Origin of the sequence: Corynebacterium sp. HMSC058E07 (assembly GCF_001809885.1) — a bacterium.
GTDB lineage: Bacteria > Actinomycetota > Actinomycetes > Mycobacteriales > Mycobacteriaceae > Corynebacterium > Corynebacterium macclintockiae.
This window is the reverse complement of the sequence record NZ_KV799267.1, coordinates 1-106,369: the sequence shown is the minus strand read 5'-3', so window position 1 is coordinate 106,369 and position 106,369 is coordinate 1. Positions and strand designations below refer to the sequence as shown.

97 protein-coding genes, 4 tRNA genes and 1 pseudogene are annotated in these 106,369 nt (G+C 61.9%); 21 read left to right on the top strand and 81 right to left on the bottom strand.

The genetic code is table 11. From position 1 onward, the window contains the following. Positions 1 to 114 precede the first annotated feature (114 nt). From rpsQ to rpsJ, 11 genes are read right to left on the bottom strand one after another with little or no spacing between them, the layout of a single operon-like run. Positions 115 to 408, bottom strand: coding sequence for a 30S ribosomal protein S17 (rpsQ, locus tag HMPREF2678_RS03260; protein ID WP_034971073.1), 294 nt, complete (start codon positions 406 to 408; stop codon positions 115 to 117). After that, positions 405 to 638: a 50S ribosomal protein L29 gene (gene rpmC / locus HMPREF2678_RS03255; RefSeq protein ID WP_005291954.1), complete on the bottom strand. Its 234-nt coding sequence runs from the start codon at positions 636 to 638 to the stop codon at positions 405 to 407. The genes rpsQ and rpmC overlap by 4 nt, the downstream gene beginning before the upstream one ends. Next, positions 638 to 1,054, bottom strand: a complete 417-nt coding sequence (rplP, locus tag HMPREF2678_RS03250; RefSeq protein ID WP_034971072.1) for a 50S ribosomal protein L16 — start codon at positions 1,052 to 1,054, stop codon at positions 638 to 640. Before rplP ends, rpmC begins: the two co-directional genes overlap by 1 nt. A 5-nt stretch (positions 1,055 to 1,059) precedes the next feature. Next, positions 1,060 to 1,803, bottom strand: coding sequence for a 30S ribosomal protein S3 (gene rpsC, locus HMPREF2678_RS03245; RefSeq protein WP_005291959.1), 744 nt, complete (start codon positions 1,801 to 1,803; stop codon positions 1,060 to 1,062). Then, positions 1,803 to 2,165, bottom strand: a complete 363-nt coding sequence (gene rplV / locus HMPREF2678_RS03240) for a 50S ribosomal protein L22 (protein ID WP_070550854.1) — start codon at positions 2,163 to 2,165, stop codon at positions 1,803 to 1,805. The genes rpsC and rplV overlap by 1 nt, the downstream gene beginning before the upstream one ends. 2 nt (positions 2,166 to 2,167) lie before the next feature. Then, entirely contained in the window at positions 2,168 to 2,446 is a 279-nt protein-coding gene (gene rpsS / locus HMPREF2678_RS03235) for a 30S ribosomal protein S19 (RefSeq protein WP_005291963.1), read from the bottom strand. Between the two features lie 16 nt (positions 2,447 to 2,462). Further along, positions 2,463 to 3,305 (bottom strand): 50S ribosomal protein L2, encoded by an 843-nt coding sequence (gene rplB / locus HMPREF2678_RS03230; RefSeq protein WP_011274164.1) that lies wholly within the window; start codon positions 3,303 to 3,305, stop codon positions 2,463 to 2,465. Between the two features lie 39 nt (positions 3,306 to 3,344). After that, on the bottom strand, positions 3,345 to 3,650 hold the full coding sequence (gene rplW / locus HMPREF2678_RS03225) for a 50S ribosomal protein L23 (RefSeq protein ID WP_005291980.1): 306 nt from the start codon (positions 3,648 to 3,650) through the stop codon (positions 3,345 to 3,347). Next, entirely contained in the window at positions 3,647 to 4,300 is a 654-nt protein-coding gene (rplD, locus tag HMPREF2678_RS03220; RefSeq protein WP_034993860.1) for a 50S ribosomal protein L4, read from the bottom strand. The genes rplW and rplD overlap by 4 nt, the downstream gene beginning before the upstream one ends. After that, entirely contained in the window at positions 4,297 to 4,953 is a 657-nt protein-coding gene (rplC, locus tag HMPREF2678_RS03215) for a 50S ribosomal protein L3 (RefSeq protein ID WP_005291985.1), read from the bottom strand. Before rplC ends, rplD begins: the two co-directional genes overlap by 4 nt. Positions 4,954 to 4,999: 46 nt before the next feature. Beyond that, on the bottom strand, positions 5,000 to 5,305 hold the full coding sequence (rpsJ, locus tag HMPREF2678_RS03210; RefSeq protein ID WP_010120790.1) for a 30S ribosomal protein S10: 306 nt from the start codon (positions 5,303 to 5,305) through the stop codon (positions 5,000 to 5,002). A gap of 739 nt (positions 5,306 to 6,044) precedes the next feature. On the opposite strand from rpsJ, the gene HMPREF2678_RS03205 reads away from it, so the two are divergent. The 5 genes from HMPREF2678_RS03205 to HMPREF2678_RS03185 all read left to right on the top strand — a co-directional run bounded on the left by HMPREF2678_RS03205 (position 6,045) and on the right by HMPREF2678_RS03185 (position 11,513). Continuing rightward, positions 6,045 to 6,896 carry a sortase gene (locus HMPREF2678_RS03205; RefSeq protein WP_246817867.1) on the top strand — a complete coding sequence of 284 codons (852 nt, stop codon included), beginning with the start codon at positions 6,045 to 6,047 and terminating at the stop codon, positions 6,894 to 6,896. A gap of 143 nt (positions 6,897 to 7,039) precedes the next feature. Next, positions 7,040 to 7,867 carry a hypothetical protein gene (locus HMPREF2678_RS03200; RefSeq protein ID WP_070550852.1) on the top strand — a complete coding sequence of 276 codons (828 nt, stop codon included), beginning with the start codon at positions 7,040 to 7,042 and terminating at the stop codon, positions 7,865 to 7,867. Positions 7,868 to 8,073: 206 nt separating this feature from the next. Then, positions 8,074 to 8,421: a hypothetical protein gene (locus HMPREF2678_RS03195; RefSeq protein ID WP_034971068.1), complete on the top strand. Its 348-nt coding sequence runs from the start codon at positions 8,074 to 8,076 to the stop codon at positions 8,419 to 8,421. Beyond that, complete coding sequence (locus tag HMPREF2678_RS03190; protein ID WP_034971067.1) at positions 8,418 to 9,176, top strand: GntR family transcriptional regulator; 759 nt, start codon at positions 8,418 to 8,420, stop codon at positions 9,174 to 9,176. The genes HMPREF2678_RS03195 and HMPREF2678_RS03190 overlap by 4 nt, the downstream gene beginning before the upstream one ends. A 135-nt stretch (positions 9,177 to 9,311) precedes the next feature. Further along, on the top strand, positions 9,312 to 11,513 hold the full coding sequence (locus tag HMPREF2678_RS03185; protein WP_168163081.1) for an HtaA domain-containing protein: 2,202 nt from the start codon (positions 9,312 to 9,314) through the stop codon (positions 11,511 to 11,513). 123 nt (positions 11,514 to 11,636) lie between these two features. Here the strand turns inward: HMPREF2678_RS03185 and tuf are convergent, their stop codons facing one another. The 4 genes from tuf to rpsL all read right to left on the bottom strand — a co-directional run bounded on the left by tuf (position 11,637) and on the right by rpsL (position 16,539). Next, positions 11,637 to 12,827, bottom strand: a complete 1,191-nt coding sequence (gene tuf / locus HMPREF2678_RS03180; RefSeq protein WP_034971065.1) for an elongation factor Tu — start codon at positions 12,825 to 12,827, stop codon at positions 11,637 to 11,639. 486 nt (positions 12,828 to 13,313) lie between these two features. Next, complete coding sequence (fusA, locus tag HMPREF2678_RS03175) at positions 13,314 to 15,428, bottom strand: elongation factor G (RefSeq protein WP_070550848.1); 2,115 nt, start codon at positions 15,426 to 15,428, stop codon at positions 13,314 to 13,316. A 265-nt stretch (positions 15,429 to 15,693) separates the two neighbouring features. Continuing rightward, positions 15,694 to 16,164 carry a 30S ribosomal protein S7 gene (rpsG, locus tag HMPREF2678_RS03170; RefSeq protein WP_005291999.1) on the bottom strand — a complete coding sequence of 157 codons (471 nt, stop codon included), beginning with the start codon at positions 16,162 to 16,164 and terminating at the stop codon, positions 15,694 to 15,696. A gap of 3 nt (positions 16,165 to 16,167) precedes the next feature. Beyond that, positions 16,168 to 16,539 (bottom strand): 30S ribosomal protein S12, encoded by a 372-nt coding sequence (gene rpsL / locus HMPREF2678_RS03165; RefSeq protein ID WP_034971062.1) that lies wholly within the window; start codon positions 16,537 to 16,539, stop codon positions 16,168 to 16,170. 435 nt (positions 16,540 to 16,974) lie between these two features. Between rpsL and HMPREF2678_RS10170 the strand changes: the two genes are divergently transcribed. Further along, positions 16,975 to 17,916, top strand: coding sequence for a hypothetical protein (locus HMPREF2678_RS10170; protein WP_070550846.1), 942 nt, complete (start codon positions 16,975 to 16,977; stop codon positions 17,914 to 17,916). 40 nt (positions 17,917 to 17,956) lie between these two features. Next, positions 17,957 to 20,356: an ATP-dependent RNA helicase gene (locus HMPREF2678_RS03155; RefSeq protein ID WP_070550844.1), complete on the top strand. Its 2,400-nt coding sequence runs from the start codon at positions 17,957 to 17,959 to the stop codon at positions 20,354 to 20,356. A gap of 17 nt (positions 20,357 to 20,373) precedes the next feature. Here the strand turns inward: HMPREF2678_RS03155 and HMPREF2678_RS03150 are convergent, their stop codons facing one another. The 6 genes from HMPREF2678_RS03150 to rplJ form a co-directional block, all read right to left on the bottom strand. After that, on the bottom strand, positions 20,374 to 20,568 hold the full coding sequence (locus HMPREF2678_RS03150) for a DUF4236 domain-containing protein (protein ID WP_034972486.1): 195 nt from the start codon (positions 20,566 to 20,568) through the stop codon (positions 20,374 to 20,376). A gap of 129 nt (positions 20,569 to 20,697) precedes the next feature. Beyond that, entirely contained in the window at positions 20,698 to 24,669 is a 3,972-nt protein-coding gene (locus HMPREF2678_RS03145) for a DNA-directed RNA polymerase subunit beta' (protein ID WP_034992717.1), read from the bottom strand. A 134-nt stretch (positions 24,670 to 24,803) separates the two neighbouring features. Continuing rightward, positions 24,804 to 28,316, bottom strand: a complete 3,513-nt coding sequence (locus tag HMPREF2678_RS03140; protein ID WP_034971303.1) for a DNA-directed RNA polymerase subunit beta — start codon at positions 28,314 to 28,316, stop codon at positions 24,804 to 24,806. A gap of 358 nt (positions 28,317 to 28,674) precedes the next feature. Then, on the bottom strand, positions 28,675 to 29,721 hold the full coding sequence (locus HMPREF2678_RS03135; protein ID WP_230580194.1) for a cell envelope lipid trafficking protein PgfA: 1,047 nt from the start codon (positions 29,719 to 29,721) through the stop codon (positions 28,675 to 28,677). Positions 29,722 to 29,898: 177 nt separating this feature from the next. Next, a complete protein-coding gene (rplL, locus tag HMPREF2678_RS03130) occupies positions 29,899 to 30,285 on the bottom strand; it encodes a 50S ribosomal protein L7/L12 (protein ID WP_005292020.1) in 387 nt (128 codons plus the stop codon). Positions 30,286 to 30,379: 94 nt separating this feature from the next. Next, the gene (gene rplJ / locus HMPREF2678_RS03125; protein WP_034971057.1) at positions 30,380 to 30,895 is read right to left on the bottom strand and encodes a 50S ribosomal protein L10; all 516 of its coding nucleotides are present in this window, start codon (positions 30,893 to 30,895) and stop codon (positions 30,380 to 30,382) included. A 467-nt stretch (positions 30,896 to 31,362) separates the two neighbouring features. On the opposite strand from rplJ, the gene HMPREF2678_RS03120 reads away from it, so the two are divergent. Then, entirely contained in the window at positions 31,363 to 32,292 is a 930-nt protein-coding gene (locus HMPREF2678_RS03120; RefSeq protein ID WP_043012340.1) for an esterase/lipase family protein, read from the top strand. 26 nt (positions 32,293 to 32,318) lie between these two features. Here HMPREF2678_RS03120 and HMPREF2678_RS03115 read toward each other — a convergent pair whose 3' ends face one another. The 17 genes from HMPREF2678_RS03115 to HMPREF2678_RS03035 form a co-directional block, all read right to left on the bottom strand. Continuing rightward, on the bottom strand, positions 32,319 to 35,030 hold the full coding sequence (locus HMPREF2678_RS03115; protein WP_070550841.1) for a choice-of-anchor M domain-containing protein: 2,712 nt from the start codon (positions 35,028 to 35,030) through the stop codon (positions 32,319 to 32,321). Beyond that, entirely contained in the window at positions 35,014 to 35,901 is an 888-nt protein-coding gene (locus HMPREF2678_RS03110) for an anchored repeat-type ABC transporter permease subunit (protein ID WP_034971054.1), read from the bottom strand. The genes HMPREF2678_RS03115 and HMPREF2678_RS03110 overlap by 17 nt, the downstream gene beginning before the upstream one ends. Next, complete coding sequence (locus HMPREF2678_RS03105; protein ID WP_070550839.1) at positions 35,898 to 36,617, bottom strand: anchored repeat-type ABC transporter ATP-binding subunit; 720 nt, start codon at positions 36,615 to 36,617, stop codon at positions 35,898 to 35,900. The genes HMPREF2678_RS03110 and HMPREF2678_RS03105 overlap by 4 nt, the downstream gene beginning before the upstream one ends. Further along, positions 36,614 to 37,684 (bottom strand): choice-of-anchor M domain-containing protein, encoded by a 1,071-nt coding sequence (locus tag HMPREF2678_RS03100; RefSeq protein WP_237744167.1) that lies wholly within the window; start codon positions 37,682 to 37,684, stop codon positions 36,614 to 36,616. Before HMPREF2678_RS03100 ends, HMPREF2678_RS03105 begins: the two co-directional genes overlap by 4 nt. Positions 37,685 to 37,788: 104 nt before the next feature. Continuing rightward, positions 37,789 to 39,354 (bottom strand): anchored repeat ABC transporter, substrate-binding protein, encoded by a 1,566-nt coding sequence (locus tag HMPREF2678_RS03095; RefSeq protein WP_246817866.1) that lies wholly within the window; start codon positions 39,352 to 39,354, stop codon positions 37,789 to 37,791. 2 nt (positions 39,355 to 39,356) lie between these two features. Continuing rightward, positions 39,357 to 41,210 carry a TIGR03773 family transporter-associated surface protein gene (locus tag HMPREF2678_RS03090; protein ID WP_051892050.1) on the bottom strand — a complete coding sequence of 618 codons (1,854 nt, stop codon included), beginning with the start codon at positions 41,208 to 41,210 and terminating at the stop codon, positions 39,357 to 39,359. Between the two features lie 150 nt (positions 41,211 to 41,360). Further along, positions 41,361 to 42,245: an NgoMIV family type II restriction endonuclease gene (locus tag HMPREF2678_RS03085; RefSeq protein WP_070550837.1), complete on the bottom strand. Its 885-nt coding sequence runs from the start codon at positions 42,243 to 42,245 to the stop codon at positions 41,361 to 41,363. Beyond that, positions 42,242 to 43,267, bottom strand: a complete 1,026-nt coding sequence (locus tag HMPREF2678_RS03080; protein WP_034972587.1) for a DNA cytosine methyltransferase — start codon at positions 43,265 to 43,267, stop codon at positions 42,242 to 42,244. Before HMPREF2678_RS03080 ends, HMPREF2678_RS03085 begins: the two co-directional genes overlap by 4 nt. A gap of 241 nt (positions 43,268 to 43,508) precedes the next feature. After that, complete coding sequence (gene rplA / locus HMPREF2678_RS03075; protein WP_070550835.1) at positions 43,509 to 44,219, bottom strand: 50S ribosomal protein L1; 711 nt, start codon at positions 44,217 to 44,219, stop codon at positions 43,509 to 43,511. A 74-nt stretch (positions 44,220 to 44,293) separates the two neighbouring features. Continuing rightward, positions 44,294 to 44,734, bottom strand: coding sequence for a 50S ribosomal protein L11 (gene rplK, locus HMPREF2678_RS03070; protein WP_034971050.1), 441 nt, complete (start codon positions 44,732 to 44,734; stop codon positions 44,294 to 44,296). Between the two features lie 221 nt (positions 44,735 to 44,955). Further along, positions 44,956 to 45,876, bottom strand: coding sequence for a transcription termination/antitermination protein NusG (nusG, locus tag HMPREF2678_RS03065; RefSeq protein WP_070550865.1), 921 nt, complete (start codon positions 45,874 to 45,876; stop codon positions 44,956 to 44,958). A gap of 84 nt (positions 45,877 to 45,960) precedes the next feature. Then, the gene (gene secE, locus HMPREF2678_RS03060) at positions 45,961 to 46,305 is read right to left on the bottom strand and encodes a preprotein translocase subunit SecE (protein WP_034972589.1); all 345 of its coding nucleotides are present in this window, start codon (positions 46,303 to 46,305) and stop codon (positions 45,961 to 45,963) included. A 40-nt stretch (positions 46,306 to 46,345) separates the two neighbouring features. Next, positions 46,346 to 46,418 (bottom strand) — tRNA-Trp (locus tag HMPREF2678_RS03055). 277 nt (positions 46,419 to 46,695) lie between these two features. Then, positions 46,696 to 46,769, bottom strand: a tRNA-Met gene (locus HMPREF2678_RS03050). Positions 46,770 to 46,842: 73 nt separating this feature from the next. Beyond that, positions 46,843 to 46,915 (bottom strand) — tRNA-Thr (locus HMPREF2678_RS03045). A 273-nt stretch (positions 46,916 to 47,188) separates the two neighbouring features. Further along, positions 47,189 to 47,270 (bottom strand) — tRNA-Tyr (locus tag HMPREF2678_RS03040). A gap of 106 nt (positions 47,271 to 47,376) precedes the next feature. Then, on the bottom strand, positions 47,377 to 48,387 hold the full coding sequence (locus HMPREF2678_RS03035) for a polyprenyl synthetase family protein (protein ID WP_070550833.1): 1,011 nt from the start codon (positions 48,385 to 48,387) through the stop codon (positions 47,377 to 47,379). Between the two features lie 225 nt (positions 48,388 to 48,612). Between HMPREF2678_RS03035 and HMPREF2678_RS03030 the strand changes: the two genes are divergently transcribed. After that, the gene (locus tag HMPREF2678_RS03030) at positions 48,613 to 50,103 is read left to right on the top strand and encodes an FAD-dependent oxidoreductase (RefSeq protein WP_070550831.1); all 1,491 of its coding nucleotides are present in this window, start codon (positions 48,613 to 48,615) and stop codon (positions 50,101 to 50,103) included. Between the two features lie 37 nt (positions 50,104 to 50,140). Here HMPREF2678_RS03030 and HMPREF2678_RS03025 read toward each other — a convergent pair whose 3' ends face one another. The 5 genes from HMPREF2678_RS03025 to HMPREF2678_RS03005 form a co-directional block, all read right to left on the bottom strand. After that, positions 50,141 to 50,827 (bottom strand): demethylmenaquinone methyltransferase, encoded by a 687-nt coding sequence (locus HMPREF2678_RS03025; RefSeq protein WP_034972496.1) that lies wholly within the window; start codon positions 50,825 to 50,827, stop codon positions 50,141 to 50,143. Between the two features lie 28 nt (positions 50,828 to 50,855). After that, complete coding sequence (locus HMPREF2678_RS03020) at positions 50,856 to 52,214, bottom strand: glycosyltransferase family 4 protein (RefSeq protein WP_070550863.1); 1,359 nt, start codon at positions 52,212 to 52,214, stop codon at positions 50,856 to 50,858. Positions 52,215 to 52,293: 79 nt separating this feature from the next. Beyond that, positions 52,294 to 52,770, bottom strand: a complete 477-nt coding sequence (locus HMPREF2678_RS03015; protein WP_034992744.1) for a DUF3592 domain-containing protein — start codon at positions 52,768 to 52,770, stop codon at positions 52,294 to 52,296. Then, positions 52,767 to 54,599 carry a 2-succinyl-5-enolpyruvyl-6-hydroxy-3-cyclohexene-1-carboxylic-acid synthase gene (menD, locus tag HMPREF2678_RS03010; protein WP_070550829.1) on the bottom strand — a complete coding sequence of 611 codons (1,833 nt, stop codon included), beginning with the start codon at positions 54,597 to 54,599 and terminating at the stop codon, positions 52,767 to 52,769. The genes HMPREF2678_RS03015 and menD overlap by 4 nt, the downstream gene beginning before the upstream one ends. Positions 54,600 to 54,610: 11 nt before the next feature. Beyond that, entirely contained in the window at positions 54,611 to 55,726 is a 1,116-nt protein-coding gene (locus HMPREF2678_RS03005; protein ID WP_070550827.1) for an o-succinylbenzoate synthase, read from the bottom strand. A 44-nt stretch (positions 55,727 to 55,770) separates the two neighbouring features. Here HMPREF2678_RS03005 and HMPREF2678_RS03000 point away from each other — a divergent pair, with 44 nt between their 5' ends. From HMPREF2678_RS03000 to HMPREF2678_RS02980, 5 genes are all read left to right on the top strand, one after another. After that, the gene (locus HMPREF2678_RS03000) at positions 55,771 to 56,733 is read left to right on the top strand and encodes a 1,4-dihydroxy-2-naphthoyl-CoA synthase (RefSeq protein WP_070550825.1); all 963 of its coding nucleotides are present in this window, start codon (positions 55,771 to 55,773) and stop codon (positions 56,731 to 56,733) included. A 79-nt stretch (positions 56,734 to 56,812) separates the two neighbouring features. Beyond that, positions 56,813 to 57,562, top strand: coding sequence for a DoxX family protein (locus HMPREF2678_RS02995; RefSeq protein ID WP_070550823.1), 750 nt, complete (start codon positions 56,813 to 56,815; stop codon positions 57,560 to 57,562). Between the two features lie 199 nt (positions 57,563 to 57,761). Beyond that, positions 57,762 to 58,121: a hypothetical protein gene (locus HMPREF2678_RS02990; protein WP_034971041.1), complete on the top strand. Its 360-nt coding sequence runs from the start codon at positions 57,762 to 57,764 to the stop codon at positions 58,119 to 58,121. A 55-nt stretch (positions 58,122 to 58,176) separates the two neighbouring features. Next, complete coding sequence (locus HMPREF2678_RS02985) at positions 58,177 to 59,463, top strand: AMP-binding protein (protein WP_070550821.1); 1,287 nt, start codon at positions 58,177 to 58,179, stop codon at positions 59,461 to 59,463. Positions 59,464 to 59,517: 54 nt separating this feature from the next. Beyond that, positions 59,518 to 60,417: a 1,4-dihydroxy-2-naphthoate polyprenyltransferase gene (locus tag HMPREF2678_RS02980; RefSeq protein WP_070550819.1), complete on the top strand. Its 900-nt coding sequence runs from the start codon at positions 59,518 to 59,520 to the stop codon at positions 60,415 to 60,417. Positions 60,418 to 60,523: 106 nt separating this feature from the next. Here HMPREF2678_RS02980 and HMPREF2678_RS02975 read toward each other — a convergent pair whose 3' ends face one another. Continuing rightward, positions 60,524 to 60,817 carry a DUF4229 domain-containing protein gene (locus tag HMPREF2678_RS02975; RefSeq protein ID WP_051898307.1) on the bottom strand — a complete coding sequence of 98 codons (294 nt, stop codon included), beginning with the start codon at positions 60,815 to 60,817 and terminating at the stop codon, positions 60,524 to 60,526. Between the two features lie 204 nt (positions 60,818 to 61,021). On the opposite strand from HMPREF2678_RS02975, the gene HMPREF2678_RS02970 reads away from it, so the two are divergent. Beyond that, positions 61,022 to 61,366, top strand: a complete 345-nt coding sequence (locus HMPREF2678_RS02970) for a hypothetical protein (RefSeq protein ID WP_070550817.1) — start codon at positions 61,022 to 61,024, stop codon at positions 61,364 to 61,366. On the opposite strand, the gene HMPREF2678_RS02965 is transcribed toward HMPREF2678_RS02970, so the two are convergent. The 22 genes from HMPREF2678_RS02965 to HMPREF2678_RS02860 all read right to left on the bottom strand — a co-directional run bounded on the left by HMPREF2678_RS02965 (position 61,367) and on the right by HMPREF2678_RS02860 (position 85,616). Next, complete coding sequence (locus HMPREF2678_RS02965) at positions 61,367 to 62,428, bottom strand: phosphotransferase family protein (protein WP_070550815.1); 1,062 nt, start codon at positions 62,426 to 62,428, stop codon at positions 61,367 to 61,369. A 6-nt stretch (positions 62,429 to 62,434) separates the two neighbouring features. After that, positions 62,435 to 63,310 (bottom strand): glucose-1-phosphate thymidylyltransferase RfbA, encoded by an 876-nt coding sequence (rfbA, locus tag HMPREF2678_RS02960; protein ID WP_070550812.1) that lies wholly within the window; start codon positions 63,308 to 63,310, stop codon positions 62,435 to 62,437. Then, on the bottom strand, positions 63,310 to 64,005 hold the full coding sequence (locus tag HMPREF2678_RS02955) for a dTDP-4-dehydrorhamnose 3,5-epimerase family protein (protein WP_070550810.1): 696 nt from the start codon (positions 64,003 to 64,005) through the stop codon (positions 63,310 to 63,312). Before HMPREF2678_RS02955 ends, rfbA begins: the two co-directional genes overlap by 1 nt. 54 nt (positions 64,006 to 64,059) lie before the next feature. Then, the gene (locus tag HMPREF2678_RS02950) at positions 64,060 to 64,827 is read right to left on the bottom strand and encodes an iron ABC transporter ATP-binding protein (RefSeq protein WP_070550808.1); all 768 of its coding nucleotides are present in this window, start codon (positions 64,825 to 64,827) and stop codon (positions 64,060 to 64,062) included. Next, positions 64,824 to 65,882 (bottom strand): iron chelate uptake ABC transporter family permease subunit, encoded by a 1,059-nt coding sequence (locus tag HMPREF2678_RS02945; protein ID WP_034980452.1) that lies wholly within the window; start codon positions 65,880 to 65,882, stop codon positions 64,824 to 64,826. Before HMPREF2678_RS02945 ends, HMPREF2678_RS02950 begins: the two co-directional genes overlap by 4 nt. Beyond that, a complete protein-coding gene (locus HMPREF2678_RS02940; protein ID WP_034980455.1) occupies positions 65,882 to 66,883 on the bottom strand; it encodes an ABC transporter permease in 1,002 nt (333 codons plus the stop codon). Before HMPREF2678_RS02940 ends, HMPREF2678_RS02945 begins: the two co-directional genes overlap by 1 nt. 54 nt (positions 66,884 to 66,937) lie before the next feature. After that, positions 66,938 to 67,936, bottom strand: a complete 999-nt coding sequence (locus HMPREF2678_RS02935; protein WP_070550806.1) for a siderophore ABC transporter substrate-binding protein — start codon at positions 67,934 to 67,936, stop codon at positions 66,938 to 66,940. 66 nt (positions 67,937 to 68,002) lie between these two features. Beyond that, the gene (locus HMPREF2678_RS02930) at positions 68,003 to 69,142 is read right to left on the bottom strand and encodes a dTDP-glucose 4,6-dehydratase (protein WP_070550804.1); all 1,140 of its coding nucleotides are present in this window, start codon (positions 69,140 to 69,142) and stop codon (positions 68,003 to 68,005) included. Positions 69,143 to 69,158: 16 nt separating this feature from the next. Then, the gene (gene ccsB, locus HMPREF2678_RS02925) at positions 69,159 to 70,271 is read right to left on the bottom strand and encodes a c-type cytochrome biogenesis protein CcsB (protein ID WP_070550802.1); all 1,113 of its coding nucleotides are present in this window, start codon (positions 70,269 to 70,271) and stop codon (positions 69,159 to 69,161) included. A gap of 72 nt (positions 70,272 to 70,343) precedes the next feature. Then, entirely contained in the window at positions 70,344 to 71,981 is a 1,638-nt protein-coding gene (locus HMPREF2678_RS02920) for a cytochrome c biogenesis protein ResB (protein WP_070550800.1), read from the bottom strand. 94 nt (positions 71,982 to 72,075) lie between these two features. Next, entirely contained in the window at positions 72,076 to 72,873 is a 798-nt protein-coding gene (locus HMPREF2678_RS02915; RefSeq protein ID WP_034971027.1) for a cytochrome c biogenesis CcdA family protein, read from the bottom strand. Then, complete coding sequence (locus tag HMPREF2678_RS02910) at positions 72,874 to 73,443, bottom strand: TlpA family protein disulfide reductase (RefSeq protein WP_141747005.1); 570 nt, start codon at positions 73,441 to 73,443, stop codon at positions 72,874 to 72,876. 44 nt (positions 73,444 to 73,487) lie between these two features. Further along, positions 73,488 to 74,093: a histidine phosphatase family protein gene (locus HMPREF2678_RS02905; RefSeq protein ID WP_034971026.1), complete on the bottom strand. Its 606-nt coding sequence runs from the start codon at positions 74,091 to 74,093 to the stop codon at positions 73,488 to 73,490. 93 nt (positions 74,094 to 74,186) lie between these two features. Beyond that, positions 74,187 to 75,515, bottom strand: coding sequence for a glutamate-1-semialdehyde 2,1-aminomutase (gene hemL / locus HMPREF2678_RS02900; RefSeq protein ID WP_034971025.1), 1,329 nt, complete (start codon positions 75,513 to 75,515; stop codon positions 74,187 to 74,189). 62 nt (positions 75,516 to 75,577) lie between these two features. Continuing rightward, entirely contained in the window at positions 75,578 to 78,349 is a 2,772-nt protein-coding gene (locus tag HMPREF2678_RS02895; protein ID WP_083303399.1) for a heavy metal translocating P-type ATPase, read from the bottom strand. Between the two features lie 5 nt (positions 78,350 to 78,354). Continuing rightward, positions 78,355 to 78,891 carry a DUF2157 domain-containing protein gene (locus tag HMPREF2678_RS02890; RefSeq protein ID WP_237743919.1) on the bottom strand — a complete coding sequence of 179 codons (537 nt, stop codon included), beginning with the start codon at positions 78,889 to 78,891 and terminating at the stop codon, positions 78,355 to 78,357. Positions 78,892 to 78,902: 11 nt separating this feature from the next. Continuing rightward, positions 78,903 to 79,676 (bottom strand): hypothetical protein, encoded by a 774-nt coding sequence (locus HMPREF2678_RS02885; protein WP_070550796.1) that lies wholly within the window; start codon positions 79,674 to 79,676, stop codon positions 78,903 to 78,905. Between the two features lie 31 nt (positions 79,677 to 79,707). Next, the gene (gene hemB / locus HMPREF2678_RS02880; RefSeq protein WP_070550794.1) at positions 79,708 to 80,721 is read right to left on the bottom strand and encodes a porphobilinogen synthase; all 1,014 of its coding nucleotides are present in this window, start codon (positions 80,719 to 80,721) and stop codon (positions 79,708 to 79,710) included. A gap of 35 nt (positions 80,722 to 80,756) precedes the next feature. Beyond that, positions 80,757 to 82,613, bottom strand: coding sequence for a uroporphyrinogen-III synthase (locus HMPREF2678_RS02875; protein WP_034971022.1), 1,857 nt, complete (start codon positions 82,611 to 82,613; stop codon positions 80,757 to 80,759). 41 nt (positions 82,614 to 82,654) lie between these two features. Beyond that, complete coding sequence (hemC, locus tag HMPREF2678_RS02870) at positions 82,655 to 83,689, bottom strand: hydroxymethylbilane synthase (RefSeq protein ID WP_070550792.1); 1,035 nt, start codon at positions 83,687 to 83,689, stop codon at positions 82,655 to 82,657. An 8-nt stretch (positions 83,690 to 83,697) separates the two neighbouring features. Next, positions 83,698 to 85,176: a glutamyl-tRNA reductase gene (locus tag HMPREF2678_RS02865; RefSeq protein WP_070550790.1), complete on the bottom strand. Its 1,479-nt coding sequence runs from the start codon at positions 85,174 to 85,176 to the stop codon at positions 83,698 to 83,700. A 149-nt stretch (positions 85,177 to 85,325) separates the two neighbouring features. After that, the gene (locus HMPREF2678_RS02860) at positions 85,326 to 85,616 is read right to left on the bottom strand and encodes a glutaredoxin family protein (RefSeq protein WP_034972519.1); all 291 of its coding nucleotides are present in this window, start codon (positions 85,614 to 85,616) and stop codon (positions 85,326 to 85,328) included. Positions 85,617 to 85,700: 84 nt separating this feature from the next. Between HMPREF2678_RS02860 and HMPREF2678_RS02855 the strand changes: the two genes are divergently transcribed. Then, positions 85,701 to 86,924 carry an HAD family hydrolase gene (locus HMPREF2678_RS02855; RefSeq protein WP_246817865.1) on the top strand — a complete coding sequence of 408 codons (1,224 nt, stop codon included), beginning with the start codon at positions 85,701 to 85,703 and terminating at the stop codon, positions 86,922 to 86,924. A gap of 113 nt (positions 86,925 to 87,037) precedes the next feature. Here the strand turns inward: HMPREF2678_RS02855 and HMPREF2678_RS09965 are convergent, their stop codons facing one another. From HMPREF2678_RS09965 to HMPREF2678_RS02835, 5 genes are all read right to left on the bottom strand, one after another. Next, positions 87,038 to 87,139, bottom strand: a complete 102-nt coding sequence (locus HMPREF2678_RS09965; protein WP_003855542.1) for a 30S ribosomal protein bS22 — start codon at positions 87,137 to 87,139, stop codon at positions 87,038 to 87,040. Between the two features lie 214 nt (positions 87,140 to 87,353). Next, a complete protein-coding gene (locus HMPREF2678_RS02850; RefSeq protein ID WP_034971019.1) occupies positions 87,354 to 87,554 on the bottom strand; it encodes a helix-turn-helix domain-containing protein in 201 nt (66 codons plus the stop codon). A 372-nt stretch (positions 87,555 to 87,926) separates the two neighbouring features. Beyond that, positions 87,927 to 88,793, bottom strand: a complete 867-nt coding sequence (gene proC / locus HMPREF2678_RS02845; RefSeq protein WP_034971018.1) for a pyrroline-5-carboxylate reductase — start codon at positions 88,791 to 88,793, stop codon at positions 87,927 to 87,929. A gap of 119 nt (positions 88,794 to 88,912) precedes the next feature. After that, a complete protein-coding gene (locus HMPREF2678_RS02840; protein WP_070550788.1) occupies positions 88,913 to 90,016 on the bottom strand; it encodes a DUF2157 domain-containing protein in 1,104 nt (367 codons plus the stop codon). Between the two features lie 163 nt (positions 90,017 to 90,179). Further along, the gene (locus HMPREF2678_RS02835; RefSeq protein WP_070550786.1) at positions 90,180 to 91,115 is read right to left on the bottom strand and encodes a Ppx/GppA family phosphatase; all 936 of its coding nucleotides are present in this window, start codon (positions 91,113 to 91,115) and stop codon (positions 90,180 to 90,182) included. Between the two features lie 165 nt (positions 91,116 to 91,280). Between HMPREF2678_RS02835 and HMPREF2678_RS02830 the strand changes: the two genes are divergently transcribed. Then, positions 91,281 to 92,153, top strand: a complete 873-nt coding sequence (locus tag HMPREF2678_RS02830) for a DUF3109 family protein (RefSeq protein WP_371325827.1) — start codon at positions 91,281 to 91,283, stop codon at positions 92,151 to 92,153. Here HMPREF2678_RS02830 and HMPREF2678_RS02825 read toward each other — a convergent pair. From HMPREF2678_RS02825 to mshA, 5 genes are all read right to left on the bottom strand, one after another. Further along, a complete protein-coding gene (locus HMPREF2678_RS02825; protein ID WP_034971015.1) occupies positions 92,150 to 92,842 on the bottom strand; it encodes a response regulator transcription factor in 693 nt (230 codons plus the stop codon). The two genes, HMPREF2678_RS02830 and HMPREF2678_RS02825, sit on opposite strands and share 4 nt — an antisense overlap. A gap of 88 nt (positions 92,843 to 92,930) precedes the next feature. Then, entirely contained in the window at positions 92,931 to 94,091 is a 1,161-nt protein-coding gene (locus HMPREF2678_RS02820) for a sensor histidine kinase (protein WP_051873829.1), read from the bottom strand. Positions 94,092 to 94,174: 83 nt separating this feature from the next. Beyond that, on the bottom strand, positions 94,175 to 94,939 hold the full coding sequence (locus HMPREF2678_RS02815; RefSeq protein ID WP_034980216.1) for a phosphoglyceromutase: 765 nt from the start codon (positions 94,937 to 94,939) through the stop codon (positions 94,175 to 94,177). Positions 94,940 to 94,996: 57 nt separating this feature from the next. Beyond that, a complete protein-coding gene (locus HMPREF2678_RS02810) occupies positions 94,997 to 95,590 on the bottom strand; it encodes a type III secretion system chaperone family protein (protein ID WP_070550782.1) in 594 nt (197 codons plus the stop codon). A 106-nt stretch (positions 95,591 to 95,696) separates the two neighbouring features. Next, entirely contained in the window at positions 95,697 to 96,956 is a 1,260-nt protein-coding gene (mshA, locus tag HMPREF2678_RS02805) for a D-inositol-3-phosphate glycosyltransferase (protein ID WP_070550780.1), read from the bottom strand. A 159-nt stretch (positions 96,957 to 97,115) separates the two neighbouring features. Between mshA and HMPREF2678_RS02800 the strand changes: the two genes are divergently transcribed. Beyond that, positions 97,116 to 98,849: a long-chain-fatty-acid--CoA ligase gene (locus HMPREF2678_RS02800; protein ID WP_070550778.1), complete on the top strand. Its 1,734-nt coding sequence runs from the start codon at positions 97,116 to 97,118 to the stop codon at positions 98,847 to 98,849. A gap of 70 nt (positions 98,850 to 98,919) precedes the next feature. Here HMPREF2678_RS02800 and HMPREF2678_RS09960 read toward each other — a convergent pair. Both HMPREF2678_RS09960 and HMPREF2678_RS02795 read right to left on the bottom strand, forming a co-directional pair. Continuing rightward, positions 98,920 to 99,099 (bottom strand): annotated as a pseudogene (locus HMPREF2678_RS09960) (YdeI/OmpD-associated family protein). A 346-nt stretch (positions 99,100 to 99,445) separates the two neighbouring features. Then, positions 99,446 to 100,636, bottom strand: coding sequence for a UDP-N-acetylmuramate dehydrogenase (locus HMPREF2678_RS02795; RefSeq protein ID WP_246817869.1), 1,191 nt, complete (start codon positions 100,634 to 100,636; stop codon positions 99,446 to 99,448). Positions 100,637 to 100,794: 158 nt separating this feature from the next. Between HMPREF2678_RS02795 and HMPREF2678_RS02790 the strand changes: the two genes are divergently transcribed. The 3 genes from HMPREF2678_RS02790 to HMPREF2678_RS02780 all read left to right on the top strand — a co-directional run bounded on the left by HMPREF2678_RS02790 (position 100,795) and on the right by HMPREF2678_RS02780 (position 103,505). Further along, entirely contained in the window at positions 100,795 to 101,292 is a 498-nt protein-coding gene (locus tag HMPREF2678_RS02790; RefSeq protein ID WP_034971009.1) for a DUF2505 domain-containing protein, read from the top strand. 49 nt (positions 101,293 to 101,341) lie between these two features. Continuing rightward, complete coding sequence (locus HMPREF2678_RS02785; RefSeq protein ID WP_070550776.1) at positions 101,342 to 102,190, top strand: class I SAM-dependent methyltransferase; 849 nt, start codon at positions 101,342 to 101,344, stop codon at positions 102,188 to 102,190. A 109-nt stretch (positions 102,191 to 102,299) separates the two neighbouring features. Then, entirely contained in the window at positions 102,300 to 103,505 is a 1,206-nt protein-coding gene (locus HMPREF2678_RS02780) for an LmeA family phospholipid-binding protein (RefSeq protein ID WP_070550774.1), read from the top strand. A gap of 67 nt (positions 103,506 to 103,572) precedes the next feature. Here the strand turns inward: HMPREF2678_RS02780 and deoC are convergent, their stop codons facing one another. Genes deoC through HMPREF2678_RS02765 form a run of 3 tightly spaced genes read right to left on the bottom strand, consistent with a single transcriptional unit; the run spans position 103,573 to position 105,955 of the window. Further along, positions 103,573 to 104,304, bottom strand: coding sequence for a deoxyribose-phosphate aldolase (deoC, locus tag HMPREF2678_RS02775; protein ID WP_034980208.1), 732 nt, complete (start codon positions 104,302 to 104,304; stop codon positions 103,573 to 103,575). A gap of 5 nt (positions 104,305 to 104,309) precedes the next feature. Then, positions 104,310 to 104,624 (bottom strand): DUF2516 family protein, encoded by a 315-nt coding sequence (locus HMPREF2678_RS02770; protein WP_034972538.1) that lies wholly within the window; start codon positions 104,622 to 104,624, stop codon positions 104,310 to 104,312. Positions 104,625 to 104,629: 5 nt separating this feature from the next. Beyond that, positions 104,630 to 105,955 carry a DUF445 domain-containing protein gene (locus HMPREF2678_RS02765; RefSeq protein ID WP_070550772.1) on the bottom strand — a complete coding sequence of 442 codons (1,326 nt, stop codon included), beginning with the start codon at positions 105,953 to 105,955 and terminating at the stop codon, positions 104,630 to 104,632. Positions 105,956 to 106,369: the final 414 nt, after the last annotated feature.

Here is a 106,369-nt window from a genome sequence, read left to right as displayed (position 1 = left end):
ATTTCTCAGTCCAACTAATGGGGAGCAGTTCAAAGTGCGGGAGGGGGTCTAGCGCTACAGCCGCCTAAGCAGCCGTAGCTGCCATAGCAGGCTGAGCTCTCAGAGCTGCTAGGACTAGCGAGCCTTCTCGATGATCTCGGTCAGGCGGAAGTGCTTGTCCTTGGACAGCGGGCGGGTCTCCTCGATGCGAACGCGGTCGCCTACGCCGGCGGTCTCGTTCTCATCGTGGACCTTCACGCGGGAGTTACGGCGCATGATCTTGCCGTACAGTGCGTGCTGCTTGCGGTCTTCGAGCTCGACCACGATGGTCTTGTTCATCTTGGTGGAAACAACGTATCCGGAGCGAACCTTACGGGCGCCCTTCTCGTTCTTCACAGCTGCGTTGTCATTCACGGTTGCCTCACTCATGCTGCGTCACCACCCGGGTTGGTAGACAGCCCGAGCTCACGCTCGCGCAGGACGGTGTAGATGCGGGCGATGTCGCGCTTGACAACACCCAGACGACGGTTGTTGGTCAGCTGGCCGGTCGCAGCCTGGAAGCGAAGGTTGAACAGTTCTTCCTTCGCCTCACGCAGGCGGGTGGTCAGCTCTTCGTTGTTGAGCTCGCGGAGCTCATGTGCCGGAGTTCCGGTAGCCATTAGAACTGATCCTCCTTCTTCACGATGCGAACCTTGCAGGGCAGCTTGTTACCAGCACGGCGCAGTGCCTCGAGGGCGATCTCCTCGTTCGGGTAAGAGGCCTCGAAGAGGATGCGACCCGGCTTAACGTTAGCAACCCACTTCTCCACCGGGCCCTTACCGGAACCCATACGCACGCCGAGCGGCTTCTGGGTCAGCGGACGATCCGGGAAGATGTTGATCCACACCTTGCCGCCACGCTTCATGTGGCGGTTAATGGCGATACGAGCGGACTCGATCTGACGGTTCGTGATGTAGGTCGGCTCCAGGGCCTGCAGGCCGTAGTCGCCGAACGTTACGCGGTTGCCGCCCTTGGACACGCCACGACGGGTCGGGCGGTGCTGGCGACGGTATTTAACGCGCTTCGGGATAAGCATTTGTCTTAGCCCTCCTGCTTCTGCTCAGCGCGCTGGCGACGTGCGCCACCGCGACGTGGACGCTCGCGACGGCCGCGAGACGGGCGCTCGTCGCGTGCATTCATCAGGCTCTCGCGACGGCCACCGACGACGTCACCCTTGTAGATCCACACCTTGACGCCGATGCGTCCGAAGGTGGTGTGAGCCTCGTAGGTGCCGTAGTCGATCTCAGCGCGGAGGGTGTGCAGCGGAACGCGACCCTCGTGGTAGCGCTCGGTGCGGCCCATCTCCGCGCCGCCCAGGCGACCGGAGCAAACAACCTTAATGCCCTTGACCTGCGGCTGGCGCATAGCGCCCTGGATTGCCTTGCGCATAGCGCGACGGAAGGCAACGCGGTTGGTCAGCTGCTCAGCGATGGACTGTGCCACCAGCTGTGCGTTGGCATCGATGTTCTTAACTTCGAGGATGTTCAGCTGAACCTGCTTGCCGGTGAGCTTCTCCAGCTGGCCGCGGATGCGGTCAGCCTCGGAGCCACGACGGCCGATCACAATGCCTGGGCGGGCAGTGTGGATGTCAACGCGAACCCGGTCATGGGTGCGCTCGATGACAACGTTGGCGATACCGGCGCGGTCAAGACCCTCGGACAGGAAGTCGCGGATCTTGATGTCCTCGGCGAGGTAATCAGCGTACTGCTTGTCGGCGTACCAGCGGGAGCGCCACTCGGAAGTGATACCCAGCCGGAGGCCGTGGGGGTGGATTTTCTGGCCCACTACTGAGCACTTCCCTTCTGGCTCTCGACGACCACAGTGATGTGGCTGGTGCGCTTGCGGACGTGGAATGCACGACCCTGGGCGCGGGGACGGAAACGGCGCATGGTCGGACCCTCGTCGGCGTAAGCCTCAGAGACGACCAGCGTGTGCGGATCCAAGCCGAAGTTGTTCTCGGCGTTGGCGGCGGCCGAAGCAACAACCTTCGCGACCGGCTCGGAAGCGGCCTGCGGAGCGTACTTCAGGATCGCCAGTGCGTCCTCGACGGACTTGCCACGGATCGTGTCGATCACGCGACGTGCCTTCATCGGAGTGACGCGGACGAAACGCGCGGTTGCGCGTGCGGTGGTTACGGTGTCAGACATGATTATCGACGACCCTTCTTGTCGTCCTTGACGTGACCCTTGAAGGTCTTCGTAGGAGCGAACTCACCTAGCTTGTGACCGACCATGGAATCGTCGATGAACACCGGTACGTGCTTGCGACCGTCGTGGACGGCGAAAGTGTGGCCGATGAAATCGGGAAGAATGGTCGAGCGACGGGACCACGTCTTGATGACGTTCTTGTTGCCCTTTTCGTTCTGAGCGTCCACCTTCGCAAGGAGGTGTTCGTCGACGAATGGGCCCTTCTTCAGGCTGCGTGGCATTCTCTACTACCTCCTCTTAGCGCTTCTTGTTCTTGTTGGAGCGACGACGGCGAACGATCATCCGGTCGCTAGGACGGTTCGGCTTGCGGGTGCGTCCCTCAGGCTGGCCCCAAGGAGACACAGGGTGACGACCACCGGAGGTCTTACCCTCACCACCGCCGTGCGGGTGGTCAACCGGGTTCATAACAACACCACGGACGGTCGGGCGAACGCCCTTCCAGCGCATACGGCCGGCCTTGCCCCAGCGGATGTTGATCTGGTCAGCGTTGCCGACCTCGCCGATGGTGGCGCGGCAGCGGATGTCAACGCGACGGATCTCGGTGGACGGCATACGCAGGACTGCGTACTTGCCTTCCTTACCCAGCAGCTGGATGGAGGCACCAGCGGAACGAGCCATCTTGGCGCCGCCGCCCGGCTTCAGCTCCACAGCGTGGATGGTGGTACCGGTCGGGATGTTACGCAGCGGCAGGTTGTTACCAACCTTGATGTCTGCGTTCGGGCCGGACTCCAGCAGGGCACCCTGCTGCAGGCCACGCGGGGCGATGATGTAACGCTTCTCGCCATCGCGGTAGTGCAGCAGTGCGATGTTAGCGGTGCGGTTCGGGTCGTACTCGATGTGAGCAACCTTAGCCAGCACGCCGTCCTTGTCGTTACGACGGAAGTCGATAACGCGGTAGCGGCGCTTGTGGCCACCACCCTTGTGACGGGTCGTGATGTGGCCGTGAACGTTACGACCACCGGTCTTCGACAGCGGGCGCAGCAGAGACTTCTCAGGAGTCGAACGGGTAATTTCCGCGAACTCGGAGACAGAACTCTGGCGGCGACCCGGCGTAGTCGGCTTGTACTTACGAATAGCCATACTCTTGCTTCCTCTTTACCTTTCGGTATCCGGCGGCCCTTAGGCGGTCGCTCCACCGAAGATGTCGATCGGATCGCTGCCGGCGACCAGGGTCACCATGGCGCGCTTGGTTGCCTTGCGCTGGCCGTAGCCGGTGCGGGTGCGCTTACGCTTGCCCTCACGGTTAACGGTGTTAACGCTGGCGACCTTCACACCAAAGATCTGCTCGACGGCAATCTTGATTTGGGTCTTGTTAGAGCTGGGGTTAACCAGGAACGTGTAAACGTTCTGCTCCATCAGGCCGTAGGACTTCTCAGATACGACCGGGGCGATGATGATATCGCGAGGATCAGCTACAGTGCTCACTTTGCCTCCTCCTTGGTCTTATCAGCGGCGTTGATGAAAGCGTTCAGTGCCTCCACGGAGAACACAACGTCATCTGCGTTCAGAACGTCGTAGGTGTTCAGCTGGTCGTTGACCAGGGTGTGCACCTGCGGCAGGTTGTTCACAGACTTCCACGCGGTGACGTCTTCGCGGGTCAGGACGACCAGCACGGACTTGCGGTCCGTCAGACGCTCGATGAAAGCGCGTGCAGCCTTGGTGGACGGGGTCTGGCCCGGGACCAGCTCCTCGACCACGTGGATGCGATCGTGACGCACGCGATCGGTCAGGGCGCCACGCAGAGCGGCGGCCTTCATCTTCTTTGGGGTGCGCTGGGAGTAGTCGCGCGGCTGCGGACCGTGAACCGTGCCACCACCGGTGAAGTGGGGAGCGCGGATGGAGCCCTGGCGAGCACGACCGGTGCCCTTCTGGCGGAATGGCTTACGGCCACCACCGGACACCATGCCACGAGTCTTCGTAGCGTGGGTACCCTGGCGCTTTGCTGCGAGCTGAGCGGTAACGACCTGGTGCATCAGGGCGATGCTTGCCTCTGCATCGAAGATGGATGCGGGCAGCTCGACCGTGCCGTTGGTCTTACCGTCAGCGGTGTGGACATCAAGCTTTAGATTGCTCATGCGTGTGCACCGCCCTTCACTGCGGTCTTGACAACGACGAGGCCGCCGTTGACACCCGGAACTGCGCCCTTGATCAGGAGCAGGTTGGACTCTGCGTCGACCTTGGCAACCTTCAGGTTCTGCTGGGTAACGCGGTCGTTACCCATGCGGCCTGCCATGCGCTTGCCCTTGAACACGCGGCCGGGGGTGGCTGCCTGTCCAATGGAGCCCACGCGGCGGTGAGCAGCCTGGTTACCGTGTGCAGCACCCTGGCCGGCGAAGCCGTGGCGCTTCATGCCACCGGCGTAGCCCTTACCCTTGGTGGTGCCCGTCACGTCGACGAACTTGACATCGTTGAAGATGTCGACGGTGACGTCCTGGCCAACCTCGTAGCTGGATGCGTCTGCAACGCGGATCTCAGCGACGTGGCGGCGCGGAGTCACGCCGGCCTTCTTGAAGTGACCAGCGGCAGGCTTGTTGACCTTGCGCGGGTCGATCTCGCCGAAGGCGATCTGTACGGCCTCGTAGCCGTCGGTTTCCTTGGTACGCACCTGGGTTACGACACAAGGCCCAGCCTCGACGACGGTAACCGGTACAACACGGTTCTCTTCGTCGAAGATCTGGGTCATGCCGAGCTTCTTGCCCAGGATGCCCTTGATCTCAATATCACTCATAGTTTCTCTTCCGCTGCCGTTTCAGTAGTTCAGACTCTTTTGCCGCTTACTGAATGTTGACGTCGACGCTGGCCGGAAGATCGATGCGCATGAGAGCGTCAACGGTCTTCGGGGTTGGGTCGAGAATGTCGATCAGACGCTTGTGCGTACGCATCTCAAAGTGCTCGCGCGAGTCCTTGTACTTGTGCGGAGAACGGATGACGCAGTACACGTTCTTTTCAGTTGGCAGTGGCACTGGGCCGACAACACGAGCGCCGGTACGGGTTACCGTCTCGACGATCTTCTTGGCAGAAGCGTCGATAGCCTCGTGATCGTAGGCCTTGAGCCTAATGCGGATCTTCTGTCCCGCCACGCTTGTCCTCTTCCTTCAAAGCGCACCTGCTGCCTGAACAGCGGGTTAGCACGCTTTTTGTCTGTCTTAGTCTTAACGCTGTCCAGCCTTGGGGCCTGGTCCAGTCGCCAGTGTCGCTTGTGTCTTACATTTACTTGTTTGTGCCATCGATGGACGCGGGTCATTTGGTTTTAATGAACACACGCCATACGCACTTGGGTTAACAAGTCTTTGTAACAACACCCGGTTCCCGCCCCTGTTGGTTCCACGTCTGGCCTTAACTAATTAAGTCCTCATATATGGAGCCAAGCTTGGAAGCGTGTTCCGCGCTTTGTCGGAAGGATTTCCTTCGCTTACTGCCGCTGTTCATTTACCATGCCCCATCCTCCGGCACCCGCGGTCGGGCGTGTCGCCTTTCCGCTTTTTAAGTACCGCACAGCAAAGCAGCCCCGCCACGATCCTTGGAGGATAATTTTCGCGAGGTTCTTCACCGACGATGGATCATGCTCACTTCACCATCGACACCTTCTTGGTTCAGCCTGGCTTCACCCGACTGGCCTCATATGCCGTGTTAAAGCAACGTCAAGTATTGAACCACACCGGGCGCGCCGAAACCAAATCACTACTCTCTTTTCTTATTGACGCCCCAACGCGCCCACCTGCTTTTACTCCAGAAGGGCCACGGAGCACTACAATCACCACAAAGTTGAGATTGATGATGGATGGCCTAAAGGTGGCGTCATCTAAAGAAGGAACAATAATGAGCGACCCCCGCAACTCACGTCGCCCTTCCCCAGGCCCGACGCGCCATCCGATACCGCCATCTGCTTCGGCGCGTCCTGCCGCATCGCGACCCCAACGTCGGGAGCACGCGGAAGACAACAACCGTAGGCGGCAGGCACCCAAACACCGTAAGCAAAAAACCCCTCAGGATAAGAGGCGGCTTATTGCGCGCATTGGCGCCGCGATTTTCGCCACGCTCATTGTCCTCGCGCTGTGGCCGCACGACTCGTCTGTCAAGCCTCCGGAAGGTCTGGAATCCAACGAGGTTGTTGCGGAACGGTCGCCCACTATTCCGCCGGCCGCAGCTCAAGAGATGTTTATTCCGGCGATCAACGTGCATGCGAACTTTGAGGAGGGTTCGTGCCGAGTCAAGGACGGGGCCATCGACCCGGACACTTTGGATAAGGCATGCACGTACACCGCGCCTGATCGCCCGTATTCACTACCTGGAACGAATGCGCCAGACATCGTGGTAATTGCAGGCCACACCGGCGCAGGTGTACCTGCTGTATTCAACGACCTATACGACGGGACGGCAGATCGCCATAGAGTTGCCGTGGGCGACAAGCTGTATATCCGCACAGCCGAATCTGGAGACAACTGGCTGGTCTATTCCGCATCCGACCTGCACGATCCCAGCAAGGATGCGCTATCGAAGGATCCACAGATTTGGGGGGACGGCCCCATGCCGGGCCGACTACTGACGATTAGTTGCATCCAGCCCGCGAACCCCCTTGCCTCTGCCGTGCGTAACGCTGTTGTGGGTTGGCAATATCAGGGAACTTCCAGCACCGCTAGCGCTCCCCACCCTGGGCAATCGGGTCAGTAGAAGCACTACCCCCAGAATGCGCTAAATCTCATTAACTTAGAAAAAGATGTGACAAATGTTAAGGACGGGTCTAATGTTACTCGTGTTAATGCCTTCGCTGTTTGGTGGGCATTGCGCACGACCTATTTCTTGAAGGAGATAACATGAAGCGTTTCTCGCAATCCCTGACCGCAGTCGCAATGGCTGGCGCCCTCGCTCTCGGCGGCGCAACTGTTGCCCAGGCTCAGATTCCCGCTACGGAGACTGATTCTACCGACGCCACCAACATTCCGAATCCGGGTGGGGACACCGCCGAAGACCCTGCCGAGGACACCAACATCCCGGCCCCGGCCACCAAGCAGGATGACGAAGGTAACACCTGGTACCAGAGCACGCAGGATCCGAGCGTTTACGTGAAGGATCCCAACAAGGCAAACGAGCCGATCACCGACCAGATGCGTGCAGACTACAACAAGGCCTTCGGCGTCCCGACCGAAGAGGGCATCCCGGCTCCGGCCACCAAGAAAGACAAGTTCGGCAACACCTGCTACCAGCACCTGCAGGATCCGAACGTCTACGTGAAGGATCCCAACAAGGTCAACGAGCCGATCACCGATGAGATGCGCGCAGAGTGCCAGGAGTTCGACAAGAAGCAGCTGGCTTGGCTGGCTCTGCCGGCTGCCCTGATCATCGGCGGCATCGTCTGGCACCTGGCTAACGACGGCAAGACCTACGTCAAGGACGAGAACAGCAAGGAAGCTCCGTCTGCCGAGGAGAAGGCAGCTTCCGACAAGATGCTGCAGGAAAACAAGGACGAGGTCATCGCCCAGGGCGGCAAGCTGGCCGGCCAGGACGCTGGCGCTGCCAACACCGACCGCGGCATGCTGGCACAGACCGGCTCCAACACCGCTGCACGCGGCCTGGCTGCCCTGGCTGTCCTGGCTATGGTCGCAGCTGGCGCGTTCGCCGTTCGCCGCAAGATCTTCGCTTAGGCCGAAGCCCTAAGGCACGTATCCCCAAGGGGACACGCGCGCTAGAAACCAGCCCACCTTCCTTGGCCTAGTAGCCGATGCAGGTGGGCTTTTCCATGTACCGGCAGCGCCTCTCCCCCATCGAGGCAGCCCACAACTACAATCGCCACATAAGTGAGATTTGAAGGCGAATGGCCGCAGGTGGCGTCCACAAAAGAGGAACTGCATTGAGCGATTACCGCAGCAACCCCGAATACCAACGCCAACGGCGCGCACTAGTTCGGAAGCACCACCCCGACGCAGGTGGGACGGATGCCGAACTGATCGAGGCGCTGCGGGTACTCGACGAAAGCTGGGATCGGCGGGCACGCCTATGCCGCCAGGTCCGGGAACACCGGCCAAGCTTCATCTCCGAGCAGAAAGCGGAACAGGCCATGGACGCAGCCGAGCAGGCCGTCGGGATCGCAGAGAACCTCGCACGTAGCGCCGGACGATTTGCGGGGAACATCAGGAACACGGTCATGAACAAACTGCCGGAAGAGTTTCGCCGCGGATACAGAGAGGGCGACAAATGACCACCCGCTACGAGCAAATCGCACGCGAACTGCGCGAGGAAATCCGTAGCCAAAAGCTACGCGTTGGGGAGCCCATACCCAGCGAGAAAGCCCTCGCAGACCGCTTCGACGTTGCCCCCGGCACCATGCGCCAGGCGCTGAATGTTCTGGTCGACGAAGGCATCCTGAGTTCAAAACGCGGCGCGCGCAAAGTAGTCATGCGCATGCCGGCGCGCTTCCCCGAGATCTCGAAGTTCCGCAGTTTCGCTCAATGGGCTTACAGTCGCGGACGCACGCCCGGCGGACACGTCATCTCCCAGGAATGGGCAGAGCAGACCGAACAGGATACCGAGCTTCTGCGCGTTCCTCCGGGCGAGCAAGTACTCACCGTGCTGCGTGTGCGCACCATCGACGGTTCCCCCATCATGCTGGAACGCACCCGCTACCCCGCCTGGGTCGGCACCAAAGTCGAGCCGATGGATCCGACTTGCCCTTCGGTGACCAACGAACTGGCCTCCCGCCACAACGTCCACTTCTTTGCTGCCGACAACGTGTTCTCCGCGGCGAAGGCGGGCGAGGTAGATGCGCGCTGGCTGCCTCTCGATGCCGGCGACCCCGTACTGGTCCACCGACGCTTGTCGCGCGATGCGAGGGGCACGCCGTTGGAGATGAGTGAAGATCGCTATATTGCGGACGCCCTCAGCCTCGCCGTGCCGACGTCTGGCAAGAACAACACGCTCAGCTGGACTACGTTGAATCACTTCCCCTGGGGCTAACCGGTCGCACCCTTTCTGGGAAGTAGGGCGCCGCCGGGGGTATCTTTCACGACCCCTCCTTACGGATCAATAAGGAATAGGTTAGCCTAACCTGTGTTATGTTGGTTCATTCTACACCATCTTGAGGAGATGATTGTGATAGCTAAGAAATCCCACCGGATAACATCGGTGGGCATCGCCCTGGGAATGCTCAGTATCGGCCTGGGGCCTGTTCTCGCCCCCATCGCCGGGGCTCAAACTGAGCAGACGGCTCATTCGGCAGCCGAGACCTCCGAGAGCGGCAACGGCAGTTTGGATTGGGCATTGCGCGACTCGTTCCTGCGCTATTCCCTGGGAGCTACCCACGTCACTGACGGTGCCACCAAGATCTATTCCAACGGAACTGACAAGCCATCGTCGGAAAGCGATACCGTTGAGCAGTACTACAAGTTCAACCTGAAGAAAGCGACCTTCGAGGAAGCTAGCCAGACCACCCGTGCCGAGTTTCAGGGACGCGTTGAATACTTCAAGTACTGCGAGGGCAAGCCTGCGAAGCGCGGTAACTGCTCACTGGAGCTGACGATCAAGGACCCAACCATTGTGCTGAGCCCAGACGGCTCGCATGTGGAAGCTGACGTGCGTTCCAAGCAATACCCGAGTGGCAAGATATTCGAGAAGGAAGATGCCAAGATCGCACAGGCTTGGACCAAGACCGCCAAGTTTGAACAAAAGGGCGGCAAGAGTTCTTGGAAGGGCATCAATACTTCGCTGACCGAAGACGGTGTGCGCACCTTCTCTGGTTTCTATAATCTGGGTGGCCCGCTGGCTCCACTAAGTTTCGAATACGAGGGCAAAGGCGGGCGCCCTGGGAACGACTCGGCACCATTGACCATTGGCGATCGCTTCCGTTCCAATCAGGTTGTTGATTCAGACCGTATGCTGGGTCTGCAGGACTATATAGCCCTGGCAACCCGCGTGAGTTCGGAAAGCAAAACCGCAATTGAGCTCTTCGATCCTAAGACGATGCAGGCAATTGGCGCCCCCCTCGAAGCCCCATTGCAGTACACCGAAAGTCTGCTGTACACCGAGGGGGCAGACAACAACGTCTATTGGGTAGAGGGCAAGTCTTTGAAGACCGCCACGGCCTCTGCGCAGGGATGGTCTACGCCCGTGACGCTTCACGACAACGTGGGTGCCGAGCCCACAGGCATCGCGTACGACGCTGCGAATGATCGTGTGGGAGTGATCGCCCGTGGTACCACCGACGATGACTCGACGCTAACCTGGGTGACTTCGGCAGGAAAGGCCGAAACTGTGAAGTTGACTCCAGCCCAGGACGTCGTAGCTGCGCACAACCCGGAGACCAAACTTTACGGCAATGGCCACAACCGAGTTCTCTACGGCGAGGCTGGGACCTTCGCACTGGCAAGCAGTATGAACGTGATGCCGGACGGCAACATTCTTTACCTGCCAGCGGCTGCTGTGAGCCTGGCGAACAGTGAAAGCTACCGCGTGCCGCCAGTGTTGATTAAGCCTGACGGTACTGCCGAGCTGGCCGAAGGTGGCACGCACTTGGGCACCATCGCCGATGGTGCTACCTATGCAACTCGCATGTCCACCGATGGAATCAACGTCGCATTCTTTAGCCATGATTGGTCTCGACCAGGAATGCAGTTCTTCCGCTATGAAGACGGTGTGCTTACTCCGCAGTCCGACCGTGGCCCAGTTGGCGACCTGCATAAAGTTTCGGACATTGCCTTCGTCGATGGCCAGGCTTTGGTGACGAGCGAATCAAAGTCGAAGCTGAGTTGGGTAGACCCGGCAACACGGACTGAAACTGAGAGCATCAACCTGCCGAACCAGAAGGATACGGCCGGCAAACACCGGAACCTCCTGGAATGGAAGAACAAGGTGTTCGCTTACTCTATTGAGACAGACAACTCTACCTATCTGGAGCACGCAGTAATCCTGCGTCTGGATTCGACTGATCCGAAGCTGGGCGACCACACCGACCGGGTAGAGCCAGCGGCGCCAGAAGAGCCGGGAACGGAACCAGAAGGTCAGCCTGGCTCTGAACAGGAAAATCCGGGGGCGGGCACCAACTCCGGCGAGGACACGAAGCCGGGCGAAGACAACAAGCCGGACGAAGACACCAAGCCCGGCGAAGACGCAAAGTCGCAAGATAGCAACAAACCGGACGAACAGGATAACCCCGAGGATTCCAAGTCGGGGGTAGAAGGAAAGAAATCCAAGAGCGTGTGGGATCACATCACTGGATTCCTCTCGACTGGCTTTGAATGGATCGCGAAGATCTTCAACTGGCTATTCTTTTTGCTGTGCCTACCGTTCTTCGATTAACAACTAAGAGGCATTAGAGATACGAAAAGAGCCCCCGGATTCCGAAAAATCCGGGGGCTCTTTTAGCCTTGAACTGCTTAGCGCCGTAGCGCTAGGCGGTGACCAGCGAAGTGATCTAGGTGACTACTTGGTGATCTTGGTAACGCGACCAGCGCCAACGGTGCGGCCACCCTCACGGATAGCGAAGCGCAGGCCCTCGTCCATAGCAACCGGCTGGATCAGGGTGACGGACATGTCAACGTTGTCGCCCGGCATAACCATCTCGGTGCCCTCCGGCAGCTTCACAACACCGGTAACGTCGGTGGTGCGGAAGTAGAACTGCGGACGGTAGTTGTCGAAGAACGGGGTGTGGCGGCCGCCCTCGTCCTTGGACAGAACGTAGACGGAGCCCTCGAACTCGGTGTGCGGGGTGTACTCGCCCGGCTTAGCGATGATCTGGCCACGCTCAACGTCCTCGCGCTTCAGGCCACGCAGCAGCAGTGCAGCGTTGTCGCCGGCCTCTGCGGTGTCCAGCAGCTTGTTGAACATCTCGATGGAGGTAACGGTGGTCTTCTGAGCCTTCTCGCGGATACCCAGGATCTCGACCTCGTCGTTCAGGTTCAGGACGCCACGCTCAACACGGCCGGTAACAACGGTACCGCGACCGGTGATGGTGAAGATGTCCTCAACCGGCATCAGGAACGGCTTGTCGGTCTCGCGCTCCGGATCCGGGATGGAGTCGTCGCAAGCCTGCATCAGCTCGAGAATCTGGTTAGCCCACTTCTCGTCGCCCTCCAGAGCCTTCAGTGCGGAGATGTGAACAACCGGAGCTTCCTCGTCGAAGTCCTGCTCAGCCAGCAGCTCGCGGACCTCCATCTCAACGAGCTCCAGCAGCTCCTCATCGTCAACCATGTCGCACTTGTTCAGTGCAACCAGGATGTACGGAACGCCAACCTGGCGAGCCAGCAGAACGTGCTCGCGGGTCTGCGGCATCGGGCCATCGGTTGCAGCAACAACCAGGATGGCGCCGTCCATCTGAGCAGCACCGGTGATCATGTTCTTGATGTAGTCAGCGTGGCCCGGAGCGTCAACGTGAGCGTAGTGGCGCTTCTCGGTCTCGTACTCAACGTGGGAGATGTTGATCGTGATGCCACGCTCCTTCTCCTCCGGCGCCTTATCGATGGCGTCGAAAGCGAAGGACTTGTTGGCCTCTGGGAACTTGTCAGCCAGAACCTTGGTAATCGCGGCAGTGGTGGTGGTCTTGCCGTGGTCGACGTGACCGATGGTGCCGATGTTTACGTGCGGCTTGGAACGCTCGAACTTAGCCTTCGCCACTTTGTGTCCTCCTGGACTGCTCGGTGGCTACGACTCTCGCAGCCACATTAACTTTTGTTGCCAGCCAGTTGTCTTCCCGTCTGTTTCGGGTCGCCCACTGGCTAGTTTCTTACTTCTTGCCGAATATCAGATTATCCGTGTAACGAACATCTTTGCCCCGACTTTGTGTTTCGAGGACAGTCGCGCTACACGCGAACTGGGTAACGGCCAGCACACCGCATCCTACGTCACTTTAGCCATCTAGAAAAATTGACCGCCACGCTTGATCTGAAACCCCACGAACATTGGGGTAGCTTCCAGACCTGCAGCCATTCCTGGCCACGCAAGCAATCTATTTTTCTATTTGTTTATTGACGCAGGCCTACGCCGTGCTGACCCCTACCCTGCAAGGCCCCTCACCCGTGCCATCCCCTTTAGACAGCGCCCGTAGAGACGGGCGCCGAAGGGGCGTCACTAACAAGAAACCTTGCTAAGGGTCTGCCTGTATTAGGCCTGACCGCCGTTACGCTCCGCGATGATGTCGGATGCGACGTTGGTCGGAACCTCACCGTAGGAATCGAAGATCATGGAGAAGTTAGCGCGGCCGGCGGTGCGGGAACGCAGGTCGCCGATGTAGCCGAACATCTCGGACAGCGGCACCTTTGCCTTCACGACCTTGGCGCCAGCGCGGTCATCCATGGAGGAAACCTGGCCACGGCGGGAGTTGATGTCGCCGATGACGTCGCCCATGTACTCCTCAGGGGTGATGACCTCAACGGCCATCAGCGGCTCCAGCAGAACCGGCTTTGCCTTAGCAACAGCTTCCTTCAGTGCCTGGGAACCAGCCAGCTTGAAGGCCATTTCGGAGGAGTCGACCTCGTGGTAAGCACCATCCAGCAGGGTGGCCTTGATGTTCACCAGCGGGAAGCCGGCCAGGTAGCCGTACTGCATAGCGTCCTGGATACCAGCGTCGACGGACGGGATGTACTCCTTCGGCACGCGGCCACCGGTGACCTCGTTGACGAACTCGTAGGTCTGATCGGAGCCCTCTTCCGGCTCGTACGGCTCGACAGCGATGATAACGCGTGCGAACTGACCGGAACCACCAGTCTGCTTCTTGTGGGTGTATTCCAGCTTCTCGACCGGCTTGCGGATGGTCTCACGGTAAGCAACCTGCGGGTTACCGATGTTTGCCTCGACCTTGAACTCGCGGCGCATACGGTCAACCAGAACGTCCAGGTGCAGCTCGCCCATACCGCCGATAACGGTCTGGCCGGTCTCCTCGTCCAGCTTAACGGTGAAGGTCGGGTCCTCTTCCGCCAGCTTCTGGATAGCGGTACCCAGCTTCTCCTGGTCAGACTTGGTCTTCGGCTCGATGGCCACCTCGATCACCGGATCCGGGAAGTCCATGGACTCCAGGATGACCGGGTTCTGAGCGTCACACAGGGTATCGCCAGTGGTCGTGTCCTTCAGGCCGATGAAGGCGTAGATGTGACCAGCGGATGCGCGATCCACCGGCTGCTCCTTGTTGGAGTGCATCTGGAACAGCTTACCGATGCGCTCCTTCTTGTCCTTGGTGGAGTTCATGACCTGCGCACCGGACTCGACGGAACCGGAGTACACGCGGACGTAGGTCAGCTTGCCGAAGAACGGGTGAACCGCAACCTTGAAAGCCAGAGCGGAGAACGGCTCGTCCTTGGACGGCTTACGCAGAACCTCAACCTCGGGATCCTTAGCGTCGTGGCCCTTGATGGAGCCAACGTCCATCGGGTTCGGCAGGAAGTCGATAACAGCGTCCAGCATCGGCTGGATGCCCTTGTTCTTGTAGGCAGAGCCACAGTAAACCGGGTAGACCTCAGAGTTGATGGTCAGCTTGCGGATCTGTGCCTTCAGCTCGTCGACGGTGATCTCTTCACCAGCGAAGTAGCGCTCCATCAGCTCTTCGTCGGACTCAGCAACGGTCTCGACGAGCTTCTCGCGGTACTCCTCAGCCTTTTCCTTCAGATCCTCCGGGATCTCTTCGTAGGTCGGCTCCGCGCCGATCTCAACCTTGCCGCGCCAGGTAACTGCACGCATGTTCAGCAGGTCGACGATGCCGTCGAAGTCATCCTCTGCACCGATCGGCAGGGCCATAACCAGCGGCTTTGCACCCAGGCGATCGATGATGGTCTGCACGGTGTAGTAGAAGTCCGCACCCAGCTTGTCCATCTTGTTGACGAAGCAGATACGCGGAACGTCGTACTTGGTTGCCTGGCGCCAGACCTGCTCGGACTGCGGCTCAACGCCTTCCTTGGCGTCAAACACAGCAACGGCACCATCCAGAACACGCAGGGAGCGCTCCACCTCAACGGTGAAGTCCACGTGACCCGGGGTGTCGATGATGTTGATCTGGTTGCCTTCCCAGAAACAGGTGGTCGCAGCGGAAGTAATCGTAATTCCGCGCTCCTTCTCCTGCTCCATCCAGTCCATCGTGGAGGCGCCATCGTGGGTCTCACCGATCTTACGGTTGATGCCGGTGTAGAAAAGGATGCGCTCCGTGGTGGTGGTCTTACCAGCATCGATGTGCGCCATGATGCCGATGTTGCGGACCTTGTTCAGGTCGGTCAACGCTTCAAGTGCCACTGGGTTACCCCGCTCATTTCGTTGTTGAGCGACTTGGCCGAGGCTTCCATGATGTTCACATTGATGTTCAAAAGTGCTTTAAAAAGCCCCTGCAAGCCGCAGGTGATTACGTACTCGTTCTATTGTGCCAGCTTTGCGCCGTCAAGTCGCGTCGGGGGTCGGTTGTTTTCTAGTTGTTTTTCTAGATGACGCCCTCACGCGGTCAATAGCACTATAGCCCCACTGCCCTTTATGAAGTTAGGGCGGTGAGGCTATAAGGCCGCTGCTACCAGCGGTAGTGGGCGAAGGCGCGGTTGGCCTCTGCCATCTTGTGAGTGTCTTCGCGACGCTTCACGGATGCACCCAGACCGTTGGATGCGTCCAGGATCTCGTTGGCGAGACGCTCGGTCATGGTGTTCTCACGACGCTGACGGGTGAAGGTCACCAGCCAACGCAGAGCCAGAGTGGTGGAACGGCCGGGGCGAACCTCAACCGGAACCTGGTAGGTAGCGCCACCAACACGGCGGGAACGAACCTCAAGAGCCGGCTTAACGTTGTCGAGAGCCTTCTTCAGGGTGAGGATCGGATCGGTGCCGGTCTTCTCGCGGCACTGCTCCAGAGCGCCGTAGACGATGCGCTCGGCGGTGGACTTCTTACCGTCAAGGAGAACCTTGTTGACCAGCTGGGAGACTAGAACGTCGCCGTAAACCGGATCCTTGACTAGCTGTCGGGAAGGTGCTGGACCCTTACGTGGCATTGTTTACTTCTCCTTCTTAGCGCCGTAGCGGGAACGTGCCTGCTTGCGGTCCTTAACACCCTGGGTGTCGAGGGAACCACGCACGATCTTGTAACGAACACCCGGGAGGTCCTTCACACGACCGCCGCGGACGAGCACCATGGAGTGCTCCTGCAGGTTGTGGCCCTCACCCGGAATGTAGGCGGAAACCTCGATACCGGAGGTCAGGCGAACACGAGCAACCTTACGCAGTGCGGAGTTCGGCTTCTTCGGAGTGGTGGTGTACACGCGGGTGCACACACCGCGACGCTGTGGGGAGCCCTTCAGCGCAGCAGTGGCAACCTTCGTGCTCTTATCGTGACGGCCCTTGCGGACCAGCTGCTGAATAGTTGGCATAGATAGACTTTCTTCTTTGGGTTTTAAACTTGCAGAAGTCTCGGTACATCGTGACCCCGGAGTTGGTTCCCCACCAGCGCCGCTAGGTGAATAAAACACCTTTAAACAGCAAAAAATGGGGGCTCTTTCGGGGCCGCTACCGTTTTGTATCACTCCGCGCACTCGGCACGAAGATCCCTGTATTAAGCACCCTCTGCCGTTCACCTGTTGGTGCGCGCCATTGGAGCAATACAATCTACGTCGGTGAGATTACCGCAGTGCACACAGGAAACCAAATGAGCTAGGACGTCACTACTAAGACCGTCCACACCAACCCGCTCCCCGAAAAAAATTTCTTGACCATTTTGCCCACAGGACAGAAGATACTCATGTTAATTTTAGTTTCGCCACAGAAACATCTGTTGGGTATTTGTTCGAGATCTTAAGGATGACCCGATGAAGAGTCTTCGTATTAATCGCGGTTTCGCTGCTGGTGCGACCGCAGTTTCCCTTCTGTTCACCGCTACCGGCGTAGCTGCCCCCTCTCTGCTGCCTCAGGCTGCTGCGGAGGCCAAGAATCACAATCTAGACCTAAAGTGCTCCTACACTGCACCTCTAATTGGCACTAAGGAAGCCGGAACCACAGGCACAGTCACGGTAGACATGCCCAACGAGGCCGAGGCTGGCGCAGACATCCCGGTGAAGGTCACAATTGGCGAGTCCAAGATCACCTCTCTCGCATTCAGCGCCGTTTCCTCTGTTAAGGCAACGTCCAGTACTGCGCGCCTGCAGGTGTCCCCAAATGCCGAGCTAGTTGGTAACCCGGCAGGTGTATCTCTGTCCAATGGTGTTCTGACGGTCAGCAACGTCCTTTCGGCGTCGAAGACCAGCAGCAAGGAGATTACGGTCTCTGCGAAGCCAGCCGAATTCTCCCTTCGCTCCAAGGACGGGCAGAAGGTAACCGTCAGTGCCCCGAGCGACATCATTGAGGTGACTATGGATACATCTTTCGGAGTCGTTCCCACGAAGTGCACAACCACCGCCGTACAGCTGAATGAAACCAACATTAAGGCTGCGCCGAAGCCGGAGGATCCCAAGCCGGAAGACCCGAAGCCGGAAGACCCCAAGCCAGCGGATCCAAAGCCGGAAGACCCCAAGCCAGCGGATCCAAAGCCAGCGGATCCAAAGCCGGAAGACCCCAAGCCGGAGGACCCGAAGGATCCGGAGTCCTCGGCTAGTGGCTCTTCCAAGGAAGGCATCCTCTCCTTCTTCCAGAAGATCTTCGGCATCGACAAGTCGGATGAGGCAAAGGAAACCCAGAAGACCTTCTGGCTCTCCCTCTTCGGAGCCGGAGTTCTGGGAGTGCTGATTTCTTGCGTGATGAAGTTCTTCCACTAGAACCAAAGCGGAGGCATCGGGATGACCTACAATCATCCCGATGTTTCCTCCCCCTTTCGACCTAACAACCATCGGCGACGGCCTGCCCGCCGCCGAGCTTCTACCACGCATCCCAGAACGCGGCCCACTGGTGGTGGAAGCACCCCCTGGAACAGGTAAAACAACCCTCGTTCCGCCTGCGCTCTCCAATATTCTGCGGCACACAACGCGCACGGCCTCCCAAGCCGCCCGAGCCACCCAAGCCACCCCGGCTACTCCGCCGAAAGTCCTGGTCACCGCGCCTCGTCGCGTGGCCGTCCGCGCCGCAGCCCGGCGTCTGGCCCACCTCGACGGCTCCCGCGTAGGCGACCGCGTCGGCTACAGCATCCGCGGCGAACACCACCCCGGCAGCCTCGTGGAATTCGTCACCCCAGGAGTCCTCCTCAACCGCCTCCTCGCCGACCCCGCCCTCGAAGGCATAGGCGCTGTCCTCATCGACGAAGTCCACGAGCGCCAACTGGATTCCGACCTCGTACTCGCCATGTGCCAGGAAGTCGCACTACTGCGCGAAGGCGACCCCGCCGGGGAACTCTACCTCTGCGCCATGTCCGCCACCGTCGACACACAAAAGCTCGCTGACTATATGGGTGCGCAGGTTACCTCCACCCCAGCGGTCACCCATCCTCTGGATATCTCCTATCACCCGCACCCCGAGCGTGCCCAGGGTTCCCCTGCCTTCTACCGCTACGTCGCTGATCTGGCGCTGCAGGCCCACTCAAACCAGCGCGAAGCAGGCCATCCCAACCATCGCACCCTTGTTTTCGTGCCGGGCCGCAAGGAAATCGACTGGGTCTGCTCCCACCTCCCCGATTCCGTACCACTCCACGGAGGTCTGACCTCCCACGAACAGGATGCCGCGCTCACCGGCAACTCCCCCATCGTCGTCGCCACGTCCATCGCAGAGTCCTCTCTCACCGTCCCCGGCGTTCACGCGGTGGTCGATGCCGGCCTGTCCCGCACTCCCCGCCGCGACCAAGCTCGCGGCATGACGGGCCTGGTCACCACCTCTACCTCCAAAGCCAGCGCCGATCAGCGCGCCGGCCGCGCGGGTCGCCTCGGCCCCGGCCAGGTCTACCGCGCCTACTCCGCGGCAGACTATTCCCACTTCGCGCTCGACATCACCCCAGAAATCCTCTCGACGGATCTCGTCGCCGCCGCCCTGACCCTCGCTGCCTGGGGGTCGCCAGATATTTCTCTTCTGGACGCCCCTCCGGCCGCAACCCTCACCGATGCCAACGAGGAGTTGCAGGCTTTGGGCGCGCTGGACGGGGAAGGAGCGATCACAGAAACAGGTCAGAAACTGGCACGGATTCCCGCCGACCCGCGCCTGGGTGCCGCCTTGCTGGCGCACGGTTCCGCCGCAGCCGAGGTAGTGGCCGCGCTGTCGACCGGTCTTCAGGGGGATCTCGCCGAAGCGCGGCCACAAGTCTCCGAAGTGCGTCGTTTCGCGCGCATGGTGGACGACCAGGGCTCGGCGACTCCCGGCGAGGTTGTTGCCTCCGCATATCCCGACCGCGTCGCAAAGCTTGTAAATAGCGGGGAGGCCGAGTATCTGCTGGCCTCCGGAACACGTGCCACGCTGGCTCCGGAGCTGCGCCGTTCACTCGGCGGCTCCGAATGGTTGGCAGTAGCGGAAGTGCAGCTGGGTCGCACTCCCCTGATCCGCGCGGCCGCGCGACTAGAAACACCACCCCTTGCCCAGGTGCGGGAGGACGTCACCGCGCATATTGCCGACGGGAAGCTTCGCGCCCGCCGCACGCGCCACCTTGGAGCCATCGAACTATCCAGCACGCCGGTATCAATCACCGAGCTCGGCGACGAAGAAAGGAGCCAGGCAGTCGCAGCCTTGGCTGCCCAGGGACTCGGGTGGCTACGGATGACGGAGGGGGCGTCAAGAATAAAGGAAAGAGTCGACTACCTCCGCGAACAACTCGGCGAACCGTGGCCGGAACTCACGGCAGGCGACTACACGCCCGAAGCCGAGAGGGTCGTGGCGGGCGAAAGGATTGCCGACATCGACGCATACCAGGCAATCATGCGGCAACTTCCGTGGCCCGAGGCCGGGCGGATGGACGAACTGGCTCCGGAGAGGTTAGAGGTACCCAGCGGTTCAGCACCGAAGATCAGCTACGAAACCGGGCGCCCAATTGTGCGCGTCAAGCTGCAGGAATGCTTCGGACTAGCGGAATCCCCCACGATCGCGGGGCAAAAAGTTCTTTTCCACCTACTGTCCCCGGCCGGGCGCGAGCTGGCCGTCACCGATGACTTGAAGAGCTTCTGGGATGGGCCGTACCAGGGCGTGCGCAAGGACATGCGCGGGCGATATCCGAAGCACCCGTGGCCCGAGGATCCGTGGGCGGCAACGGCGACAAAGAAGACGAAGCGGGCGCTAGAAAAATAGCAGCGGGCGCTGGGGAACTAGCGGCGCTTGCGACCGAAGGTCTTGGTGAAGTTCAGCCCACGGATCGGCGTGTGAATGGTGACGGTCTGGCGACCGTCCGCGCGCTGAGTAAGTCGCACAGGGCCTAGGCGGGTGGAGCCGCCGACTCCACCAGAAGAGGTGTTTACTCGAAATGGCCCGAAGTTCTTGGAGTTACGAAACATGATTCCCATGCAGCTCATTTTAGGGCACCAGTGCACCAGGACGCACAAAAGCGGGCGCCTCCCCGTTCGAAGGGAAGCGCCCGCTTAAATGGTGAACCGGCAAACCCACAGGGCAGCCAGTCCGGGGATCTTAATGGGCTACATCAGATCCATGTCGTCCAGCGGCACGGCAGCGCCGGTGAACTCGCCGTAGTTGTCGTCGGCGTAGAAGCCATCCCCGAAGGAGGACGGCAGGGAGTACGCCGCTGCACGGGCCTCCTCGGTCGGCTCCACGGTGATGTTGCGGTAGCGGGAGATACCCGTACCAGCCGGGATCAGCTTACCGATGATCACGTTCTCCTTCAGACCGATCAGCTTGTCGGAACGCTTGTTGATGGCAGCGTCCGTGAGCACACGGGTGGTCTCCTGGAACGAGGCGGCGGACAGCCAGGACTCGGTAGCCAGGGAGGCCTTCGTGATACCCATGATCTCGGCGCGAACCTCCACCGGACGGCCGCCGGTCTTGACGGCCTCCTTGGACGCAGCCACCGCGTCGGCGTGATCCACCAGGGAGCCCGGCAGGAACTCGGTCGAGCCGGAGTCGATGACGGTCACGCGGCGCAGCATCTGGCGCACGATGATCTCGATGTGCTTGTCGTGGATGGCCACACCCTGATCGCGGTAGACCTTCTGGACCTCGTTGATCAGGTGCTGCTGCACGCCACGGCGGCCGAGCACGCGCAGAACCTCGTGCGGATCCGCGGCACCCTTCAGCAACTGCTGTCCCATCTTCACGTGGTCGCCATCGCGGATCGGACGCTCCACGCCACCGGTGCCCAGCGTTGCCAGACCCTGGCGCTTGGACAGCTTCTCGTACACCACATCATCGGAGCCGTCATCCGGCTCGATGGTGAGGGTGAAGAAGTTGTCGTCGTCCTCGATGCGAACCTTGCCGTCCACCGAAGCGATCGGGGACTTGGCCTTCGGAACACGAGCCTCGAACAGCTCCTGAACACGCGGCAGACCACCGGTAATGTCGCCACCGACACCACCCAGGTGGAACGTACGCATGGTCAGCTGGGTACCCGGCTCACCAATGGACTGAGCGGCGACGATGCCGACGGCCTCGCCGATCTCCACCTTCTTGCCGGTCGCCATGGAACGGCCGTAACAGGTGGAGCACACGCCAGTGTTGGTAGCACAGGTCATCACGGAGCGGACCTTGACTTCCTCCACGCCAGCTTCGATGAGCTTCTGCAAACCGGCTTCATCGATGACCTTGCCCTCTTCGATGAGAACGGTACCTGCGGAGTCGGTGGCGTCACTAGCTAGGTAACGACCCAGAACAGACGTTTCGACGAAGTCTGCCGGAGTGTAGTTACCGGTCGGCTTGCCCTCGCCATCCAGAACCGGAACAGCGACGGACATCATGGCACCCTGCTTGGTGCCACAGTCGTCCTCGCGCACGATGACGTCCTGCGCCACGTCCACCAGACGACGGGTCAGGTAACCCGAGTCGGCGGTACGCAGAGCCGTATCGGCCAGGCCCTTACGGGAACCGTGGGAGTTGTTGAAGTACTCCAGCACGGACAGGCCTTCACGGAAGGAGGTCTTAATCGGGCGGGTGATGTACTCACCGCGGGAGTTCGTAACCATACCCTTCATGCCGGCCAGGGTCCAGATCTGACGCATGTTACCGGCAGCACCCGACTTCACGATCATCGGAATCGGGTTGTCGTCCGGGTACAGATCCTCGACGGACTGACCCACGAAGTCGGTAGCTTCCTTCCACAGGTCAACCAGGGACTGGTAGCGCTCGGCCTCGTTGATCTTGCCGCGTGCCATCTTCTTCTCGATAACTCGAGCCTTGGCCTCGTAGTTATCCAGAACTTCCTGCTTGTTCGGCAGCACCAGCACGTCGTGCATGGTGATGGTCACGCCGGAGCGGGTAGCCCAGTAGAAGCCGGCATCCTTCAGCTTGTCCACCGTCTGCGCCACGGTGATCATCGGGTACTTCGCCGCGAGGTCGTTAATGACGGTAGCCTGTGGCTTCTTCGCCATGACGCCCTCTACGTATGGGTAGTTCCACGGCAGCAGCTCGTTGAACAGCACGCGACCCAGGGTGGTCTCCGCCAGCCAGGTCTGGCCTCGCTGCCAACCATCCGGGAACCGCTCGGCCTCGATCTCCGCGGTCGGGCGCAGGTGGTTGATGCGCACGCGGATCGGAGCCTGCAGGCCCAGCACGCCACGGTCGTAAGCCATGATGGCCTCGGCCAGGGAGGAGTACACGCCCTGTGCGGGAGCCTCGTCGGTAGCCGGGGTGTAGGCACCCTGACCGCCGAACTCTTCCGGCTTCTTCAGCAGGGTCAGGTAGTACAGGCCGGTCACCATGTCCAGACGCGGCATAGCCAGTGGCTTACCGGAGGCCGGGGACAGAATGTTGTTGGAAGCCAGCATCAGGATGCGGGCCTCTGCCTGCGCCTCGGCGCTCAGCGGCAGGTGGACTGCCATCTGGTCACCGTCGAAGTCCGCGTTGAAGGCCTCACAGGCCAGCGGGTGCAGCTGGATAGCCTTACCCTCGACCAGGATCGGCTCGAAGGCCTGGATACCCAGGCGGTGCAGCGTAGGTGCACGGTTCAGCATCACCGGGTGCTCGGCGATGGCCTCTTCCAGCACGTCCCACACCTCGGGGCGCTGGCGCTCCACCATGCGCTTAGCGGACTTGATGTTCTGCGCGTAGGACTTCTCGACCAGGCGCTTCATCACGAATGGCTTGAACAGCTCCAGAGCCATCAGCTTCGGCAGACCACACTGGTGCAGCTTCAGCTGCGGACCAACGATAATCACGGAACGACCGGAGTAGTCCACGCGCTTACCCAGCAGGTTCTGGCGGAAGCGGCCCTGCTTGCCCTTCAGCAGGTCAGACAGGGACTTCAGCGGACGGTTGCCCGGGCCGGTGACCGGACGGCCACGACGGCCGTTGTCGAACAGCGCGTCGACGGATTCCTGCAGCATGCGCTTCTCGTTGTTCACGATGATCTCGGGGGCGCCGAGGTCCAGCATGCGCTTCAGGCGGTTGTTGCGGTTGATCACGCGACGGTACAGGTCGTTCAGGTCGGAGGTCGCGAAGCGGCCACCGTCCAGCTGCACCATGGGGCGCAACTCCGGCGGGATCACCGGAATGCAGTCCAGCACCATGCCGGCCGGGTCGTTGCCGGAACGCAGGAACGCTGCGACGACCTTCAGGCGCTTCAGAGCACGCAGCTTCTTCTGTCCCTTGCCGTCGCGGATGACCTCGCGCAGCACCTCAGCCTCAGCCTCGAGGTCGAAGCTGCGGATAAGGGTCTGGATGGCCTCTGCACCCATGCCGCCAGTGAAGTAGTCCTCGTAGCGGTCGACCAGCTCGTTGTAGATGTTCTCATCCACAATCATCTGCTTCGGTGCCAGCTTGACGAAGGTGTTCCAGATCTCGTCCAGGCGGTCGATTTCGCGCTCGGCGCGCTCGCGGATGTGGCGCATCTCGCGGTCAGCCGCGTTCTGCACCTTCTTCTTGGCATCGTTCTTGGCACCAGCGGCCTCGAGCTCAGCCAGGTCCTCTTCAAGTACCTTGGCGCGGTCGGCCAGCTCAGCGTCGCGCTCCTGCTCGACCTCCTTCTTCTCCAGCAACATCTCTGCCTCGAGAGTGGACTGGTCGTTGTGGCGACCTTCCTCGTCGACGGAGGTGATGATGTTGGCAGCGAAGTAGATGATCTTTTCCAGATCCTTCGGAGCCAGATCCAGCAGGTAGCCCAGGCGAGAGGGCACGCCCTTGAAGTACCAGATGTGGGTGACGGGAGCGGCCAGCTCGATGTGTCCCATGCGCTCACGGCGAACCTTGGACTTGGTCACCTCAACGCCACAGCGCTCACAGATGATGCCCTTGTAGCGCACACGCTTGTACTTGCCACAGCCACACTCCCAGTCGCGGGTGGGGCCGAAAATGCGCTCGCAGAACAGGCCATCCTTCTCCGGCTTCAGGGTGCGGTAGTTAATGGTCTCAGGCTTCTTGACCTCGCCACGGGACCATCGACGGATGTCGTCAGCGGTCGCTAGTCCGATGCGAAGTTCATCGAAAAAGTTGACGTCCAGCACGTGGACTTCCTTTCCCCTCCTCTTGGCGGAGGGCTTTGGGTAGTTACGGCGCTTGAAGCTGTGTTGTTTGTCGGGCTCAAGCGCCGAAAGTACGGCGAATGTACGAAAGTCAGATGTTTAGGGTCGTCAACGCCCTAGCTGACATCCATGTCAGCATCCGGACGCTCGTCACGGGACAGGTTGATGCCCAGAGCTGCGTTAGCATTCTCCAGCTCATCGTCATCGTCGGAGGACAGCTCCATCGGGGTGCCGTCGGCTGCCAGAACCTCAACGTTCAAGCAAAGCGACTGCAGCTCCTTCAGAAGGACCTTGAAGGACTCCGGAATACCAGGATCCGGGATGTTCTCGCCCTTCACGATCGCCTCGTATACCTTCACACGGCCAACCACGTCGTCAGACTTGATGGTCAGAAGCTCCTGCAGGGTGTAGGCGGCACCGTATGCCTGCATTGCCCACACCTCCATCTCACCGAAGCGCTGGCCACCGAACTGTGCCTTACCACCCAGCGGCTGCTGGGTAATCATGGAGTAAGGGCCGGTGGAACGGGCGTGGATCTTTTCGTCGACCAGGTGGTGGAGCTTCAGCATGTACATGTAGCCCACGGAAACCGGGTACGGGAAGGGCTCGCCGGAACGGCCATCGATCAGGTTGGACTTACCGAAATCGTCGACCTGGCGCTCGCCGTCGCGGTTCGGCAGCGAAGAACGCAGCAGGCCGGACAGCTCGGCGTTGGAAGCACCGTCGAACACCGGGGTGGCGGTCAGGGAGTCCGCCGGAACGTCGTACAGCTCCTCCGGCAGGGTCTCCAGCATCTTCTGGATCTTCGGATCCTGGGATTCGGTATCAACCTTCCAGCCGGCCTTAGCCAGCCAGCCCAGGTGCACCTCGAGGACCTGACCGATGTTCATACGGCGAGGCACGCCGTGGGTGTTCAGGATGATGTCGATCGGGGTACCGTCCGGCAGGAACGGCATGTCCTCCTGCGGCAGGATCTTGCCCACGACACCCTTGTTACCGTGGCGGCCGGCGAGCTTATCGCCGTCCTGGATCTTGCGCTTCTGAGCGACGTAGACGCGAACCATTTCGTTAACGCCCGCGGCCAGATCGTCGTCGTCCTCGCGGGAGAACACGCGAACGCCGATGACCTTACCGGTCTCGCCGTGCGGAACCTTCATGGAAGTATCGCGAACCTCGCGGGCCTTCTCACCGAAGATGGCGCGCAGCAGGCGCTCTTCCGGAGTCAGCTCGGTTTCACCCTTCGGGGTGACCTTACCGACTAGGATGTCGCCGTCGCGGACGTCAGCGCCGATGCGGACAATACCGCGGTCGTCGAGGTCTGCCAGGACGTCCTCGCCCACGTTAGGAATGTCGCGGGTGATCTCCTCTGGGCCCAGCTTGGTGTCGCGGGCGTCAATCTCGTACTCCTCGATGTGGATCGAGGTCAGAACGTCTTCCTCAACCATGCGCTGGTTCAGGATGATGGCGTCCTCGTAGTTGTGGCCTTCCCACGGCATGAAGGCAACCAGCAGGTTCTTACCCAGTGCCATCTCGCCGTTGTCGGTGCCCGGGCCGTCGGCCAGAACCTGGCCGGCCTCCACACGGTCGCCCTCGTCCACCAGCGGCTTCTGGTTGTAGCAGGTGCCCTGGTTGGTGCGCTCGAACTTGCGCAGCATGAAGGTATCGCGCACGCCCTCGTCGTCCATGACAGTGATGTAGTCGGCGGAGACGTACTCGACCACGCCGGCCTTCGGGGCGATGATCATATCGCCGGCATCGTAGGCAGCGCGCAGCTCCATACCGGTGCCCACGTAAGGAGACTCGGAGCGCAGCAGCGGCACAGCCTGGCGCTGCATGTTCGCACCCATCAGTGCACGGTTAGCATCGTCGTGCTCGAGGAACGGAATCATAGCCGTTGCCACGGAAACCATCTGTCGTGGCGAGACGTCCATGTAGTCCACCTCGGTGTACGGGACGACCTCCACGTCGCCACCGCGCAGGCGAACCTCAATGCGGTCCTCGGTGAACCGGTGATTCTCGTCGAACGGGGTGTTCGCCTGAGCGATCACATGGCGGTCCTCTTCGTCGGCGGTGAAGTAGTAGACCTCATCGGTGATCTGGCCGTCCACAACCTTGCGGTACGGGGTCTCGATAAAGCCGAACGGGTTCACGCGTGCGTAGGAAGAAAGGGAACCGATCAGACCAATGTTCGGACCTTCCGGGGTCTCAATCGGGCACATGCGGCCGTAGTGAGACGGGTGAACGTCGCGGACTTCCAGGCCGGCGCGCTCACGGGACAGGCCGCCCGGGCCCAGCGCGGACAGGCGACGCTTGTGAGTCAGGCCGGACAGAGAGTTGTTCTGATCCAGGAACTGCGACAGCTGAGAGGTGCCGAAGAACTCGCGGATCGCCGCGGAAACCGGGCGAACGTTGATCAGGGAGGTCGGGGTGATGGACTCCGCATCCTGTGTGGTCATGCGCTCGCGCACGACACGCTCCATGCGGGACAGGCCAACGCGAACCTGGTTCTGGATCAGCTCGCCGACGGTACGCAGACGACGGTTGCCGAAGTGGTCGATGTCGTCGGTATCGATCGGGATCTCGGTGCCGTCGGGGGAAGTCATGGACTTCTCGCCAGCGTGCAGGCGCACCAGGTACTCGATGGTCGTCAGGATGTCCTCTTCAGTCAGGATCATCGTGCCATCGTTGTCACCACCGAGGCCGAGCTTGCGGTTGATCTTGTAACGGCCGACCTTAGCCAGGTCGTAACGCTTTGCCTTGAAGAAGGAGTTTTCCAGCAGAGCCTGGGCAGAATCGCGCGTCGGGGACTCACCGGGGCGCTGCTTGCGGTAAATCTCCAGCAGTGCCTCGTCGGTGTTCTCCACACCGTCCTTTTCCAGGGTGGACATCATCAGTTCGGAGAAACCGAAGCGATCGGTAATCTCCTGGGTGGTCAGACCCAGCGCCTTCAGCAGCACGGTGACGGGCTGGCGACGCTTACGGTCGATACGCACACCAACGGTGTCGCGCTTGTCCACGTCGAACTCCAGCCATGCACCGCGGGAAGGAATAACCTTCACGGAGTGCAGCGGACGCTCAGTGGAAGCGTCGATGGATGCGTCGAAGTACACACCCGGGGAACGAACAAGCTGGGAAACAACGACACGCTCGGTGCCGTTGATGATGAACGTGCCCTTGTCGGTCATCATCGGGAAGTCGCCGATGAATACGGTCTGGGACTTAATTTCACCAGACATGGAGTTGGTGAATTCCGCGGTCACGTACAGCGGTGCCGCGTAGTTGATGTCCTTATCCTTAGCCTCGTCGATGGTGGACTTCACGTCATCAAAGCGGGGCTCGGACAGGGTAAGGGACATGTTCTCGGAGTAGTCCTCGATCGGAGAAAGCTCCTCGAGAATCTCCTCGAGTCCGCTCATGATGCGGACATCCTCCCCTGCCTCGGCTTGGGCGCGGGCACGCCACTCGGGCGTGCCGACGAGCCAAGCGAAGGACTCTCGTTGGAGGTCTAGAAGGCCTGGAACCTCAATCGGAGCGTCGATCTTCGCAAAGCTGTGTCGCTGCGGAGCTCCGGGAATTCCGGCCACTGAGCTGGTCTGGCGGGAGACTGCCAAGATGGGTCCTTCCAGCACAACCTCGGCCAGCACTACGTGGTGGAGCTGTAGTGCACGGTCTTGATTGTGTGTGTACGGTCTCGTGATGGTCGATTTAGTTGGATTTCCCCCACTGAGCCACCGCCACGTAGAAACGACTAAACGACCTTGTCAAATGGCCTTTTTGGCACTTTTGGCAAAGTCTGCATCACGCGCAATACCTTCGCATGGGTTCTGCGAAGATCCGTAGTCGTTCCTTTGAAGCAAATAACTCAACAAAGTAAATCCAGCGCAACGAACTATCCTATAGCATGGCTGCCCAATTGTCTAGGCTTCTTCCGCAGTCCCAGCGCCCCCCTCCCGTCGCCCCCTCCCAGAACCTTTGCGCGGCTTATCATTAAGCCTTCCGCTGAGCCCTGCGTTCCGCCCTCCGCTTAGCGGTCTTCCACACGACCAGCACCACGGATGCTGCTGCCACAATAACACCCGCAACGATCAATGCAACCCCCCATTTATCGGTGTGGCGCTGTCCGCTGACTTCCATGGCCTGGTTCAGCATGGACTGCGTTACACTCTGCGGGGTCTTGCCGTGGAACTTGAGCAGGTTTTCCACGTCCTTGCCAGAGCTATCGCGGTAGGTGTCCTTCACGTCCTCTTCCACGCTCACCAGCAGGCCGGACTTCGGCTCCACCGTCAGCTCGCGCCACCCTTCGTGGAAAAGCTGTGCGCGCTGCGGCTTTCCGTTCTCATCCTCCACCGTGATGGTGTTGCGGATGCCTGCGTACTCCTTAGCCACCGACGTCGCCGGAATTTCCTGGCGGAAAACGTACAGCTCATGCTCGCGGCCCTCGGCGGTGGTCACATTGCGCGTGCCGGTGAATTCGGCAGGCAATGCACGACGCAGCGTCATATCGAAGTAGTCGTAAGTACGCTTCTCAGTTCCCTGAGGGAACTTGGCCCAGTAACCCGCGATCTCACCGTCGGTCGCAGGGGTAGCCGGCGTGTCAGACACCTTGGCGTCCCCCTTCGCCTCACCCGTCCGGCGATCCACGGTAAAGCTCCAGACCTGCGCATCCAGCAGGGATTCTAGATCGTCCTTCACATCCGTCCGCGCGGTACTCACGCCGACGCGGGCACTTGCCTCGTCTTCGGTGGCGGGTTCTTCCAGGGTGATCTTGAACTGGCGGTTAACCGGCGCCGTCACGTCCTCTTTCCCCTTAGGCCCCTGGTAGTTGGGGCCGATCACCGCAGCCGGATCCTTGAGGGTGATGGTCGTTGCGGCGAGATCTAGCGGTAGCGCTTTGTCGTTCGCGACGACCTTCGGGAGCATGACGCCCACAGTGATCAACGCACAACCAATCAGTGCACCTAAAGCGCCCAATAGGTAAAGACCTTTGTTAGAGCTCTTCATCGGAGCCTTCGTGGAGCTGTCTTCGTTCGTCACTTCAATGCCACCATCTATGTCTTTAAAATTTTCATGCCGACCCTACCCGGCATCTAATCTTCACCCCAGGGTAGCAAGACAACAAAAACCGCTGGAAGCCACAGAACGTGATTTCCAGCGGTATGCTTTGCCCGCGCATTCGGCACTAGGCCGCTGTGCGCGGAAAGTAAGGCGATCTTACTTGAGGGAGACCTTTGCGCCAGCCTCTTCCAGCTTGGTCTTAGCAGCCTCAGCGTCGTCCTTGGAAGCACCCTCCAGCAGAGCCTTCGGAGCACCCTCAACCAGCTCCTTGGCCTCCTTCAGACCCAGGCCGGAGACGATCTCGCGGACAACCTTAATAACGCCGATCTTCTTAGCGCCTGCGTCCTCCAGAACGACGTCGAACTCGTCCTTCTCCTCAGCAGCAGCGCCACCCTCAGCGCCCGGAGCAGCTGCAACAGCAGCAACCGGAGCAGCAGCGGTAACGTCGAAGACCTCTTCGAATTCCTTAACGAACTCAGACAGTTCGATGAGGGTCATTTCCTTGAAAGCCTCGATGAGCTCGTCCTTGGTGAGCTTAGCCATGATGGCATCCTTTCGTAGTTGCGCCGGTGGGTCAGAAAGTGTTGGTGACCCGGCCGGCAAAGTGTTTTATGTCTTATGTATTCGGGGAAGGAACTTACTGTTCCTTCTTCTCCTGCAGTGCAGCGGCCAGGCGTGCAACCTGGGATGCTGGTGCGTTGAACAGGCCTGCGGCCTTTGCCAAGGAACCCTGCATGGCACCGGCCAGCTTGGCCAGCGTGGTTTCGCGATTGTCCAGCTCGGCGATTGCCTCAACCTGAGCTGCATCAATCGTGGCACCGTCCATGTAGCCACCCTTGATCACGAAGTTCTTGTGATCCTTGCTGAAGTCCTTCATGGCCTTCGCAGCGTCAACGGCCTCGCCGTGGACGAATGCGATTGCGGTCGGACCGGTCAGCAGGGACTCATCAAGCTCAATGCCGGCTTCACGAGCAGCCAGCTTGATCATGGTGTTCTTGGCGACGGAGTAGGTAACGTCCGAACCCAGAGCGCGACGCAGCTCGGTGGTCTCAGCCACGGACAGGCCACGGTACTCGGTCAACAGAGTGGACTGTGCCTGCTCGAAGCGTGCCTTCAGCTCTGCCAGCGAAGCGGTGTTCTTCGGATTAGCCATACTCTCGCCTCCTTCCTGATGTTTACGGTGTACGTTCTACCTGTACGTCCACCGACGATCATTGTTGAAGGGCAACACTGTACATAAACGACAAAGCGCCTTGCGTTTCCGGCGTTTTACGCAAGAAGCACAAGGCGCATTCGTAGGATCCCCGGCTTTCTAGGGCTGGAATCCGATCCGAACGTCTATCGTGTTACCTGCGTGGGCCGTCATCTATGACGATGATCCTTCAATCTCCTGCCCACGCTCCCCCCTGAGGGTTTGTGCGGGCGGTGATGACCGACGGTCTTCGGTGAAAACTTGACGTTTCTGATCTAGTTGTTGATCTAGTCAAACTTCCTCGAAGGAGGTTACACCCCTCCTCACCCCTTCTCCAAATCGCTGTTTTTCTTTATCGACGCCCCCTCACGCCCCAATTTCTTTCGAATTCAAAACTAGGCCCTGCGATTTGATTACCCTTGGGGGTCATGGACGCATTCATCCCGAAATTCCTTTCCAGCCTGAGGCGCGAAAATCCACTTCCGGAGGGCGTCAATAAATGGGACACACCTTTAGAAGGCAGAACGCCGGTCGTACTGATCCACGGCACGTGGCTCAATGCATATAACACGTGGGATTACGTGGCCAAGCACCTCATTGCGGCCGGTCACCCGGTTTTTGCCGTGAACTACGGGAAGGATCGGGACGCGTTGACGGGTAAGGCGCCGGGCGTGTACGCGAATAACTTCTTACGCTCATCGCAGCTGGAGGTCGCACGCTTTATCGACGATGTCATCGAACGCACCGGCGCGCAAAAGGTGAACCTGGTCGGCCACTCGCAGGGCGTGGCGCAGGCGCGGCTGTATCTGTCTGACTCCGGCGGAGCAGATCGCGCGGATATTGCGCGCAATAAGGTGGATCGCCTTGTCGGCGTCGGGCCGGCGCATCACGGGACCACCCTGTCGGGTGTCTCGACGCTGGCCGAAAGGGTTGATCCGAGAAACAAGCTCGCTGGGCCGCTGGAGAAGATCCTGGGCGGTGCGGCGATCGACCAGCGCGTGGGCAGCGAGTTCGGTGAACACTTGAACCGCGATGGGGATACCACGCCCGGGGTCGATTACACGATGATCACCGCAAAATACGACGGTATTGCGACGCCCCGACTGAAGCAGGTGATGGTCGCCGGCGACGGTGCGCGGGTGCGCAACCTGAGTGTGCAGGACGATAACCCGTTCGATCTGTCCGGCCACCTGGCGATGCTGTATTCGCCACGCGTGGTGGATCTGATCCTAGAGGCATTGGCGCCGGGCGACGACGGCCCGGCTGCCTACCGCACTGCCAACCCGCTGAAGCGCAGCATGGTGCTGCCGTTGATGGGCGAGTTCCGAGTACCCGGCCGGCGGGGCCGGAAGGCCTAAGTGAGGAAGGCCTGAGCACTCAGGGCCTAGGCCTGGCCTTCCTCCCAGCCGTCCTCGGCATAAGCGCCCTCAGCGTAGGCCTGTTCCGCACGATCACGGCTGATCTCGCGGTAGGCCTGCAGCAACTGCAGAGTGTGGGCGCGCTGCATGTTGCGGGCAGCCACGAAGAACAGGAGGGCTCCGCCCAGCAGACCCATCAGACCCAGTCCCAGCAGGAAGCCGGTCGTCCAGCCGCCGCTAGTGAGGGTATCCAGGAAGGACTCGCTGGCGGTATTCTTCGTCTCTACGTTCTGAGCATCCTCGCTGTGCGCCACTGCACTGTTGTTCGGGTCGGCCTGCGCGGCTGCGTCGATGCGGCGAATACCGCCGCCACCGACGTCGCCTTCAGCTTCATCGCCGGCGACGTCTGCGGCACCGTCGGCCTCTGCGGCGTCATCAACAATTCCGCCGGTCCCACCGCCGGAAACATCACCGGAAGCACCGCCGGACACCGCACCATCAGACGCAACACCATCAGACGCAGCACCACCGGACGCAGCATCTGATGCGGCGCCATGTGCCGCAGAGGAACCACCCGAGTTGGCGCTTCCGCCGTTGACGGCCCCGCCACCATTGCTGGTTCCGCTAGTTCCGCTAGTTCCGCTAGTTCCGCTGGAGGCGCCGTTAGAGGCGCCATTGGCGGCGCCACCGTTTGCGGCGCCTACTGCCGATGCGCCGGAATTGCCGCCGGTGGAAGGCTGCTGCGAAGCCTTACGGTTACCCCGCAGCGCCTCGATCCCGCCGACGATCTGGTCCATGTATTTGCCGATCTTGACGTTTTCGCTGTCGAGGTGCTTCTGCAGCTCCTGGAGTTCCTCCAGGCCAGACTTCCCATTGCCCGTATCGTCCCCGCACGAATCCTTGATGACGAAGAAGGTCTCCAGCTCCTTATCGAACTTCTTGCCGTCCACAGCGGTGCCCTGGTAGCGGAATACTACGCGGTACGCGCCCGGCTTGGTGAAGAGGAACTGCTGGTGGTCGTGCGCTCCAACCGCATAGCTGACCTTGTGCTCACGATGCTCGGAATCCAGTCGCAGGCTGACACTACCCAGCCCATTGTCCGACAGGGTCACCATGCGACCGGGACCTTCGAAGTCCTTGATGGTCACGTCCACGCCCTGCTGAGCCGAGTTCAGGTGCTCGGTGGAAAAGCCCAGCCACGGAACATCAGGATTCTCACGTTGCGCCTGCGGAAGCGCATACCCGGTCTCCCCCAGTTCCTCCTGGTAATCCTGCGGGACTCCAACCTTGGCCTTCGGGCTGTTGACTAGGAAAATGAAGCTGCCGGACTCGCGCTCCTGCACATTCGCAGGATCGGCGCTGTCCTTCAGGAAGGTGTGCGGATCCGCGTCAGATTCGTCCGAGGTTCCCACGCCCATGTCCATGTGGCCCTTGGGAATCACGGCACGCTCAGTCCCCTGCCCCTCACCGAAGGCATCGTTGACTTCGCTACGCACATCCTCATCGGGGATATCCGCCGGGGCCTCGCAGGTCGGGGCTGATTCCGTTTCAGAGGGCTCCCCGGACTCGCCGGGCTCCTCGGTTCCGGTCGTGTCGGTCGACTCGTCCGTGGAGCCAGTTCCGTCTGTGCCGTCAGCCTCGCCAGTCTCGCCATCGGTTTCGCCCTCTGTCGCCGCCGTAGAACCTGACTCGTCGCCGGAGTCCGCGTCGCTCGGAGTAGCGGAATCCGTCGGCTTCTCCGAATCGCCCGGCTTGCCCTGGTCCAGTGGCGCGATGGGCTCCTGGATCTTGTTCAGCCCCGTGGTCGTCCCCTCCGGCAGGCCGACCTGCTTGTCGGAACCGACCAGCCAGTTGATGGTGCGCGCTGCGGACTTCACGGTGGAGCCGTCCTTCTTCTTGACGTCCCACTGCATCGTCAGCTGATACAGGCCCGGCTTAGAGAACGTCCAGCCGAAGTGCCCGTGCCCGCCGACCTCATAGTCGTAGCTCTTCAGGCCTTCCTTGGTGGACAGCACGCGCTCCGGGGTAGGCGTACCAGAGTTGTGGAAGAAAACCTCCATGTCGCCGGGGCCGGAAAACTTCTTCATGTGAAAGTGCAGGTTTGGCTCCGCAAAGTCCGTCGGCACTTTAAGCTCATGCGCCGAGTCAAAAGCACCCAGGCCCGCCCAGATCGGACGCCACTGGTTAGTGAAGTCCGCGTTCTGCGGGGCATGCCACAGCACCGTGCCGGGCTTGCCTAGGAAGGACAGCGCCTTCTTGTTCGGCACCTTGATGCGGGAGGCCTCCTTGCCGTCGATCGCGTCGGGTGCCAGTCGCAGGCAGACGTCATCGGCGGGCACGGGCTGCTGCCCATCGACCACCATTACGTCCGGCTTGCCCTTGTTATACGTTCCGTAAATCGCATCCACGTGGGCGTTGTACAGCAGCTTCCTGCCCGCACAAACGTGCGTCTTTCCGGTGGCCGGGTTCTTCACGTCCTTACCCACCGTCGGCCCGTCGCTGGTCGTACCAGGCTTATGCCCTGTTGGCGTGGCCTGCGCGCGCTGCAAGACGTCTACGTTGCGCTGGTCACTGGATAGTGGTGACGCCCCGTCCCAGGCGCCAAACGCCACCGTCAACACAAGCACGCCGAGGACTGCGAACATCGCTTTGGAGGCCTGCAACATCCGTTCGGCCTTATTCTGACTGCGCTTGAGCTCTGCGATGAGCTGCTGTCTGGGATCACGCTTGTTCTGCATTAGTAGCCACCACCTGTGAGGGTTTGTTGGATTGCTTGGCGGCGCGAATTGGCGTCGCCACAAAGAACGAGAAGAGGAAAACAACGGTGAGGACGAGGACGATTGTCGCGCCCGTAGGAACGTCGATGGCCCACGAGACATACACACCCACGAAGGAACCGACCATGCCGATCACGGCGCTGAGGCTCATCATGACGACCAGGCGGTCCGTCCACAGCCGCGCGGTCGCGGCCGGAGTGATGAGCAGCGCGAGAACCAGGATGTTGCCGACCGTGCGCACCGACATCACCACAGCGGCGGTGACGGCCAGATACAGCACAATGTCGATCAACAACACGCGGATCCCCATGGCGGCAGCGGTCTCGCGGTCGACGGAAACAGCCACGATCTCCTTGTGCAGCGCCGCCACAGCCAGGATCACGATCGCACCCACGACGGCGCTGAAGATGATGTCGGAGTTCGACACACCCGTGATAGAGCCAAAGAGGAAGCTATTCAGGCTAGCGGTATAGCCCTGCACCTTAGAGATCACGACCAGGCCGAGGGCAAAGGCCGCGGCGAAGAAAATACCGATGACGGTGTCCTCCTTCACGCGCCTGCGCTGCGAAAACAGGGCGATTAGAAGAGCCACCACGGCACCGGCCACCGCACCGCCGGCGATCACCGAGAACTGCAGGGCAAAGGCAATGGCCAGGCCGGGGAACACGGCATGCGCGACAGCATCGCCGATGAAAGCCATGCCGCGGAGCACCACGTGCGTGCCAATCACGCCACAGACCAGGGCGGAAAGAACCGCCACCAGCAGCGCCTTCGGCAGGAAGGCCAGGGCGGGGTTGCTGAGGTCAGCCAGGAACTGGGAGAAAGAAATCACTGCGCCAACCCCACTCCCCGCAGCAGAGGCGAATCTGAGTGGACGTCGAAGGTCTCCATCCACGGTTCCGGGCTGCGCAGCTCCCCCGGCGCGCCGTCGGCCACGACGCGACCGTTCAGCAGAACGAGGCGATCACATACGTCGACGGCCTGCGCCAGGTCGTGGGTGACCATGAGGATGCTCATGCCGTCGGCGGCCAGCGAACGCAGAATCTCCACCAGCGCTTCGATGCTGGGGAAATCCATGCCGGTGAAAGGCTCGTCCAGAAGGAGCAGGGTCGGCTCCACCGCCAGGGCGCGAGCCACCAAAACGCGCTGCCTCTGGCCACCGGACAGCTGCCCGATGGGGCGATCCGCCAAGTGCTGCAGGTTCACGCGCTTCAGTGCATGCGCCGTGGCAGCGAAGTCCGCCCGGCGCGACCGTCGGAACGGCCCGATGCTGCCCGCCCGGCCATTGAGCACCGTGTGGCGCACGTCGATTGGATAGTCCCACGCAAACTCGTGGCGCTGGGGAACGTAGCCCACGCTCGCAGCCTTGATGCTGCCCTTGGTGCGCGGGATGAGGCCCAGGATGCTGCGCATTAGGGTGGTCTTGCCCGCGCCGTTGGGTCCCAGCAAACCAATCAGCTCGGCGGGGCGCGCCTCGAGGTTCACGTCGGTGAGGATCTGCCGCCCAGCCAGCCGAACATTCAGATCCGCTATCTGCAGTGCGGTCACTTCAGCTGACCCCACAGTTCGTCCTCGATGCGCTTACGCTCCTTGGCGCCCTTGCGTAGGGAAAGGAAGCCAAAGACCAGCACAGCGAGGACGACCGCGCCCACGCCGACGAGGATCCACGGGAGGGCGGAGGATCCACCCTGGGAATCCTCGCTGTTGGAGTTGTTGCCCTCCGCATCTGCAGCGTTGTTGGCGTTGTTGCCGTTGGCGTTGCGGGCGTCACTAGAAGAACCAGCTGCACCGGCCTTCGGCAGTTCACCCTCCCAGGCGGCGTTCTGCGCCTGCGCGGGGTCCACGCCCACGGCGAACTTCAGGACCTTCGTCACGGTCTTCTCGGAGCCATCCTTCATCTTCACCCGCACGCCCATAGCCACCTGGTGCACACCCGGCTCGGTGAAAACCCAGTTCGCGTGCGTGTGCGTGTTCAGGTCTACCCACAGCTCCTGCGGGATCGGCTGGGCAGAGTTCCACAGCTCTTGGGGCTTCTCAAAGCCACCGGCCTGTAGGAACATGCTCATCTGGCCCGGCCCCTGGTGGCCGAGGTACTCCATGGTCACGCCTCGGCTGGCCTGTGCGATCAGCGCCGGAGATTGCGTGTTCCAGCCCAGCCACGGCACGCCCTGAACCTCGGTCTGCGGCAGAACCCAGACCTCCTGGCCCGGCTGCGCACCCGTGAACTCGTAGCCGCCATCGGCGGGCAGCTGCTGCTTGGACTTGTCGGACACGTCAAAGACCACGTCGTCCAGCACGCGCCACACCGGCTTTTCCTGCGCGTCGTCCCGCAGCTGCACGTCCAGCTTTCCGCCATCCAGGCGCATGCCCAGATCCGCGTGGCCGCGGTCGAACACGTGCTTCGTACCTGCGGGGATGTGCTCTTCCTTGTCGCTAACGTTCTGCTTCAGCGCCGGGTCTTCCTGGCTCTGGCCCTGACTCTGTGCTTGTGCCTGTGCCCGAGCCGGTGCCACCACGCCCGGCAGTCCGACTACCGGTGCGCCCGCTGCCACCGCTCCCCCGGCCAGCAGCACCGCCGCAGTGGGAGCCAGGCAGGACTTCCTGATCTTTGTCATTCGCATATTGTGGTTTTCCTTTAATTGCTTGGTTCTAAAGTTCTTCTTGAAACGTCTGTTTTCCGCGCAGCCACGTTGGTTGTCCGTCAGCACCAGCACCCCGGCTACGCGCTGCTTAGGCACTCGGCCATCGACTCGGCATTGGTCCGCATCAGGTCCACGTACGTCGGAGCCTTCTCATCCAAAGTGTCGCTGCGGATCTGGCACACGCTCACTCCCAGCCGATCCGCGATCTGCTGCAGCTCGCGGGTTCTGCCCGCCATGGTCGGCTCGATAAACACCGCTGGGACTTTGAGGTTTTCCAGCGTCCGCGTGAGGGTCACGATATCCCGTGCACTCGGCTCCATCTCCGGGTTCGGGGTGACGAAACCTGCGATGTCCAGGCCGTAGGCGTCCGCAAAATAGGCGTAACCGTCATGGGCAGTAACCAAGTGACGGCGGTGCTCGGGGATCGTGTCGATCTTGCCCTTGACCTCGCGGTCGAGGCGGCCGAGCTCGTCCAGGTAGTTCTGCGCGTTCTGCTGATACTCCGCGGCGTGATCCGGATCCACGCCGATGAGCTTGTCACGGATGACCTTCACGTAGGCCATCGCGTTCTTGGCGTTGTGCCACAGGTGCGGGTCAAGCTCACCGTGGACGTGTTTGCCCAGCACCGCCTGCGGCAGCAGGTAGGTTTCGTCCCCCGCATTGCCCAGGAAACGGTAGTTAGGGTCGCCCGGGATCGGCTGCAGCGTTCGGTTAGGCACGCTGACCACGGCTTTCTGGGGGTCGAAGGTGCCGCCGTCGCCAACGATGTTGATGCTGTTGTCGTCGGCGTTCACCGCGATGTCGTAGTGCCCACTGTCTATCTTTTTGGACGCCCCGTCCTCCGTGCCCACATTGAAGCGCACGGTCTGATCCGCAATGTGCTCTGGTGGTTTGCCCACATCCGGCACCAAAGACGCGCGGAGGTGCAGGGTGTACGTGCCGGGTTTGGAGAAAAACCAGCTCATGTGGGTATGCGCATCGACCGGCAGCGTGGCGGTATCGCCCTCGTACCCGCGGGAGGCATCGAAGCCATCGCGGGAGTTAAAGAAGACCTCCGGCTGGCCGAAAGTGCCGGTGATATAGGCCGCGGCATCGCCCGGCCCCTCCACGTCCGTGACGCTCAGGTGCATCTCGGAGTGGGACGATCCGCCGTGCCGGGCACCGATTCCCTGGGCGCGGATGCCCAACCAGACCGAATCAAGCGCCAGATTCTCCACCAGGGGAATGACCGTCGCACCATGGTTTGCAGCAACATCAGCGAGGGATACGACCTCTACCCCGGGGAGCACGCCATTGTCCATGGTGCGCAGCACGGACTGCTGCTCCAACAGCAGTCCGTTGTTGAAGGCCACGTCCGCGTTGGCCAGGTTGCGCACGTCGCGCAGCGTGAGCTCATAGGTGTGCGGATCCGCAGTGTTCGGGATCAGCGAGGTCACGCGCGCCGCATCCCCGGCGACGTGGCGCGCCAAATCGGCGACAATCGGGGTGGAGGCCACGATATCCGTGATCCCATCGTCACGGCTCGGCAGGCTTGCACCGTCTGCGACCGTGCATCCGGCCAGGCCGGCGACAAGCAGCACTGCGCTGACGTTGGCGCACAGTGGCTTTGTAGCCCCCTTAAGAGATGAAACTGCGTGCCCCATTCTTAGAACTTGGGGCCTTTGGAACGAGAGGGCGTCATCGACCGAAGAGCAGCCACAGACTCCGCAGACATAGCATTCGTGCGCAACATGTACATCACACCGGCGCCGAGGGCGATCAGGCCCGCGCCAGCAATGGCCAGAGCCAGCATCGCGGACGTGGAACCAGTATCGGCCAGGGAGCCGTCGGCGTTGGCAGCGCTGCCAGCATCGCCACCAGCCGCGCCCCCACCTGCAGCGCCACCCGCGGCACCGGCAGCACCGGACGCGCAGTCACCGTCGGTGGTGATGTCCGCACCGAAGTCGAAGTGCCCGCTGTTAGCGTTGCCGCTGCCCCCGACGGTGAAGGTCAGGGTGGCAGGAGCACTGATCTTCTTGCCCTGCTTCGTGGTGGCGGTCTGGGTGATGCCTACCTTGTACGTGCCGGGCTTGGAGAAGACCCAGTTCGGGTGAACGTGCGAGTTGCGCGGGACGACGTGAGCGCCAGACGCGTTTCCACCGCTGGCCTTGAACCATTCCTTGCCCACGACCTGGCCGAGGTTGCCCTGTTCGAAAACGTACATGCTGCCCGGGCCGCTGAAGGAGGTCAGCGCGAAGGTGACATCACCCTGCGTGTTGGCCAGCAAATCCGGGTGCATGGTGTTCACACCCACCCACGGCACACCGTTGGTCTGGGTTGCGCCGATCATCCATGCGGTGCCAGCGCCGACCGGCCCGAGGGCCTGCGGCAGATTCGTTTTTGCCGCAGAGCCCAGGCCGAAGTTCAGCGCACCGGGCTTGGTCCACTTCGCTGGCTGCTGGCGATCATCCTTGATCAACGGACGCAGGGCGGGCTCGCCCTTCGTGCAGGTGGCGTTGCCCTGCCCGGATGCACCCTGGCTGGCGCCGCTCTTACCAGAGCCACCAGAGGTGGAGCTGGCCGTAGAGCTGGCCTTGGTCGACGCAAAAGACGATGCCTTGCCCGACTTGCCAGCCTTGCCGCTGGTGCCCGTAGCGGTGCCACTAGCACCACCGGTCGTGCCGGTCGTACCGGTCGTACCAGTGGACGCGCCACCGGAAGTGTCTCCAGTCGCACCGTCAGAGGCTCCAGAACCGCCGCCTCCGGCTGCGTCCTCGTCGCCACACTGGGTTGCGCCCTTAGCAGGCGCATCCGCCTGGGAATCCTTATCGGACTTGTCGACGACCCAGGTGTAGGTCTTCACTTCCGACTTCGCATCTCCTGCGGTGGCCTGCACCTGCATGGAGTAGCGACCGGGGCGCTCGAAGCCCCAGTTGGCGTGGACGTGGGCCGGGTAAGACTGGGGGATGCTGTTGCCGGACTTTACCTCTACCCCGTCGGAGAGCAGCGGGGTCGCCCCGCCATTGAAGGACTGGCTCCACATGAAAACGCGACCGGGGCCGCACACGCGGTTGAAGTTGATCTTGACGTCGCTGTAGTGCGGTGCGACGCCCTGCGTGTCCCAGCCCGGCCAGATGAGGCTCGGGTTCTGGGTCTGCGGCAGGAAGTAGGTCGGCACTCCGACCTCTGAAACGCCCTCAGTGCGGGGCTCGTATGCCTCTGCGCCGACTTTGAGGGTGACGTTGTTCGGATCCCGCGCAACGTGGGAGCCCGTGGTGTCCTCGGTCAGATCCAACTTGAGGTTGCCGGAACCGGAGGAGGTGACGTGGAAGGCGTCAATATGCCCCTTATCTAGCGTGACAGAATCAGCCTTCGCTTGGGGCAGGCTCTGCAAGCCCAGGTCCCCAATACCGAAGAACGCGGTGAAGGCGGTCAGGAAAGCGGCTGCGAGGACTGCGACGGGGCGGCGGGCATTGCCATGGCCGCGTTGATCACAAGCTGTGAGGGGTGAAGCGGGCACCAGAATAAGTCCTTAAAGATCCAATGGGGCTAGTTTTCATTAAGAACTATAGTGAACCGGCAATCGTTTTCAAACAGTAGGTGGACTACTGCCCCACCCGCCACTCCACCCCGTCGTTCGACCCTGTCAGAGGGGGATGGACCCCCATGGTTAAACCGACATATCCAAGGGAAGGTCGGAGATATCCCGAAGGCGGTCGCCAGCAATTAGCGTATGCAACAGCTCGCACGTGTCGTCACTCCCAACCGCCTCCACTGCTTTCATAAGCTCCGGGAGCGCGAAGTGGTAAGTCATATCAATATCACCAGTACCTAAAGCCAAACTGGCGATTCTTGTCACCAAAGGCTCCCCCGTCACCGCAACAATATGTGGCGCACGCGCCTTACGATGTTCAATCAGGTTCAAAGCTTCCGCCCGGGTGTTCTGCGCTCGGTCGCTCCGCATCGTCCATTTGCAAGACACAACAGCATGAACAATCTTGGAAGGATTCTCGCGGTTACTCGCCCGTACAGGAGAGCCAAGACCAGAATTGCCATCTACCAGAAGCTCCCCCTCATTAATCTCATCGTCTGTCACCGGCTCACGCAGGACCAGAATGTCAGGAGAGATCGAATAGCTATTACCGAGGGCAGCACCCAATTCCGGATACCTGCGCACCAATTCGGCCAGGTCCGCCAGGTGAGAGTACGGCTCACAGAGAAACAGATGATCACGCCGCCGAGAGCTTCCAACATTCTGAACCTCCCATCGACCCGGACGCACCGACTGCATATGCGTGAAAGTACTCTCGATAAAACGAGCCACCGCATGCTCGAAGCCTGCACCCATAGACTGCCCCGCCCTCTTCCGGGCAACGCTCGCACCCAGCTGATCAGCTAGATGAATCGCAGTCTCTCGCGACGCATTACTACTACTGTCCGCGTTTGAAGCAACCCTCCCTTTTGCTGAATCAGCAATGGTTAAAATGCCCTCATCGATCAACTCTCGATGCAGCTCTTTGCGAGCCTGGGTTATTAGCGATTCAGAGTTACTCACAACCCTGCCCCTTCCAAGAGACTCATTTCTGGAACCACCGGTTCCGCTGGAACCATTCCACTTAACAACTCCTGCCGCAAAGCCGCCGCAATGCGATCACCAATCGCTTGCGCTACTGGCGGCGGAAAAGCATTGCCCACTTGCTTCCACGCTGCTGTCTTGCCACCTTCCCACTTCCAATCAGAGGGGAATCCTTGAATCACAGCCCCCATCCGAACAGTAAGCCGTGGCATTTCTGCACCATTCCCGACAGGGAAATCCGGCCCCGGCGCCTCGTGAGCAATGCTTGTACCCCTGACACCAAGTCGTTTCCAGCCTTCACGAGCGCGCGATGGACCGACATCTGGACCGCCATGCTTCTTTGAGCCACCAACGAGCGTTGGCCCAATATCGTTTGCCCGCTTTGCCCATGCATCCGCACCCGGCCACCCATTCTCAGCCATAAGCGAATGGAGCGCCTCACCCACGGTTACTCGCACACCCAGAGGCTCAGGCCAGGCAAAGTAGTCCGCAAAGGGCTCCCTCAAAGCAACCAGCACGAAGCGAGGGCGTAGCTGCGGGACTCCAAAATCTGCTGCTGTAACAACCTCCCAGAAGGTACGGTAACCCAGCTCTTCCAACTCAGTGACTAGTTCATTTCTATAGCGAGCAAATCTAGGTTGCGCCAACCCCCGAACATTCTCCAACATGAGCGCCTTCGGACGCGACTGCGCAGTCAACTCTAGCGCCCTCGGAAACAGATCCCTCTCATCATCCTGCCCAAGCTGCTTACCGGCAATCGAGAAAGGCGGGCATGGAACACCCCCCGCCAACAGATCAAGATCATCTGCGTACGGCTCAATGTCGAAATCTTGCACGTCTCCATGAACAATGTTCCATCCTGGACGATTTGCCCGCAGTGTGGATACGGCATGCCCATCGAGTTCGACCACCGCACGATGCATAAATCCGGCAGCCTCTAAACCAAGCGCTTGGCCTCCAGCGCCAGCGCAAATCTCAACCGAAGTAAGCGGTATCTGCATGGATTGAACATACCATGACGCAGCGACACTGCCCGAAACCTCAAAACCAATCATCGACTAACTTGACCTGCACAAATGACCATCAATCGAAACAAAAGGGCGTCTGTAATAGAACACCTAGTCGATATACTCTTTCGATGCAGATACTTCCCGCCATGCCAGGACATCCAAAAATAAAAACACCCTCACTACCCAGAAGTAGCGAGGGTGCAAAGCCCAGAAGGACTCGAGGCTAAGAAACTTAAGCCTCTTCAGTGAAGTCCTTCACGATGGTGTTGTCCACCGGAACACCCGGGCCGTTGGTGGAGGCCATGGTGACCTTCTTGAAGTAACGGCCCTTAGCGGAGGAAGGCTTCAGACGCAGCAGCTCGTCGATCAGAGCGCCGTAGTTCTCAGCCAGCTGCTTCTCAGTGAAGGAAGCCTTGCCCAGGATGGCGTGCAGGTTAGCAGCCTTGTCAACGCGGAAGGAGATCTTACCGCCCTTGATCTCGGAGACAGCCCTGGCAACGTCAGTGGTGACGGTACCGGTCTTCGGGTTCGGCATCAGGCCACGGGGACCCAGCACGCGAGCCACGCGACCAACCTTGGCCATCTGGTCCGGGGTAGCGATAGCAGCGTCGAAGTCGGTCCAGCCGCCCTGGATCTTCTCGATCAGCTCTGCGGTGCCAACGACGTCCGCGCCAGCTTCCTCAGCAGCGGTAGCGTTCGGGCCCTCAGCGAAGACGACAACGCGAACCTGCTTACCCGTGCCGTTCGGCAGGGAAACGGTGCCGCGAACCAGCTGATCAGCCTTGCGCGGGTCAACGCCCAGGCGGATAGCAACATCAACGGTAGCGTCGAAGTTCTTGGAGGAGGTCTCCTTGACAACCTTGGCGGCTGCCATCGGGGTGTACAGGCGGCCAGCGTCGATCTTCTCCGCTGCCGCGCGGTATGCCTTAGAGGTCTTGCTCATGGTTATTCCAATCTAAAGAGTTGTTGGAGTTGTGGTGCAGGCGAAGCAAGTAGCCTTACCACGGTCAGTGATAATTACTTCTGCGGAGCGTCCTTGACAGTGATGCCCATGGAACGTGCAGTACCAGCGATGATGGCTGCACCGGCCTCAATGTCGTTGGCGTTCAGGTCTTCCTTCTTGGTGGTTGCAATCTCCTTGCACTGATCCCAAGTAACGGAGCCGACCTTGTCGGTGTGCGGAACGCCGGAGCCCTTCTGAATACCCGCAGCCTTCAGCAGCAGCTTGGCTGCCGGCGGGGTCTTCAGCTTGAAGTCGAAGGAACGGTCTTCGTAGACGGTGATTTCCACCGGCACGATGTTGCCGCGCTGGGACTCGGTAGCAGCGTTGTAGGCCTTGGTGAACTCAACGATGTTCACACCGTGAGCACCCAGAGCCGGGCCAACCGGCGGTGCCGGGGTAGCCTGACCTGCCTGGATCTGCAGCTTAATGAGGCCAGTGACCTTCTTCTTTGCCATCTTTAAACCTTCTTTCTGTTATCAACGCGATCCGCAGCACCCTATACCCTTGTTGAAACCGCAAGGTTCCGCATGGGGAAAGTTACGCCCGTTCCCGCGCCAATTGATGGCCAGCACGGGGTTTATCGCGTCGACCGGATGCCGGAGTTTCACCGGCCACCGGAGGATGTAAAACTTGCCTGTCGATCTGCGAGCTAAACCCGCAGACAACCTGCATAACTCTAGTTCAGCTTCTCTACCTGATCAAATTCCAGCTCAACCGGGGTCTCACGGCCGAAGATGGAGACCATGGCCTTCAGTCGGTTGTTCTCGGTATCGATCTCGCTGATGGTTGCAGAGACGGAAGCGAAAGGACCGGACAGGATGGTGACGGACTCGCCTTCCTCGTAGTCCACCACAACCTGCTCGCTGGCCGGCTTCGGCGGGGGGGCCACACCGGTAGAGGAAACGTCCACGCCGGTTGCCGGAACCTCTTCGCCATCCTCGGTCTCCTGCGGCTTCGCGGTCTCCGGCGGCAGCAGGAACTTCGCAACCTCGCGGATCTTCACCGGGGTCGGCTTGCCTTCGTTGCCAACGAAGCTGGTCACACCAGGGGTATCGCGAACGACGGACCACGAAGCGTCCTCCAGAGACATACGCACCAGCACGTAGCCCGGCAGCAGCTTGCGCTTGACGATCTTGCGCTTGCCGTCGCGCAGCTCCACAACCTCTTCGATCGGCACAACGACCTCGTGGATCTGCTCGTCCACTCCCAGGGTCTGCGCGCGCATCTCCAGGTTGGTCTTCACCTTGTTCTCGTAGCCGGAGTAGCACTGGATGATGTACCAGTCGCCCGGCAGCTTCTTCAGCTGGCGCATGAACTGGCGCAGGCGCGTCTTGTACGCCTCCATCGCCGCATCCTCGGCAGACTTCTCTGCCTCGTTGCCCTCGCCGCCCTCGGAGGCCTCGGCACCCTCAGCCGTCGCTGTTTCTTCAGCCCCTTCTGTAGCGGGGGCTGCGGCGTCGTTACTAGTGACGCCCTCAGCCTCAGCGCCCGCAACGTCCTGGTGCGCCTCAGCAACAGCCTGCTGTACGTCTTCTTGCGCGGCCGCAGCAAGACTCTCTGCGCTGACGGCCTCGTTGTTCTGGTTTTCTTCGGTCATGGAAGCACCCTCCATCCATTAAAAATCCGCCTATCGCCGGGCGGCGAAGGCGGTGTAAGAATTGATGTTCGCTAGTGTAACACGTTAGCGCATGATCTGCTGCAAGCCCCAGCTAGCGGCCCAGTCAGTACCTGCAACGAGGGCGCATACGAAGATGAGGAACAGCAGCACGATGATGGTGTAGTTCACCATCTCGCGGCCAGTGGGCCAGATAACCTTGCCCATCTCGGAGATCACGCCGCGGATGTAATCCGCAATGGCGCTAAAGGGGTTCTTCCTGGTCTTAACAACCTCCGGCGCCTTGGAGCTGGAGTTTGCAACCGCGCGGGACGTCGTGGCCTCGCCGGCTACCTGGCGCTTACCGGACGGACGAAGGCTGCCGCCCTTGCCGGAATCGCCGGCTGCGGTCTTTTTGCTCTCGTCGCTCACGTCTGAGTTCTCCTTAAAGGTACCTACAAGGAAGATCGTGCAGGGGCGACAGGACTTGAACCTGCAACCTGCGGTTTTGGAGACCGCTGCTCTGCCAATTGAGCCACGCCCCTATCGAAGTTCTGATTCACGAGTGTACGCGACCAGATCAACATAGGTGAAGCAACATGCTGCGAGCGCCGAAGTTGACCCCGTTATCCGGGTTCGTTCCTTCCTGCGCCATGCAGTCAGTGCAACGTTCCAAAACAATAGCAGGGTTACGAGTGCGCAACCAAATGGGGTGCGGGCGCTGGGGCTAAGGGGACTGGAGCTAAAGGGGGCGGGGCTAGGGGGAGCAAACACAAAACCACCCGGTGACTTTGATCACCGGGTGGTTTTGTTTCTAGTTTGTAGCGGTGGAGGGACTCGATCCCTCGACCTCACGATTATGAGTCGTGCGCTCTAACCAGCTGAGCTACACCGCCATCGACGCCACTTTCCTACGGACCGTCAACGGTCTGTGTCTAACGTCGCGTGACGGTGCGCATAAAATGACAGAGCCCCCTGACGGAATCGAACCGTCGACCTTTTCCTTACCATGGAAACGCTCTGCCGACTGAGCTAAGGGGGCAATACTTCTTTTTGCTCTGCGGATTGTTTTAACCGCATCGCTTGAAGCCTGAGTTAGCTTAACCACCCAGCTACGTTTTACACAAATCGGCTGGCCAGGCGGCCATTCCAGCCTCATTTTAGATGCAAGTTCGGCACTCTTCGCCACAAATGTCGTTAGAACGACATCTATCCCCTCCCCGGAGCCAGAACCCGCACCCGGACATAGCAAAACCCGGTGGCCACCCCCACACAGGGAAGTAACCACCGGGTTGTTGTTTGCCATTTGGCTTTGTGCCAGATGATGGATTCGAACCAACGAAGGCAGAGCCGGCGGATTTACAGTCCGCTCCCTTTGGCCGCTCGGGCAATCTGGCATGCACCATTCGGTGCGCTGGTAACTCTACTACGAGTCGCCCCAACTTATGCAAATCGCCAGCGCAAAAGCCCCTCCGGGAGCCCCACTGGGAGCAATTACATCAGCTACCCTAACCGCTCCAAGGCGAAGTCCATCAGGCGCCGCAGCGCATCGGTCACCCGATTGTCTGGCAGCTTGGCCAGCTCGTCTTCGCCGTACTGGCGGTACCGCTGGACGACCTCGAAGGACTTGTCGCGGCCTTCGGAGCCACGGATAAGCTCCAGCGCCTCGTCCACCAGTTCATCATCCGTCACCGGTCCGGTGAGGATCTCGCGCAGTCGCGCCCCTGTGGCGTCATCCTGCTGCATTGCGTAAAGAACCGGCAGAGTAAACACGCCCTCGCGCAAGTCCGTGCCAGGCTGCTTGCCGGAAACCTCCGGATCGGCCCAGATGTCGATGATGTCGTCGACAATCTGGAAGATCTGGCCAACATTCCGGCCGAACTGGAACAGCGCGTCGCGGTGCTCGTCGGAAGCGCCACTGTGCAAGGCACCCAGCCAACCGGCGGAAGCGATCAGCACGCCCGTCTTCTCCTGAATGACGGTCAGGTAGTGCTCGATCTCGTCCTCCCCCTCGCGAGCGCCGACGGTTTCGCGCATCTGCCCGGTCACTAGCTCCCGGAAGGTCTCCGCGAAGTGCTGCACCGTTTCGGTGCCCAGCTTTGCCATGATGTCGCTGGCAATCGCAAACAGGTAATCGCCCGCCAGGATGGCCACGGAGTTGTTCCAGCGCTTGTTGGCGGATTCCGCCCCGCGGCGCTGGTCGGACTCGTCCATAACGTCATCGTGGTAGAGCGTAGCCAGGTGGGTTAGCTCCACCACCGCGGCAGCCTCGTTGACTTGCCGCGCCGTCGGGTTTTCACCGTAGTGGGCCGCCAGCAGTGCAAACATCACACGGAAGCGCTTACCACCTGCGTCGAAAAGATGGCTGATCTTGTCGGTGAGGAAGGATTCGCCAACCGACAACCGGTCCTTCAGCAGCTGCTCAACCTGCTGCATCGACTGGCCCAAGGCCTCGTTGAGTTGCGCGTCCCCGACGTCAGGGAGCGCCGGTTTACGGGGTGTGGCACTTGGCATGTCCGTGGTCAGCCTCGTCTTTTCCTCTTGAACTTCACATGCGGTCTTTCACATGTGGTCTTTACGTGTCTACGGACACTTTAGTCCATTACCCAGACGGTGTTTAACCCGCGTGTTCCCGTGTCGACGCCTGCGTCTGCCGAAGTGTCTCCCCTGGCATCTGCCCAGGCGCCTACCCAGTACCGACGCCACCGCGCCCGCACCCGCGTGGAACAATGGGTGTCGATGAACTCCCCCGCCGCTGAAACCTCCAATCTTGTGACCTGTGATGTCGTTGTCGTGGGCGCTGGCCCGGCCGGCTCCGCTGCTGCTTTCCACGCTGCTCGCGCCGGTTTGGATGTGGTGATGGTGGACATGGCCGACGTTCCGGGCACAGGATCGGACACAGCACCGGGTCCAACACCGGGCACTGGCAGTACTGGCAGCACTGACAACAGCGCCTCGGGTTCCCTCCCCCACGGGCGCGACAAGACCTGCGGCGATGGCCTCACCCCGCGCGCTGTCGCCGCTTTGGAATCGATGGGCGCGCTCCACTTACTGAACGGCGCCCCGCACATTCAGGGCCTCAAGCTGCACGGTTTCGGCGGTTCCGTCACCGCGCCCTGGCCTTCGGGCGGCTTCCCGCAGCGCGGTTCGGCCATCCCCCGCTCGCGCCTCGACGCTGCTCTGGCCCGCCTTGCCATCGCTGCGGGTGCGCGTTTTATCCAGGCCAAGGTTATGGACGCCACCTCGGATCCAGTAACCCAGCAACTCAGCGAGGTCGCTGGCACTCGCACGGGCGAAGGCACCCAGGGCGCTGGCGCTGTCTCTTCAGTGAAGATCCGCGGACGTTTCTTTGTGCTGGCAGAAGGAGTGCGCAGCGGCATCGCCCGCAAGTTGGGAGTGCAGTGGGATAAGGGGCTGGTCCATGGCATCGCGGCCCGCAGCTACATCGACACTCCCTTCGGAGACGAGCCGTGGATCCATTCGCACCTGGAGCTCAACGACTCTTCGGGCACGGCCCAACCGGGCTACGGCTGGGTTTTCCCCCTGGGCAACCCGGCTGAAGGGACAGGTAGCAACCTCGCCACAGTTGAAGGCATTGGCAAGGCGAACCTCGGCTGTGGCGTGTTGGCAACCACCAAGCGCCCGGCAAAGGTGAACACCAAGAAGCTACTGCGCGACTATGCCCGCCAAGTCAGCGACGAGTGGGGCATCGTCGGAGAACCGACGTCCATCACCTCCGCACTGCTGCCCATGGGCGGGGCTGTCAGCCGCGTGGCCGGACCCAACTGGGCCGCCATTGGAGACACGGCAGCGCTCGTCAATCCGCTGAATGGCGAAGGCATCGACTACGCCTTGGAATCCGCCGAGCTGCTGGTTCGGTTATTGGTTGACGAGTGGGGCGGACCGGAGCGGTGGGCGTCCAGAATAAAGAGCAACAATGGCGCCGGCATAGCGCCAGAATGGACGGCCGAACTGCAGAAACAGTACGGGCTCGCGTTCGGGCTGGCGCGGCGGCTGGCGGTGGTGCTGACGATGCCGGGGCTGATGAGTGCGCTCGGACCGATCGGCATGCGCGGGCCGCTGGCGAATCGTGCGATGGGGGTGGCCACGCGCCTGATGGGCAACCTAGTGAGCGCCGAGGACCGCGACGTGGCGGCCAGGCTGTGGCGGGGCGCGGGGCGAGTAGTGAACCTCGCGCCGATCGATAAACCCTTTGCAGCGCGGGGCTAGATTGCGCCGCAGAACAACGGCGCAGGGCTAGTCAGGCTTAGCGGCGAATAGCGCTGTGGAGGGCGACGATACCGCCCGTGAGGTTCTGCCAACCGACCTCTCGCCAACCGCAATCGCGGATCTCCGCTGCGAGTTCCTCCTGGTCAGGCCATGCGCGGATCGATTCGGCGAGGTATTCGTAAGCCTCCGCGTTGGAGCTGACAAGCTTCGCAACCTTTGGCAGGGCGCGCATCAGGTATTCCTTGTAGACCGTCTTGAAGATCGGAATGACTGGGGTGGAAAACTCCGCGACGGCGAGCTTGCCGCCCGGTTTCGTGACGCGCGCCATCTCACGCAGGCCGGCGCGGAAGTCCACAATGTTGCGCAGCCCGTAGTTGATGGTCACCGCGTCGAAGGTCTCGTCCGCGAAAGGCAGGTTCGTGCCGTCCGCGCACACCATCGGGACGTCTCGGTGGGAACCCGCGGCGAGCATCCCGAAGGAGAAGTCGCAGGCGATACAGGTGGCGCCGGTGCGGGCGAATTCCTCGGTGGAAACGCCAGTGCCAGCGGCTAGGTCCAGCACCAGGTCACCGGGCTTAAGGTCCAGGCGCTTGCGGGTGCGGATGCGCCAATAACGATCCTGGCCGAAGCTCAGCACCGTGTTGGTGAGGTCGTAGTTCTTGCCGACCGCGTCGAACATCGACGCGACTTCCTGCGGTTTCTTTTCCAGACTTGCCCGAGACACGACTCACATCTTAGCGCGGGCGTTTCGCCTACTTCGCGACGGGCTCAGCGCTGACCTGCGTGGCTTGCTCGGCATTGGTGCGCGCGACGAGCTCAGCCGCTACCTCGACCTCGGTCTCGTCGGCGGTCGGGCGGGGAACCTCCCGCACGCCCGTGAAGTCACGCTGCGAGTTCGTCCGCGGCGCAGCCTTGCCGCCCTGTGCAGCCTTGCCGCCCTGTGCAGCCTTGCCACCCTGCGCGATGGCCTGGCGGTAGTAGCCAAGCAGCTGGTCGCACAGGCTGCCCCAGCTCTTGTTCTGCACGCCCTCGAAGGCATTGTCGCGGTAGGAATCCAGGCCACCGGCCAGGATGGAATCCACAGCCTCGACCAGCTCTGCCTCGAAGTTCTCCACATTCAGCAGGAAGCCATTGTGGCCTGGCTTGATCAGGTCGATGGGGCCACCGGCGGCCGGGCCGATCGTCGCCACGCGGGAAGCCTGGGCCTCCTGGATCGCCTGGCAGAAAGTCTCGAACTGACCGGTGTGCACGAAGATGTCCAGGCTGGCGAACGCGTGGGCCAGGTCTTCGCCATACAGCCCACCCGTAAATACTGCGGTGGGCATCAGGGCCTTCAGCTCATCCATCTCCGGGCCATCGCCGACGATGACCAGCTGCACGTCGTCCCGCCCGTTCAGGGCTGCCATGCGCTCCACGGATTTCTCCGCAGCCAGTCGGCCTACAAAGCCGACGATCTTCCGGTTCGCTTCCAGCGCGTCCGCGCTCGCCGTGCCGCCGCGCTTACGCTCGCCTTCCAGCAGCCATTCGCGCCGCAGTTCCGCAGAGCGCTTGGCCGGGTTGAAGCGCTCCGTATCCACACCACGCCCCCAGTGCGCCACGCCGCGCACGCGGTTTTCTTCCAGCTCGCGCATCGTCACGGAGCTCGGGGCCAACGTCATGGCACACATGTTGTGCATGACTCGCACCCAGCGCCATGCCATCTTGGACAGGAACTTCATCTTGTAGTTGTTGGCGAATCCGGCAACGTCGGTCTGGAAGATCGCCACGCACGGCAGCTTCAGCGCCTTGGCCACTACTGCGCCTGCACCGCCCAGGACGAAGGGGCTGGCTAGGTGCACGACGTCCGGCTGGAACTTCTTCAGCTCCGTGTAAAGGTTCGTCATGGGCACGCCGATCGGCAGGGAGTTGATGCCCGGCACATCCACTACGGGCACGCGGGCGATGCGGAAGCCCTCGTAGGTTGCAATTTCTTCCTGCCCCTTCTTCGCCCCCGGTGCGATAACCAGGGCTTCGTGCCCGTTGGCACGCAGATGCTCTAGCACTCGGAGTACGGAATTAACCACTCCGTTGACGTTGGGCAGAAAGCTCTCGGCGACAATTGCAACTCGCATACCCTTCAGCATCCCTTTTGTAGGTCACACCAGCGTTTCTTCTGGGTAAAAACATTAACAAGTCTAGGGAAACAAAAGGTTACTTTCGGCCCCAAAATACATGCTTCTTCTGCCAGCGCCGGATCAGTAGCGACAGGACGGCGCAGACAAGCAGCCCGGCGGACATGGAGGACAGCGCTGGCAGGAATGCCAACGTCCACCCCCTCCCCTGAACCTTCACGTTCTCGGGGTCGCTGACCTGGTATTCGACCTTTACGTTTTGCCCTTCTTCCAGCCCGGACGGGTACTTCAACCCTTCCTCGGGCTGCTGATAGTTGCCGTCGGCATCGCGGAAACGCACAGTGGTTCGCAGGGTCTGCACGGACACTACTTCCGCCGTCGCCTCCCCCTTGTCACGCGAAATCGCATAGTCGTCGATCGCCGAGGTCACGATCATGCCGCCGCACACCAAGATCACCAACCCCGCCAGCGCAATCACGGCCTGTTTCGCGCGCCGCAGCCTACGAGCCGCACGGAATTGTTTCGGCGTGAGCTCGGCGTTCCTCACGCGATTCATCGCTTACCCGCAATTCTTTTTTCTATTTCTTGACGCCCACGCCTGTCCACCTTCACTTCCAGCACCGTGATCCCGTTTCCGCCGAGCTCAGCGTGCTCTTCGATGGCGTCAGCGAGCTCTTCCACGCTGCAAGCAAGCTTGTGTTCCACTCCGAATCCGGCGCACAGTTCCGCGAAGTCCAAGTCCAGCGGGGCGCCGAATACGCGCTCGAAGGCGGCGGTGCCGTCGGCAAAGGTGCGTAGATCATCCGCACCAGGTTCGAGGGTTTCGAAGATCCCGCCGCCACTGTCGTTGGTCAGCACGATCAGCAGGTTATCGGGCCGCGGCTCCAGTGGCCCGATGTTCAGGCCACCCAGGTCGTGGGCGAAGGTCAGATCCCCCATCACTGCAATGGTGCGCGGTGCACGGATTGCGGTCGGGTCGGAGTGAGCGTGCGCCATCGCCGCCCCCACCGCCGTGGAAATGGTTCCGTCGATCCCCGCCGCCCCGCGGTTGGCGATCGCCCGTACCCCGTCAAAGGGCAGCCCGGCGCGGGATGCATCCCGCACCGCCGTAGACGCCCCCAAAACCAAGAGGTCCCCGTCGCGGAGAGCGTCCGCAACAACGGCCACAGCGTGTACCGCGGTGAACGGTTCGTGCTTCGCCAACCCCTCGCGGACCTGGTTTACGCCCATGTCGCTGATGGCGCGGGAGACCTGCAACCAGCTTTCCGGCTGCTCGCCGCGGGGCCGGACGGTGCTGCCGACCTCATCGACGTTGCCGAATACGTCTGTCACGTTGCGGGTATCGCTGAGGGCGATGACGTGGATGTCTTTGTTGGCCAGGAGCTTTGTGACGCCACGGTGGAGGGTTGGCCGGCCGATCACCACGATCTGTTCCGGGGTGGTGACCGCCGAGTGTTCTCCATCGCTGACGACCTGGGTGCTGAACATGTCGACGGCCGCGCTATGCACGGGGAAGTCGGGTGCGGGCGCGACGGGTTCCGCGATGGTTGGCACATCGGCTAGCTCGTCCATGATCGAACGAGCCCAGGCAGTATCGGCCACCGATCCGGCGATGACCAGCGTGCGAAGGGAAAGATCCACCTCTACCTGGCCAAAAGGCAAGGCGCGGGGCGTGTGTGCGGGGGTTTTGACTGTTGTTGCTGCAGCCCCTGCGATTTCCCCCGCCCACAGCGATAGCTCGTCCAGTGTCGGCGGCACGAGCGGTTCCCGCAGTGGCACGTCTAGGTGAGCTCCACCGCCGTCGATGGGATCTGTTGCTGCAGCGATTAGCTTGCGCACCAGGTCGCGGAGCTCCGTTGCGGCGTCAGCAGTGGCGCCTTCCAGTGCCAGTTCGCCCGTGTTCAGTGTGCACACGGAATGGGTGCCGAAGATCTCCGCTTGGTCGATGGTCTGGTTGGCCCCTGACCCCAACATGGAGAGCGGCCGGTTCGCCGAGAGTACAACCAACGGCACGCCAGAGAGCGTGGCCTCCACCATCGCCGGTAGGCAGTTCGCCACCGCCGTCCCGGACGTCATAACAACTGGCACCGGCTGGCGCGATACCTTCGCCAGCCCCAGCGCCAGGAAGGCCGCCGAACGCTCGTCGGTGCGGACATGCAGGCGCACCCGCCCGACCCTTTCGGCTTCCACGAACGCCAGGTTCAGCGGCGAGTTCCGCGAGCCGGGGCACAACACCGCCTCGCGCACACCACTGCGAATCAGCTGGTCAACCAGCACCAAACCCGCGCGCACTGCGACGGGGCTGGGTAGCGCAGCAGAGTGTGCTGCAGAGCGTGTGCCAGAGCCTTGAGTCGGATCCTGGGAAGAACTATCAGCGTTAGTCACAGTTCCACAATCTACCTTCCGCCCTCCAAGTAGCTATAAGCCGCACGCAAGCGATTCAGCCACCAATCGCGCCTCTCGCCGGTGAGGCGGAACTCCGCCAGCCGATCGGCGTCGGGAGCTAAAGCGCCGGTGTGCATGCGGCCATCGACGATCCGCCGCTCTGCGAGGTCGTGTTCAAAGAGCGTGCCGGTGGCCAACCCGGCGGCGTTGGGTTCGGCGACCATGCCGTCGTCATCGATGTGCACCAAGCTGGCCGCTGCCTGCAGACCCGCGCCGAGGCCCACTGCTGTATCCAGGGCCGAGCTCACCGTGATGGATACGCCGCGTTGCGCGACCTCGCTGGCGACCCGGCGGAGCTGATCCACGCCCCCGAGAGGCGGCACCTTAAGCACGGCCACGTCACACGCTCCTGCGTCGGTAACCTCCTTGACCGCTGTGATCGGATCCGCGCTCTTACGAATGGCCTCGTCGGCCGCAACCCGCACAAACAATCCCCGCCGCATGAGGCTCTGGCGCACCTCCGCCAGCTCGGCGACGGTGCGACAGGGCTGCTCCACATAATCCAGCGGGCCATCGGCGGCGAGGGTTTCCACGACCTCCAGGGCTTGCTGGACGGTCCAGCCACCGTTGGCATCCATGCGGATCCGCGGCGCGACTACTCCCTGTTCGGCGTACCACTCGCGGACAGCGCGGACGCGCTGAATGTCTTGACGCATACTGGCTGCAGGATCCTTGGCCAGTGCGGTTTTCTCCGCCACCTTGATCTTCACCGTGGTGCATCCGGGGTAGCGAGCCATGAGGTCATCGATCACTCCCGGATCGGCTGCGGCATCGACCGCTGGAATGGTCGCGTTCACGGGCACCCAGCGTTCGGAAAGATCTGTGCCGCCACCGATATCGCCACCACCATAGCCAAAGTGGATTGCCGAGCGCAGCCACAGGGAGGACTCGGCCGGCTCGTACTCCGGGAAGGGGGCGAACTCTGCCCACTGGGACGGGGCGTCAATAAGAAGAGCCTCGCGGGTAGTCACACCACGGAAGGGCACCCGCATCGGTAAGGCAACTACCTCCGCGCGCTCCTCAAGATCGGCGAGCGGCGGCAGTACGAAAGTAGAAGGGCTATACATGCTTCCTACCTTGCCAAAAGAGGTCGGCCGATAGAATAGCGGGCATGACGAACTCCAGCAGCAACCCCTTTAACCCCGAGCTGTGGCGCCCGGTCGATGTGCCGGGCGTGAACAACTTCACGGACATCACCTATCACCGCCACGTCGGCGAAGGCCGCGCCAACGGTATTGTGCGCATCGCCTTTGACCGCCCTGAGGTGCGCAATGCCTTCCGACCGCACACCGTCGACGAGCTGTACCGGGCGCTGGATCACGCGCGCCGCACCCCGGATATCGGCACGATCCTGCTGACCGGTAACGGGCCGTCCCCGAAAGACGGCGGCTGGGCGTTTTGCTCCGGCGGCGATCAGCGCATCCGTGGCCGTTCCGGTTACCAGTACGCCACCGAGCACAACGACGACGTAGCCGCCGCTGGCGCAGAAGGGGTGGACGAAGCTCGCGCGAAGGTCGAGGGCGGCCGCCTGCACATCCTGGAGGTGCAGCGCTTAATCCGCACGATGCCGAAGGTTGTGATCTGCCTGGTTAACGGCTGGGCCGCCGGTGGCGGGCACAGCCTGCACGTGGTGTGCGACCTGACTCTCGCCTCCCGCGAGCATGCGAGGTTCAAGCAGACGGACGCCGACGTGGGCTCCTTCGATGCAGGCTATGGCTCCGCGTACCTGGCCAAGCAGGTGGGCCAGAAGTTCGCCCGCGAGATCTTCTTCCTCGGCGAGGCCATCGACGCCGAAACCATGCACCAGATGGGCGCCGTTAACCGGGTAGTGGACCACGCGGACCTGGAGGACACCGCCATTGAGTGGGCGCGAAAGATCAACACCAAGTCCCCAACAGCGCAACGCATGCTGAAGTTCGCCTTCAACCTCACCGACGATGGGCTGATGGGCCAGCAGGTCTTCGCGGGTGAGGCCACGCGCCTGGCCTACATGACCGACGAGGCGGTCGAGGGCAAGGAGGCCTTCCTGGAAAAGCGCGAGCCGAACTGGGACGACTTCCCGTATTACTACTAGCGGGGCTATCCGGGAGGCCTACCACCAGACGAACGCTTTTGCCAGGCCAAGGTGCTGGTTAATTGGTAGCGTTATTTTCATGAATATTTTTAAGGACGTCAGCATTCTGATCTCCCGCATCCTAGTCGGTGTGGTGTTGGTCGCACACGGTTGGCAGAAGTACAACTCCTGGACGATCGAGGGCACCGCGAAATCTTTCGAGGGCATGGGCGTACCCTCGGCCAACATCGCCGCGCAGGTCGCGACGTATTTCGAGCTCGCCGGCGGCGTACTTTTGATCCTGGGCCTGCTAGTTCGCATCGTCGGCCCGCTGCTTTTTATCCAGATGGCTTTCGCCTTCGGCTTTGCCCACTGGGGCAAGGGTATTTTCATCGCTGACGGCGGGTGGGAGCTCGTCGGTATTCTGGGCGCGGCGGGTCTCGCTCTGGCAGCGCACGGCGCTGGCACCTACAGTTTGGACTACCTGTTTATGACGCCCTTCCGCGCCCGCAAGGAACGTAAGGAACAGGAAGCGAAGAGCACCGAGACTGCTTATTGCAACCAGTCTTTCGCGCCGAATAACTCCAGCTTTAACTCGGCAGGCGCTCCGGCTGGCAACACCTTCAGTAACTCCACCGGCAACTCTTTCGGCACTTCCGGTGGGCAGCAGACGAATAACAACCCATTTAGCTCCAACGCTGGATCCACCACTAATTACGGTCAGTGGAATAGCCCCACCCCTACCAGCGCTACCGGCACCAGCAGTGCTCCTAGCAACACCGGCACCAGTGGCAACACGAATCCTGCGGACTCCGAGGCGCCAACTACGCAGTGGCCGGGCTCCAAGTAAGCGCTTAGACCCTCAAGGTCGCTTCTTTTACCCCCGCAGACAGGGTTACTAGCCCTCTCTGCGGGGTTTGTGCATTTCTTCCTCAAATCCCCAATAAGGTGGGCACAAAAAATGCTTGACGTTCCCCACTGTTGTTAACTACCCTATGTTCTAGCTTTAAATACTTCACGATTTGAGACCAGGAAGGAGAGCGCGCATCGTGTTCAACCCATTCACTCAGCTCCGGGCGAAGCTCCGGACGCTAGACAACACAGAGGCCCCCGACCCAGCCACCACCGCACACGACCATTCGGCAGACGATGCCCTCCCCCTCCCGGAGGAATACCGCATCTACCTCAAAGCAAACCGTGACCTCCCGACTCCCTTCTTGAACGCCTTGGACACCCGCAGCCCGTCTTACCTAGATATCCTCGCCTACCTGATCGACACGGGGAAGACCCCCGCCACCCGTCAGGACATCCAGGCAAGCTTCCTCGCAGTACACAAGCGCCTCCCCGGTCCGGCGGAATTAGAATCCACGGTGAAGCGAGTGCAGGAATTCGGCCTGCACGCCGACTAAAACCTGCAGCACCGTTCAGGCTGAGCTGTCCGGGGCAGGTTGTACATTGGTCAACATGACCGGAACCGTCGCCCTCCTCCCCTTGCAGCCGACTGTCATCAGCGCGGAATCACCCGAGCTCTTCGCTTCCTCTCTGACTGCACTGAAGCGCCTTCTCGCAGAGGAGGTCGCCCTGCTCCCCCTCCCGACAGACTGGCGCTGCACCTGCCCTGACCTGCCGGAACAGATGCGTGCAGGTAGCTCTAAGGAAGCAGACGCCATGGCGCCCGGAACCCTCATCGCCTGCACCTCCGGTTCTACTGGCACACCGAAAGGTGCGGTGCTTGGACCACGGCAACTCACAGCAAGCGCCCGCGCCACCGAGGCTTTCCTCGACAGAGAATTCTCCGGCGCACCCGGCGCTTGGTTACTCACACTGCCAGCGCATCACATCGCCGGGCTGCAAGTGATGTTGCGTAGCCTGCGAGCAGGCTACGCCCCGCTGGCGGCGCGGAACTTGCTGGAACACACCCCTTTTAGCTCCACCGGATTTGTGGCAGACACGCAGGCTTTGGTGGAGGCATACCCGGGCGTGGACCTCTATACATCCCTTGTACCGGCGCAGTTAGAAAGAATTGCTGCAGACCCCGCCGCCGTGCAGGCACTGACACGCTACACCTGCGTGCTGGTCGGTGGCGCGGCGGCGCGTGGGGGCGTCATAAAGAAAATGGCAGAAGCAGGGGCTCACATCGCACTAACCTACGGCTCCAGCGAAACAGCGGGCGGCATGGTGTACAACGGCCAGTGCCTGCCGGGTACGCAGGTTCGCATCGACAACGCGGACGAGCGCGGAGCCGGGCGCGTGCGGATCACCGGCCCCATGGTGGCAGCGGGATATCGCAACGTCGACGCGGCAGTCGCTGCAGAGGTTTTTCCGGCGCCGGGAGAGTATTTAACCTCCGACATTGGGATGCTGGACGACGGCAAACTGCAGATCCTGGGGCGGGCCGACGGGGCAATCAATACCGGAGGCTACAAGGTGCTTCCCGAGGAAGTGGAAAAGGCAGTTTGCCAGCACGTTCCCGGGGCGCAGTTGGCCTTCGCGGCGGGCGTGAAAGATCCGGAACACCCAGAGTTTGGGGAATCAATCGGAGCGCTCGTTGTCTTGCAAGGCGATAGCGGTGAAAGTACCACTGAGATCACCACGGAAGTGCGCGAGTCCATGCGCGGACGCGTGGGACGGGGCCTACTCCCCCGGCGCGCGTGGGCCGTTGACGAACTGCCGACTATCGGCCCAGGAAAGATCGATCGGCAACGGGCAGCAGCGATGCTGCGTGAACATGCGTCTGCGGGGGAAGACTAGAATGAAGAGGTTTGCTAGGCACCCCTAGCCACATAAGCCCCAGAAAGGCGGACCATGACCTCCACGACCAAGCAGTACCCCGGAGCGACACCAGCCCAGTGGCTCGAAGGAGCACGCCCACACACCTGGGCCAACGCTGTCGCCCCCGTGTTGGCCGGCACCGCTGCGGCCGCGCTGGTGGGGGCAGCAAACCCCCTGCGCGCAGTGCTGGCCGGGGTGGTTGCCCTGGCGATGATCGTAGGCGTGAACTACGCCAACGACTACTCCGACGGCATCAAGGGGACGGACGATGATCGCTCCGGCCCACTTCGCCTGACCGGCAGTGGGCTCGTGGAGCCGAAGAAGGTCAAATATGCGGCGTTTGCTTCCTTCGGCGTGGGAGCGGTCGCCGGCATCGCCCTAAGCGTGCTGAGTGCCTGGTGGTTGATCCTCGTCGGAGCCGCGTGCATTGCCGGAGCGTGGTTCTACACCGGCGGCAAGAACCCCTACGGCTACCGAGGCCTGGGCGAAGTCGCGGTGTTCGTGTTCTTTGGCCTGGTCGCAGTGCTCGGCACGGAGTTCACTCAAAGCGGTAGCATCAGCTGGCGCGGAGTCCTGCTGGCTATCTCTGTCGGTAGCCTTTCCAGTGCCGTGAACCTGGCTAACAACCTGCGCGACATCCCCACCGATTCGGTAAGCGGCAAGATCACCCTGGCGGTGCGCCTGGGGGACGCGAACACCCGCCGCCTGTGGGTGGGGCTCGTTTCGCTGGCGGTTGTCTTCACCGTCGCCATCAGCATCGGCCACTGGTGGGGGCTGCTAGCTCTGCTGGCTACTCCCCTGTTCGTCATCGCTGCCCGTCCCGTGACAGGTGACGCTCAAGGCAAGGACCTCATCCCCGTGCTGGGATTGTTGGGGCGCGGCATGCTGCTATGGTCGATCCTGGAGTTTGCCGCCGCCTTGCTGGCTACGTAGGCGGCTGACCAAAGGCCACCCCGCGGAAGCGGACATTGTCCTCGATCTGCCGGGCCAAACCCTCCACACCACCACGTCCTGCGGTTTGCCGTTCATGGCAGCGAGTCTAGTCGTCCAGGCGCTCCTGCAGCTGGTCGCGGAGGCTCTGCCTGTGAGCCCGACGGTCGGCGTCCCACCGAGCCACCTGCTCGGTCACGCGCAGTCGCAGTCCCTTAAACATAAACATGGACAGCGGCAGAGCCAGGATCAGCGCCAACGTCATGCTCAGCAGCAGCGGGAAGTAGTTCGCCATGCCCAGCAGAATCACGATCGAGTGAATGATGAACGTCAGCACCAGGAACAGAAGGAGGCGCAGGAATGCGTACAGCGCCACATCGCGGACTGCCTTGCCCTTGTCCAGGTTCCCTTCGTCCTTTTTCTTGACGCCCTCATCGTCAGCAACAGCAGTGTCAGCCACAGTGCTTGTATCCTCTGCCGCGCTGTTGTTCTTCGGGTTCACATCATCGTTAGTCACGCACCTAACCCTACGTTTACCCCAAGGGCTTGGGGTAATCACGAGTCTGTTCCACCGGCATTTCAGAGCCAATCCACTAGGATGATCGGCATGGGTCGACTTTTGCTTTTCTTCTTGGTCATCGTCACGATTGTGCTGCTGTGGAAGGCATTCGGGCCACAGACCTGGGGGAATGGTTCGCCGTTCGGCCGTAGGGGCGTCACGAAGAAAAAGTCGCAAGAAATAACCCGCAAGGGGCCCGACGACGACCCGGACTTTCTGTGGAACATCGAGAAGGAACGCTTCAAGAAGCGGCGCGCGCAGGAAGCCAAAGAGGCTGAAGAAGCCGAGCGTAAGCGGCGCCAGGAACTCCGCGAGCAGCAGCGGCGAGAAGCGCGCGGCGACGACAAGCGCGACAACGAACGAGACGCGCAGGATCCGAAAGACGGAGCGTAACTAGAGCAGCTCCACCCGCGGCGAACGGCCCGTGCGATAGTGGTCGATCAGCAGGAAGATGTTGTCCCAGTCCTTGTAGACTGCCGCGCGGCGCAGAACATCAGTATCCTCGGTGCTTTCTGATGTGCGCCCACCACCCGGCGCGCGATACAGCGGCCCCGGCATCGGCGGCGGTACTCCCGGCACGGCGGGGGCTTGGCGGCGCTGCTCGTGCTGAATGATGGCCTGCTCGTAGACCATCCCCGGCAGGCTGGGCGAAATACCGGCGAAGTGCGCGTAGTCCAGGGCGGGGTCGCCGACGGTCATGTCGGAAAAGTCGATCACTCCCACGCCACCCTCGGCCGTCCACAGCATGTGATCTTCATGCAGTTCGCCGTGGTTCAGGGCGCGCTGCTGGTACGGGCGGGCAAGCATGTCGTCTACCTGGGCGAATACGCGCTCAACGAAGTCGGTTTCCGCCGCGGATAGGTGCGGGGCAACGACCTCCGCCACGCGCTGCTTCATCAACTCCAGCTTGCCGGGCAGGCTGCGTGGGACGCGGTTCGGGGTGCTCGTCGCAGCGCCGTCGGACCACCAGGAATCCACCCGGCTGATGGGCAGCACGTCCGGGTCGAAGGCATGCATGGTCGCCAGCAGGCTGCCCAGTTGTTCGGCTACCCACGCGCGCTGGCTGGCGGACAGGCTCTGCCACAGCTCGGCGCTAAGGGGCTGGCCCAGCACTTCGGTCTGCATGGTCAACATCACGGGCTCGGCGGTGTTGAAAGTCCCCCGCGCATAGGCCTGCCGCACTGTCCCCGGCACGCGCACCTTAGTGCGGCGGAAAAGCTGCGCGATGAGGGAGGATTCCAGCATCGCCTGGGTGCGGTATTCCTCTTCGAAGGGCACACGCACCACCACGGATTCGGGCAGCATGTCATTGAGCTCGTATTCCTTGGAGCGGAGCCCGTCGAGGATCACCACCGCATGGTCGATCCCCTGCTTCGGCACGCGCTGGCCGGTCCATTCCAGGTCGCGCCACGTCCGCGCCACCATCTCCGGGATCGTCTCAATCGAAATAGCCATGTGCTTCTAACGCTCTTTCCCGCGCTTCAGCAGCGCGCCGAGGTACTGCCCGTAGGCGCTCTTGCCCAGCTTGCGTGCGGATTCCCCCAGCTCCGCATCGTCGATATATCCGAGCCGCCAGGCGACTTCCTCCGGGCAGCTGATCTTCAGCCCCTGGCGCTGCTCAACCGCGCGGACAAAGTCGCCGGCGGCGGCCAGGTCGTCCACCGTCCCGGTATCCAGCCAGGCGGTTCCGCGTGGCAGTACCTCCACGTGCAGGCGCCCTTCGGCCAGGTAGCGACGATTGATGTCGGTGATTTCTAGCTCCCCGCGGTCGCTGGGTTCCAGGGATTTGGCGATGCGCACCACGTCGTTGGAGTAAAAATACAACCCCGGCACGGCGTAGTTGGACTTCGGCTCAGCCGGTTTCTCTTCCAGGCTCAGAGCGGTGCCTTCGCGGTCGAACTCCACCACTCCATAGGCCTCAGGTTCCGCAACCCAATAAGCAAAGATCGCCCCGCCGTCGGGGTTGTGGAAGCGTCGCAGTTGGGTTCCCAGGCCGGTGCCGTAGAAGATGTTGTCGCCCAGCACGAGCGCCACCGAGTCGTCCCCGATGAAGTCCTCGCCCACAATGAAGGCCTCGGCCAGGCCGTTCGGCTGGTCCTGCACCGCGTAGCTGATCCGCACGCCGAACTGCGAGCCATCGCCCAGCAGCCCGCGGAACTGCTGCGCATCCGCGCCCGTCGTGATCACCAGGATGTCGCGGATCCCCGCCAACATCAGGGTGGTCAGCGGGTAGTAGATCATCGGCTTGTCGTAGACGGGCACCAGCTGTTTGGACACGCCCTGCGTGATCGGCCATAGCCGCGAACCGGTTCCCCCGGCCAGGATGATGCCCTTCATCAGTCGGTTTGCTCCCACTCGTCTGCGGCCTGCAGCGCCTCGGCCCAGTCCGCGCGCAGCTGTGCCTCCCATGCCCGCACCTCGCGGTATTGGGGCAGTCGGTCGCGCACCTCGCTGAGGCTAGGTGCCTCTTTATCTTTGTCGGACAGCACGGCTTGTTCCTTAGGGACGCCCCACGCCACAGCCAATTCCGCGTCAAACGGGTCGATCCCGTATTCTCTCTGCGGGTTGTAAGCCTCGGTAACCAAGTAGTTCACAGTCGTCTGGTCATCGTGTGCGCGGAACCCGTGGCCCACCCCCAGGGGCACGTACACGCTGATGTTGTTCTCGGCTGACAGTTCCACGGTAATGTGCTGGCCGAACGTCGGCGAGCCCACGCGCACGTCCACCAGGACGTCCGTGATGGCACCCGACAGGCAACTGACGAATTTCGCCTGCCCCGGGGGGACATCCGCCAAGTGAATCCCGCGCACTACGTCGCGGGAAGAACGCGAAAGGTTGCCCTGTGCGACCTCGAACGGATACCCCAGCTTCTGGCCAAACAGTTCTGCCTTGAAGCTTTCGTGGAAACTCCCGCGACCGTCACCATGCACCTTGGGCACGTACGCCCATGCTCCGGGGATGGGCAGATCCACGATGCTGCCGGGTTCAGCGGCAGCCAGTAGTTCTTCGGCGCGCGGAGTGTTTTCAGTCATGGCCTCTACTTTAGCGGCGCTACCGGACAACCAACGGCAAGGTTGTGCAGCGTCCTAGAAGTAGCAGGCCATCGGCCCATCCGGGCCGTCGACGACGGTGACGGGGGTGTTGAAGATGTCGCTCAGCAGCTCATCATTCATCAGTTCTGCCGGGGTGCCGAATTGGGCGATCTGCCCATCCTTGACCGCACAAATGTGGTCGGAATACTTCGCTGCGAAGTTAATGTCATGCAGCACCACAATGATGGTGCGGCCGAACTCCGAAGCCGCGCGGCGCAGGTGCTTCATCATCTGCACTGCGTGTGCAATGTCCAGGTTGTTCAGCGGTTCATCCAGCAGCACATAGTCAGTCTCCTGGCACAACACCATCGCCACATAGGCACGCTGGCGCTGCCCGCCGGACAGCTGATCCAAGTAGCGATTCTCCAACTCCCGAAGGTTAAAGAAGTCGATGTAGGTGGAGATGATGCCCTCGTCCTCCCGCGTCAGCCGCCCCTTGGAGTACGGGAAGCGGCCGAAGCCCACCAGCTGGCGGACGGTCAGACGGGTGACAAAGTGGTTCTCCTGGCGCAGGATCGACAGCACCTTCGCCAGGCCCTTCGACTTGGTGGTGCTCACGTCGAAGCCGGCGACCTCGATGGTGCCCTCATCCAGATCCAGCAGCCGCCCCATCATCGTCAGCAGGGTGGACTTGCCCGCGCCATTGGGCCCGATCAGGGAGGTCACGCCGCCCGCGGGGATTTCCAGGTTCGCGGGACCAATGTGGGCGCCGGAGCCGGTGGCGTCGCTATATTTCTTGGCCACCTCGGATAGCTTGATCACAGTCGCCCCTTTCTGAGGATGACGTAGAGGAACACGGATCCGCCGACGAGCTCAATGATGATCGAAACCACGCCCTGGGCGTAGAAGATGTGATTCATCACGAAGTACGCACCCGCCAGCACGAAGAATGCCGTGGCGATGGCCATCGGGAAGACGTAACGGTGATCCGGGGTACCGGCGAACTGATAAGCCAGAGTTGCCACCAGGAAGCCCAGGAAGGCCATCGGCCCGACCAGCGCAGTGGACACAGCCATCAGCACAGCGACCAAGATCAACACCGCAAGCGACTGCCCGCGGTGATTAATACCCAGGTTCGTTGTCGCATCGCGCCCCAACGCCAGCACATTGAGCTTGCGGGACATCAGCAGCAGCGCGCTCGCGGCCACGGCCACTAGGGCGATAGAGATCGGAAAGTACTCTGGCTCTGCGTTATTCACCGATCCGAATAGTCGGGCGGTCAGCAGGTCGAAATCGCTGGGCGTCAATAAGCGTTGCATAAAGGTAGACACCGACCCCAAGCCTGCCCCGATAACGATGCCCACCAGCAACATCGCGTGCATGTTCGCGTTCTTGCCGGTCAGCAACCAGGAATACAGCAGCAGGGCAAACCCGACCATGAGGACCAGCTGAACAACGTAAGTCGTCATGGTGCGGGCCTCCACCAGGCCACTTCCGCCCAGGAAGAACACGGTGGAAGTGTGGATGGCGACATACAGCGATTCGAAGCCCATGATCGACGGAGTAATGATGCGATTGTTCGTCACCGTTTGGAAAGCCACCGTGGCCACGGCCTGGGCGACCGCGACGATGGCGATAGCGGTCACAGCGTTCATGCGGCGCTCCGCCAGCAGCCAGAACCCGCGCGTACCGAAAGGCATCGGGTTGCCGTACGCCAGCAGCCCCACCGCGGAGGCCACACCCAGCACGACGATGATCCCCAGGATCACCCAGTACTTCGCCATCGCGGATTGCGTGGGAAACGCGCCCGACGAACGGTCGGACACTCCGGAAAGCAGGCGCTGCGGCACCAAGCGTTCAAGGGTTCGGTTAGCCATCAGCGGTTCCTTACAATCAGCACGACGAACACCACGGCGCCGACGATGCCCAACACCACGGAGACGGGGATCTCGAAAGGCGAAATCAGAGTGCGGGCCAGCAGGTCACACGCGGCCACGGTGGCGATGCCCACCAGGCACACCCACGGCAGGTTGCTGCGCAGGTCATCGCCGCGGATCATCGAGACGATATTCGGCACGATCAATCCCAGGAAAGGCAGGTTGCCCACCACGACGGTCACCACACCCACGGCGATGGCCACCATCACGGTACCGACCAGCACGATCCGCCGGTAGTTCATGCCCACACTGGTAGCGAAGTCTTCGCCCAAGCCAGCCAGGGTCAGCCGGTCAGCCAGTAGGAACACGCCCACCACGACCAGCAGCACCACCCACAGCACCTCGTATTGGCCCTTATAGACCGAGGTGAAACTGCCCGCAAACCACACGCCCAGCTGCTGCAGCATGTCCGTCTGCAGGGCAACGAAAGTGGATACCGCAGAGACGACTGCGCCCAGCATGATTCCCACGATCGGCACGATCAGGGAGGAACGCAGCGATACTCGCTGCAGGAAGAAGAAGAACACCATCGCGCCGACGAAGGAGAACACCACTGCGCCGACCATTCGCCCCATTACGGTCGCGCCCGGGAAGACGATCATCACGAACAGCAGACCCAAGCCCGCCCATTCTGTGGTGCCGGTGGTGGTCGGAGAGACGAAGCGGTTCTGCGTCAACATCTGCATCACCAGACCGCACATCGCCATCGCCGCGCCCGCCAACACCAGGGCTATGGTGCGCGGTACGCGAGTGATCGAAAACATGTCGATGCCGTCGTGAGCGTTGAACACGTCGTACTCACCGACCAGCAGGCTGGCAATCAATAGCGCCCCGACAACCGAAGCGGCGACCAGGAACTTCCAGTCGACGAGCTTTCCCCGGGTACGCGCAACCCGAGGTTCGTCGTGAACCTCGGGTGACGTAGTGCTCTGAGCAGTCATTTTCGGCTGGTCAATCCACTTTCTGTAGCGTTCTCGCGTGCTAGTTCTAGTGTGTTACTTCTTCCCCTCGAAGGCATCTGCCAGGGAGTTCAGGATCTCGGTGTACGTCGTAATCGACTCGTTGATGTACGTATCCTGCGGTGCCACCAGGACGTGGTTGTCCTTCAGCGCCGGCACGCTCTTCAGCGCATCGGCGCGCTTGATCACATCCGCGGCCGGGGAGTAATCCGGCTTGTCAGCGTTGACGGCACCGTCGCGGTCTAGCACCAGCATCCAGTCCGGCTTCGCCTTTGCGATAGCCTCGACGGAAATGTCATCGCCCTCGTGGTTGCTAGAGGCGTTGTCAACCTTCAGCGCCGGATCCATTCCCAGCCAGTCGAACACCGGCCCCCATACGCGACCGACGTGCGGCGCAACATAGCCGATTTCTCCGCCGGAGACGTTGACGGCCATGACCTTCTTACCGCCATCCAGCTTGTCGTAGGCCTTCTTCGCACGCTCCTTCGCGCCCTTGAAGTCTTTCACCATCTTTTCGGCTTCGTCCTTCTTGTCGAAGACCTCACCGAGGGTGGTGATCTGGCGGATCAGCTCTTCGTCCAGGGGCTTGCCTTCGCGGGGCTCCAGCTCCACAACGGCTGCGTCCGGGACCAGCTTCTTGATCTCCTCGTCGTGGCTCGAGAAACGCTGGCCGCTAATCACCAGGTCCGGCTGGGCTGCCACTAGGGCCTCGAAGTCAGGCTCCTTGTGGTTGCCGAGGTCCTTGATTCCCTCGTTTTCCTTGTAGTCGGTGACACTCGCCGGGACCAGCTTCTTCGGCGCTGCGGTCAGCTCCACTCCCCACTTGTTAAGGATCTCGAAGCTGCGGTTGTCCAGTGCAACCACGGACTTCGGGTTCTTCGGCACCTGTACGCTGCCGCTGTTGTCCTCGATAGTGATCGAGTTTTCGCTATTCAGGTTGTTGGAGGTGCCGTTGTCTTCCGTAGAGCCACATGCCGCTACGGACATGCCCACCGCCACCAGCGCGGCGAGCATCTTAATGCGATTCTTTGCCATTCTTCCCTTTAATGTCAGGTTCAGTGAACGCTACAGTTAGCCGAACCTTACATAGGGTTTACTAAGTTAGTCAAGCCTTCCCTGCTTACGGGGGTCTATCTCGCGTTCGTTGTCGCGGTATTTCTTTTCGGACGCCGCCCTGGACTCAACCCACCACTTTTCATTGCGGCGGTACCATTCCACCGTCTCGGCAAGCCCGGAGGCGAAGTCCGTGAAGCGTGGCTGCCACCCGAGTTCGGCAATGCTGCTGGGATCAATCGCATAGCGGCGATCGTGGCCAGGACGGTCGGTGACGTGCACAAAGTCATCTGCTGGACGTCCGAAGAGCCCCAGCAGGTCTTGCACAACCTGTAGGTTAGAGCGCTCCCCTTCCGCGCCAATGAGGTAGGTCTGCCCCAGCTCGCCGGAATCCAGGATCGCCCAGACAGCGTCGTTGTGATCGTCTACGTGGATCCAGTCGCGGACATTTTCCCCCGTGCCATACAGCCGGGGTTTGTGTCCCTCAATCAGCCCCGTGATTTGGCGGGGGATGAACTTCTCCGGGTGTTGGCGCGGGCCGTAGTTGTTCGAGCAGTTGGAGATCGTGGCCTTTAGCCCCCGCGAACGCACGAAGGCGCGGACGAAGTGATCCGCCGCCGCCTTCGACGCCGAATAGGGCGAAGAGGGGTTGTATGGAGTGTCCACCGTGAAGCGATTCGGATCGTCCAAGGCGAGGTCGCCGAAGACCTCGTCGGTGGAAATGTGGTGCAGGCGCACCCCGAAGTCAGCGGCCGCCTGGGCGACGTTCAGGGTGCCCTCCACGTTGCTGCGGGCGAAGATCGCGGGCGTGGCCAGGGAATTATCGTTGTGACTCTCCGCCGCGAAGTGCACGATCGCCACCCGGTCGGCGGCGGACTGCTGGGGCTCGGCAGCGCCTTTGCTTCCCACGTCCCCTGCGGGCTCGGCAATCACAATCGCCCGCTCCAGGGCTGCCCGGAAAGCCGACGCATCCGCCACGTCGCCTTCGATAAACTCCACCCGCCCCGGATAGGAATCCTCCAGCGGGCTGCCATCGTCAGTGCGCAGATTCAGTGGATTGGCTGCGTACGTGAGGGCGTCAAAAATAAGAACCTTGACATCCGGCCGGGTCTTCAACGTGCGGTGGACGAAGTTTGCACCGATGAAGCCCGCCCCGCCAGTGACGAGGACGGTAGAAAATCTGCTCACGCTACTCCCCTGGCAATTAGTTCAGGCCGGCATAGGAGTGCAGGCCAGAGACCACCATGTTGATGAAGAAGAGGTTGAAAACCATCGTCGCGAAGGCGAAGACGTTGATCCACGCGGACTTCGGGCCGCGCCAACCCGGGGTGGCGCGGGCATGCAGGTAGGCGGCGTACAGGATCCAGGTGATGAAGGAGACGGTCTCCTTCGGGTCCCAGTTCCAAAAACGACCCCAGGCGGCATCCGCCCAGATAGCGCCAAAGATGATGCCCAGGCCGAAGATCGGCAGTGCCCACACGGCAGTGCGATAGGCCAGAGTATCCAGCTTGGTGGCCTCCGGCAGCGGCTCGGCGATAGTACCCAGCCAGCCCTTTTCCTGCCCCTTCGGGTGCGCACGGCGAACCAGGTACATCAGGGACGCCAAACCGGACATCATGCCGATGCCAGCGCCGATAGCGACGGTGGAGACGTGAATGATCAACCAGTAGGACTTCAGTGCCGGAACCACCGGGGCGGTCTCCGCGTACAACTTGGTGCCTGCGTAGAAGAGCAGAGCCACGACCGGGGTCAGGATCCACGGCCACATCACGCGCATGGCCTTGCGGCGCACCATCGATGCCGCGATGATCATGGCGAACAGGGTGACCACGCCGACGTACTCAAAGAGGTTGCCCCACGGGAAACGGCTGGTAGCCAGGCCACGCAGAACCACGAACACGGCGTGCATGGCAACGGCCAGCCAGACCAGCGACTGGGTGATGCCGCCCAGCTTGTCCGTGCGTTCCAGAGACTTGGTCAGGCGATCGGAGCGCAGACGCTCCGGCAGTTGTGCCTCGAAGGAAGCGAAGTCGGGCTCAATGTCGTCGCCAGTGACCTCACCGGCATCGGCGACATCCGAGTCGGCCACATCGCCCGCAGCACCTGCGCCAACGGCCACCTTGGCGGTGGAGTTAGCACGTGCGGACTGCTCCGCCTGCAGCTTCTCCAGCTCCTCTGCGCGCTGACGGCGGCGGTCCGCACCTGCGCGAACCATCCCGTAGAACACTAGGGAAACGGCGAGCGCCAGCAGGTACAAAGCCTCCGCTGTGCGGAAGGCCAAGTCGGAGAATTCGGATAGCTGCGGATCGATCTGCATCGAAAAATCCTTCTGAAAAGTGTTAATTCGCTACAAAGTATCAGCCTAGCGCCTATTTGCGCCCTTCCACAATCACTTGTCGTCATCCTCCCAGTCGGCGGAATCTACGTCGTAGTCCTCGTCCAGGGCCTCTTCCTCCAGCCCCAGCACGCGCTCGGCACGGCGGTTGAACTCGCGACCCCATCCGGCGGAGTCCGTGCGGGACAGTCCGGCGATCTGAATCAGCGTGCCCTCACCCTCCGGGGTGATGCGCACCCAGACGCGGCGGCGCTTCACGGCCAGGGACCCGACCAGCGAGGCGAGCATCAGCACGGCAAATACCAGAACCCAGGTAGTCGTTGGATCCTTAGAGATCTGCAGGTTCACAAACTCCTTGGCACCGTCGAAGGTGATCTTTGTGCCATCGTCCAGGGTGACGGACTCGCCCTTCTCCAGGTTCACGCGATCCAGCATCTGCATCTGGCCGGAGTGCAGCGCCTCCCTATCCAAGGAAAAGATGTTCTGGCTGCGCCCGCCGTCCAGGCCGGTATCGCCGCGATAGACGTCGATCGCAACTGCAGGGTCACGCATCGCCGGGAAGTTGGAGGAAAGGATCTTGCCCTTCGGTCCCGTCCACTCTGCCGACGGCGCGAACAGGCCTTGCAGGGAAATCTGATTCTTGCGGCGTTCCTGCAGGTCGGGGTACATGCCCGCGGGCGGATCCCAGCGCACCGCACCAGAGGACAGGAAGTAGGTCAAGTCGTCGGGACGGAACTGCACCGTCTCCGTGCGCTTCTCCCCGTTCGGCCACTGGATAGTGAACGTCGGCGCATAGCCGTGACCCTGCAGGTACACGCGGTTGCCCTGGAAACGCAGCGGGTGGTTGACCTTCAATGTCTCGTGCTGCCACTGTTCCGTCGGCTTGAAGGCATCTTCCTTGCCCGCGAAATCGATGTTCGACTCGAAGCCCACGGCCTGGCCGTTTGGCAAGTAGTCAGCCTTAAAGTCCTTCACATTCACACAAAAAGGAGTCAACCCCGTGCCATCGAACACCGGGCCGTTGCGGAAGGAATCGTAGTTGGATACGGCAGAGTTGCAGAACTGCGACTGCTCGCTATCCGTCCCAGCCACCACGATGACCTGGCCTTCGTAGTACAGCATCTTGCCCGCTGCCACGGCGATGAGGATGCCCACCAGCGACAGGTGGAACACCAGGTTCGCAGCCTCGCGCAGGTAGCCCTTTTCCGCCGACATGGACCATGCTCCGGCGCGGTCGTCTTCCTTGTCGACCTCGTTGATATTCCAGCCCTTGAACTCCTCGCGCAGGGACTTCTGCACGTCCTCAACGGACTGGTCGACGGTGCCGGAGTAGTGATACGGCATGCGGTCCAGGCGCTTCGGCGCTGGCGGCGGGGAAGAACGTAGCGCCTTGTAGTGATCGATACTGCGCGGCAGGATGCAGCCGACCAGGGAAACGAACAGCAGAACGTAGATCGCCACAAACCACGAGGAGCTAAAAACATCGAAAAGCTGCAGCTTGTCGAAGACCTGGGCGGTCTTGCCGTTGGCGTCAATATACTCGGCAACCTTGCCCTCGTTGAGCGACCGCTGTGGCAGCAGCGCGCCCGGGATCGCGGCCAGCGCCAGCAGGAAAAGCAGCACCAGGGCCGTCTTCATCTTCGTGAGCCACTGCCAGCCCTTCTTCGGCAAGCTCAGGATTTTCTTCAGCATGGTTGCTCTTTCGTACTTTCGCTCTCTCGTTCTTTATTGACGCCCACTGCTCAGCCGCGACCGTTCCCCTCAGGCCGACGGCATGGGTTCGGCTCTAGATCGGCAGGGTCTTGTCAGAGATAAATACCTCTCGGATGTATTCCACAAATGTCGCCCACTGCCCCGTGACCAGCAACAGCCCCACGATGATCAGCATCGCGCCGCCGATCATTTGGATGGTGTGGGAGTGCTTGCGCAGCCAGCTAATTCCCGACAGCGCCTTGGAGGATCCCAGCGCCACGACAATGAATGGTAGCCCGAGGCCCAGACAATAAGCGACGATCAGGATCACGCCCCGGGCGGCGGTCATGCCCTGAGTGCCAGCGGAAACCGAAACGATGGAAGCCAGCGTGGGGCCCAGGCACGGGGTCCAGCCCAGGGCAAACACCCCGCCCAGCAGGGGCGCGCCGGCGATGGTGGTCCAGCGCTTGGGGCTCAGGCGCGTATCGCGCTGCAACGGGGAGATGAATCCCAAGAACACCACGCCCATGGCAATCGTCACTCCGCCACCGATGCGCATCAGCAGGTCCTGGTTAAGCCTCAGCGCGCTGATCACACCGAAGACGGTGGCCGTGGCCAGCACAAACACGACGGTAAAGCCCAGCACGAACAGCAATGCGGCAGTGGCCACTCGGCCACGCTTGGCCTTGACCACCGTGCCTTGCTGGGTGAATTCTGTCTCCGCGCCGACGACTCCGGCGAGATAGGAGATGTAGCCGGGCACCAATGGAATGACGCAGGGCGAGGCAAAGGAAACCAGGCCCGCGAGTGCGGAGACCAGCAACGCGAGCAACAGCGGACCGGCGGCCGCCGTATCCGCGAAGGACTCGCCGATCGACTCCGCAAGGATCATCTATTCGTCCTCATTCAATAGCGGCTCGACCTGCTCCCACAGCTCCTTGTCCGTCACTTCCTTCAGGAAGATATGTGCCGGGCGGTGCTGCTTATCCAGGACGATGGTGGTGGGGATCACCGAAGCTGGTACACCACCCAGCGCCAGAGCCGTCTTGAACGGCGGGTCGTAGATCGACGGGTAGGTGATCCCGTTGTCCTTGACGAAGTCCTGTGGTTTTTCCTTCACATTGTCGCGCACGTTGATGCCCAGTACGGTTCCGCCACCGTGCTTCTCCAGCTTCTCCTGGACCCGCTGCAGGTCGTCGGATTCACTGCGGCAGGGGCCACACCACTGCCCCCAGGCATTCAGCACCACGACCTGGCCGTCGAAGTCGGTCAGGGAGATCTCGCCATCGCCGCTCAAGTCGGTGCCCACGAAGTCGGCAACCTTCTTGCGCTCCTCCGGCTTGTAGTGGATGCTGGTCTGCCCGCCGGGGGAAACGAACTCGAAGCTACCGCCGCTGGCCACTGCGTTGGTGCCTGCGGTGTTTTCCTCTCCGCAGGAGACGAGCGCCGCACCGCCAGCCATGAGGCACACCGCGAGTGCAGCTGTCGTAGTTTTAATGCGCACTGTTAAATCTCCTGCGCCGGCTCGGAATAGAACAGGTCAGTCAGCTGCCCGCCGTCGAACACCAGGGAGGTCACGGAGGCCAGCTCGCACTGGCGATCAGCCGGATTGTGCGCCAGTGATAGTCCCTGCGCATCGCGCTGGATCATCACGATCGGCAGCTGGTGGGTGACCAGAACGGCCTCGTGCCCGCGGGCCTTCTCGCGCGCGGCGTCGACGGCCTCCCACATACGGTCGGCGATCTCCTGATAGGGCTCGCCCCAGCTAGGGACGGTGGGATTCTTCAGCATCGGCCAACGCTTTGGGTTCCACAGTGCGCTGCGCACGCCCTTGATGTGGAGCCCCTGCAGGTCGTTGCCAGCTTCGATGATGCGTTCGTCCGTCTGGACCTCCAGACCCAGCTTCTCCGCGAAAGGACGGGCAGTTTCCTGCGCCCGCTGGAGTGGGGAGGCAGCCAGATACACCACATCATGGTCCGCGAGATCGGCCGCGGTGGCGTGCGCCATGTTCCGCCCCCGCTCGGAGAGTCGATAGCCAGGCAGACGGCCGTAGAGAATGCGATCCGGGTTGTGCACTTCTCCGTGCCGTACAAGGTGAACGATCGTAGCCATGGTCACCTAGCTTACAGTGCCCACCACCCCAACCCAAGTAAGGCGAACCCCGCTTTAGAGGCCTCTTACAGGCCTTTTAGGCGGAGCCCTGAACTACTTCTGGGCGGCGGCTGCAGCCTGGGCAGCGGAGGTAGCGGCCGCGGCGATCTTCTCGAAGTCGGCGTCCGTCAACGCAGTGGATACGAACCAGGTCTCAAACACGCTCGGCGGCGGGAACACGCCGGCGTCCAAAAACGCGTGGAAGAAGGCCGGGTAGCGGAAGGTATCCGCGGCCTTCATCTCCGCGAAGTTGGTGCCCTCCCCTTCCGCGAAGCGCACGCTCAACATATTGCCTGCGCGCTGAATGTTGTGGGCGACAGAGGCCTGGCTCAGAGCGTCGGACAGGATGCCTGCCAGCGCCTCGGCATTCTCGTCGAGCTTCTGGTATGCGGCGGCGTCCGCCAACTTCAAAGAGGCCAAGCCCGAAGCGACAGCGACCGGGTTACCCGACAGAGTACCGGCCTGGTAGACCGGGCCGACAGGCGCGAGGTGATCCATGATCTCCGCCTTACCGCCGAACGCCGCGGCGGGCAGACCACCGGACACAACCTTGCCGAAGGTGGTCAGGTCGCCAGCCACGCCGTCCTTGCCGAACCAGCCGGACTCGCTGACGCGGAAGCCGGTCATGACCTCATCGACGATCAGCAGGGCGCCGTTCTCGTGGGCAATGCGCTGCAACTCCGCGTTGAAGCCCTGCGGGTTCACGGTGCCCATGTTGCCCGGCGCGCCCTCGACGATGATCGCGGCGATCTCGCCTGGGTGGGCTGCAAAAGCGTCCTCCACGGCCTGGACGTCGCGGTAAGGAACCACAACGGTATCGCCCGCAGCTGCCTTCGTAATGCCCGGCGAATCCGGCAGGCCGAAAGTAGCCACACCGGAACCGGCGGCGACCAGCAGAGAGTCAACGTGCCCGTGGTAGCAGCCCTCGAACTTCAGGATCTTGTCGCGGCCCGTGTAGCCACGCGCCAGGCGGATGGCGGACATCGTGGCCTCGGTGCCGGAGTTCACCAGGCGAGCCTTTTCCACGGATGTGCGGCGGACGATCTCCTCCACCAGGTCCACTTCCATGGTGGTCGGGGCGCCGAAAGACAGGCCGTGCCCCACGGCTTCGCGCACCGCCTCGACGATCTGGGGGTGGGCGTGGCCGTGGATCATCGGTCCCCACGAGCAGAACAGATCCACGTAGGAGTTGCCGTCAATGTCGTTCAGCGTGGATCCCTGCGCGGAGGTGATGAAAGGCGGAGTGCCACCCACCGAGCCAAACGCGCGGACCGGCGAGTTCACGCCGCCGGGGATGAGGGTGCGAGCCCGCTCGAAGGCCTCGGCACTAGCGCGGCCGTTGGAATGGTTGTTGGGCTGCTGCGGATCGACAGTTACAGACACGAAGTAATCCTTCCCGCCACCTCAAAGGTGGTTAGCTTGCAATACCCACCAGCCTAGCGCGGCTACCCCTGGGACTGTTCAAGCTCCTCATCCGCGGCCTCGGCGCGAGCCAAGGAGATCGCCTCGGCGCGCTGCTTTTCCTGCTTTCGCAGCTCCCTGATTTCCCGTCGGCGGGCCACCCAGCCCTGCCACGAATGGGTCTGGCGCAGAGTGCCCCGAGCGTAATTACGGTGCAGAATACGCGCGCTGCGGCTTTCGATCAGCGTGGAGCTGAGCAGCATGAATACCGTCGCCAGCAGCGGGTTAAGCACACCGGCAACAGCCAGGGTTGCGCCGATCGCGTTATAGGTCCAGGACAGCCACACGTTCCAGTCAGTGGTGTTGCGCACGTGGCGCAGCAGGTTGACCAGCTCCGGCAGGGCGGAGACGTCCTCGCGCTGCATCACCACGTCCGCCACCTCAGCGGCGGTGGGGTCGATGCGGTTCGACGAAGCCATGAGGATACCCACATCGGCGACCCGCAGCGCCCCCAGCACGTCGCGGTCGCCGACCATGGCCACGCGCACACCCATGGCATGCACGCCGCGCACGGTGGCCTCCTTCCGGTTCGGCGGGATGCCAGCCAGCACGGTGGAGATGCCAATGGAGTTCGCGGTGCGTCGCGCCACTGGGTAAATATCGCGGGAGAGCATATAGGTCTCCAGCTGCATATCCTCCAGCCGGTCGATCGCGGCCGGGGCGTCGTCCTTGAAGCTATCTGCCAGGCTGATGACTCCCCGGTCCTTGCCCTTCCAGCTGACGATGACCGGTGACCCGCCGCCCAGAGCAGCGGTAGCCAGGTGCGGGTCACGGATCTCGCCCAGATCGTGCGGTCGCCACAGACGCGCCTTGACGTGGCGCATCTCGCCGTCGACGGGCAGCTCCACCATGCCCTCGAACGTGCCGTCCTTGGTGATCTTCACCTCGCCGACGTCCAGCCAGTTGGGGGTCTCCTCCCCGCCCGCGCCCGCATCGCGCGCCTCTCGGTCGGCACGCACCAGGGCCTGGGACACGGCATGCTCGGACTCCAGCGACAGGGCGCCGGCCACGCGCAGAATCAGGTCCGGGTTCTCCCCCTTGGAAGGCGTAACGCCAATGACGTGCATGGGCCCATCGGTGAGGGTGCCCACGCGGTTGAAGATGATGGCGTCCACCTCAGCGAGCTTGTGAATGGTGCCCGTATCGCGCAGCAGGGCGCCGGAGGTCGCAGCACGCCACAACCCCAAGCGCAGCGCCAGCGGAGCCGATAGAGCCAGGGCGACCGGCGCGACGACCGCCAGCACCGACAGGGCGGTGGCCATCGCCGCATCGAAGGACTTCGTCACTGCAAGCCAGGCAATAAAGTCCACGACCGCCAGACCAAAAGCCCAGGGCACTAGCAGACTCGCGGTGCGGTTCGTCAGCTGCGTCAGGCGCGTCTCATCCAGCGCGGAACCGCGCACCCATTGGTGCATCGCTGCCAAACGCGTGGAGGAGCCCGTCGCATGCACGCGCATCTTCAACGCCGCACCATGGTTGCGGGCGCCGGCGTAAATGCGATCGCCGACGGAGACCTCAAAGGTACGGTGCAGGCCACCGACCGGACCCATGTCCACCAGGGACTTACCACTGATGATCTCTCCATCGCTGGGCACCATCATGCCGGTGGGGATGATGATGTCGTCGCCCGTGCGGATCTCCGCAATCGGGATGTCCTTCTTTTCCGTCTTGGACTTACGTGTTTTTCGCACCACGGTCACTTGCTTAGCCGCAGGCACCGTCAGCACGGACAGCATCGACTTCGAGCGCAACGCCGTGCGCCGGGACAGCAGTCGACCGAACAGCAGCAGAATCGTTCCGCCGCAGGCCACATCGAAGAACACCGCGCCTTGAATGTGCCGCGCCGACCACACACCGGCCAGCAGCACTTGGTGACTTTCCCACCCCACGTCGCCCGCGGAGGTAAAAACCAACATCCATGCGGAGTACAGATAAGCCAGGACGATCGCCACGGAACTGGCGCCGTCCAGCGCCGATTGTCTACGTCTTAGCCCTCCGAAGAAGGCGCGGTGGAACGGCCAAGCGCACCAGGTGACAACCGGGGTCGCAAGTGCCAAGCACACCCACTGCCAGTAGTGAAACTGCCAGGCAGGAACAACCTGCAGCACCACCACGGGCAGCCCCAACACGACCGCGACGATCAGTCGCATCCGAGTGATCAGCTCGCGGGCGGTATGCAAGCCTTCGGTCGAATCGAAGGGGTTGCTGCGGCGAAACCTTTCGAACTCCGCCTTGTTCGCATCCCACCGCTTTCGGTTTTCGGCCGCCGCCCACGCGCGCCGGTGGGCCGTGGCGTGGCGCCGCATGCGCCGCCGCGTTTCCTCAATTTCCAGCCGGGATGCCCGACGGCGTAGCGAGGAATCAGTCAGCCAGCTATCCAGGTTGTGCCGTTCCAGCACTTCCTGGATTTCCGCAGGGGTCACCCGGTCCTCGGCAGAGATCCAGGCCATGCCGGTGGAGTACACCACTGCCGCCTGCACTCCCGGAATGTCGTTGAGCTCCTCCTCCACCGCGGTGGCCTCCACCGCGGATTCCAGCCCCTCCAGCCGGTAGGCGAAGCTGGCCAGTCCCCATCGTTCCCGGGCCGCGCGGTCGATCTCTTCGTCCGACTGCGCGGACCTTTCCATGTCAAAGCCGGCCTTAGCAGCAGCTGCGCGGGCTTGCAGGATTGCCTCGTCCACGTCGTCGACGTGCACGTTCGTCTGTCGCGCCGCGCGAGTACTGGTGGGGACGATATTCGAGTTTGGTTCAGCCATTGCTGCTAGCCCCGCAGTTCGTCGCCCGGCAGTCTACCGTCACCTTCGACGGGGGTTTCTTCGAGCCGATGCCCGGCGTCAAAAAATGGATTAACCGCTGGCCGGTAGGCCATCAGCAGGGCGACAGCCACCCACAGGGCGATGAGCGCCTGGCCGGGGCCGGTGAAGCCGAAAACCCAACCTGCCAGCATGAACAGAATGCCGATCGCGCCCAGCCACAGCACCAGACGGCGCTTACCGCGGTAGCCGTCGCGCACGCCGGGGGCGAAGAACACCAGCAGCGCGCCAACCACAACGTTGATCCCGCCGAGGATGCGGACGTTGTTGATCATGAAGCGCATGTGCTCGGCCTCTTCGGCACTCGTGGGCTCGCGGTCCCACGAGGCCGTTAGGGACAGCACGCCGACCAGAACCATGATGGCGCCACCGAAAACCAACATCGCGAAAGAAGCGATGACCATGCGGGGCGTGGGGTCGCCGGGTTGCCAATACGCGACCCGACGGTTCGGATCGTCGCTATTGGGCACCATCGAGGGGAACATTGCCGGCATGTCTAGCGCCCTCCCCAGGTGTGGTCGTTATTGTTCTGGTTGTTTTTGCTGTTCTGCTGCTGTTTTTGTTGTTTCTCTTCTTCTTTTTGACGCCGCATTTCAGCCCGGTACTCGTCGAGCTCCTTGGAGTATTTGTCCATCTCCTTTTCGCTGGGCACACCCAACCAATCGCGATTCTCCGGGCGGGCCATAAACCACATGCCGAGTGCCGCACCCACGCCAGAGAGGATGGTCAGCACGCCGATAAGCAGCACGAAGCCCACGGGCATGAATTCCGGCCCGCTGGTGAACGTGATGAGCACCGCGTTGAGGATCATGAATAAGGAGGCGACGTTGAGGAACATCCGGGAGTACGGACCACCGCGCCCCGCACGCAAAGCCAGGAAAGCGCACACCACCGAGGCTACGATGCCCCAGATCAGCGAGGATACGTTGACCTGCGTGGCGATCTGGGAGGCATCCCGGTCGGCCAGCACACTGGCGAACATGCCTGTCTGACTGTCCAGCATTCCCTGGCTGCTCTTGGTCAGGTTGCGCGGATCGGCGAGGTTGGAAACGAACTGCACCACACTGGCCAACAGTTGGAGCACCGAGACAGCCAGCCACGCCCACACTCCGAAACGGACATCCTCCGGCGCGTTCTGCAGGTTCGGAGCAAGCCCATCCTTGCGTCCCACCTTCGGTGGCTTCGGTGGTTTCGGCGTGCCCGTAGGTCCACCGGTGCCCTGGGGGCGCGGGTGGTACTGCTCTGTGTTCATGTGTGCGCTGCTATTCATATAGCCTCTTAGCCTACTGTGACCGCTTAGGTTAAAGCATCTTTGGACGCAGCATCTGCGCCACCCGGGTGGCCCAGTACGTCAGGATGATGTCCGCCCCGGCGCGGCGAATGCCGTAGATGGATTCCATAATTGCGGCTTCCTCGTCGATCCAGCCGTTCTGGGCTGCTGCGGAAATCATCGCGTATTCGCCGGACACCTGGTAGGCGGCCACAGGCACAGGCGACATGTTCGCTACCTCGCGCAGCACGTCCAGGTAGGGCATGGCGGGCTTAACCATCACCATGTCTGCGCCTTCGTCGATATCCAGCTGCGTTTCCAGGATGGATTCGCGGAGGTTTCGGGGGTCCTGCTGGTAGGTGCGGCGGTCGCCTTGCAGGGAGGACCCCACGGCCTCGCGGAACGGGCCAAAGAAGGCAGAGGCGTACTTCGCGGAATAAGCCATGATGGATACGTCCTGGTGGCCGGCCTCGTCCAGGGCCTCGCGGATGTGGCGGATCTGGCCGTCCATCATGCCGGAAGGGCTGACGATGTGCGCGCCAGCGTCGGCCTGCGCGACCGCCATCTTGGCGTACTGCGGCAGGGTTGCATCATTGTCGACGATCTGGTGGCCAAAGCGGTCGGTGGACAGCACACCACAGTGGCCGTGGTCGGTGAACTCGTCCAGGCACGTATCGGCCATCACCAGAATGTCGTCGCCGAAGCGCTGGCGCACCGCGTTGATGGCGCGGTTCAGGATGCCATCCTCGGCAACCGCCTGGCTTCCGGTCTCATCCTTATCCTCGTCCCGGGGAACGCCGAACAGGTCGACCGACCCCACGCCGGCGTTCGCGGCCTCCTCCACCGCGCGCAACAGTGAATCCTCCGTGTGCTGCTGCACCCCCGGCAGGCTGGTGATGTCGCGCGGGGCATCCAGCCCGTCGGCGATGAACATCGGTAGCACCAGCCGGTTGGGGTTCAGGTCCGTCTCCGCAGTGAAGTTGCGCATCTGCGGGGACGTGCGGAGTCGGCGGGGGCGGCGGAACGGGGTGTAGTTCGAAGTCATGCCCACGATGCTACTACCGCGCCCGGACGGGCTTGTTAAGCCCCGGTGTCCTTCTTTTCGGCCGTCTTTTTACGACGCCGCCTCCGCTTGCGCGGCGGCGGGAGCTGTCCCTTGGCGCGCAGGTCAGCCACGTGGGCAGCGAGGGCGTCCACAAGCTCCGGCACACCAGCGGCCTCGGGCATGACGTCGACGCGCAAGCCGTGCTCGCGAGCGGTCTGTGCGGCCATCGGTCCGATGCAGGCGATGATCGTGCGCGCATGTGGCTTGCCGGCGATGCCCACCAGGTTCTTCACGGTCGAGGAACTGGTGAAGCAGACTGCGTCGAATCCACCGGTCTTGATCATGTCGCGGATCTCCGGGCTGGGCGGGGCGGCGCGGACCGTGCGGTAGGCAACGACGTCTTCCACGTCCCAGCCCAGCTCGATCAGGCCGTCGACCAGCACGTCGGTGGCGATGTCGGCGCGTGGCAGCAGCACGCGATCCACCAGATCCAGATCCGGATCGTGCGGCGGGAATACGTCCACCAGGCCCGCAGCGTTGCGCGCATCGTCCTTCGGCAAAAGCTCTGGTGTGATGCCCAGGTCCTTCACGGCCTGGGAGGTCTTCGGCCCTACCGCGGCCACGCGCACGCCGGCCAGGGCGCGGGCGTCCAGGCCGAACTCGCGCAGCTTTTCCCACACGGCCTTCACCGCATTGACGCTGGTGAAGACGATCCAGTGGTAACGGCCGTCAACCAATCCCTTGATGGCGCGCTCCATCTGCACGGGGCTGCGGGGTGGCTCGACGGAGATCGTAGGGACCTCCACGGGAATGGCGCCATGCGAGGCCAGGCGGGCGCTCATGGGGCCAGCCTGGTTCTTCGCGCGTGGCACCAGAACAGTCCAGCCGTACAGAGCGCGGTTTTCCCACCAGGAGTACTTGGAGCGGTTGCCGACCTGCGAGCCCAGCGTGACGATGAGTTCGGTAGGCAGCTCACCATCCTTGGCGGCAGGACCGGATTGGGTGACGATGGACTTCATCGTGTCCAGGGTTGCATCGTAGCTGCGCTGGCGACGGGTGGTGCCGTGCAGAGTCACCGTCGCGGGAGTGGTTCCGGCGATGCCGCGGGCCTTCAGCTCCTGGGCAATGGTCGCCAGGTCCTCCGGGGCGGCGGTAAGGATCAACGGCAGGCCGGCGCCGGCCAGCTGATCCCAGTCAGTTCCACCACGCACATCGGCCTCTGTGACGTCGGGTCCCACTCCAATGCCGGTAAAGGCCGGCACGGCCACCGAGCCGGTCATGCCAGGGATCACCTGGAAGTCCACGGTGCTCGCCGCAACGTGCTGCAATTCGTCCATGACGGCGGGGTTGCTCAGCGGGTTGCCGGCGACGAGGCGCACCACGTCGTTGCCTGCCTTTGCGCAGGCGATCATCTGCTCGGCCAGGATGTCCGGGGCGACGACAAGCGCATCCGCGCTACCCTCGGCGGAGGCATCGCCGTCTTCCACCTGGCCTTCGTCTACCTGCGAAGCAGAGTCGTGGGCAGCGGGAGCTGCCAAGACAATCTCCGCTGCGGTCGGCGGGGCTGGACGTGGCGGACGGCGCCGGGCGCCGGCCTCCTTCGCAGCCTGTACTTTCGCTTCCCACTCAGCTTCCGCTGCATCCAGTTTCGCCTGCGGTACAGGAAGCCGGGTGGCAATGATGCTGCGCACGGATGCCAAAACCGAAGGATCCACCCATGCATGGGCGGTGGTTTCTAGGACGTCGCGCGCCCGAATGGTCAACAGCTCCGGGTTTCCGGGGCCAGCGCCCACGAAAAGAATTCGGCCGTGTCCAGTGGGAGCCAGGTCGGCTACTGCCGCCACGGTGGCCTGATCGGAGCCTCCCACCTGGGACAATCCGGAATCGGTCATAGTGGAACTTTCTAATTTGTCGCGTTGATATAAAAGGAGATTTAGTTGGTCTCTGCCACTAATTCAGCAGCACCGTCGTCAAGCAGTGCTCTTCCTATGCCGGTACCTATCGCTCTGGCAGCGTCTATGCACTCTTGCCAGCGGGGCTCCTCAGCTGCGGGGAAATCGCCCTCCGCGGTCGGGTCCGGGATATCAAAGGTGGCCTCGCCGACCTGCACCAGCTTGCGGGATCCGTCCATGGCAAACACGCCTCCGAACACGCGCAGGACGTGGCCCGTGGCGCCATCCGAATCCTCGTCCTCCGACGTGGTCCACAGGGAATAGGCTGCGACTGGTGCGGTGCAGCCGGCCTCCAGGGTGGACAGCACGGCGCGCTCTGCAACGGCAGCCATGTGGCTGGGCAGGTGGTCTAGGTGGCGGACGGCCTCCCAGGCAGCGTCGTCATCGGCCCGTACCTCCACGCTCAGCGCACCTTGGGCGGGCGCGGGCATGATCGTGCCGGGGTCAATCGACTCGGCGGCGCGGTGCAGCTGGCCAACGCGCTCTAGTCCCGCGCGTGCCAGCACGACCGCATCCAGGTCTTCCTCGGTGCGTCCCATGCGGGTATCGATGTTGCCGCGCAGAGGCAACAGTTCCAGGTCGGGACGCACGGCGCGGATCTGGGACACACGCCGGGGTGCGCTCGTTCCCACCTTGGCTCCCTGCGGCAGTTCCTGCAGGGTCTCGCTGTTCCGGCTGACCAGTACCTCGCGGGGGTCTACCCGGCGCGGAACGATGGTGCGGAAGCGCGCGTCCGGTGCGGTGGGCAGATCCTTGAAGGAGTGCACGGCTACGTCGCATTCGCCCGCATCGAGGGCCTTGCGCAGCGTCTCGGTAAACACTCCCACGCCGATGTTCGCCACCGGCGTCTGCGCTGCCTGTGAGGCATCCCCCGGGGTCTGAACCAGGTGCAGTTCCGCGTCATAACCAGCGGCGAGCATGCCCGCGCGGACGTGGCTGGTCTGGGTGGTCGCCAGGGCGGATCTACGGGTGCCGATCAAGAAGGTACGGGAGGTACGGGATGTCCGGGATGTCATGGAAAGTCTTAAGCCTCCTTCGCTACCTGGCCAATGCGGGCAGCGCTTGGAATTTGATCGGCGCGGGTAGAAGTACCCACTGTTTTGGTTGCACCGGTCTGCCCCGGCTGGGTTACGGAATCCACCATGCCGTTGGGCAGGTTGAACAGCGCGGCCAGCGCATCGGGGTAGCTCACCTGCTGGCCACCCGCGGACAGCTTCTTTGCCTGCACCGTCGGTGTGTGCAGCAGCTTGTCCACCACGCGCTTCATCGACTTCGCCACTGCGGCGCGGTCGGCCTCCGACATGTCGGGGGTCAGGCGCTCCAGCGCCATCAGCTCCTCAGCCATGACCTCCCCGGCTTTCTGGCGCAGGGCCTTGACGGTGGGCACCACGGACTGGGCGCGCTGCTGTTCCAGGAAGCTCTCCAGCTCGTCGGCAACAATCGCGCGGGCGGGATCTTCGTCCTGCGCGCGGTCGCCGGCCATCGTGGTGAGTTCCTCGATGTTCAGCAGTTTGACGCCCTCGACGTCCGCAACGGAACGTTCAATGTCCGCGGGCATGGACAGGTCGATCAAGACCTTCGTACCAGCGCCCCCGGCTAGTCCGGCGCGGGTCTTCACTGCCGCCCGGACGGCCTCTTCGCTGACCACATTGCCCACGGCGCCGGTGGCGGACACCACAATGTCCACAGCGCTCAGGCAGTCCGCCACGCTCTCTAGCGGCACGGCGGAGGCATCCACCCCCGCTTCCCGCGCGTGGCTCACCAGGTTCTCGGCGCGCGACAGCGTACGGTTGGCCACGGTCACGTGGTCGATACCAAGCTTCCCCAGGTGCGTGGAGGCCAGGGAGGCCATCGCCCCCGCGCCGATGATCAACGCACGGCGGCCGGCGAGGGGTTGGGACGAAGGGGCGTCCTCAACAGCAGAAACAAGGGCGTGCGCGGGGTCGATGTAGCGCAGCGCCTGGTCCACCGCGAACGACACCATGGAGGCACCAGCCGAATCGATGGCCGTTTCGGAGTGCACGCGCTTGCCCGTCCGCAGGGCGCGCTGCGTGAGGTCGTGCAGGGTGCGCCCCACCGTCCCGGTCTCGTTGGCGGACTGGTAGGCGCTGCGCAGCTGGCCGATGATCTGCTGCTCGCCGACGACCATCGAATCCAGCCCGGAGGCGACCTTCAGCATGTGCTCCGCAGCGGAGTCCGCGTAGTGCACATACAGGTGCGGCTCCAGCTCCTGGGTCTGCAGCCCCGAGAACTGCGCGATCGTATCCACCACGTGGTCCAAACCGGAATGGAAGGCGTTCGCCACCGTGTAAAACTCCATGCGGTTACACGTGGAAAGCACCAAGGATTCAGAGATCACATCGTTGTCCACCAGCGACAACTGCAGCTTCGGCAGATCCGTATCTGCGACCGTCGCCCGCTCCAACATGGTCACCGGGGCAGAACGGAAAGACAGTCCGACCAGCAACACCGACGCGGAACCAGTCCGGGTGTTACTACTCATATGTCTTCAAGCCTCCTGCGGGGATCACTTGGGGTGGCGGCGCGCGGGGCTAACCCCCAAGTTGTTACGAGTGTCTACGGTAGCCCTTAACCCACCCCGTTGCCAAAACGTGTTCGCCCGGCTGATATATGGGCGTATGCCTCCCGCGGTTACTGCTCCAGCGCCGCGATCAGCTCGTCGTCGTCGATTTCCCAGCACGCGACTTCTTCGTCGTCGACCAGCACGACGGGTACACGGTCGCCGAACTCTTGTGCCAATTCCTCTTTTTCTTTGGTGACGCCCCCACGGTCCAATTCAATCACTTCCACCGTGGTGCCGTAACGGTGTGCGATCGGCAGGATTTGCTGGTGCACGCGCTCGCAGGAGCCACACGTGGAACGAGTGATTAACTGGACCCGGGCTTTCGCTTCACTACCTGCGGAAAGGCTGTTCAAACTCACGGTTCCCCATGCTACCTACCGGCCTGGCGGGGTCAAACGGATCTCGAACAGACTAACCGAGCGCTTTCAAGTAACTTTGTCTATGTGAATAAAGCGCCTGATCTTGAACCGCCGAGCAGCTCCCAGCCGGGTGTAGCGGCGCGGGCTGCTGCGGAACGGCGCGCGGGGAGGATTGCCAGCTGGCGCGATACTGGCAGCGAGTGGCGCGGTTACCTGCGCGCGCTATCGCTGAACATGCAGGCGTTCCTCCGGGAATTCCGCCACGAACGCTTTGGGCACGCACGCCGGAAGGACTCTTCCCAGGATGCTGAGGCTGCAGTTGCGGAGAAGGGGGCGTCCACACCCCAAAACCTGCAGGTCGGATACGGTACGGGCGCACCTCGATCCTTGTGGGAGCTCAGCGAAACGCAGCTAGACCAACTGGCTCGCAGCTACGAGATCGACGGCGACCAGCTGCGCACTGGGCTGGCCAACCTTGAGGGCGCGGGCATCCGCAAGCAGCCGCGGCCTCTGAACCAGACCGATCCATCGATCCCCCCAGACGCAGGTGTGGGTGCCTTTTTCGACGTGGACAATACGCTAATCAAGGGTGCTTCGATCCTGCTTTTCGCCCGCGGCTTGGCTAAACGTCGTTTCTTTACCGCGCGGCAGCTGCTGGGCTTCATTTGGGTGCAGCTGAAGTTCCGGGTGCTGGGCAAGGAGAGCGCAAACGATATCTCCAGCGGTCGGGAACAGGCATTGGCTCTGGTGAAGGGGCGCAAGGAATCCGAGGTCATCGAGATGGCCCAGGAGATCTGGGCGGCAACCATTGCAGAGCGGATCTTCCCGGACACTAAAGAACTGGCCGACATGCACATTCAGGCCGGCCAGCAAGTGTGGCTGGTGACGGCCTCCCCGGTGCAGCTGGCGCAGATTATTGCAAAGGAGCTGGGTTTCACCGGCGCGCTTGGCACGGTGGCTGAGGTGAAAGGCGGGCGCTTCACCGGCCGCATGGTCGGCGACCTGCTGCACGGCGAAGGCAAGAAGCACGCGGTGATCGCTTTGGCGAACTACCAAGAGTTGGATCTTGAACGCTGCACCGCCTACTCCGATTCCGTCAACGATCTGCCAATGCTGTCGACCGTAGGAACTGCGGTGGCCATCAACCCAGATTCGAAACTGCGCAAGGCCGCAATGGAGCGCGGTTGGGAAGTGCGCGATTACCGGCGCCTGCGTCGCATCTTCCGGCGCGCAGGCGGCATGCGGCTGGCTGCGGGCGTAGGCCTGGCGGGGCTGGGCTTGGGCGCCTGGATGCGGTGGCGCCGCTAAGCCGTATAGATCCAGCACTGCTGGCTGATACAGCGGGCACGCAAAAACCCACCGCGGTGGAAGCCCCCTGGCGGGGCGCTTGCGGTGGGTTTTGTTGAATGCGGCTGCGGAAGTTACTTACCGAGCTTCCTACGCTGAACGCGAGTCCGTCGCAGCATCTTGCGGTGCTTCTTCTTGGACATGCGCTTGCGGCGCTTCTTGATGACAGAACCCATGGGGTAAGCCTCGTTTCTCTCGGTTAGTTTCTTTTAAAGCAAAGGTGTGAAGTTCCCTCACATCCGTAGGCACGAATGCCAAACAGTTTAGCGCCCAGTACCTCAGAGAAACAAAAATCCCCCATCGCCGGGCTGGTAGCGGAAGCCACCTCGCACCGAAAATGGGGGACTGTTGCGTTGTTGGCGTTGCCCGAAAACTAACGGGACAGGCCAGTTAACCGGTCTGGCCGGGGTTGTACTCGGATGCGCCGAGGTATGCATCGACAGCAGAGCCGCGTACGCGGAAGTTACGGCCGACCTGGACGGCGGGCAGTTCTTCCGAGTGGATCAGACGGTAAACAGTCATCTTCGACACGCGCATCAGATCGGCGACCTCTGCGACGGTCAGAAATGTTCCATTTTCGGTGTTAGCCATATAGATCTTCACTTTCTTTGCGCTCTCATGCGCTGCAGGCTTCCCCTCCTGCAGGACGTCACACGTGATCGCTCGCGAACCATCATAACGTGAAACCAGTGAATCATGTGCAACAAGGGGAACCATTGAGGGGGATTTGTCCCGTGTGGCAGACATGACCAAGGGGGTTGAAAACCAACGCAAGTCATCAATTGAGGCTGGATTTAACAGGCGTGATTGGTGTTAAACAAACATATGTAAAAAGATCATTGGGTCTAGCCGGAGCTTGGGTGGCGAGTGTGCGGGAGATGAAAAATTAACCCCGAATGGGCGGGTTTCCCGCGCCGATTCGGGGCTAGTTCGGGGCCAGTCCGGGGGCCGACTAGCTGCCGACTAGTCGTCGTTCTTCGCCGGGTTCGCTCCCGGGGCGGGCGCGCCCAGCTCCTCCGAGCGTTCCTTGCAGGCCTCCATCGCACGGAAGAAGGCACCGCGGATGCCGGACTCCTCCAGCTCGCGCAGAGCGGCCGCCGTGGTTCCCCCGGGGCTGGTGACCTTGGTGCGCAATACAGAAGGCGTATCCCCGCCCTCTGCGAGGTTCCTGGACATCATGGTGGCAGCACCCTGCACGTTGGCGATAGCCAGCTTCTCCGCCAGTGGGCGTGCCAGTCCCAGCTGCACAGCCGACTCGATCATGGACTCGACAACCAGGAAGATATAAGCCGGACCAGAGCCAGAGACGGCCGTGACGGCGTCGAGCTCCTTCTCCTTCACGATAACGGCCTCGCCGACCTTGGACATGATGTCCTGCACCGTGTTCAGCTGCGCCTCTTCAGCAAATCGGCCACCGGCGATACCGATCGCGCCCTGACCGACCAGCATCGGGGTGTTCGGCATAGTGCGCACCACGGTGGTGCCAGCGGGAAGCGCGGCTTCCATGGTGCTGATGGTTACACCGGCAGCCAGGGAGACGACGATCGTGTCCTGCGAATTAGCGTCCAAAACCTCCGCAACCTCGTCCAGAACGATGGGGACGATGTTGGGCTTAACACAGATGAAAAGGATGTCCGTGCCCTCGGCAGCCTCGCGCCCCTCCTGGGCGGTGACCATGCCGTACTTGTCCTTCAGCTCGCTCAGGCGCTCCTGAGATGGATCTGCAACGATGATCTTCTTCGCATCGGCGGCGTCCGTGGTGTCCGCAATGATTCCGGCCAGCAGGGCCTCGCCGATGTTACCTCCGCCAATAATTCCAATTTGAGTCATGCAACCCAGCGTGCCAGGATTGGCGGCTTCCTGCTACCCCACCCCAATTTCCCCCGAGTGATAATCGCCCCGACTGGCGCTGCTCCGCTAGTCCCCCTGACCAGCGGAAAGCACCACTCCTAGAGCCCCTGGATCAGGCGCGGGCCGAAGGTCAGCACCAGGCCGACAATGGCGGCCAGCGCCATCAGCAGCTTGTCGCGGTGGCGCAGCAGCGCGTGGACCAGGCCAACCAGCAGTAGCGTGACGGCAATTGCCAGAACCAGCGCCAGCACCGTCGGGGCCTTCGCCCAGATCAGGCTGAAGCCGAAGAACACGCCCACACCGACGGCGATCGCCGCAATTGCTTGCAGGATCATCATCGGCCAGGAGATCGTGTCGTCCTCGTACTCGACAACCTCACCGTCTTCGAGCGATTGCTCCAGCTCGGCGAACTGTGCGCTCTCCTCCGGGGAGGCCTCCGGGTAGCCGGCTGCGGGCGTCGCCTGCGCAGGCTTTTTCAGCTCCGGCTTCTTCGCCTCGGCCTTAGCCTCCGGCTTAACTTCAGCCTTCTCAGCCTCAACCTTCTTCGGCTCGGCCTTCACCTCGGCAGCGCCAGCAGCACCGGTCGCCGTCGCAGCCGTCGCTGCCGTTGCTGCAGCCGCGGGGTTAGCCGAACCCGGGATCGTGCCCGTCTTCTTGGTGGCCTTCTTTGCGACGCCGCCCTTTTCAGCCTCTACATCTTCAGCAGGCTTTGCAGCTTCTGCAGGCTTGGGGGCATCAGCAACCGGCTTGTCAGAGGCCTTCGCTTCTTCGCGGGCAACCTCACCGAAGGTTGGCTTTGTGGATTCGCGCGGCTTCTCTACCGTCTCTACCTTGGCCTCGTCAGCGCTCTCCACGTTGGGAAGCTGGCCGGTCTTCTCTTCCGGACGCTCCGCGGTGCGGCTGACGGAACGCTGATCCTGCTGCGGAGCTGCCGGCGCCTCCGCCTGCGCGGTAGAGGGAGTCTCGGCGGGAGTCGTGGTGAGAGTCTCGGCGGAAGACGGAGCGGAAGCCTCGGCCTGAGCACGCTCCCGGGCGCGGTCTTCCTCGGTCTTTACTACTGGAATGGAACCCGTCAGCTCAGCGACGGACACGCCACCTTTATCTAGGTTGCGATGACGGCGTCGACGCCGGCCAGTGTCAGCAGAACTAGCGTCGCGCCCGTTGCGGGCGAGCAATTCGGCGACTGTCAGCTTCTCACTCATCCATTGATCCCATCACATCGTCACTTGCAGTGCAGTTCCTACGAAGCCGTTCCCACGAAACTATCGCCAGCGATCCGCCCTCAAGCTTCACTTTAAACATATGTCTTCAAACAGAGTACTTTACTCCCCGGCTCCTGGGTAAGGGCAACTGGTGCAACGCCCCCTAGGCGAGGTCCACCCCATGGTCGAGCTGCCGGAAGATCACGCCTTCGCGCAGCGCCCACGGACACATGTGCAGCACATCAATGTCCAGCTTGCGCATAGCAGCTTCCGCCACCAACGCTCCGGCAACCACCTGGTGGGAACGCTCCGCACTCACGCCCTCCAGTTCCGCCCGGTCCGCGGCGGTCATGCGGGAAATAAAGGCAATCAGCTGGCGCAGGCCCGCCTGCGTCAGGGTGCGCTTCACTCGGGGACCGGCTGAGGACGGTGCAGCACCGGTCAGTCGCGCCAGCATTCTAAACGTCTTCGAGGTTCCCACGGCCAGGTCAATGTCGCCGGAATCCAACAGCTTCTCCACCGGATCATTCAGCTCTTCATCGATGAATTCCTTCAGCGCAGCGATCTTCTTTTTCGACGGCGGATCAGTATCGAACCACTCACGAGTCAACCGCCCAGCGCCCAGGTTCACGCTGCAGGCGACATCCGGATCCTCGTTCATTCCGATGGACATTTCCAGCGATCCACCGCCAATATCCAGATCGCAAATCCGTCCCGCTGACCAGCCGTACCAACGTCGCACCGCCAGGAACGTCAGCCTCGCTTCATCATCCCCCGAAAGAATCCGCAGGCGCACCCCGGTTTCCTTCTCCACTTTGTCCAACACCTTGTCAGAGTTTTCCGCTGAACGGATTGCGGAGGTGGCAAAAGGCAGCATTTCCTCACAGCGGAACTGCTCGGACATCTCCTTCGCCAATGCCACACCGTTGAGGAGCTTTTCCTGCCCTTTGTGGTTAATCGCTCCCTTGTCATCCAGGTACTCCACCAAGCGCATGGGTGTTTTCCAATTGCTCATGGGGGTCGGCGGTCCGCCGCGCTGTGCATCGACGACCACCAGATGAACTGTATTGCTACCTACGTCAAGCACACCTAATCGCACGCCTCCCAGCCTAATGCGTCTACGGTGGAACTCGTGAATGAAACGTCTATGGAAAGCGAATCTGCAACCCCCTCGACGGTCCAGCCAGAAGGCCTCAACAACGATCTGGCTACCGGCTACCCGGAGGGAACCCCTGCCGATCTTTCCATCCGAGCCGGCCGCGAAATGCCCGCTGACCACGCACGCGAATGGCTGGAATTCATCGACCCCGCCGATTCAGAACACATTATTCAGGTGGATCTCACCTGGTTGCTGTCCACGTACCGTTGCCGGTTTGGCACCGAAGCGTGTTTAGGTATTGACGCCGAGAATCCGGACGTCGGCTGCTGCACTCACGGAGCATTTCTCACGGATGAAGACGACCGTGCGACCCTGCGAAATGTCGCGGAAAAGCTCACCGCGGAAGATTGGCAGAACCGTCCCGCTGAAATGGAAGAATGGGAGGCGACTGGGCGTCATAAAAAACACAGCGACTACAGCAGCGACGACGAGAACACAGACGAAATCGAGCCATGGCTCGAATGGGACGAGCTTGAAAACGACGAGGGCGAGATGGAACCCGCCCTCAAGACGGTAACCACGAACGGTGCGTGCATTTTCGCTAACCGCGAGGGCTTCCCTGCGGGTCAGGGGTGTGCATTGCATGCCTGGGCGCTGCGCAACGACGTGGAACTGACTGCAGCAAAGCCCGAGGTGTGTTGGCAGGTGCCTCTGCGGCGACTCGAGGACTGGGAAACCCGGCCCGACGGGGTGGAGATGCTGCGGACGACCGTCACCGAATACAACCGGCGCGGGTGGGGCGACGGCGGGGAAGACTTCGACTGGTACTGCTCGTCAGACCCGAACTGCCACGCGGGTGGCGAGGCACTGTGGCGCACCGGACGCGAGGAGCTGACGGAGCTGATAGGCGAGGCGGCCTACGAAGTGCTGGCCGCGCATTGCGAACAGCGCGAAAAGCTGGCGAAGGTCTCCCCTAGCGGGTTTCCTTTGCTGACGATCCACCCGGCGACAGCCGAGGCGCGCCGGCGCGGAATCTAGGCCTCGAACTTGTAGCCCAGGCCGCGGACGGTCACCAGGATCTCCGGGCGGGAAGGATTACGCTCAATCTTGGAGCGCAGGCGCTTGATATGCACGTCCAGGGTCTTGGTGTCTCCGACGTAATCGACACCCCACACGCGATCGATCAGCTGACCGCGGGTGAGCACACGACCACTGTTGCGCATGAGGTATTCCAGCAGGTCGAACTCCTTCAGCGGCATCGGAACCTTCTGGCCATCGACGGTAACGATGTGACGTTCGACGTCCATCATCACGCGGTCTTCCTGCAGCACTAGGCCGTCTTCAGCGGGAGCCTCGACTTCGATCTCCCCACCGCGGCGCAGCACTGCGCGGATGCGGGCAATAAGCTCGCGGGCAAAGTAGGGCTTCGTCACGTAATCGTCAGCACCGAGCTCAAGGCCGACGACCTTGTCGATTTCACTGTCGCGGGCCGTCACCATGATCACCGGAACGCTGGAGGTCTGACGAAGCTGGCGGCAGACCTCTGTTCCAGACATGCCTGGCAACATCAGATCCAGCAGGATGATGTCAATATCCTCCGCAGCGAAGGTATCCAGTGCGGTTGGACCGTCCTGGGCCATGAAGACTTCAAAGCCTTCTTTTTTCAGCAGAAACGCTAGAGGTTCCGCCAAAGACTCTTCGTCTTCGACAATCAAAACGCTCGTCACAGCTGCTCAATGCCTTTCAAAAAACTATTTAAAGCTACAAGACCTATCGTAACGTGCTACTCCGCTTAAGGCTGTAGCAACCCTGGATTCACTTAGACTCTTCGTCGAGGCGGCGCGCATCCGGGATCACCGGGATTTCACCGCTCGGCAGATCCTTGTTCTTCCCCTCTTGATAGCGCGGGAGCTCCAGGGTAAACGTCGAGCCCGTCCCTACCCTGGACCACAAGGAAACGCTGCCACCGTGGTTGGCCATCACGTGCTTGACGATCGCCAGCCCCAGGCCCGTACCACCGGTGTTGCGGGAGCGCGCCTTGTCCACGCGGAAGAACCTTTCGAATACTCGCTTTTGATCGTCCGGGGAGATACCAATACCGCGGTCGGTTACGCGGATGATCACCGTATCGTTCTGCACTTCACGGGAAATGGAGACCGGCGAGCCTTCCGGGGAGTAGTTAATCGCGTTGGTCAGCAGGTTGGACACACTGGTGACTAGCAGCCCCTTGTCCCCCTTCACCATCGCGGAAGACTTGGAGTCTTTCACCAACTCGATATTTCGGGCTTCGGCGGCAAGTCGGCAGCGGTCGATGGCATCCTCGATGATCTTGTCGACGCTCAAGACCTCTAGGTCCGGCAGCGATTCCGCCCCCTGCAGCTTCGACAGACTGATCAGCTCGGTGATCATCTGGTTCATTCGCCGCACCTCGACGATCAGCTTGGAACCGAAGTACTCCACCGCTTCCTCGTCATCGCGCACGGACATCAGAGTCTCTACCAGCAGAGAGATCGCTCCGACCGGGGTCTTCAGTTCGTGGGAGACATTGGCCACGAAGTCACGGCGTGCCGATTCCATGCGCACCGTTTCGGAATCGTCGGCGGCGTACACCACGGCGAAGCGGTCATCCGCCAGCGACAGCGGTTTCACCTGGCCTGCCACCGCGATGACTGGCCTATTACTGCGCCGGGGCGGGGGGAGAAAGTTCAGTTGCCGTGGTTCCTGGTCGGCGAATACTCGTTCGACCATCTTCCACGCCTCGGAGTTCAAGTTCCGTTCGTGCACCAGCCCGAGTTCGTGGGCGCGGGGGTTGGAAAGCACGACGTTGCGTTTGCGGTCCACCACTGCGACCGCATCGGGCGCGGATTGGATGGTGAAGTGCAGAACCTGGGCGACCGTAGATACACGATTGCCCTCGAGCTCCTTTTGGGTTCGGGTGTTACGCTGCGCCTTCACTCGCTTGCGGTACGCCCACATGCCGAATGCGCCCAGCGCAACGCCGACGATCAGCCCAAAAAGAATCCCGAGGGCAACTCCAGAGGTCAAGAATCGACCCGGCTCTACTTAGCCTGGCCCTGCGCGGCGACGGCTGCGGCACCAGCGGCAGCTGCCTCCGGATCCAGGTAGTCGCCGCCCTGGTTCAGAACCTTGCCGTCCGCGTCGATGCGGTACACCAGCGGGATGCCGGTTGGGATGTTCAGACCCGCGATGTCCTCGTCGGAGATCTGGTCCAGGTGCTTCACCAGCGCACGCAGGGAGTTGCCGTGGGCCGCAACCAGTACGGTCTCGCCGTTCTTCACGCGCGGCTCGATCTCTTCCTCGTAGTAAGGAATGAAGCGCTTGACAACATCCAGCAGGCACTCGGTGGCCGGAACCTCGGGCAGATCCGCATAGCGCGGGTCGTTGGTCTGCGCGTACTCGTTATCAGCGTCGATGGCTGGCGGCGGAGTGTCGTAGGAACGGCGCCATGCCATGAACTGCTCTTCGCCGTACTTGTCCTTGGTCTCTGCCTTGTTCAGGCCCTGCAGCGCACCGTAGTGGCGTTCGTTCAGGCGCCAGTCGCGCACGACGGGGATCCAGTGGCGATCCGCCGCATCCAGGGCGATGTTAGCGGTGGTAATGGCGCGGCGCAGCAGGGAGGTGTACAGGATGGTCGGCTCCAGGCCGGCCTCCTTGATCATCGCGCCGCCGCGAACTGCCTCCTCGCGGCCCTTCTCGGTCAGTCGCACGTCGACCCAGCCGGTGAACTGGTTGGAGGCGTTCCATTCACTCTGGCCGTGACGCAGCAGGATCAGATTTCCGTGGGAGTTGTTTTGCTCGCTCATACTCCCAATTCTGCCATGATGTGCGCCCTTGTGCCCCCGTATTCGGCGCTACTGTACTTATTCCTGAGTGTCGTCGTCGCCCTCTACGTCCGGGATGCTCGGGCTCTTTGCTTCGGACGCCAACGTGGAGCCCGGTGGCGGCGCCAGCAACTGCACCTCCTGTTCCGACGGCTTGAGGTGCGCGAAGGCCGCGAGGTTCATCGTAGGTTCGCCGCGCGACAGGCGCCATGCCCATTCGTGGCGGATAGAAGAGGCAAAGCCGCGTTCCAAAATGCGGTTGAAGTCGGCGTCGGCCCTCTCCAGCACCTGTCCGAGTATGCGCTGGATGTCCTCACTGCTGGTGTTATCCGAGAACTGGCCGACCAGATAGATGTCGTTGTTGCGATCCAGCGTGTAGTGCACCCCGAAGCTGCGGCGGTTGGCGTGTAGCAGCAGCTTGTAGACCTCTTCCTGGGCCTCCTCAACTGCACGGCAGACGAAGGCCTCTACGCGGAACATGCCGTCCTGCGGGATAAAAAGGCAGTTCGTTTTCAGTCGCTTCTCTCCCGGCAGCACAACCACGACGGTGCCGTCGTCTCCGGCTGGCCCCTCAGGGAGGGTGTACTCGACTTCCGCTTCGTCCAGAAGCTCACAAATCCTTGCGCGATCCATAAGCCCCAAACTACATTTCCCACAGCGCCCGCGCAGTCACCTTGGCATTCAGCGACCATCCCCTTTGCCCCGCACCACGCGCCAACTAACCCGCACCGTATAGCAGCTATCCCGCGGGCTGGCGCTCCCCTCGGTGACCAGCGGGCGGCAGCTCTTCATACAACTTGTACAGAGCTTCCGCGGAAGCCTGCCAGGAGAACTTAGCGGCGTGGTTGGGAGCATATTCCCCCATCGCGATGCGCAGTTCGTCGTCCAACACCAGCTTGCCCAGCGCATCGGCCCACGCATCCGTGTCGTGGCCATCCACCAGCAGGCCGGACTTCTCGTCCTCCACCGCGATCGGCAGGCCACCAGTGCGCGTAGCCACGACAGGCGTGCCACACGCCTGCGCCTCTAGCGCCACCAGCCCGAAAGACTCGTTGTAGCTGGGCACCGCCACAATGTCCGCGGCTTGGTACACACCCACCAGCTCCTCGGGTGGGCGCGGGGCTAGGAAGCGCACGCAGCGGCTAATCCCCAACTTTTCGGCCAGCAGCTGCAACCGCTCCAGCTCATTGCCGCCTGCTCCGGAGGACCCGCCGCAGATAACCACGGCCAACTGTTGCTGTGGGTGGCGGCGCCGCAATTCCGCCACGGCTCGCAGCAGCACCTGTGGCCCCTTCAACCTCTGCAACCGGCCGACAAACCCAATGACCTTCGCGCGGAAGGGAATGCCCAGCTCGCGGCGGGAACGCTCGGTCGCGCGATCCGATCCAGGCGTGAAGCGGTCGACGTCTGCCCCGGGCGGGACGACTTTGATCGCGCACGTCGTGGCGTCATAACCCTCAATAAGGTCCTGCACCTCCTGGTCGGTATTTACGATCAGCAGGTCCGCATTGTCCACGATCTGCTGTTCGCAGATGCGGCGCGATTCCGGCTCGCGCGAATCCCCCTCTGCCAGGGAATTGTTCTTCACCGCCGCCAGCGTGTGCGCCGTGTGCACCCAGGGGATCTGCCACAGGTCGCGCAGCAGCCACCCGACCTGGCCAGAGAGCCAATAGTGCGAATGAATCAGGTCATAACTCACCCCCTCCTCGCGGCAAAAGGCCAAGATGGACCCCGTAAAAGCCGCCAGTTGCGTGGGCAGCTCCTCCTTCGACAACCCTTCGTACGGCCCAGCCACGCAGTTGATCACCCGCAGGCCCGGCCGGACGTTCACTACCTCGCCCTGCAACGGACGGGTCGCTCGGGTAAATACATCGACGGTGACGCCCATACGTTCCAACTGCTCAGCAGTATTTTTCACGTACACATTCATCCCGCCGGCATCCCCCGTGCCGGGCTGTTCGAGGGGTGAGGTGTGCATGGAGATCATAGCGACGCGCATACTGCCCCAGCTTAGACAGATCGGGGCGGGGCTGGGGGCGCAGGTGGCGTCGATAAAATTTGCTTAATTCCACCAAAGAAAATGAGAAACTTAGCTAGGGTTCCAAAGTAACGTGCATCACGTTTTCAAAGACTGTTTCTAAAGACCAAAGGGATCTAAATGACCGACACCGAACGCCCAGAGGGAACGGCCTGGCAGGACAAGCCCTACCTGAAGTACTACGCGGAATGGACCCCGCACAGCCTGGAGTACACGGACGACACCATGGCTAAGCTTCTCGACCGTACCGTCGCCTCGCACGCCAACGACGACATTCTGGACTTCTTCGGCCAGACCATGACCTACGCAGAATTCCTGAAACAGGTTAAGAGCGTTGCCGCTGGCCTGCGAGAGCTGGGAGTGCGTTCCGGCGACCGCGTGGCAGTTACTCTGCCGAACTGCCCGCAGCACCTGATCACGATCTTCGCTGCCCACAAGCTGGGTGCGACCGTGGCAGAGCACAACCCGCTGTACACCGCCCGCGAGCTAGAGGGACCATGCAAGGATCACGCCGCGAAGGTCGCAGTGGTGTGGGACAAGATCGCCCCAATGTTCCAGGAACTGTCGCGCACCACGCCGATCGAGAAGGTCGTGAGCGTGAACATGATCGAGGCCATGCCGCTGGTTAAGCGCCTGGCGCTGAAGCTACCGATCAAGTCGCTAAAGGAGAAGCGCGAGCAGCTACACGGCGAGGCCCCGGGCACCATCCCATTCTCCCAGCTGCAGAGCGCCAAGTTCGGTGGCGACGGTGCAGACCTGGAAAACTGCCCGGAGACAAACCAGGACTCCCCTGCTTTCATCCTCTTCCCCTCCGGCACGACCGGTAAGCCCAAGGGCGCGCAGCTGACGCACGGCAACGTCATGTCCAACGTTGTCCAGGGTCAGTCCTGGATCAGTGGCATCGGTGAGCGCGGCCAGGAGAAGTTCCTAGCCGCCCTGCCCCTGTTCCACATCTACGGCCTGACGCTGACCGCCGCGCTGGCCGTATCTACCGGTGGCAAGCTGCTACTTCTGCCCAAGCCGGAGATTCCGCTGATCGTGGATCAGCTGAAGCGTGAAACCCCGACCTACATGCCGGGCGTGCCGACCCTGTACGACAAGATCCTGACAGCAGCCGAAGAGCACAACCTGGACCTCAGCGGCATCGCCAATGCGTTGTCCGGCGCGGCACCGCTGCCGGTACACACCACGCTGGAGTGGGAGAAGAAGACCGGCGGCAAGATCGTGGAGGGCTACGGCCTGACCGAATCCGGCCCGATCCTGGTGGCGAACCCTGTCACCCCGGAACGCCGCGCAGGTTACATCGGCATTCCATTCCCCGATACGGAGCTGCGAGTAGCCGACCCAGACGACTTCAGCAAGACCATGCCGGATGGCGAGCCAGGCGAGCTGCTGGCCCGCGGTCGCCAGGTCTTCAAGGGCTACATCAACATCCCGGACGAGGATCAGCCTTTCCACGAGGATTGGTTCTGCACCGGCGACATGGCCGTGATGGAGCCGGATGGCTTCATCAAGATCGTCTCGCGCATCAAGGAAATGATCATCACCGGCGGGTTCAACGTCTACCCAGCCGAGGTGGAAGAGTTCCTGGAAGAGCACGAGCAGATTCAGAAGGCCGGCGTGGTTGGCCTGCCGCAGGATGACGGCTCCGAGGAGGTCGTCGCCGCAGTTGTCCTGGCAGACGGCGTGAACAAGGCAGACTTCAACGAAGAGGCTGTGCGCGAGTGGGCCCGCGAAGGTCTGACCCGCTACAAGGTGCCACGCCGTTTCTTCATCATCGATGAGATGCCGGCCGACCTGATCGGCAAAATCCGGCGCCGCGAGGTGAAGGATCTAGTTCTGACGATGGTTTAGTGGGGGCGTGTGGGCGTCAATAGATAGATAGAAGGTTTAGAAAGGCGCCCGCAACCGCCGATCCGACCTGTTAGGCGTGGCCTGTGCGCTCGCGGTGCTTGCACCCGGGCCAGCAGCACGGGCGATGCTTCCCCTCTTCGATCTCTTCCCGAGTTCGGCGAATGCGCCGAGCTCGGGTTTTTGCTTCCTTGGCGTCCGTGACTCAGCAGATGAACTCGTTGCGGCCGAGCGGGGTGAGGCTTTCCCACAGGTCGAGGGTGTGCGCGTCTGCGCCTGCGGGGGCGGCGGGCGCCTGCGGGCGGTGCTGGGCGGCGGCCTGCGGGGGCGGCGGGCGGCGGCGACCTACGCCGGCCTACACCGGCCAAATGTCGTTAGATCGGGAATTAGTTAAAGGAAATCCTTTCCACTTACGCAAAAGCCCTGGTCAGAGAGTTGCGAAAACTTGAAAGCGCGCCCACCCGATCACGGAATCCCGTTTTAGCGACATTTAGCCGCTCACGCACTCGAAAACCCGTGCCACGCACTCCAAAAACCGCGCCAAGCAACCCGCCAGCTGGCCGATGCTCCAGGCTCAGCTGGCCGATGCCCAGGTCCAGCTAGTCGATGCTTACGCCGACCCAGATCGGTTCCGGCTCCAACACCACTCCGAAGGCTTCGCACACTCCGGCGCGCACCGCACGCGCCAACTCCACCACATCTTCGCTGGTCGCAGTCCCGCGGTTAGTCAACGCAAGAGTGTGCTTCGTGGACAGGGAGGCACGGTCATTGCCCGGAACGTGCCAGCCCTTGGCAAACCCGGCACGCTCGATCAGCCACGCCGCCGAGAATTTAAACTGCGGCTCGCCAACTCCAGCAGCTCCAGCGCCAGCCACTCCACCAGCACCAGCACCGCCGCCCTTTACCGGGTACAGCGGCATGGACTCCGCCTCGGCATCTCCGCACTTCTCGCGCACAGCCGCCACGACTGCGTCGCGCGCCTCCTCACCAGTGACAATCGGGTTGGTAAAGAAGGACCCGGCCGACCATGTGTCGTGGTCTGCCATGTCCAGGACCATGCCCTTCCCTGCGCGTAGCTCCAGCACGGCCTGACGCACATCAGCAGCGGGCCGGCGAATGTTCCCGGCGGCAGCCTCGTCCGCATCCACGCCCAGTCGCCGTGCCAGCTCGCCATAGCGCAGAGGCACACTCAGCCCATCGGTGGTCAGCTGAAACTCCACCGCAGTCACCACTGCCCGCGAGGTGAACTTCAAGTTCGAGTACCGATACCCCAGTTCCAGCGCAGACGGCTCAACCCATTCCAGCTCCCCGCTCGCCCGGTCGAACAGCTGCACGCGCCGCAGCACCTGTGCAACCTCCGCACCGTATGCCCCGACGTTCTGCACCGGCGTAGCACCCACGGACCCGGGAATTCCGCTCAGGCATTCCAGCCCGCCCAGCCCCGCCTCGACGGTCGTGGCCACCAACTGATCCCATTCGACCCCCGCGAATGCCCGCACCACGCCGGTCTCGCGGTCGATCATCACGTCGTCTTCGGCGCTCTTTACCTCGGCGCCTTCCTTCTCGGCGCCATTTTTATCGACGCCACCTTCCCCACCGCCAGCACTCAACAGCACTACGACCAATTGGGATACTTCATCCCCCTCGCCGACCACGAGGTTCGACCCTCCCCCGACGACAAGCAGCGGCTGCGTGTGGGCGTCCAGAAAAGAAACAACCTGGGCGACAGCCTCCGCCGACGAGCACTCCACAACCCCCGCGGGCGCGGCGCCGATGCGCAGGGTGGTCATGTCGGCGAAGGATCGGCTGGTCACGCGGGCGCCGGGGATGGCGACAGGGTCGGCGCCGTTGCCGCGCAGGCGCTCCAAAAGATGCTGCGCGCGTTCTTCGGACGTGAAATGTGCGTTATTAGTCGTATCAGTCACATCACTAAAGGTAGTCTGTTGGCATGACTACTCACAGCGAGAACACTGCAACGATTAACTTCCCTATTGAAAAGGTCTACGAGGCACTCTCCTCCGCGAACTACTGGGCATACGAGGTCGAGAACATCGGCGACGAGCCGGGCGAGGTAAACTCCTTCACCCCCGAGCCGATCGAGGCTGTTCTGTTTGAACTGCTGCCGAAGTCCGCTCTGCCGGAGGCTGTGCGCGGCATGGTTTCCCAGGACCTGAAGCTCAAGCGCGTGGTCGAGTTCGGCCCGCTGGCAAACGATGCCACCACCGGCAAGGTCAACGCTGAGGTCAAGGGCGCTCCGGTTTCCTTCTCCGCAGACGTCACCCTGACCGGCACCGGCGAGGCCACCGAGCTGAAGGCCGACTGCGCCGTGGACGTGAAGATCCCGATGATGGGCGCCGTCCTGGAGCCGAAGGTTGCCGAGTGGGTGGAGGAGTTCCTGACCCGCGAGGCCGCCCTGATCCAGAAGTGGATCAGCGACAACGCTTAAGCACCCCTGACCTAACTCACTCACAACAAAGTATGCTCAGCTGATTCGCGTGGCTGATCACGCCCACAACCTCAAGGCCCGTTCGTGGAACACGGACGGGCCTGTTGGCGTACCTACCCGCGGAACAACTGGCTACAACCGGCTACGGAAATCCGACCGGTGGCTGGTGGCGCAGCCGCGGGTGCAGGCGCAGCTGCGGAGTGCTGTGCTCCACGAACACCGCAACCCCGTAGCTGTGGACGTGGGCTACGGAGCCTCCCATACCACCACCTGCGAATGGGCACGTTGGTTGCGCACGGTCGCGCCGACGGTGGAAGTCACCGGCCTGGAGATCGAGCCTTCCCGCGTGCTGCCCGACCGTGAGGGCGTGCATTTTGCCCTCGGCGGTTTCGAACTCGCGGGCTTGCAGGCGGACGTGGTGCGCGCATTCAACGTTCTGCGCCAGTACGACGTGGATCAGGTGCAGGCCGCCTGGGACGTTATGCGCGCTAACCTGCGCCCCGGTGGCGTGATTATTGAGGGCACGTGCGACGAGGTCGGCCGCCGTTCCTGCTGGGTCTTGCTAGACGAGGACGGTCCGCAGTCGCTGACCCTCGCCTGGGATCCGCATGACATTCAGACCCCTTCCGACCTGGCCGAACGCCTGCCGAAGATCCTGATCCACCGGAACACCCCCGGACATCGCATCCACGACGTCCTCGCCGAACTCGACCGTTGCTGGGAGCGCGCCGCACCCCTGGCGGTCTTTGGCCCGCGGGTGCGGTGGCGTTCGGCGAAGCGGGAGTACTTGGCCTCTCTTGGTGACGCCCACGCTGCCGCGGCGCGGCTCAACCCGCGCCGCCGCTTGGCGGACAACTCAATTACGCTGCCGTGGTCCGTGGTGTGCGAACCTGATTGAACTACCCACATGAGCAAACCTGTGCGTTAGTTGTACGTTGCCTGCGAACAACGGGCAAAGGCTAAGCTACGGGTTGGCATAAACCAAACGATAAGGAACACTGATACGGGTGACTAACCCACAAAACCCTTCCCAGCATCCGAACCCGTTCTCGGGTAATGGCAACGACGGTGCTCAGCACACCCAGCCGGGTCAGTACGGTCAGTGGCCAGGGCAATACGGCCAGCAACCGGGCCAGGCAGGCCAGTACGGTCAGCGGCCAGGCCAGCGGCCGCTGTTCGGCCAGCCAGGTCAGTACGGCCAGGGCATGTACCAGAAGCCGAAGAAGAAGGGCAACCTCGGCCTGAAAATCTTCACCGGCATTGTTTTGGTCATCGTTTTGCTGCTGGTACTCGCCGAATTCGGTCTTCGCTGGTACCTCAAGGATGAGCTCAAGGCTGCACTCAAGGATCAGATCCAGGAATCCGGAGTTTCCTCCTCCGTTGATCCCAAGGTCTCTTTGGGTGCTTCCCCGGTTCTTCTGGGCATGGCGCAGGGCAAGATTCCGCAGATGACCCTTGACGTTCCGTCCACGCTGGATATTTCTTACGAGGATAACGATCAGTCCAAGCCTAAGGTCAGTGGCCAGCCCGCCATGCACATAGACATGCGGGACCTGAAGATGGATGGCGACGATCCCAACAACGCCACTGTCGGCGAGGTCACCCTTCGGACAACGCTCCCCAAGGAAATGCTGAAGGCTCAGGCTGCGGAGAGCGCAGACGACGATAAATCCGGAGGCGCCGAAGATAACCCTCTGGGTGGCATGATGAAGATCTCCGACGTACGCCCGAACCCGGACAAGCAGACCCTCAGCTTCGACATCAGTGGCGGTCTGGCCACCTTCGAGGTCAAGCCCACCGTCCAGGATGGGAAGATGAAGATGGAGATGGACAACGTCTCCCTGTTGGGTTTCCAGCTCCCGGAATCCTTCACACAGCAGATGGAGTCGCAACTGCAGGATTCCGTACCTGCGGATCCCCAGGGCGGTCTGGAATTCCAGGGCATCAACGTCACTGAGGAAGGTCTCGAGGTCACCATGCACGGCACGGACGTTCGCGTGAACGACCTGGACACCGGCACAGGCAGCAGCACGGGCACCGGCACGGGCAGCAGCACGGGCACCGGCACGGGCAGCAGTACGGGCACCGGCACGGGCAGCGGTGGTTCCAACAGCAACGGTGGCTCCGGTAGCTCTGATAATTCCGGAAATGCAGACGTCACCCGCCCATGGAAGAACGACGGCCCGGTGGGCTCCTCCGCCCTCGCCGCCTAGGCGCCCCTGCGCTAAGCGCCCTGCGCTAAGCGCCCTGCACTAAGCGCCCAGCACTAGGCGCCCTGCACTAGGCTCCCAGCACCTTCGCGGCAGCGGAAACGCCCAGGCGCGTCGCCCCCGCCTCAATCATCGTCACGGCCGCATCCCAATCCCGGATGCCGCCCGAGGCCTTAATCCCCACCAGGCCCGCTGCAATGCGCTCCTCCTCCCCCATGCCGAAGGGCGCCAGCTTACCCAGCTTCCGCAGTTCGTCGGCCATGATCTCCACAGCCTCCACGCTCGCTCCGCCCGCCGGGTGGAAGCCCGTGGAGGTTTTTACGTAGTCCGCCCCCGCCTGCACACACGCGCGGACAGCAGCACGCAGCTGCTCCTCGTCCAGCAGTGCGGATTCCACAATCACCTTCAACACCAGCGGATGCGGCACGGCCTCCCTCACGGTGATCAGCTCCGCGAGCAGCGCATTCTGATCCATGGCCAGAGCCGCCGCCACGTCGATCACCACATCAATCTCATCCGCCCCCAACTGGGCGGCATAACGCGCCTCGGTGGCCTTCACCAGGGATGCATGCTTGCCGCTAGGGAACCCTGCGACGGTGGCGATGCGCAGCGTGGCGTCATCACCCAAAGAACCAACAGGCAACATCGACGGCGAGACGCACACCGCGCCGCAACCCAACTCGGTGGCCTCGCGGACCAGGGCGGCCACGTCATCGCGCGTCGCCTCGGGCTTCAGCACCGTCGCGTCGAGGATGGCGGCAACGGCCTCGCGGGACAGCTCAGAACGATCCACGGAACTCACAGAACTCACCAGGAACCACCCGCGTTGCCCAGCACGTCGCGGATCGCGGGACGCACGTCCTGCCAGTAAATGCCGACGATGACGGCCGCGATGATCCACAGCAGCTCAATGGCAACAAAAAAGCTCAAGACGGACAGCGCCACGGCACCACCCATCAGCATCAGCCAATTCTGCTTCTCGCGATCGATCACCATGAAGGCATCGTCGCGGGTAGTGACCAGCTGCACCAGTCCAATAGCCGCCAGCACGAAAATCGCGACTGCCAACGTCAAGCTGATGCCCGAGTAGGCGTAGTACATCGCCTTGAAGACTGCTTCCATGCCCCTTAGCCTAACGCAAAGATCAGCTCAGTCAGGGAGTAAATCGCCAGCCCTGCCAACGCGCCCACGATCGTTCCGTTCACGCGGATGAACTGCAGATCCTTGCCGACCATCAGCTCAATCTTGTCGGAGGCCTCCTGCGCGTCCCACCGCTCGACCGTCTCGCCGATGATGCCGGTGACCTCGCCCGCGTAGTTATCGGCAAGGTAGCTGGCCGCTCCGACGATGCGGCGTTCAAGCTCTTCGCGCAGCTCTGGTTCTTCTTGGACTCGACGCCCATAGTCCTCCACCCATTGCGCTATCCTTCGGCGCAACAGGGAATCCGGGTCGCGAGACCAAGTGGTGAGTGTCGCACGGACGGATTCCCACAGGCGGCCGGGCATTGCCGTGACAGGCCCCGAGGTCATGATGTCGTTCTTGAACCCCTCCACCCGGGCGATCATCTTGTCGTCGTGCTGCAGGTCCTGCGAAAGCTGGTAAATGAACGAGCGCAGTTGGCGGCGGGCATCGTGGTCGGGGTCGCGGCGGACGTCGCCGGTGAATTCCACCAGCTCGTGGTACACGCGGGAGCCCACGAGATCGCGGACGAAGCGGGGCGCCCAGGATGGGGTGCGCTCGTCGATGAGTCGGACCACGAAGTCCTCGGAGGTGCGGGCCTTGTCGTCCATCCAGATGACAATTGCCTCGACGGCGGGTTCCGTGCGGCCCTCCTGGATGAGCTGTTCCAGGCCACGGCCTAGCGGCGGCCCCCAGGTGGGTTCGCTGAGTTTGTCGATAACCAGGGCACGGAGGACGTGCTCGGTTTCCTCGGGGTTTATGCCATTGACGGTGAGGTCGATGACCTTGCCGACTTCCTGCGAGACTCGGTGGGCACCGCCGCCGTCGACTACCCAGTCACTGGCGCGCTCCGGGATGCGTGCCTTGCGGAGCTTGTCGCTGATGAGGGCGGCGTTGAGGAAGTTTTCGCCCACGAACTCGCTGAGCGCGTGGCCGACCTGGTCCTTCTTCCGCTTGATGATGGCCGTGTGCGGGATAGGGATGTGCAAGGGATGGCGGAACAGGGCAGTGACAGCGAACCAGTCGGCCAGGGCGCCGACCATGCCGGCCTCGCTGGCTGCACGGACGTAGCCGATCCACGCGCCCGGGTTGCCCTGGTATTCGAGCCAACGCATGGTCACGTAGATGAGGGTGGCAATGACCAGCAGGCCGGTGGCGATGGTCTTGTGCTTGCGGAGCTCTGCCCGGCGGGCGGCCTCGGTCGCCGGGTCGGGCCCGGGAACCTGGGCTAGTGATGCCGGGGCCTGGGACAGCGGTGCGTCAGAAGCAGTCATTGTTCAATTATGGCACCGGTGGGGGTATTAAGAGGGTGCCACTGGGGCTCCGATGTGGGCTGAGCAAGTGTTCTGCTAAGTCCAACAACCTATCCAACAAGCTAAATGTCGGAAAAGTTGCAAAACGTTATTGGTAATGACTTGCGCTAATACAAAAGCGCTGGTCAGGGGTTTTTCAGCCCCAGCCGTAGACAGTCGAGCAAAAAGAATTGCAACTTTTCCGACATTTAGCCCCATCCCCTCCCTCCAAAAGGAATCACCGGCGCACGACTGTGCAGACAAAGCACTATGCAGGCAAAGCAAAACCGCGCCACCCGAAATAGTGGCGCGGTTTATGCAGATGGAGGTGCTATCTGGCCAAAGGCTAAGTACTAGCCAAAGCCTGTGATGTCTAGCGACATTTTGGACACGGAG

Excerpts from the sequence above, each read along its gene's own strand:
- rpsQ (WP_034971073.1), bottom strand. The coding sequence starts at position 408 with ATGAGTGAGGCAACCGTGAATGACAACGCAGCTGTGAAGAACGAGAAG.
- rpmC (WP_005291954.1), bottom strand. The coding sequence starts at position 638 with ATGGCTACCGGAACTCCGGCACATGAGCTCCGCGAGCTCAACAACGAA.
- rplP (WP_034971072.1), bottom strand. The coding sequence starts at position 1,054 with ATGCTTATCCCGAAGCGCGTTAAATACCGTCGCCAGCACCGCCCGACC.
- rplV (WP_070550854.1), bottom strand. The coding sequence starts at position 2,165 with ATGTCTGACACCGTAACCACCGCACGCGCAACCGCGCGTTTCGTCCGC.
- rpsS (WP_005291963.1), bottom strand. The coding sequence starts at position 2,446 with ATGCCACGCAGCCTGAAGAAGGGCCCATTCGTCGACGAACACCTCCTT.
- rplB (WP_011274164.1), bottom strand. The coding sequence starts at position 3,305 with ATGGCTATTCGTAAGTACAAGCCGACTACGCCGGGTCGCCGCCAGAGT.
- rplD (WP_034993860.1), bottom strand. The coding sequence starts at position 4,300 with ATGAGCAATCTAAAGCTTGATGTCCACACCGCTGACGGTAAGACCAAC.
- rplC (WP_005291985.1), bottom strand. The coding sequence starts at position 4,953 with ATGAGTGATATTGAGATCAAGGGCATCCTGGGCAAGAAGCTCGGCATG.
- HMPREF2678_RS03205 (WP_246817867.1), top strand. The coding sequence starts at position 6,045 with ATGAGCGACCCCCGCAACTCACGTCGCCCTTCCCCAGGCCCGACGCGC.
- HMPREF2678_RS03200 (WP_070550852.1), top strand. The coding sequence starts at position 7,040 with ATGAAGCGTTTCTCGCAATCCCTGACCGCAGTCGCAATGGCTGGCGCC.
- HMPREF2678_RS03190 (WP_034971067.1), top strand. The coding sequence starts at position 8,418 with ATGACCACCCGCTACGAGCAAATCGCACGCGAACTGCGCGAGGAAATC.
- rpsG (WP_005291999.1), bottom strand. The coding sequence starts at position 16,164 with ATGCCACGTAAGGGTCCAGCACCTTCCCGACAGCTAGTCAAGGATCCG.
- rpsL (WP_034971062.1), bottom strand. The coding sequence starts at position 16,539 with ATGCCAACTATTCAGCAGCTGGTCCGCAAGGGCCGTCACGATAAGAGC.
- HMPREF2678_RS10170 (WP_070550846.1), top strand. The coding sequence starts at position 16,975 with ATGAAGAGTCTTCGTATTAATCGCGGTTTCGCTGCTGGTGCGACCGCA.
- HMPREF2678_RS03155 (WP_070550844.1), top strand. The coding sequence starts at position 17,957 with ATGTTTCCTCCCCCTTTCGACCTAACAACCATCGGCGACGGCCTGCCC.
- HMPREF2678_RS03150 (WP_034972486.1), bottom strand. The coding sequence starts at position 20,568 with ATGGGAATCATGTTTCGTAACTCCAAGAACTTCGGGCCATTTCGAGTA.
- rplL (WP_005292020.1), bottom strand. The coding sequence starts at position 30,285 with ATGGCTAAGCTCACCAAGGACGAGCTCATCGAGGCTTTCAAGGAAATG.
- rplJ (WP_034971057.1), bottom strand. The coding sequence starts at position 30,895 with ATGGCTAATCCGAAGAACACCGCTTCGCTGGCAGAGCTGAAGGCACGC.
- HMPREF2678_RS03120 (WP_043012340.1), top strand. The coding sequence starts at position 31,363 with ATGGACGCATTCATCCCGAAATTCCTTTCCAGCCTGAGGCGCGAAAAT.
- HMPREF2678_RS03115 (WP_070550841.1), bottom strand. The coding sequence starts at position 35,030 with ATGCAGAACAAGCGTGATCCCAGACAGCAGCTCATCGCAGAGCTCAAG.
- HMPREF2678_RS03100 (WP_237744167.1), bottom strand. The coding sequence starts at position 37,684 with ATGACAAAGATCAGGAAGTCCTGCCTGGCTCCCACTGCGGCGGTGCTG.
- HMPREF2678_RS03095 (WP_246817866.1), bottom strand. The coding sequence starts at position 39,354 with ATGGGGCACGCAGTTTCATCTCTTAAGGGGGCTACAAAGCCACTGTGC.
- HMPREF2678_RS03080 (WP_034972587.1), bottom strand. The coding sequence starts at position 43,267 with ATGCAGATACCGCTTACTTCGGTTGAGATTTGCGCTGGCGCTGGAGGC.
- rplA (WP_070550835.1), bottom strand. The coding sequence starts at position 44,219 with ATGAGCAAGACCTCTAAGGCATACCGCGCGGCAGCGGAGAAGATCGAC.
- rplK (WP_034971050.1), bottom strand. The coding sequence starts at position 44,734 with ATGGCAAAGAAGAAGGTCACTGGCCTCATTAAGCTGCAGATCCAGGCA.
- nusG (WP_070550865.1), bottom strand. The coding sequence starts at position 45,876 with ATGACCGAAGAAAACCAGAACAACGAGGCCGTCAGCGCAGAGAGTCTT.
- HMPREF2678_RS03035 (WP_070550833.1), bottom strand. The coding sequence starts at position 48,387 with ATGCCAAGTGCCACACCCCGTAAACCGGCGCTCCCTGACGTCGGGGAC.
- HMPREF2678_RS03030 (WP_070550831.1), top strand. The coding sequence starts at position 48,613 with ATGAACTCCCCCGCCGCTGAAACCTCCAATCTTGTGACCTGTGATGTC.
- HMPREF2678_RS03020 (WP_070550863.1), bottom strand. The coding sequence starts at position 52,214 with ATGCGAGTTGCAATTGTCGCCGAGAGCTTTCTGCCCAACGTCAACGGA.
- HMPREF2678_RS03015 (WP_034992744.1), bottom strand. The coding sequence starts at position 52,770 with ATGAATCGCGTGAGGAACGCCGAGCTCACGCCGAAACAATTCCGTGCG.
- HMPREF2678_RS03005 (WP_070550827.1), bottom strand. The coding sequence starts at position 55,726 with ATGTATAGCCCTTCTACTTTCGTACTGCCGCCGCTCGCCGATCTTGAG.
- HMPREF2678_RS03000 (WP_070550825.1), top strand. The coding sequence starts at position 55,771 with ATGACGAACTCCAGCAGCAACCCCTTTAACCCCGAGCTGTGGCGCCCG.
- HMPREF2678_RS02995 (WP_070550823.1), top strand. The coding sequence starts at position 56,813 with ATGAATATTTTTAAGGACGTCAGCATTCTGATCTCCCGCATCCTAGTC.
- HMPREF2678_RS02985 (WP_070550821.1), top strand. The coding sequence starts at position 58,177 with ATGACCGGAACCGTCGCCCTCCTCCCCTTGCAGCCGACTGTCATCAGC.
- HMPREF2678_RS02980 (WP_070550819.1), top strand. The coding sequence starts at position 59,518 with ATGACCTCCACGACCAAGCAGTACCCCGGAGCGACACCAGCCCAGTGG.
- HMPREF2678_RS02970 (WP_070550817.1), top strand. The coding sequence starts at position 61,022 with ATGGGTCGACTTTTGCTTTTCTTCTTGGTCATCGTCACGATTGTGCTG.
- HMPREF2678_RS02965 (WP_070550815.1), bottom strand. The coding sequence starts at position 62,428 with ATGGCTATTTCGATTGAGACGATCCCGGAGATGGTGGCGCGGACGTGG.
- rfbA (WP_070550812.1), bottom strand. The coding sequence starts at position 63,310 with ATGAAGGGCATCATCCTGGCCGGGGGAACCGGTTCGCGGCTATGGCCG.
- HMPREF2678_RS02955 (WP_070550810.1), bottom strand. The coding sequence starts at position 64,005 with ATGACTGAAAACACTCCGCGCGCCGAAGAACTACTGGCTGCCGCTGAA.
- HMPREF2678_RS02945 (WP_034980452.1), bottom strand. The coding sequence starts at position 65,882 with ATGGCTAACCGAACCCTTGAACGCTTGGTGCCGCAGCGCCTGCTTTCC.
- HMPREF2678_RS02940 (WP_034980455.1), bottom strand. The coding sequence starts at position 66,883 with ATGACTGCTCAGAGCACTACGTCACCCGAGGTTCACGACGAACCTCGG.
- HMPREF2678_RS02935 (WP_070550806.1), bottom strand. The coding sequence starts at position 67,936 with ATGGCAAAGAATCGCATTAAGATGCTCGCCGCGCTGGTGGCGGTGGGC.
- ccsB (WP_070550802.1), bottom strand. The coding sequence starts at position 70,271 with ATGCAGATCGATCCGCAGCTATCCGAATTCTCCGACTTGGCCTTCCGC.
- HMPREF2678_RS02920 (WP_070550800.1), bottom strand. The coding sequence starts at position 71,981 with ATGCTGAAGAAAATCCTGAGCTTGCCGAAGAAGGGCTGGCAGTGGCTC.
- HMPREF2678_RS02915 (WP_034971027.1), bottom strand. The coding sequence starts at position 72,873 with ATGATCCTTGCGGAGTCGATCGGCGAGTCCTTCGCGGATACGGCGGCC.
- HMPREF2678_RS02910 (WP_141747005.1), bottom strand. The coding sequence starts at position 73,443 with ATGGCTGGCGGTGCGGCGCTCGTCTCCTGCGGAGAGGAAAACACCGCA.
- HMPREF2678_RS02905 (WP_034971026.1), bottom strand. The coding sequence starts at position 74,093 with ATGGCTACGATCGTTCACCTTGTACGGCACGGAGAAGTGCACAACCCG.
- HMPREF2678_RS02895 (WP_083303399.1), bottom strand. The coding sequence starts at position 78,349 with ATGGCTGAACCAAACTCGAATATCGTCCCCACCAGTACTCGCGCGGCG.
- HMPREF2678_RS02890 (WP_237743919.1), bottom strand. The coding sequence starts at position 78,891 with ATGTTCCCCTCGATGGTGCCCAATAGCGACGATCCGAACCGTCGGGTC.
- HMPREF2678_RS02885 (WP_070550796.1), bottom strand. The coding sequence starts at position 79,676 with ATGAATAGCAGCGCACACATGAACACAGAGCAGTACCACCCGCGCCCC.
- hemB (WP_070550794.1), bottom strand. The coding sequence starts at position 80,721 with ATGACTTCGAACTACACCCCGTTCCGCCGCCCCCGCCGACTCCGCACG.
- HMPREF2678_RS02875 (WP_034971022.1), bottom strand. The coding sequence starts at position 82,613 with ATGACCGATTCCGGATTGTCCCAGGTGGGAGGCTCCGATCAGGCCACC.
- hemC (WP_070550792.1), bottom strand. The coding sequence starts at position 83,689 with ATGACATCCCGGACATCCCGTACCTCCCGTACCTTCTTGATCGGCACC.
- HMPREF2678_RS02865 (WP_070550790.1), bottom strand. The coding sequence starts at position 85,176 with ATGAGTAGTAACACCCGGACTGGTTCCGCGTCGGTGTTGCTGGTCGGA.
- HMPREF2678_RS09965 (WP_003855542.1), bottom strand. The coding sequence starts at position 87,139 with ATGGGTTCTGTCATCAAGAAGCGCCGCAAGCGCATGTCCAAGAAGAAG.
- HMPREF2678_RS02850 (WP_034971019.1), bottom strand. The coding sequence starts at position 87,554 with ATGGCTAACACCGAAAATGGAACATTTCTGACCGTCGCAGAGGTCGCC.
- proC (WP_034971018.1), bottom strand. The coding sequence starts at position 88,793 with ATGACTCAAATTGGAATTATTGGCGGAGGTAACATCGGCGAGGCCCTG.
- HMPREF2678_RS02840 (WP_070550788.1), bottom strand. The coding sequence starts at position 90,016 with ATGAGTGAGAAGCTGACAGTCGCCGAATTGCTCGCCCGCAACGGGCGC.
- HMPREF2678_RS02830 (WP_371325827.1), top strand. The coding sequence starts at position 91,281 with ATGCCCGCTGACCACGCACGCGAATGGCTGGAATTCATCGACCCCGCC.
- HMPREF2678_RS02820 (WP_051873829.1), bottom strand. The coding sequence starts at position 94,091 with ATGTGGGCGTACCGCAAGCGAGTGAAGGCGCAGCGTAACACCCGAACC.
- HMPREF2678_RS02815 (WP_034980216.1), bottom strand. The coding sequence starts at position 94,939 with ATGAGCGAGCAAAACAACTCCCACGGAAATCTGATCCTGCTGCGTCAC.
- HMPREF2678_RS02810 (WP_070550782.1), bottom strand. The coding sequence starts at position 95,590 with ATGGATCGCGCAAGGATTTGTGAGCTTCTGGACGAAGCGGAAGTCGAG.
- mshA (WP_070550780.1), bottom strand. The coding sequence starts at position 96,956 with ATGCGCGTCGCTATGATCTCCATGCACACCTCACCCCTCGAACAGCCC.
- HMPREF2678_RS02800 (WP_070550778.1), top strand. The coding sequence starts at position 97,116 with ATGACCGACACCGAACGCCCAGAGGGAACGGCCTGGCAGGACAAGCCC.
- HMPREF2678_RS02795 (WP_246817869.1), bottom strand. The coding sequence starts at position 100,636 with ATGACCACCCTGCGCATCGGCGCCGCGCCCGCGGGGGTTGTGGAGTGC.
- HMPREF2678_RS02790 (WP_034971009.1), top strand. The coding sequence starts at position 100,795 with ATGACTACTCACAGCGAGAACACTGCAACGATTAACTTCCCTATTGAA.
- HMPREF2678_RS02770 (WP_034972538.1), bottom strand. The coding sequence starts at position 104,624 with ATGGAAGCAGTCTTCAAGGCGATGTACTACGCCTACTCGGGCATCAGC.
- HMPREF2678_RS02765 (WP_070550772.1), bottom strand. The coding sequence starts at position 105,955 with ATGACTGCTTCTGACGCACCGCTGTCCCAGGCCCCGGCATCACTAGCC.